Origin of the sequence: Pseudomonas sp. B21-036 (genome assembly GCF_024748925.1) — a bacterium.
Classification (GTDB): domain Bacteria; phylum Pseudomonadota; class Gammaproteobacteria; order Pseudomonadales; family Pseudomonadaceae; genus Aquipseudomonas; species Aquipseudomonas palmensis.
On the sequence record NZ_CP087178.1, the window covers coordinates 1,650,001 to 1,763,303 of the forward strand.

Consider the following 113,303-nt stretch of genomic DNA (forward strand, 5'->3'; position numbering starts at 1 on the left):
GCGTGAAGTCGGAATCGCTAGTAATCGCGAATCAGAATGTCGCGGTGAATACGTTCCCGGGCCTTGTACACACCGCCCGTCACACCATGGGAGTGGGTTGCACCAGAAGTAGCTAGTCTAACCTTCGGGAGGACGGTTACCACGGTGTGATTCATGACTGGGGTGAAGTCGTAACAAGGTAGCCGTAGGGGAACCTGCGGCTGGATCACCTCCTTAATCGACGACATCAGCTGTCTCATAAGCTCCCACACGAATTGCTTGATTCATTGAAGAAGACGATTAGGTTAGCAACCTTCGATTGGGTCTGTAGCTCAGTTGGTTAGAGCGCACCCCTGATAAGGGTGAGGTCGGCAGTTCGAATCTGCCCAGACCCACCAATTTGCTGGGGCCATAGCTCAGCTGGGAGAGCGCCTGCCTTGCACGCAGGAGGTCAGCGGTTCGATCCCGCTTGGCTCCACCACCCCGCTTGCTAATTTGTCAAAGCTTAGAAATGAATATTCGCGTCGAATATTGATTTCTGAACTTTATCAGAATCGTTCTTTAAAAATTTGGGTATGTGATAGAAAGATAGACTGGACAGCACTTTCACTGGTGTGTGTTCAGGCTAAGGTAAAATTTGTGAGTAATTACAAGTTTTCGGCGAATGTTGTCTTCACAGTATAACCAGATTGCTTGGGGTTATATGGTCAAGTGAAGAAGCGCATACGGTGGATGCCTTGGCAGTCAGAGGCGATGAAAGACGTGGTAGCCTGCGATAAGCTTCGGGGAGTCGGCAAACAGACTTTGATCCGGAGATCTCTGAATGGGGGAACCCACCTGGCATAAGTCAGGTATCTTGTACTGAATACATAGGTGCAAGAGGCGAACCAGGGGAACTGAAACATCTAAGTACCCTGAGGAAAAGAAATCAACCGAGATTCCCTTAGTAGTGGCGAGCGAACGGGGACTAGCCCTTAAGTGGCTTTGAGATTAGCGGAACGCTCTGGAAAGTGCGGCCATAGTGGGTGATAGCCCTGTACGCGAAAATCTCTTAGTCATGAAATCGAGTAGGACGGAGCACGAGAAACTTTGTCTGAATATGGGGGGACCATCCTCCAAGGCTAAATACTACTGACTGACCGATAGTGAACCAGTACCGTGAGGGAAAGGCGAAAAGAACCCCGGAGAGGGGAGTGAAATAGATCCTGAAACCGTATGCGTACAAGCAGTGGGAGCCTACTTGTTAGGTGACTGCGTACCTTTTGTATAATGGGTCAGCGACTTATATTCAGTGGCGAGCTTAACCGAATAGGGGAGGCGTAGCGAAAGCGAGTCTTAATAGGGCGTTTAGTCGCTGGGTATAGACCCGAAACCGGGCGATCTATCCATGGGCAGGTTGAAGGTTAGGTAACACTGACTGGAGGACCGAACCGACTACCGTTGAAAAGTTAGCGGATGACCTGTGGATCGGAGTGAAAGGCTAATCAAGCTCGGAGATAGCTGGTTCTCCTCGAAAGCTATTTAGGTAGCGCCTCATGTATCACTGTAGGGGGTAGAGCACTGTTTCGGCTAGGGGGTCATCCCGACTTACCAAACCGATGCAAACTCCGAATACCTACAAGTGCCGAGCATGGGAGACACACGGCGGGTGCTAACGTCCGTCGTGAAAAGGGAAACAACCCAGACCGTCAGCTAAGGTCCCAAAGTTATGGTTAAGTGGGAAACGATGTGGGAAGGCTTAGACAGCTAGGAGGTTGGCTTAGAAGCAGCCACCCTTTAAAGAAAGCGTAATAGCTCACTAGTCGAGTCGGCCTGCGCGGAAGATGTAACGGGGCTCAAACCATACACCGAAGCTACGGGTATCACTTAGGTGATGCGGTAGAGGAGCGTTCTGTAAGCCTGTGAAGGTGAGTTGAGAAGCTTGCTGGAGGTATCAGAAGTGCGAATGCTGACATGAGTAACGACAATGGGAGTGAAAAACTCCCACGCCGAAAGACCAAGGTTTCCTGCGCAACGTTAATCGACGCAGGGTTAGTCGGTCCCTAAGGCGAGGCTGAAAAGCGTAGTCGATGGAAAACAGGTTAATATTCCTGTACTTCTGGTTATTGCGATGGAGGGACGGAGAAGGCTAGGCCAGCTTGGCGTTGGTTGTCCAAGTTTAAGGTGGTAGGCTGAGATCTTAGGTAAATCCGGGATCTTAAGGCCGAGAGCTGATGACGAGTTGCCATTAGGCGACGAAGTGGTTGATGCCATGCTTCCAAGAAAAGCTTCTAAGCTTCAGGTAACCAGGAACCGTACCCCAAACCGACACAGGTGGTTGGGTAGAGAATACCAAGGCGCTTGAGAGAACTCGGGTGAAGGAACTAGGCAAAATGGCACCGTAACTTCGGGAGAAGGTGCGCCGGTGAGGGTGAAGGACTTGCTCCGTAAGCTCATGCCGGTCGAAGATACCAGGCCGCTGCGACTGTTTATTAAAAACACAGCACTCTGCAAACACGAAAGTGGACGTATAGGGTGTGACGCCTGCCCGGTGCCGGAAGGTTAATTGATGGGGTTAGCTAACGCGAAGCTCTTGATCGAAGCCCCGGTAAACGGCGGCCGTAACTATAACGGTCCTAAGGTAGCGAAATTCCTTGTCGGGTAAGTTCCGACCTGCACGAATGGCGTAACGATGGCGGCGCTGTCTCCACCCGAGACTCAGTGAAATTGAAATCGCTGTGAAGATGCAGTGTATCCGCGGCTAGACGGAAAGACCCCGTGAACCTTTACTATAGCTTTGCACTGGACTTTGAATTTGCTTGTGTAGGATAGGTGGGAGGCTTTGAAGCGTGGACGCCAGTCTGCGTGGAGCCATCCTTGAAATACCACCCTGGCAACTTTGAGGTTCTAACTCAGGTCCGTTATCCGGATCGAGGACAGTGTATGGTGGGTAGTTTGACTGGGGCGGTCTCCTCCTAAAGAGTAACGGAGGAGTACGAAGGTGCGCTCAGACCGGTCGGAAATCGGTCGTAGAGTATAAAGGCAAAAGCGCGCTTGACTGCGAGACAGACACGTCGAGCAGGTACGAAAGTAGGTCTTAGTGATCCGGTGGTTCTGTATGGAAGGGCCATCGCTCAACGGATAAAAGGTACTCCGGGGATAACAGGCTGATACCGCCCAAGAGTTCATATCGACGGCGGTGTTTGGCACCTCGATGTCGGCTCATCACATCCTGGGGCTGAAGCCGGTCCCAAGGGTATGGCTGTTCGCCATTTAAAGTGGTACGCGAGCTGGGTTTAGAACGTCGTGAGACAGTTCGGTCCCTATCTGCCGTGGACGTTTGAGATTTGAGAGGGGCTGCTCCTAGTACGAGAGGACCGGAGTGGACGAACCTCTGGTGTTCCGGTTGTCACGCCAGTGGCATTGCCGGGTAGCTATGTTCGGAAGAGATAACCGCTGAAAGCATCTAAGCGGGAAACTTGCCTCAAGATGAGATCTCACTGGAGCCTTGAGCTCCCTGAAGGGCCGTCGAAGACTACGACGTTGATAGGTTGGGTGTGTAAGCGCTGTGAGGCGTTGAGCTAACCAATACTAATTGCCCGTGAGGCTTGACCATATAACACCCAAGCAATTTGCGTCGAACGACCAGATTGCGGTGTTGTGAAGACACAGTAAGCCGAAGATTTGTACCTCACGAACATCACATACCCGATTCGCTGGAGTGTCTGAACAAGACCTTCTGGCAACAGAATTTCTTGACGACCATAGAGCATTGGAACCACCTGATCCCATCCCGAACTCAGTAGTGAAACGATGCATCGCCGATGGTAGTGTGGGGTTTCCCCATGTGAGAGTAGGTCATCGTCAAGATTAAATTCCGAAACCCCTATCTGCATCTGCAGGTAGGGGTTTTGTCTTTGTGGGCTGAAAGTTTCCTGCAAGGCGGGCATAAAAAAACCACCTTGGGAGGTGGTTTTTTACGTAATACGATTCAGGCCAGCGGGTCCGTCCTGTCCTTTTCGTTGGTGCCTTCTGCCGACAGTGTCTGTGAACCTGCCAGTGCACTGACCGCATCCATCTGTTGAGGCGGTTGCAGCTTGGCCATGGTTTTTATCTCCATTTCTTCCTTGATGCGTTGAGCGATCTGCTTGTCGATCAGCTCCTTCTTCTCAGGGGGTAACTCTTCGTATTCTTCAAGGCTCAGCCCAAGTTCGCGCAGCATCTTCTCGCGAATTTTCTGCTCGGGAGACAGTGCCATGTAGTCGCGAAACTCTTGCAAGGCAGTGCTCTCTGGTTCCTTCGTGTCAAAGATCTCTTCCAAGTTCTGCAGACTGACCTTGAACTTTGCGAACGCTTCTTGCTGGTTGTCGTGAAAGCGCTGCTCGGAGTGACTGGCACTCCCGCGCGTGTCGGACGTCGACTGGATGGCAACTGAAACAGGTACATACGGCACAGCATCGCTGTCTGTAGAAACACTGCTACGTTGCTGAGTGGTAGCGGCTACCTGCCAACCATAATCATTGATGATGCTCACCTGAAGGTCTCCCGATACTGTGCAGAGCAAGGGAAGAGCAAGGGCTGTGCCAGTTACCTCACGCTCTGAACCCTCTGTATTACAAGGGGGCAGCAATGCTCGGCCGTTTACTCTGGCACGCTGTTGCCCCAAAGAGGAGGATGATTGCCGCAGGCGGCAACAGCCAAGGCTTGCAGTTGGACGTGCGGTCGGTTCCGCCTGCCGCTTCCATTCTTTCGCGAGTATATTGTTCGAAATTTCGCGCAGGCTTTGGCGCATAACAATCGGCAGCACCATCATTGAGCTGGGGCGTAGTTGCTGGACAGGGGAGAGTGTCCATGAGTGAGAATACCGCTTGCGTGATGGCGCCATTGAGCGACCTGGGGCAAGAGCAACTGCAAACCCTCCTGGACCTGGTCAGTGATGGCATCTGGGACTGGAACGCCAACACCGGCCATGTCTATCGCAACCCGGGTTGGTATCGCATGCTGGGCTACCCCAGCCACTCGCTGGACAATACGGTGTTCACCTGGGAAAACGTCATTCACCCCGAGGACTACCCGCGGGTGATGGCCTGCTTCGAGGACTACCTGAGCCAGCGCGCGCCAAGCTACCAGGTGGAGTACCGTTGCCGTTGCAAGGATGGCAGCTACCTGTGGATCGAGGACAGCGGGCATGTGGTTGCGCGCAACCCTGATGGCTCGGTGGCCAGGATGTTCGGTGCACACCGCAACATCGACGACCGCAAGCGCCTGGTTGCCCATCTGGAGCAGCGCAACAGCTCGCTGGAGTCACTGATTGCCGAACGGACCCGGGAACTGTGCTGGGTGAACGAACAACTGAAACGTCAGCTCGATGAGAACCGTGACCTGGCCGAGCGCGACTCGTTGACCCTGGCGGCCAATCGTTATCGCCTGGAAAAGGCCCTGCTTCAGGAATGCGAACGTGCCGGCCGCTTTCGTTTGCCCTTGAGCCTGATCCTGATGGATTTCGACGATTTCAAGCCGATCAATGATCGTTACGGCCACGCCCGTGGCGATACCGCCCTGGTAGAGGTGGTCGAACAGATCCGTAAGTGTGTCGGCCCCGAGCACTTGCTTGCCCGATGGGGGGGTGACGAGTTCATGGTGTTGATGCCAGGGAGTGACCTGCAGGCAGCAATGGCGGTAGCCGATGCCATCCGCCAGCAGGTGTTGAGGTTGCCCCCAATTGGCGAGCACCGCGTCACATTGAGTTTTGGCATCGCCCAGTGGCGTGGCGGCGAGCGCCCGGAGCAACTGGTCGCCCGTGCCGACCAGGCGCTCTATCGCGCCAAGGCCGGCGGCAAGAACCAGATCGCCTGATGCCTGGGCGTCGATGATCGACGCCCAGTGGTTCTGGCTACAGGTGCAACGCGTGCCCCAAGGCACGCAATGCAGCCTCCTGCACAGCCTCTCCGAGGGTAGGGTGGGCATGGATGGTTCCGGCCACATCCTCGAGCCGGGCGCCCATCTCCAGTGATTGTGCAAACGCGGTAGACAGTTCCGAAACCCCCACGCCGACAGCCTGCCAGCCCAGGATCAGATGATTGTCGCGACGCGCCACCACGCGTACGAAGCCGCTTTTGGATTCCAGCGTCATGGCCCTGCCATTGGCCGCGAACGGGAACTGCGCAACGATGCAATCCAGGCCTTGCTGTTGTGCGGCCTCGGGTGTCTTGCCTGCCACCACCACCTCGGGGTCGGTAAAGCACACTGCCGCGATGGCCACCGGATCGAAAACCCGCTGCTTGCCGGCGATGAGTTCGGCCACCATCTCGCCCTGGGCCATGGCGCGGTGGGCCAGCATCGGCTCGCCGCTCAGATCGCCGATTGCCCACACATTGCGCATGCTGGTCTGGCAACGCTCATCGATGGCAATGGCTGAGCCATTCATCTTGAGCTCCAGGGTTTCCAGGTTGAACCCTTGAGTGCGTGGCCGACGTCCTACGGCAACCAGCACCTGATCGGTTTCCAGCGTCAACTGTTCGCCATGTGGGTCCCTGATCTGCAGGCACTGGGTGGCGTTATCGAAGCCTTCGACGCTGTGCTTGAGGTACAGCGTCACGCCCAGTTTCTTCAGCGACTCGGCTACCGGCTGAGTGAGCTCGCTGTCATACGTAGGCAGGATACGCTCGCGCGCTTCCACCACGCTTACCTCGACCCCCAGCTTGCGGTAGGCAATACCCAGTTCCAGGCCGATATAGCCTGCACCCACCACCGTCAGGCGCCTTGGCAGGCGTTGCGGGGCCAGGGCTTCGGTGGACGAGATGATCGGGCCGCCCAGTGGAAGCATGGGCAGCTCCACACTGCTGGAGCCCGTGGCGAGCAGCAGGTGCTCGCACTGAATGCGCTGGCCTTCGACGTCGACGGTTTTGCCGTCGACGATCTTTGCCCAGCCATGAATCACCGTCACGCCGTGTTTCTTCAGCAAGGCGGCAACGCCGCTGGTCAGGCGGTCGACGATGCCGTCCTTCCAGGCCACGCTCTGGGTAATGTCCAGGCTGGGAGCCTGTACCTTGATGCCCAGGCTGGAGTGCTGGCTGTGCTGACAAGTCTGGTGGAACTGCTCCGCTACATGGATCAGTGCCTTGGATGGAATACAGCCTATGTTCAGGCAGGTGCCGCCCAGTGCCTGGCCTTCGACCAGTACAGTGGGGATGCCCAGTTGACCGGCACGAATCGCCGCGACATAACCGCCGGGGCCGCCCCCAATGATCAGCAGGGTGGTATTGAGAGTCTGCATGGTCACTCCACAAACAGGCTGGCAGGTTGTTCGAGCAGGCCGCGGATGGCCTGGATGAAGAGCGCGGCGTCCATGCCGTCGACCACACGATGGTCGAACGAACTGGACAGGTTCATCATCTTGCGCACCACGATCTGGCCGTTGACCACCATTGGCCGCTCGACGATGCGGTTGACCCCGACAATGGCCACCTCCGGCGTGTTCACCACCGGTGTGCTGACGATGCCGCCCAGTGCGCCGAGGCTGGTGAGCGTAATGGTCGAGCCGGATAGCTCTTCACGGCTGGCCTTGTTGTTGCGGGCGGCGTTGGCTACCCGGGCGATCTCGCTGGCATTGCTCCACAGGCTGCCGGCCTCGGCATGGCGCAGCACCGGTACCATCAGCCCGTTGTCGCCCTGGGTGGCGATACCCACATGCACTGCACCATGGCGGGTAATGAGCTGGGCTTCGTCGTCATAGGTGGCGTTGATCTGCGGGAATTCGCGCGCGGCGATCACCATTGCCCGTACCAGGAAGGGCAGCAGGGTCAGCTTGCCGCGGCTGTCACCATGCTTCTTGTTCAGGTGCACGCGCAGTTCTTCCAGCGCGGTCACGTCGATTTCCTCGACATAGCTGAAGTGCGCGACGCGGCGCTTGGCATCCTGCATGCGCTGCGCGATCTTGCGGCGCAAGCCGATCACTGGCACCTGCTCGCTGTCGTCACGCCTTGCATAGCCACCGGGGCCCGATGCACTGCTGGTACTCGGTTGAACGAGAAAAGCGTCCAGGTCTTCGTGCAGGATGCGCCCGGCAGGGCCACTACCATGTACATAGCGCAGCTCTATGCCCGCATCCAGCGCGCGCTTGCGCACCGCCGGGGAGGCCAGCGGACGCTCGTTGGCCTCACGTGGCACGATCGTCGATGAACGCTGTGCGTTGCCTGAAGGTGCCGCTGCCGGGGTAGACACGACGGCGGGCTGGGGTTGGGCTTCGGGTACGCTGGCCTTCGGTGCGGCAGCTACCGCAGGCGGCGTGGCTGCTGCCGGCTTGCCGGCGCCTTCCTGATAGTTGCCGGCCCCTTCGACCTCGATGCGAATCAGCTCGCTGCCTACGGCCATGACCTCACCGGGCTGGCCGCCCAGGGCCAGCACCTTGCCGGTGACCGGCGAAGGAATTTCCACGGTGGCCTTGTCGGTCATGACGTCGGCGACCACCTGATCTTCGGTGACGGTATCGCCGACCTTTACGAACCATTCCACCAGCTCAACCTGTGCGATGCCTTCGCCGATGTCCGGCATCTTGATGACGTGCGTGCCCATTCAGACCTCCATGACCCGTTTCAATGCCGCACCCACTCGCGATGGGCCGGGGAAGTACGCCCATTCCTGCGCGTGCGGGTAGGGGGTGTCCCAACCGGTGACACGTTCGATCGGGGCTTCGAGGTGATGGAAGCAGTGCTCCTGTACCAGCGCCACCAGCTCGGCGCCAAAGCCGCAGGTGCGGGTGGCTTCGTGCACGACCACACAGCGGCCGGTCTTCTTCACCGACTCGACGATGGTCTCCAGGTCCAGCGGCCACAGGCTGCGCAGGTCGATGACCTCGGCGTCGATGCCGGTCTCTTCGGCAGCCACCTGGGATACATACACCGTGGTGCCGTAGGTCAGTACCGTCACCGCATTGCCTGGGCGGGTGATGGCAGCCTTGTCCAGTGGCACGGTGTAGTAGCCATCCGGTACCGCGCTGGCGGGGTGTTTGGACCAGGGCGTTACCGGCCGGTCGTGGTGCCCGTCGAAAGGGCCGTTGTACAGACGCTTGGGCTCCAGGAAGATCACCGGGTCGTCGTTTTCGATCGAGGCGATCAACAGGCCCTTGGCGTCGTAGGGGTTCGAAGGCATCACGGTACGCAGGCCGCAGACCTGGGTGAACATCGCCTCCGGGCTCTGGCTGTGGGTCTGGCCGCCGTAGATGCCGCCACCGCACGGCATGCGCAGGGTCAGCGGGGCCACGAACTCGCCGGCAGAGCGGTAGCGCAGGCGGGCCATCTCCGAGACGATCTGGTCCGAGGCAGGGTAGAAGTAGTCGGCAAACTGGATTTCCACCACAGGGCGCAGGCCATAGGCACCCATGCCCACGGCGGTGCCGACGATACCGCTTTCGGAGATCGGTGCGTCGAACACCCGCGACTTGCCGTACTTGTTCTGCAGCCCTTCGGTGCAGCGGAACACGCCGCCGAAGTAACCGACGTCCTGGCCATAGACGACAACATTGTCATCGCGCTCAAGCATGATATCCATGGCCGAGCGCAGGGCCTGGATCATGGTCATGGTGGTAGTCGCCATGGCGGTTTCCAACTGGATAGTGGTGTTGTGATCGTTCATGTCAGATCCCCAGTTCCTGGCGCTGGCGCCGCAGGTGTTCCGGCATTTCCTTGTACACATCCTCGAAAATGCTCGCCGGGCTGGGCATCTGCCCGCCGGCCAGGGTGCCGTACTGCTCGGCTTCCTTCTGCGCACTGATGATTTCGGCTTCCAGCTCAGCAGTCACCGCCTGATGCTCTTGCTCCGACCAGTGCCCGATGGCCATCAGGTGCTGCTTGAGGCGGGCGATCGGGTCGCCGAGGGGGAAGTGGCTCCAGTCGTCGGCCGGACGGTACTTGGACGGGTCGTCCGAGGTGGAGTGCGGGCCGGCGCGGTAGGTCACCCATTCGATCAGGGTCGGGCCCAGGCCGCGGCGGGCACGTTCGGCGGCCCAGCGCGAGGCCGCGTACACCGCGATGAAGTCGTTGCCGTCGACCCGCAGCGAAGCGATGCCACAGCCAACGCCGCGGCCGGCGAAGGTGGTGGATTCACCACCGGCGATGGCCTGGAAGGTGGAGATGGCCCACTGGTTGTTGACCACGTTGAGAATCACCGGGGCCTGGTACACGTGTGCGAAGGTCAGCGCGGTGTGGAAGTCCGACTCGGCCGTAGCACCATCGCCGATCCAGGCCGAAGCGATCTTGGTATCGCCCTTGATGGCCGAGGCCATGGCCCAGCCGACCGCCTGCACGAACTGGGTCGCCAGGTTACCGCTGATGGTGAAGAAGCCGGCTTCGCGCACCGAGTACATGATGGGCAGCTGGCGACCCTTGAGCGGGTCGCGCTCGTTGGACAGCAGCTGGCAGATCATCTCCACCAGCGACACGTCGCGGGCCATCAGGATGCTCTGCTGGCGGTAGGTGGGGAAGCACATGTCGCTGCGGTTCAAGGCCAGTGCCTGGCCGCTGCCGATGGCTTCCTCGCCCAGGCTCTGCATGTAGAAGGACATCTTCTTCTGGCGCTGCGCCACGACCATGCGGCTGTCGAACAGCCGGGTCTTGAGCATCGCGCGCATGCCTTGGCGCAGCACTTCGGGGCCGATGTCCTCGGCCCAGGGGCCAAGCGCACGGCCCTGTTCGTCGAGCACGCGGATCAGCCCGTAGGCAAGGTCGGCGGTACCGGCGGGTTCGGCATCGATGGCGGGTTTGCGGACCTGACCGGCGTCATTCAGACGCAGGTAGGAGAAATCGGTCTGGCAGCCTGGCCGGCCTGTAGGCTCGGGCACATGCAGACGCAGGGGGGCGTACTCGTTCATGCTTTTTTACGCTCGCTCTGTCTTGTGTTTTTGTTGAGCTTTGAAGCGGTCGCTACTGAACCCGGCTTGTGACCGGAGAGTCAGTCTTGTCTACATCATATTCCGCTGGCGGAAGAATATTTTTCTCAAGTTCATTGCCTTTGGGCTGGCTTGCGGATAAACATTCTTCAAAAGAACAAGAAGCAGGTGAATTTGTCTCATGCGCAAACTGGATCGTACTGACATCGGCATTCTCAACAGCCTTCAGGACAATGCCCGCATCACCAACGCCGAGCTGGCCCGTTCGGTAAATCTGTCGCCCACCCCCTGTTTCAACCGGGTCAAGGCGCTGGAGGATCTGGGCGTGATTCGCCAGCAGGTGACCTTGCTGTCGCCCGAAGTGCTGGGGCTGGACGTGAACGTATTCATCCACGTCAGCCTGGAAAAACAGGTGGAGCAATCGCTGCACCGCTTCGAAGAGGAAATCGCCGAGCGCCCGGAAGTGATGGAGTGCTACCTGATGACCGGCGACCCGGATTACCTGCTGCGTGTACTGCTGCCGAGCATCCAGGCCCTGGAGCGGTTTCTGGACTACCTCACCCGCTTGCCCGGGGTGGCCAATATTCGCTCCAGCTTCGCCCTCAAGCAGGTGCGCTACAAGACTGCGCTGCCGCTGCCGGCCAACGGTATTACGCTGCCAGGCACAGTGTAGACAGCTTCTACGGGTTGGCTGGCGGCGTTCGTCCAGCGATCGGGACTATATGGTGCTTGATATTTTTAACACCCCCGGACTATGTTGTTCGGGTCGCCGTTCGCGGCTTGTTAAAAATAACAAGGATCAAGTCATGACGACCAATGGCCAACGTTCTCTCGCCGAGCGATTGACGGGCATTGATGAAATCGAATGCGTCACCCCCGACCTCAATGGCGTGCCTCGCGGCAAGGTGATGACCGCCGAGGGGTTCCTGGAAGGGCGGCGCCTGCAGATGGCACGCGGCGTGTTGCTGCAGTGCATCATGGGCGGATACCCTGCGGCACGCTTTTACGGCAGCGACGATGGCGACCTTGCCCTGGCGGCCGACCCCCTGCATATCTACCGCCTGCCCTGGAGCGACGAACCAAGGGCACTGGCGATCTGCGATGCCAATGAGCTCGATGGACAGAGCTCGGGCTTGTCCACCCGCGGCCAGCTCAAGGCGGTGATCGAGCGGTATCGCACGCACGGCCTGGCGCCAGTGGTGGCCACCGAACTCGAGTTCTTCGTGTTCGCTCCCAATCCCGACCCGAGCCAGCCGTTCCTGCCGCCCACCGGGCTGGACGGTCGGCGCGAGGACGGCCATTCGGCGTTCAGCGTCAGTTCCAACAATGGCCTGCGCCCGTTCTTCAGCGAGGTCTACCGTTGCATGGAGGCCCTGGGCCTGCCGCGCGACACCTTCATGCACGAGATGGGCGTCAGCCAGTTCGAGATCAACCTGCTGCACGGGGACCCGCTGCTGCTTGCCGACCAGACCTTCCTGTTCAAGCACCTGCTCAAGGAGGTTGCGCTCAAGCATGGCCTGAATGTGGTGTGCATGGCCAAGCCGCTGGCCAGAACCCCAGGCAGTTCGATGCACATTCACCAGAGCGTGGTCGAGATCGACAACGGCCGTAACGTGTTCAGCGATGCGCAGGGGCAGCCAACCCCTGCCTTCTATCACTTCATCGGTGGCCAGCAGGCATGCATGGCCGACTTCACCGCGTTGTTCGCACCCAACGTCAACTCCTACCAGCGCCTGTGCCACCCTTATGCATCGCCCAACAATGCCTGCTGGTCGCAGGACAACCGCGCTGCGGGCCTGCGTATCCCTGCCAGCGCACCGGTAGCGCGCAGGGTCGAGAACCGCCTGCCCGGGGCCGATACCAACCCCTACCTGGCCATCGCCGCCAGCCTGGCGGCCGGCTTGTACGGCATCGAACAGCAACTGGAGCCGGCGCCAGCGATCCAGGGCGAATTCGAGGTGCCCGACAACCTGTCACTGCCCTGCACGCTGCACGCGGCACTGGAGCGTCTCAAGCGCAGCCAGTTGGCGAGGGAACTGTTCGGGACTGAGTTCATCGAAGGTTACATCGCGTCCAAGACCCTGGAACTGACCAGCTTCTTCGACGAGATCACCCCGTGGGAGCGGCGCGTGCTGGCGGCACAGGCGTAACTGCGGGGCGGCAATGCCGCCTGGCGCCAGGGTAAGCAGAGGCAGGTGGCAGCCATGATCGAGATCATGGTTTGTCACCTGTTTTTTTATGCCCGGCCCGCCGCGTCGGCGTTTTTTTCACTTATGCTTTCAAGCAGTTTTTTCACCTGCTCAAGGGGCCCTCAGGGACGTCGATGCGAAGTATCTGGAAGTCTTTTCGCGCGCTGTATTTCGCCGCATTGATGATGTTGATCGGTTCCGGCCTGTTGAGCACCTACCTGGCCCTGCGCCTGGCGGCCGATCAGGTCGACAGCCTGTGGGTCGGTGCGCTGATGGCGGCCAACTATTTCGGCCTGGCGCTGGGGGGCAAGATCGGTCACCGGCTGATCGCCAGGGTGGGGCATATCCGCGCCTACGCTACGTGTGCCGGCATCGTCGGCGCAGCGGTGCTTGGTCATGGTCTGGTCAGCTGGCTGCCGGCCTGGCTGCTGCTGCGGGTGATCGTCGGCCTGGGCATGATGTGCCAGTACATGGTGATCGAGAGCTGGCTCAACGAACAGGCCGACGCCAAGCAGCGTGGGGCGGTGTTCAGCGGTTACATGATCGCCTCCTATCTGGGCCTGGTACTGGGCCAGCTGATTCTGGTGGTTCACCCGCAGCTGGGCCTGGAGCTGCTGATGCTGGTGGCCATGTGCTTTGCGCTGTGCCTGGTTCCGGTGGCCCTGACCCGGCGCATCCACCCTGCACCGCTGCGTCCGGCCCCCATGGAGCCGCGGTTCTTCATCAAGCGCGTCCCCCAGTCGCTGAGTACGGTACTCGGGGCGGGGCTGATCGTGGGGTCGTTCTATGGTCTGGCGCCTCTGTACGCCTCCAAGCAGGGGCTCAGTACAGAACAGGTCGGTGTGTTCATGGGCTGCTGCATCTTTGCCGGCCTGCTGGTGCAGTGGCCATTGGGCTGGTTGTCGGACCGTTACGACCGGGCCGTGCTGATTCGCAGTGTGGCGGTGGGGCTGGCCGTCACCTCCCTGCCATTGGCGCTGCTGCCGAGCGTGCCGCTCGAGGTGCTGTTCATCACCGGTTTTGCGGTCTCGCTGCTGCAGTTCTGCCTCTACCCGCTGGCGGTGGCGTTTTCCAATGACCACGTTGAAAGCGAGCGACGGGTCTCGCTCACCGCGATGCTGCTGGTGACCTATGGCGTGGGGGCGAGCATCGGGCCGCTGGTGGCCGGTGTGCTGATGAAGACCCTGGGCGACCAGATGCTGTACGCGTTCTTCTGTTTCTTCGCGCTGGTGCTGGTGTGGCGCATCCGTCCCAAAGCGGTTACCAACCTGCATCAGGTCGAGGATGCGCCATTGCTTCACGTAGCGATGCCGGCGGCAGGTTCACCGCTGTCTGCGGCGCTCGACCCGCGGGTTGATGAGCAGGTGGTGCAGGATCAGATGCAGGCACCGGTAGGTGCCGAAGATACCGAAGAGGAGGGCACGCCCGGGGAGGCTGAGGGCGTCGAACCTGTCAAGCCTGCGCCAGAAGTGTGAGTGGCGTGGGGGGCAGATAGTGGCGAAGGGCTGCGTCTGAGTTCCGCTGGCAGGCGGGGCGCCAGGCGCCCCTTTGCGGATGAATCCGTTGCCGCTGAATGGGTAGCTACCCTTGGAAATGTGAAGCGTGATGTCTATCAGTAATCGTCTTTGTCGAAGCGTCGCGCTTCACGTTGCAGCTGGTACACAAAGCTTTCGATCTTGCGCGCCATCTGTCCTGTCACGTTATGAAAGCGAATGCCGGCGAAGGTGGCGTTCAGGCGCTCTTCATAGTGCAGGTGGCGCAGCTCGACCATTACCTGAGAAAGCCCCAGCGGCAGGCCGGTAGCAAACTTCTCGTAGACCTGGCCCAACTGCAACCGCTCCTCGATATCGCCCTCGAAGCGAAGCTTGCAGCCAGTAGCCGAAATATCCAGCAGCTTGCCCTTGAGCGGGTGCTCGCCACGCAGTTTCTCGCCGTCGAAAATCACGTCGACCAGTTGCGACAGCTTCAGTGCCGCGCGAAACGCATTGCGACGCTGGTGATAGGTAACTTCTGTGGGCAGGCTGCCGCGGTAGCAGCGTGAGCCGTCAGAGGTGCTGATGCTCAGCGGGGTAGTGCAGTCCCAGGCAATGCGCACGCCGTCATGGAAGCCTTCGATACGGAATGGTTCACCATTTTCGAGGAAGCGTTCGCCATCGCGCGGGATCATTTCGTCCAGGGCCATGCTGTTGCTGTCCCGGTCTACCTCCACCACATAACTCTGGAAGCGCTGGCTGCGTTCGGGGAACGTGATGATCAGTGGGTCATGGCTCTCTAGCAACATCCGCAAATGAGCGGCAATTTCCAAAGGCGTAGTCAGCACCTTCGGAGGCTGAGGAGCTTCTTCGTCATTGAACACGGTTGATGAATCTCCAGGCAAAAACGACACAGGCAATTGCTGGCATTCTGCCAGCATGAATCGTGCCTTGATAGAGGGGGTCACGCCTGGCTGAGTGCACGAGGCTTTGAAAGCGGCGATGTAGTGCCACGGGCATCGTAGAGCGACGGTGATTCGCCACCCATGAGGATCTTGATCTGGTTTTCGGTGGTGTACTGCTGAAGCTGGATCGCCTGGCCGTTGCGTGCGTTGACCGCCTGGCAATCATTCATCAGCGCAGCCAGCACATCGAGCTGCTCGATGAGCAGGGAGCCCAGGTCCGATTGCTCGGCCATGGCCACTACACCTTCGCGGCTTTGCGGCAGGCCCAGGTTCGCAAGCAGCGCACTACGTCGTTGTCCGCCTTGATCGAGCAGCACCACCAGCGATTGCTTGCGGGCCAGAATATTTTCCAGCAAGGGCATGTCGCGACCATGCAGGGCCACGGCTTCAGCCTGCAACAACTCGAGCAGTTGTTGCGCTGGAGCAATATCATCTTCGATCAGTTGCAGCAGAGTAGTGTCGTGCATTGGCTGGCTCTTGGTTCTAGCGTCCTGAAGTCAGCGCGCCAGAGGGCTAGCGCTGGGCTTCGAAATTAAGCAGTTTGCTGGCGACGCGCTGGGCGTCCACCTGGTAGCTGCCGTCGGCGATGGCCTGTTTCAACTCGGCCACGCGGGCGCTGTTGACAACCGGTTGATCGCGCAGCTTGTCGCTGACCTGTTGCAACTGCTGGGCCTCGTGGCTCAGGTGTACGGCTTCTCCGCTCTGGCCAGCCTCGGTAGCGCTGGTGGCGGTGCGAGCAGTGGCCGTGCTTTCCTGGCTGTTGCCAGTGCGCACGGCGCCCGTCACGGACGGGGAATTATTCAAACGACTGAAGTCGATGACCATGATCAGAAAACCTCTGGGTGTTTGGACGCTTGCCTTGTTTTCGGCCAACCCGAAAGAAACTTTAGACGCAAATGCAGTGCAGCTTGCGCGGCCAGCCCATCAACCCGGTTCGACACAGTTTAGGAAAAGCGGTTCCTGACCGCCAGCCTTGTTTGTTCTGGCGTCGTGACCCGCTTCACATCGCGACTTCCACCTGCCCTGGTCCAGTGACCCGTGCCTTCACCACCCGTTTGGAGTTCAGATTGCGTACCCGTATCTGTTCACTGATGCCGCCCTTGCTCAAGGCTTCTCCCGGCATGCGCACGCTCAGCGTGCCGCTGCGGGCGATGATGACCACATGATCGCCCTTGCGGACCACTTCGGCCTGCTCCAGATGCAGCGGCGTGAGCACCTGATCGATGACCGTCGGTCGGATGACCTTCAGGCCCACGGCCTGCTCCAGGCTGGTCAGGTAGCCCTGGTTGAGCATGCCCACGTCCCGCTCGCGCAGGCTCACGTCCTGTTCGCCGACCACGCTGTCGCGCTTGAGCGGACGCGCCACGGTCACCACATTGCGAAACAGCCGCACCTGGGCCGGCACGAACACCGTCCACGGGGAGCTGCCATCGCAGCGTACGCGCACGGTCACCCTGCCCAGCGGTTGCGCCGGGCTTTCCAGGGTGGCGCCCAGTTGCTGGTCGCACAGTGGCATGCGCAGGCGCGGGTCGAGGCTGTTGACCTGGATCTCGAAGCGCCCTTCGGTCTGGCTGGTCGCCAGGTAATCCTCGACCGTGAATTCAAGAAACCCCTGAGTGACACCGATAAGCTGTTCAGGCAAGGTGAAAGCGTCAGCCAGAGTTCGAACGCCGGGGGCCAGCAGGCACAGCGCAGCAAGGATGCCGGGCAAGGGGCGGGTCAGGCGTCGGAAAAATGTCGTTTTCGTGTTCATACAGTTAAAAAAGCAAGGCGCGTGCCGACTGCGGTACGACGCTCGAGCATTTGGTCGAGGAGTCTGGCATGGCTGGTGTAATGGATTCGGTTAACCAGCGCACACAACTGGTAGGGCAGAACCGTCTCGAACTGCTGTTGTTCCGCCTCAATGGCGAGCAGCTGTACGGGATCAACGTGTTCAAGGTGCGGGAGGTGCTGCAATGCCCGAACCTGACCGTGATGCCCAAGTCCAACCCGGTGGTGCGCGGTGTGGCGAATATTCGTGGGGCAACCATCCCGATCCTGGATCTGGCGATGGCGACCGGCATGCCCGGTCTGAGTGAAGATGTCAGCAAGAGCTTCGTGATCATCACCGAGTACAACACCAAGACCCAGGGGTTTCTGGTGCACTCGGTCGAACGCATCGTCAACATGAACTGGGAGGAGATCCATCCGCCACCCAAGGGCACCGGTCGTGACCATTACCTGACGGCCGTGACCCGGGTGGACGGCAAGATGGTCGAGATCATCGACGTGGAGAAGATCCTCGCCGAGGTCTCGCCGACCTCCGAGGCGATCTCCCTGGGTGTGGTCGACGAAGAAGTGCAGGTCAAGGCCGTGTCGCTGCGCGTGCTCACCGTGGATGACTCCTCGGTGGCACGCAAGCAGGTCAGCCGTTGCCTGCAGACGGTGGGGGTCGAGGTGGTTGCGCTCAACGACGGCCGGCAGGCGCTGGATTACCTGCGCAAGATGGTCGATGAGGGCAAGCATCCGGAAGAGGAATTCCTGATGATGATTTCCGACATCGAGATGCCGGAAATGGACGGCTATACCCTGACTGCAGAAATCCGCAACGACCCGCGCATGCAAAAGTTGCACATCATCCTGCATACTTCGCTTTCCGGCGTCTTCAACCAGGCCATGGTCAAGAAGGTGGGCGCGGATGATTTTCTCGCCAAGTTCCGGCCGGATGACCTGGCGCAACGCGTGGTCGACCGGATCAAGGCCACCCACTAACGGCCAGGGCTCGTCCCTGGCGTTACACATGATTTAAGAGGCGGCATCATTGTCTACGGGTAATTTGGATTTCGAACAATTCCGGGTCTTCCTGGAAAAAGCCTGTGGCATCCTGCTGGGCGAAAACAAGCAGTATCTGGTCTCCAGCCGTCTCAACAAGCTGATGGAACAGCAGGGCATCAAATCGTTGAGCGAGCTGGTGCAGCGGATCCAGACCCAGCCGCGCAGCGGCTTGCGCGAGCAGGTGGTCGATGCGATGACCACCAACGAAACCCTGTGGTTTCGAGACAACTATCCGTTCGAGGTGCTCAAGAACAAGGTCTTGCCCGAGCAGATCAAGGCCAACCCTGGTCAGCGCCTGCGCATCTGGTCGGCGGCCTGTTCGTCGGGGCAGGAGCCATACTCGATCTCCATGGCCATCGACGAGTTCGAGCGCAGCAACATCGGGCAATTGAAGATGGGCGCGCAGATCGTCGCCACCGACCTGTCCGGCTCGATGCTGGCCAACTGCAAGACCGGTGAGTACGACAGCCTGGCCATTGCCCGTGGCTTGTCCCAGGAGCGCCTGCAACGCTATTTCGACCCCAAGGGGCCGGGGCGCTGGGCAGTCAAGGCCCCGATCCGCAGCCGCGTCGAGTTTCGTTCGTTCAACCTGCTCGACAGCTACGCGAGCCTGGGCAAGTTCGACATCGTGTTCTGCCGCAACGTGCTGATCTACTTCTCCGCGCAGGTGAAGAAGGACATCCTGCTGCGCATTCACGGCACGCTCAAGCCCGGCGGTTACCTGTTCCTGGGGGCGTCCGAGGCGCTCAATGGGCTGCCCGACCATTACCAGATGGTGCAGTGCAGCCCGGGGATCATCTACCAGGCCAAGTGAAACGAAAAAGGCCGGTGTCGCGAGACACCGGCCTTTTTCATGCAGCTGTCATCGATCAGAAGTCGTAACGCACCTTGGCCGAGAACACATCGGCGTCAAAGCCCGATTTGCCGATGTAGTCGTAGTTCACGCCCAGGGTCACCGCGCCCAGCTTGTAGTCGGCGCCTACGCCGGCTTCGTAGCTGTTGCGCACGGCCTTGGCGCCGCTGGTGACGAACGGGGTGCTACCCAGCAGGAAGGTCGAGGTGCTCTTGGCTTCGTCCGCCGCGAAGTCATGGTATGCCATCAGGCGAGCCTGTGGCTGCAGGGTGCCGGCGCCCAGCGGATACTCGCCGGCAACGCGCAGGCCTGCGCCCAGCTCGATGGCCTCGTAGCGCTGGTCTTCGACCTTCAGTGCAGCCGACGAACCCTTCTCGCGGTAACCGTCGATGTTCACCAGGCTGTAGCGTGCGGCAATGCGCGGCTCGACCAGCATCTGCGGGTTGATGTGATAGGTGTAGCCACCCACCACGTTCAGGCCCAGCAGGTCGCTGTCGTAATCGGCCTTGGCCGAGGTGCCGGCAATCTTGCGTTTGCTGTCGTTGTCGTTCAAGCCATAGCTCAGGCTGGCATCGACGAAGTAGTTGCCCTGCTCGAAGCCGCCGTACAGCGTGAAGGCGTGGCTGTCCACCTTGGTCTGGTTGCCGCTTTTGCCGTTGACGTCGGTGTTGATGAAGCTGTACGCCAGGCCCAGGGTCAGGTTGTCGTTGAGCTTGCCGTCGGCACCCACCGCGATGCCGCGGCTGTAGGCGTTGTAGCCGGCCACGCCGTCGCGCAGGTCCTGGCTGGCATCGCTGTAGAGGGTCTGCACCCACACGCCGGTGTCCTTGAACGCTTCGCCCGAGGAGGCGCCGCGCAGGCTGCTGGTACGGCTGCCGGTGACATTGCTCACCAGGTTCTGGCTGGTGGTGGCTGCCTGGGTGGCGCCGCCGTTGACTTCAGGTGTCAGTTGCTCGGCCAGCTTGGCCAGCTGGGCCTCGTCGGCATTGGCGAAGGCTTGCAGCAGCGGGTCGTTGGCGCTCAGTTTGCTCAGGATGCTGTCGCGGTTCAGGCTGCCCAGGGCCAGTTGGCTGTTGGCCGAGGCACCCTGGCCGACCAGGATGTCGGTGACTTCTTCGGCGCCCTTGCCGGTGACGGTAGCCACCAGCTTGTTGTCCTGCAGGCTGTAGCTGTCGATCTTGAGCAGGGCCGAGCTGCTCACCAGGTTCAGCTTGCCGTTGGCGTCGACATTGTCGGAAGCGTCCAGCAGATCGATGCGCCCGGCCTGGAACAGGTTGTACGTGCTGCCCTGGGCGCTGAAGTCGCTGCCCTGTGCGGCCAGGCGAATCTGTGCGCCCTTGCCGAACTCGGCAGTACCGCTGACGGCCACCACGGCGGTGTCGGCACGGGTGGCGCTGCTCAGGTTCAAGTCCAGCGACGAGTTGCCGGCCACGTACAGGTTGCCGTCGATGGTGGTGTGCGGCTGCACGAAGTTCAGGTGCGCTGGCGCATTGCGGCTGACGCTGCCCACGTCCATCCAGCCGCCCTGGCGCAGACGGATGTTGGCACCGTCGCTGCTGCTGTCGGTGCCGCTGAAGTCCACCTTGCCGTACACCTCGACGGTGGTCAGATCGATCAGGTTGCCGGTGATCTTGCTGCCGTCCAGCAAGGTCAGGTACACGCTGCGCTCGGTTTCGGAGGCATCGACCGCTTCGTCTTCGGAGATCAGCGTGCCGCTGTTGACGATTTCCAGCCCTGCATAGCTGTTGTACAGCCGGTTGTCATCGTAGGCATCGATGTCGAAGTTGCCGATCACGATGGCCGCATCGGTCGCCTTGATGGTGCCGGTGTTGACGATCTGGCGCTCGGCGGTGGTGAAGCTGGCGCCGTCCACACGGATGCCTTCGGCGTCATCGCCGGTGGCGATGATGGTGCCGTTGTTGACGATGCCGGCCAGGTCGACCATGTCCACATTCTGCCCGTTGAAGCTGGTAGTGGCGTCGATGGCGGTAGCGCCGTTACCGGTAACCTGGATCAGGCCGTTGTTGATCAGCTTGCCGTCGATACGGCCGCCTTCCAGGTTGATGCCCTTGGCGCTGGTGCCCTTGGCGATGATGCGGCCAGTGGTGTCATTGAGCAGGTCGCCCTTGATCGTGCCGGTGAAGTCCAGTGCACGGGCCACGTCCATTTCGCTGCCGTCGAGCAGCGGTTCGCCGGTAGCGCTGAGCAGGCCCTGGTTGATGACGCTGCCATTGATGGTGGCCGGGTCGATCATCAGGGCATTGGAGCCGCCGCCCACGGCGCTGATGCTGCCCTTGTTGATCAGGTTGCCGTCGATCTGGTTGCTGGCCCAGCTGCTGCCGTCTTCCCAGGCGTCCAGGTCGATGCCGCCGGCAAAGTCGCCGCTGCTGTTGATCGTGGTGTTGAGAATCAGGTCGCCCTTGACGTGGTTGCCGTTGAATTCGATCGCGTCTTCGGCGGCACTGCCGGTGTAGGCGCCAGTGAATTCGAGGTTGCCTTCGTAGGTCTTGTGCTCGCTGATGAAGCCGGCATCGGTCAACTTGATGGTTTGGGCACCGACAGGCAGGGCGGTGGCAGTGATTGCCAGGGCGAGCAGGGTCTTGCGAAACATCACAGGAGTCACGGTTTATTCCTTAAACACAGCGTATTGAATTCGGCGCTTGCCTGCGTGGCGTGACGGCTGTGCGGTGATAGCCAGATGCCACGTAGCGGAGCGGGACGGATCTTAGATGAGAGATAGCGAATTGACATTAAAATTTGACGCCAAAAGGGCGCAGGGTGGGGTTGCCGCTGCCAGGCAATTGCCGCTTTGCCGGTGTCTGGCGGAAATCCGTTGCCGCTTTTCTGGCATTGCCATGGCTGGCAAGCGCGGTAAAGCCCCGGCTTTGCTGGGTTTTGTGTTTTGGCACGGGACTTGCTCTATCACCGGCAACGAACCCTACGGTCAACCTTCAAAGGTTTCCCCGACATGAGCATCAGTTTCGACAAAGCGCTTGGCATTCACGAAAAGGCACTGGGCTTTCGCGCCCAGCGTGCCGAAGTGCTGGCCAACAACATCGCCAACGCCGACACCCCCAACTACAAGGCGCGCGACATGGACTTCTCGTCCGTGCTGGCGGCCGAGACCGACAAGGTCAAGAACGGCCATTTCTCCCTCGAGCGCACCAACACCCGGCACATCGAGGCCCAAGGCCTGGCGATGGGTGACGAAACCCTGCAGTACCGCACGCCCATGCAGCCCTCGATCGACCAGAACACCGTTGACGCGCAGCTCGAGCAATCCAGCTATGCCGAGAATGCCGTGGGTTTCCAGGCCAGCTTCACGCTGCTCAACAGTAAATTCAAAGGGCTGGTGTCAGCCCTGCGCGGAGAGTAAGTCATGTCCCTTGCCAGCGTTTTCAACATTGCCGGTAGCGGCATGAGCGCGCAGACCACGCGCCTGAACACCGTTGCCTCCAACATCGCCAACGCCGAGACCGTTTCCTCGAGCATCGACCAGACCTACCGTGCCCGCCACCCGGTGTTCGCCACCACGTTCCAGCAGGCCCAGAATGGCGTCAGCCAGTCGCTGTTCCAGGACCAGGGCGAAGCCGGGCAGGGCGTTCAGGTACTGGGTGTGGTCGAAGACCAGAGCAACCTCGAGGCGCGCTATCAGCCCAACCATCCGGCGGCGAACAAGGACGGCTACGTCTACTACCCGAACGTCAACGTGGTCGAGGAAATGGCTGACATGATCTCCGCCAGCCGCTCGTTCCAGACCAACGCCGAACTGATGAACACGGCCAAAACCATGATGCAGAAGGTCCTGACCCTGGGTCAGTGATAAGGGGCGTTTTTTATGGCTGATGTAAACCTGAACGACGTCATTTCCAATTCCGGCGTCAAGAAGTCCAGCAATACGAACGCGGCAAGCGGCCTGGGCGGCAAGACCGCCAACGGCCAGACCCTGGGCAAGGACGCGTTCCTTCAGCTGCTGGTTACCCAGATGCAGCACCAGAACCCGCTCGACCCGCAGGACAACAGCGAGTTCGTGGCCCAGCTGGCGCAGTTCTCCAGCCTCGAAGGCATCACCTCGCTGAACGATTCGGTCAACGCCATCACGGGGGCCATGGGTTCCTCGCAGGCGCTGCAGGCCTCCGGGCTGGTCGGTCGCTCGGTGATCACCCAGGCCGACAAGGCCGTGGTCGACACCACCAAGAGCTTCACTGGCCAGGTGGTGGTCCCGCAGTCGATCACTTCGGGCACCGTCACTGTCACCGACAAGGATGGCAAGACCATCAAGACCATCGACCTGGGCGAGCAGAAGGCCGGCAATGCCGACTTCATCTGGGACGGTACCAACGAGAAGGGCGAAAAGGTCGACCCGGGTACCTATACCTTCACGGCCAAGACCACCGTCGATGGCAAGTCGGCCGAGATGTACACCCTGCTGCCGGCCACCGTCAGCAGCGTCACCATCAGTCAGACCGGCGGCGAGCTGATGCTCAACCTCGCTGGCCTGGGCAGCGTTGCGCTGTCCAAAGTCCAAACTATCGGTATATAGAGCCGGCTAACGCGGCACAAGGAGTGGAAAGATGTCTTTCAATATCGGCCTTAGCGGTCTCTATGCAGCCAACAAGCAACTGGCTGTCACCGGCAACAACATCGCCAACGTTTCGACCACCGGCTTCAAGGCCTCGCGCGCCGAGTTCGCCGATGTGTACTCGGCCAGCAAACTGGGCGTGGGCAGCAAGACCGTCGGCAACGGCGTGCGTCTGGCTGCAGTCTCCCAGCAGTTCGGTCAGGGTGACATCAACAACACCGGCAACGTACTGGACATGGGTATCCAGGGCCAGGGCTACTTCGTCCTGAGCGACAACGGCTCGCTGAGCTACACCCGTTCCGGTGCGTTCCAGACCAACAAGGACAACTACGTGGTGACCTCGGACGGTATCCGTCTGCAAGGTTACGCGGCCGACGTCAACGGCAAGATCATCAAGGGCGTGCTGACCGACCTGAAGATCGACACCTCCGCGCTGGCGCCAAAGACCACCACGCTGATCGATCAGGGCATCAACCTGAACTCCTCGGCGCCGTCGATCCCGCTGCAGGTACTGGATGACAGCACGCCGCCGGTGCTGGTGGACAACAAGACGTTCGACCCTTCGGACGAGAGCACCTACACCAAATCGTTCCCGACCAAGATCTACGACAGTCAGGGCAACGAGCACACGATGGAGCAGTTCTATCGCAAGACCGGTGACAACCAGTGGACCACCTACACGCTGGTCGATGGTCGCAACCCGTTCGACCCTGCCAGCACCAAGCCACTGTCCGGCACCATCAGCTTCAATCCTGATGGCAGTGTCAAGGCCATGACTGCCGACAATACCGGTCACCCGGCGGGCTCCGAATTCACCGTGGTCAACAACAACTTCACCATGAAAGGCTGGGTGCCGGCGTCCTACGACAAGGCCACCGACAAGTGGGCATCCAACGGTTCGGCCGGCAATGCCGACGGCATCCGTATGAACATGACCAGCACCACGTCGTACAACACCGACACTGCCCGCATGTCCCAGGCGCAGGACGGCTATGCCACCGGCATCCTGTCCAGCCTGAGCATCGACTCCACCGGTGTGATGTTCGCCAGCTTCAGCAACCAGCAGTCCCGCGCCATCGGCCAGGTCGCGATTGCCAGCTTCGCCAACGAGCAGGGCCTGGAGCAGCTGGGTGGTACCCGCTGGAAAGAGACCTACGCCTCGGGCATCCCGGGCATCGACACGCCGAAGACCGGTACCCTGGGTTCGATCGAGTCCAACGCACTGGAAGCGTCCAACGTCAACCTGACCATGGAGCTGGTCGAGCTGATCAAGGCGCAGAGCAACTTCCAGGCGAACTCCAAGACCATCTCTACCGAAAGCACCATCATGCAGACCATCATCCAGATGACCTGATGATCGCCTGATGGAATGAGCATGGACGAACCCCTTTCTCGGAAGGGGTTCGTTGTTTCGGAGGCAGTAGAAATGAAGTGCGCACTCGCAATCGTGGGCTTCGCCTTGCTGGTGGTGGCTGTGCAGGTCGGCGCCGACATGGCCGCCTGGTATCGCTGGGAAAGCCAGGCCGATGGCCGGCTCGTCTGTTCGCAGGTTTCGCCGGGCGAGGGCTGGCGTCGGTTTGCCGGGCCTTACAACAATGGCGCTTGCCGTGACAACTGAGGTTTGCCGCTAGCGGCAAGCTGGCGCCGTATTTTCGACGGTGCATCGCACGCGCAGGCGCTGGCCTGTGCTCCAGCCCCCGCATTGACGGGGCTTTACCCCTGTTTTGCAGAGTTGGTTTGAAACTTGCTTGAGTGACCGGCAAAGCAGCGGTGAACGGCAAGTGTTCGCCAGCGCAGCGGAGGATGATCTGTGGACAAGATGCTTTACGTGGCCATGACCGGTGCCAGCCAGAACGCACTGGCGCAACGGGCGCATGCCAACAACCTGGCGAACATTTCCACCAGCGGCTTTCAGCGCGACCTGGAGCAGGCGCGCTCGATGCCGGTGTTTGGTGACAGCTTTCCGGCGCGTGCCTATGCCATGACCGAACGTCCTGCCACCGATTTCAGCCCCGGTGCCATGCAGGAGACCGGCCGCGACCTGGACATCGCCATTGGTGGCGACGGCTTCATCGCCGTGCAGGCCCCGGATGGCAGCGAAGCCTACGTGCGTACCGCCAGCCTCAACATCGATGCCCTGGGCGTGCTGCGCGCGGGCAACGGCATGCCGGTGATGGGCAATGGTGGCCCGATTGCCGTGCCGCCCGAGCAGAAGGTCGAGATCGGCCAGGACGGCACCATCAGCATTCGCGCCATGGGTGAAGGCCCGCGGGTGATGGCCGAGGTCGATCGCATCAAGCTGGTCAACCCCGACGTCAAGACCCTCAACAAGGGCCTGGACGGCATGATCCACACCAAGAGCGGCCAGCCTGCCGATGCCGATGCCAACGTGCAGGTGGTGTCCGGTTTCCTGGAAGCCAGCAACGTCAATGCCGTCGAGGAAATGACCTCGGTGCTGGCGCTGTCCCGTCAATTCGAACTGCACGTCAAGATGATGACCACGGCCAAGGAAGGCGACGAAGCCATGGCTCGGGTTTTGCAAATCGGCTAATTACACAGACGTAGCGCCGTAAAACAGGCGCACGAGGAGAACAGCATGCTTCCGGCTCTTTGGGTCAGTAAAACCGGTTTGTCCGCCCAGGACACCAACCTGACCACCATTTCCAACAACCTGGCCAACGTCTCGACCACCGGCTTCAAGCGTGATCGTGCCGAGTTCCAGGACCTGCTCTACCAGATCAAGCGCCAGCCAGGTGCACAGTCGACCCAGGACAGCGAGCTGCCATCGGGTCTGCAGGTGGGTACTGGTGTGCGCATCGTCGGCACCCAGAAAAACTTCAGCACCGGCAGCCTGCAAACCACCGAGAACCCGCTGGACATGGCCATCAACGGTCGCGGCTTCTTCCAGGTACTGCAGCCAGACGGCACCGTTTCGTACAGCCGTGACGGTACCTTCCACCTGAACTCCGATGGCCAGGTGGTCACCGCCAACGGTTTCGCCCTCGAGCCTGCCGTGGTCGTGCCGCCAGACGCGCAGACCTTCACCGTGGGCCAGGACGGCACCGTATCGATCACCACCGCCGGCAACCCGGCCGCGCAGATCATCGGCAACATCCAGACCGCCGACTTCATCAACCCGGCCGGCCTGCAGGCCATGGGCAACAACCTGTTCCTGGAAACCGCCGCCAGCGGTGCGCCGCAGATCGGCACGCCGGGCCTGAACGGCTTCGGTACCACCCTGCAGCAGACCCTGGAAAACTCCAACGTCAGCACCGTGGAAGAGCTGGTCAACATGATCACCACCCAACGTGCCTACGAGATGAACTCCAAGGTGATTTCCACCGCCGACCAGATGCTCTCGTTCGTTACCCAGAACCTGTAAGTGAAGCCCCAGGGGCGCTGATGCGGCGCCTGTTACACCGTGAGGTCAGAGTCATGAGCCGTTTGTTGTCCGTATTCGCCCTGGGTGGGGTGGTGTTGCTGGCCGGTTGCGTCGCGCCGACGCCAAAGCCCAACGACCCGTACTACGCGCCTGTGTTGCCGCGTACACCCCTGCCTGCAGCGGCCAACAACGGCTCCATCTACCAGGCCGGTTTCGAGCAGAACCTGTACAGCGACCGCAAGGCGTTCCGGGTGGGCGACATCATCACCATCACGCTCAACGAGCGTACCCAGGCGAGCAAGAACGCCAACTCGCAGATCGCCAAGAACAGCAAGGCCGAGCTTGGCCTGACCTCGCTGTTCGGTGCCGGGGTCAACACCAACAATCCGTTTGGCGACGGTGACCTGAGCCTCAGCGCCGGCTACAGCGGCGACCGTGCCACCAAGGGCGACAGCAAGGCGGCCCAGGGCAATACTCTGACCGGTTCGATCACCGTCACCGTGGCCGACGTGCTGCCCAACGGCATCATCGCGGTACGCGGCGAGAAGTGGATGACCCTCAACACCGGCGACGAGCTGGTGCGTATTGCCGGCATGGTACGCGCCGACGACATCGCCACCGACAACACCGTGCCGTCGACCCGGGTCGCCGATGCGCGCATCACCTATTCGGGCACCGGCTCGTTTGCCGATGCCAGCCAGCCCGGTTGGCTGGACCGCTTCTTCATCAGCCCGCTTTGGCCTTTCTAGGTTCGGATGATCATGTTCAACATCAAGCAGCTGATTGCCGCGACTGTCCTGTTGTCCACCGCGTTCGGCGTACATGCCGAGCGCCTCAAGGACATCGCCAGCATTTCCGGCGTGCGTACCAACCAGTTGATCGGCTACGGCCTGGTGGTGGGGCTCAACGGCACGGGTGACCAGACTACCCAGACCCCGTTCACCCTGCAGACCTTCAACAACATGCTCTCGCAGTTCGGTATCAAGGTGCCGCCGGGCTCGGGCAACGTGCAACTGAAAAACGTCGCGGCAGTGTCGGTGCACGCCGACCTGCCGGCGTTCGCCAAGCCGGGCCAGGTGGTGGACATCACCGTGTCGTCCATCGGCAACTCCAAGAGCCTGCGCGGCGGCAGCCTGCTGATGACCCCGCTCAAGGGTATCGACGGCAACGTCTACGCCATTGCCCAGGGCAACCTGGTGGTGGGCGGCTTCGATGCCGAGGGCCGTGATGGTTCCAAGATCACCGTCAACGTGCCATCGGCCGGGCGTATTCCGGGCGGTGCATCGGTAGAGCGCTCGGTGCCGAGCGGCTTCAACCAGGGCAACAGCCTGACCCTGAACCTCAATCGCCCCGACTTCACCACCGCCAAGCGTATCGTCGACAAGGTCAACGAACTGCTCGGCCCGGGTGTGGCCCAGGCGCTGGATGGTGGCTCGGTGCGCGTCACCGCGCCCCTGGACCCGAGCCAGCGCGTCGACTACCTGTCGATCCTGGAGAATCTCGAGATCGACCCCGGCCAGGCAGTGGCCAAGGTCATCATCAACTCGCGTACCGGTACCATCGTGATCGGCCAGAACGTCAAGGTATCGCCAGCGGCGGTCACCCACGGCAGCCTGACCGTGACCATCACCGAAGACCCGATCGTCAGCCAGCCCGGCCCGTTCTCCAATGGCGAGACGGCAGTGGTGCCGCGCTCGCGGGTCAACGCCGAGCAGGAAGCCAAGCCGATGTTCAAGTTCGGGCCGGGCACCACGCTCGACGAGATCGTACGTGCGGTCAACCAGGTGGGCGCGGCCCCCGGTGACCTGATGGCGATTCTCGAAGCCCTCAAACAGGCCGGCGCGCTGCAAGCCGACCTGATCGTGATCTGAGGGGCTGGTCATGGATATGCCTAAAAGCGGCATCAGTGCCGCCGACAGTGGTGCCTACACCGACCTCAACCGCCTCAACTCGCTCAAGGTGGGTGATCGCGACAGCGACGCCAACCTGCGCAAGGTCGCCCAGGAATTCGAGTCGCTGTTCCTCAACGAGATGCTCAAGTCGATGCGCTCGGCCAGCGATGTGCTGGCCAAGGACAACCCGCTCAATACCGAAACCACCAAGCAGTACCAGCAGATGTACGACCAGCAGCTGGCGGTGAGCATGTCCCGCGAGGGCGGCGGCATCGGCCTGCAGGATGTGCTGATGCGCCAGCTGTCCAAGCAGAAGGCCACCAACGCTGCAGCGGCGGCCAGCAGCCCGTTCCCGCGGGTCGATCTGCAGCAGCGCAGCCTGTGGGCGACCAAGGTGGCCGAGCCACTGCGTGATGCCGCCAGCACCAGCCACCGCAACGACATGGCGGCGCTCAATTCGCGGCGCCTGGCATTGCCCGGCAAGCTCACCGATCGCCTGCTGGCCGGTATCGTGCCGTCGGCAGATGGAACGCCAGCCACCACCAATACCGCCGCGTTGCCGCAGCGCACCACGGCCATGACCGATGCGCTGGTCAAGGGCGACTGGGCCCCGGCCCAGACTTTTGCCGCGCCGGGCTCGATGCGTATCTACGGACGTGCCGTGGCGCAGCCGCCACTGGCCCCGGCCAAGCGCGCGTTCGATTCCAGCGACGAGTTCGTCACCACCATGCTGCCGATGGCCGAGCAGGCCGCCAAGCGTATCGGCATCGACCCGCGGTACCTGGTGGCACAGGCCGCCCTGGAAACCGGCTGGGGCAAATCGGTGATGCGCCAGGCCGATGGCAGCAGCAGCCACAACCTGTTCGGCATCAAGGCCACCGGCAACTGGAAAGGCGATCAGGCACGTGCGATCACCAGCGAGTTCCGTGACGGGCAGTTCGTCAAGGAAACCGCTGCGTTCCGTTCCTATGACTCCTACCAGGACAGCTTCCACGACCTGGTGAGCCTGTTGCAAAACAATGCTCGCTATAAAGATGCGGTAAATGCGGCCGATAAGCCTGAACAGTTTGTGCGAGAGCTGCAGAAGGCCGGGTATGCAACCGATCCGGACTACGCCAGCAAGATCTCGCAGATCGCAAAACAGATGAAGTCGTACGAGAGCTACGCAGCTGTCGCTACTACAACGAAACTATAAGGTTTGAATTATGGCGAGTTTGATCAATATCGGCTTATCCGGTGCCAGCGCTGCCCAATCGGGCATGCACACCACGGGTAACAACATCGCTAACGTCGATACCGCTGGTTACTCGCGCCAGCAGAACATTCAAAACTCCAAGAGTTCGATCCGCGAAGGCCAGGTGTTCATCGGCACCGGCACCACGCTGGCCGATGTGCGCCGCGTGTACAACAACTTCCTGGAAAACCAGCTGCGTACCACCAACTCGCTGAGCAGCGAGGCCAACGCCTTTCTCGACCAGGTCAGCCCCACCGACAAGCTGCTGTCGGACAAGGACACCGGTATCACCGGCGCCCTGCAGAGCTTCTTCACCGCCCTGCAGAGCGCTGGCGCCAAGCCGACCGAAGACGCCTCGCGCCAGTTGCTGCTGACCAGCGCCCAGGCACTGAGCAAGCGCTTCAACACCATCGCCGCGCAGCTCAACCAGCAGAACACCAACATCAACGGCAACCTGTCGTCGATGGCCACCCAGGTCAACAACCTGACGGCCACCATTGCCAACTACAACGACCAGATCTCCCGCGTGTCGTCATTGCAGGGCAGCCCCAACGACCTGCTCGACAAGCGCAACGAAGCGGTGCGCCAGCTCAGCAACCTGGTGGGCGTGGATGTGGTCGAGCGCGAGGGCAACCTCGACGTGTACCTCAAGAACGGCCAGTCGCTGGTGCTCGGCAAGACCACCAACACCCTCGAGACGGTGAACAGCCCGACCGACCCGACGCGTTCCAACCTGGTGCTCAACCGCGGCACCACCAAGATCGATATCACCAACAGCGTCAGCGGTGGCGAGATCGGCGGCCTGATCACCTACCGCAATGACGTGCTGGAACCGGCGCTCAACGAACTCGGCCGTGTGGCCCTGGTGGTGGCCGACCGGATCAACAGCCAGCTGGCGCAAGGTATCGACAAGAACGGTGACTTCGGCGCGACCCTGTTCAACGATATCAACAACGCCACCATGATGGCTCAGCGCAGCATCGCCAAGGCGGGCAACAACGCCGCCACCGGCAGCCTTAACGTCAACATCAAGGACACCGGCAAGCTGACCACCAGCGACTACCAGGTGACCTTTACCGACGACAACAACTACACCGTCACCCGGCTCCCGGGTGGCACTGCAGTGGGCTCCTACAAGCTGGACGAGACCCCACCGCCGGTGATCGACGGCTTCACCCTGGAAATGAACGGTGGCCTGCCCAGCAAGGGCGACTCGTTCAAGATCACCCCGACCCGCGGCGCCGCGGGCAGCCTCGACACCGTGCTCACCGACCCCAAGCGCATCGCGCTGGCGGCGCCGCTGACCGGCACCAGCGGTGCAGGCAACCAGGGTACCGGCATCATCGGTCAGCCCAACCTGACTTCGATGATCGACATCTACGACTCGGCCCAGCGCATCGAGCTGCAGAACGGCCTGAAGTACTCGACGCCGGTCAAGCTGGTGTTCGGTGATGAAAGCACCAACCCGCAGACCTACAAGATCCACAACGCCCAGGGCGATGAAATCGGCAGCGGTACTATCATTCCGGGCCAGGAAAACAAGCTGCAGATCAACGTGCCGATGGTCGATGCCAGCGGCAACCCGGTGGGTACGCCACAAAAGAACATCACCTTTGAAATGACCGTGGCCGGTTCGCCCAAGCAGGGCGACAACTACACGGTGGGCATGACCGGTGCCGGCTCGGCCGACAACCGCAACGGCCAGGCGGTGATCGATCTGCAGACCAAGGCCACCGTCGACGTCGGCCCCAACGGCAAGGGCATCAGCCTGACCGATGCCTACGGCAAGCTGGTGGAGAACGTCGGCGGCAAGGCGGCCCAGGCCAAGCTCGATACCGAGGCCACCGGGGCCCTGCAGAAGTCTGCGGTAGCCGCCAGCGCTTCGGTGTCCGGCGTCGACCTGGACGAAGAAACCGGCAACCTGATCAAGTTCCAGCAGTACTACACGGCCTCCTCGCAGATCATCAAGATCGCGCAGGAAATTTTCTCCACGCTGATCAACAGCCTTTAAGGAGTCGTAGATCGTGCGCATTTCCACCGCCCAGTTCTACCAGACCAGCACCTCCAACTATCAGGCTAACTTCGCCAAGGCCGTGGAGTCCCAGCAGCAGGCCAGTGACCAGTTGCGCGTACGTACCGCCGCGGACGACCCGGTCGGTGCCGCGCGCCTGCTGCAACTGGAACAGCAGAACAACCTGATCACCCAGTACAGTGGCAACATCTCCAGTGCACGCTCCAGCCTGGGCACCTCCGAGGCCACCCTCAACAGCATCACCAATGTGCTGTCGCGGGTGAAGGAGCTGGCGATCGGCGCCGGCAGCGGCAACATGACCGACAACGATCGCAAGGCCAACGAGCAGGAGTTGTCGCAGCTCGAAGAGCAACTGTTCAGTCTGATGAACAGCCGCGACGAGAACGGCAAGTACATCTTCTCGGGTTCGCGTGGTGACACCCAGCCGTTCGAACGCAATGCCGATGGCACCTACTCGTACAAGGGCGACCAGAGCACCACCAACCTGCAGGTCGGTGACATGCTCAGCGTGGCCACCAACGAGACCGGCTACGACGTGTTCCAGAAGGCGCTAAACACCAGCCGCAGCCAGACCACCATGACCGCGCCTGCCAACCCGGCCGACGTGCGTGTCAACCTGTCCAATGGCCAGGTCTCCGGCAGCTCGACCTACAACGACCTGTTCCGCAGCGGCGAGCCGTACAAGATCGAGTTCGTCAGCGCCACCGAATTCAAGATCACCGACGTCAACAACGTCGACCGTACCCTGGAAGCCACCAATGGCGGGGTCTTCAACCCGAAGGGCGGCAACACCACCATCAATTTCCGCGGCGTCGACATCCGCATGGAAGTCGGCCTGCAGGGCGACGAATTGACCGACCCCACCGCCGCTGACGACGCGGTGCGCGGGCACGAGTTCACCCTCGCTTCCAAGCCCGACGAAATCACCGGCACCCGCAGCCCCGGCAACGTGTCGCCCGACGGCCAGCTCAGCGGCCTGTCGATCGCGGACAAGGCAAAATACGACGCTGCGTTCCCCGGTGGCGGTGCGGTCGTCAAGTTCACCAGCGACACCACGTTCGATGTCTATGCGCAGCCGATGACCGCAGACAGCCGTCCTGTGGGCAGCGGTGATACCACCGTCAGCCCGACCCGTGTGGCCGGCGTCGACTTCACCTTCACTGGTACTCCGAAAGATGGCGACCAGTACTCGGTGCAGGTCAACAACCACCAGAACCAGAACGTGCTCGACACCATCCATCAGTTGCGTACCGCGCTGCTGACACCTGTCGACAACGATCCGACAGCCCGCCGCAACTTCCTCGCGTCGATGGACTCGGCTATCTCCAACCTGGCCAGCGCAGCGGACAAGATCGCCGAATCCATCAGCTCCATCGGTGGACGCGGTGCGGCACTGGATGTGCAAGCAGAAACCAACGAAGCCTTGCAGTCGGCCAACACCATCACGCAGAACTCGATCCGCAACGCCGACCCTGCCGAGACGATGATCCGTCTCACGCTTCAGCAGAACATGCTGCAAGCCTCGCAACTGGCCTTCAGCAAGCTGGCCGCGCTCGGGCTGTTCAACCGGCTCTGATTGACCCTTTTCTGCAGTACCCACCCGGGGGCGCTCAGTCGCCCCCGGGGTTTTCTCCAGGTCTATCTCAATGAACGAACTGCCGCTCGTCAGCATCGCCATCCCCGCGTTCAACCCCGAGTTCTTCAGTCGCGCCCTGCACAGTGCCATTACCCAGCGTTATGCCAACGTGGAAGTGGTCGTGTGCGACGACAGCCAGGGTGACGAGATCAAGGCGATTTTCGATCTGTGGGCAGGCCAGGCCACGTGCGCGTTGCGGTATGTGCGCAACCCGTCGACGCTGGGCTTTTCGCGCAATGTGCTGATGTGCCTGGAGCAGGCGCAGGGTGAATTCATCAAGTTTCTCTGCGATGACGACTGGCTGGTGAGTGACTGCATCGCTCAGTCGGTGCAGGTGATGCTCGACTGCCCGGATGTGAATGTGCTGGTTCACCATCGGCTGATCTGCGCGGCGGACGAGACGCTGCTGCCCATGCGCCCGGCCAACTGCATGATTTCCCCCAGCAGTGCGGTGATCAACGGCGGCGATTTGCTGGAAGCGCTGGAGAGCAGCCTGCCGAACCTGTTCGGTGGCATCAGCCATGCCCTGGTGCGCCGCGCCCAGGTTCAGGCATTGCTGCCGCAACTGGTGCAGGACGGCGAGGGCTTTCGCGCGCGTCTGGTCGAGGCACTGTTCATCTGCCTGCTGCGCCATGGCCATCTGGCTTATCTGAACACCATGCTCAGCCTGGAGCGCGTTCACCCCGGGCGCTTGAGCCATCACCCCAGCATGACCCTGGCTTTCGCTACCGAAAGCGAGTGGTTGCGCCAGATGCTCGCCTCGCGCACCAGTGAACCGGCGCCGGCCAGCGGTTGGGTGCGGCACATACCACTGGAGCTCTACACCGCCGGCGCTGACAAGGCCTGGGAAGAGTTCGAGCTGACGCGCCTGTATGCGCGCCAGGTCGCCAGCTTTCAGCAACAGGTCGGCACCAGCAGCCTGAGCTTCACCGAGCTGTACGGCGAGTGGCTGGGGTGTCGGATATTGTCGGCGGCGCAGCTTGACCTGCTGCCCAAGCGCATTGCGCAATGGCCGCGTCGCCCGCGCATCGACGTGCTGGTGCTCGCTGCCCAAGACGATGGCGTGGCACTCAAGGCCACGCTGGACAGCCTGGAGCAACAGTCCTATGCCGCTGCGGCCATTTGCGTGCTGGGCCCGGCAGCGCTGCAACCGTTGAACCCCAAGTTCGTACAGGTGCACGCCCAGGGCCATGCCATCGAGCAGCTCAATGACTGCGTGACCCGCGATGGGGCGGGTGACTGGGTATTTCTGCTGCGTGCAGGCGACTGCCTGCACCCGCATGCGTTGGTCATCATGGCCGAGCGCATGGCACTGCAACCCGACTGCGCGTGCCTGTACACCGATGAAGGCACCCACGACAACCTGCAGCCCAGCCAGCCGATCTTCAAGCCGGACTTCAACCTGGACCTGATGCGCAGTGTTCCCTACGTAGGCAGGCTGCTGGCCTTCGATACCGCCCGGGTGCGTGAGCAGGGCGGTTTCGACCCGCAGTTCGAGTCGCTGGCACCCCACGACATGCTCTGGAAACTGGTCGAGAGTCAGGGGCTGGGCGCGGTGGGGCATGTCGCCGAGCTGCTGGTGCAATGTCGCTACGGCTATGAGGCCTGGCAGCGGGAAGCGGCCTGTGCCGTACAGGCACCCAGGGTGCTGCGTGCGCATCTGGCACGCCTGGGCGTCGAGGCCAAGGTGGTCAGCGCCGAAGGCTCGATGTTTGCCCACGTGCAGTATCGACATGCCGATACGCCGGCGGTGTCGATCATCGTTGCCGCAGGCGATGACGTAAAGGCACTGACGCGCTGCGTCGAATCGATTTTCGAGCACACCGCCTACCGCAACTACGAGATCCTGATTGCTGTCAGTGGTCGTGAGTCGATGCCAGTACAAGGCTGGCTGGCTGCAATGCAGGGGCTTGGCAGCGAGCAGTTGCGCATTGTGCCGGTAGCCTCGGCGAATGGCCCGGCGCTTTACAACCAGGCCAGCCTGCAGGCACGTGGCAGCTACCTGCTGTTGCTCGATTCGGACTGCGTGTTTTTCGACGCGCAATGGCTTGATGAACTGGTAGGTCAGGCCCAGCGTCCAGAGGTCGGCATCGTCGGGCCAAAATTGTGCAACCAGACTGGCAACGTGACCGGAGCAGGCCTGGTGCTGGGGCTGCACGGTGTTGCCAGCAGTCCGTTTTTCGGCCAGCCCGCAGACGCCAATGGCTACATGAATCGGTTGGCTTGCGTGCAGAACTACAGCGCCGTGAGTGGCGTCTGCCTGATGGTACGTCGCGAGCTGTTCGACCAGCTTGGCGGTCTGGACGGCGAAACCTTCTCGACCGGCTTGAGTGATGCCGACCTTTGCCTGCGTATGCGCGACCATGGCTATCTGATCGTCTGGACTCCCTTTGCGGTGGTTGCCAAGGCCACCTCGCAGACGGTGGCCCTGGACGAGCAGCACAAGGACAGCTTCTACGAGCGCTGGCTGCCGCGCGTGGCCAATGACCCGGCGTACAACCACAACCTCAGCTTGCGCATGGCCAGTTTCAACCTGGAGCCGGGCCTGCGCGAGGGATGGGTGCCGTTCATCCAGCCGGTGCTGCCTTTTGTCATGGCCTTGCCAATCAACACCACTGCGGTCGGACACTATCGCGTCAGCCAGCCGTTCAAGGAGCTGGAACGGGCCGGCTGGATACAGGGACAGTTGAACTATGTGCTGCCGAGCATGGTGGAGCTTGAGCGTTGCAAGCCGGATGTGATCATCCTGCAGTGCCGCTATACCACCGGCTCGCTTGAGGAGATGGCGCGCATCCAGCGACTTTCTTCGGCTCGGCGCATCTACGAGATCGATGACTACATCATCGATGTGCCCGAGAAGAATGAACACCGGCGCAACATGCCCGGCAACATGCGCGAAATGGTCAGCCGCGGTATCGCCCTGTGTGATCGGGTGGTGGTCTCCACCGAGCCACTGGCCGACGCGCTGTCGAGCATGCACCGGGATATTCGCGTGGTCCCCAACATGCTCTCGCGCTCGTTGTGGGGCGGCCTGAAGGGGCGCCGCCAGACGTCGGCGCGTCCGCGTGTCGGCTGGGCGGGCGGCACCAGCCACCGCGGCGACCTCGAACTGCTGGCCGAGGTGGTCAAGACCTTGGCCAATGAGGTCGACTGGGTGTTCTTCGGCATGTGCCCGCAGTTGCTGCGTCCCTACATCAAGGAGTTTCATGCCGGCGTGCCGCTGCACCTGTACCCGCAGAAGCTGGCGGGCCTGAACCTCGATCTGGCGCTGGCGCCGCTCGAGCAGAACCTGTTCAACGACTGCAAGAGCAACCTGCGCCTGCTGGAATACGGTGCTTGCGGTTTCCCGGTGATCTGCACCGAGACCAAGGCCTACGGTGGTTACCTGCCCTGTACGCGGGTCGCCAGTAACACCACCGAGCAGTGGCTGGACGCGATCCGCATGCACCTGGCAGATCCGCAGGCCAGTTATCGCCAGGGCGATGCGCTACGCGAAGCGGTACTGCGTGACTACGTACTCAATACACACAATCTGCAGCAATGGGCCAACGGCTGGTTGGCCGATTGACCTCCACCGGCCGGCAAGTCGCCTGGTCGGGCATCCAACAACAGAGGTAGGTGCTTTATGACTGACAACGCAACCGGGTTGGGCAAAGACGTTACGGTCGTGCTGCTGGGGCATGAAGAGCAGGGCTATCGCGAGCGCGCACTGCATTACTACAAGACGCAGGGTCTCGCCTGTGCAGTGGTCGAGCACGCCTCGTCGAACCTGACTGGCGATGCCTGCACCCAGGGGCTGCAGGCGCTGCTTTCGCAGCTTGCAACGCCGTTCGTGAGCCTGGCGCTGGATACCGACTTTGTCCGTGTTCAGGCCCTGGAGGCTGCGGCAGAGCATCTTCATGCGCACCCGCAGTGCCAGTTGGCCCAGGGCTACGTGCTGGGCTACGCCCCCGGCAGCAAGCAGGTGGCCTACCACAAGATCGGCGATGCACTTGATGCCGCCGTTGGCGAAAACGCACGTGTTGCCATCGAGCAGTATGCCGCCAGCGGACAGTCGGCCTGGCGTGCGCTCGTGCGAGTACCGACGCTGCAGGCTGTGCTGGCGACCTTGCCCGCCGGGCTCGATTTCGATACCTGGCTGGTGGTGGTGTCGTACTCGATGCTCGGCCAGGGCGCGCTCAAGCGGCTGGACCAGACCGATGCGCTGGTGCAGTACGCCGACAGCCGGCTGAGCCAGGTCGAACGCGAAGAGCAGCGAGTGCGTGCGGTGCGCGTGCTGCGCCAGTGGGACGCCGACCACCTTCGGCTATGCGCCGACGATGAGGGCTTCACCGTCATCGACCGGTTCGTTGGCGCCACCCAGGGTGGTGTTGCTACCGATCTGCTGTTCACCTCCACCTGGAGCGGCATGAATGCAGCGCCCGAGCGCAGGTTCGAGCCGCGCCAGTTTGTCGAGCTGCCTTACTACAATGCGCCGTTGTTCGAGGTACTGACCGGTCTGGAGTTCCTGTTGCACGCCTGGCCTGTGGGACAGGCCCATCGGCAGGCGGTCGAGGGTACCTGGGTGAGCCAGTTCGAGCTGTTGCGCGAGCACCCCAACGACACCGTCGATACCCTGAGGGCACGCTACTGGCAAGCGTTGGACCTGGGGGTGTTCACCCCCGAGGTTTGCCGCCGTCTGCTTGCGACCCTGGTGGATGAGGACGTCCAGGCCGATGCCCGCGAGCTGCAGGCATGGCTGGAACGCCTGGATGGTCTGCCGGGCATCGACCCGGCCGCGTGGCTCAGGGCCACCGCCTCGGGCCTGGTGCAGGAGTCGATTGCCGCTGCCACGCCGGACGCCGCCACCCAGCAGCGCATCGTCGCCCACCTGAGCAAGCAGCGTGCTGCGCAGATCGCCTTCGTGGTTGTCGACCTGGAAGACGACAACGGCGCACTGCAGAACACCTTCGACAGCCTGTTGGCCAGTGGCCTGCGCGACTTCAAGCTGGTCGTGCTCAAGGCCGGCAAGCCGCCGGTGGTGACCACGCCCCGCGATACCCTGCATTTCATCCAGGTGACGCCGGGCAATTTCGTCTCCCACCTGAACCAGGTGGCGCGTCAGGTACCAAGTGAATGGCTGTTGCTGCTGCAGGCCGGCGACCTGCTGACCGTGGGCGGCTTGCTGCGCCTGCAGGTGGAGCTGGCGTCAGCCCCGGGCTGCCTGGCCATCTGCGCCAACGAAGTGCAGCGCGACTCCGACGGGCGTCTGGTCAGCGTGGTGCGCCAGGGTGGCAACCTGGACCTGCTGCGCAGCCGTCCCGACCTGATGTCGCAGCACTGGCTGGTACGTCGCGAGGCAGTGGTCGAACTGGGCGGCTACAGCGAAACCTACCCGCAGGCGGTGGAGTTCGACCTGCTGCTGCGTCTGGTCGAGCACAACGGCCTGAACTGCCTGGCACACATGGACGAGTACCTGGTGATCGGTCGGGGCGGGCGTGAGGGCATGGCCCAGGACGCGCTGTCCACGCTCAACCGTCACCTGGCGGCGCTGGGCTACCGTGGCCAGGTCAATGATGCAGGCGAGGGGCAGTTGCAGATCGACTTCCGCCATCAGTCCACGCCGCTGGTGAGCATCCTGATCGCGGCCGACGATGACCTCGAGCAACTCAAGGCCTGCGTGGCCAGTGTGCTGCAGCGTACCCGCTACCCGCGCTATGAAGTGCTGGTGGCCTGCCGCGACACCCTGGCAGACCTCACGGTCGCTGCGCTGCAAGGGTTTGGCGGGCGGGTCAAGCTGCTGGCCGGCGAACACGTGCAGTCAGCCTCGCAGCTCATCAACCTGGCTGCCGTCAACGCCAGTGGCGAGTACCTGGTGCTGCTCTCCAGCCGTTGCCAGGTGGTGACGCCGGCCTGGATCGAAGCCCTGCTCAACCAGGCCCAGCGCCCTGAAGTGGGCGTGGTGGGTGCGCGTCTGGTGGACCGCGAAGCCGCCATCAGCCATGCCGGTTACGAACTGCTTGCCGGCGCCCAGGTGCAGTCGCCCTGGCTGGGGGTGTCGACGCGCGACAGCAAGGCGTCGCTGTGGTCGGGCGTGGTCCGCAGTTGTGCGGCGGTGTCGGCTGACTGCCTGATGGTACGCAAGGCACTGTTCGAGCAGTGCGATGGCCTGTCTGCCGAGGGCGGTGCCGACATCGAGCTGTGCCTGAAGGCAGCCGATGCCGGCCTGCTGGTGATCTGGGCGCCACAGGCGCAGTTGCTCAGCGACCAGGTGCCAATGCCGGATGCCCAGGTCTGCCAGGCGCTGGAAGGCCGTTGGCCGGCTGCGTTCAGCAGCCGGGTGATCATCGACGGCCGGTTTGGTGTCGATGTGTCGCGCTCGGTCGCTGCCGGTGGTTCGCCGGTGCTGGAGTGGCTCGCCGACCTGGGCTGATGGCGCGGGTTTTGCAAAAGCCGGGTTTCGTGCCCGGCTTTTTTGTGCCCGACCCGCTCAGGCATGAGCGCCGCGTCAGGATCATGCCGGGGTACGGCAGTTTATTGACAGCCATCGCAGGGCGGGCGGGCTTTTCGAGCCGCAGGTGCGCCGTTGTGATCGCCTGAAAAACCTACACAGATCGTATCGGCCCCAGGGCCGTGCGATGGAGGCGTTACCGTGAGCAAACAGGTTATCCCTTTCAACAAGCCGTTCGTGGTTGGCAAAGAGCTGTTCTACATTGCCCAGGCGGTCATGAACGGCTCCATTGCGGGGGACGGCGAATTCACCACGCTGTGTCAGGGCTGGCTGGAAAACAACCTGGGCTGTGAAAAGGCGCTGCTGACCCATTCGTGCACCGCTGCGCTAGAAATGGCCGCGATCCTGGCCGACGTCGGGCCGGGCGACGAAGTCATCATGCCGTCCTTCACCTTCGTCTCCACGGCCAATGCCTTCGTGCTGCGCGGTGCGGTACCGGTGTTCGTGGACATTCGCGACGACACCCTGAACCTGGACGAGCGCCTGGTCGAGGCGGCCATCACTGACAAGACCAAGGCGGTGGTGGCAGTGCACTACGCCGGGCAGCCGTGCGACATGGATGCCTTGGCGCAGATCTGCGAAAAGCATGGCCTGTTCCTGATCGAGGATGCCGCCCAGGCGATCCTGGCCCGCGACCGCAAGCGCGCCCTGGGCACCATCGGGCACCTGGGCTGCCTGAGCTTTCACGAAACCAAGAACGTCATCAGCGGCGAGGGCGGTGCCCTGCTGATCAACGATCCGCGGCTGGTCGAGCGGGCCGAGATCATCTGGCAGAAGGGCACCAACCGCAAGGCCTTCAGCCGCGGCGAAGTGAGCAAGTACACCTGGGTGGATGTCGGCTCGTCGTTCCTGCCCAGCGAGCTGACGGCCGCATTTTTGTACGCGCAGCTCGAGCATGGCGAGCGCATCAACAAGCACCGTCGGACCCTGTACGAGAAGTATTTCAGCCTGCTGCGACCGCTGGCCGCCGATGGTCTGTTCCAGCTGCCGCGTACCCTGGACGACAAGCCGGCCAACGCACACATCTTCTACCTGCTGATGCGCAGTGTCGAAGAGCGCACGGCGTTGATCGCGTTTCTGCGCGAGCATGGGGTGAATGCGGTGTTCCACTATGTGCCATTGCATGACTCGCCAGCCGGCCTGCGTTATGCGCGCAGCAGCGGCCAGTTGCCGATCACCACGGATGTCTCGCAGCGCCTGTTGCGCCTGCCGTTGTTTTCCGACATGCGTAGCCGCCAGGTGGCGCATGTGTGTGCGTGCATCGCGCGCTTTTTCCAGGACAAGCCTTCGAGCGCCTCGCGCTGACAGCAGCACGCCCCTAATCAGAGATTGGAGTTTCACCATGTCGCATGCCTCGCAGGTCGACGCGCAGGTCCTTGAGCAGGCGTTGTTTCGACACACCCTGATGTTCGCCAAACCCGAACACCCTTACTACATCATGGCGCCCGACTACCGGGACACCTCCTCGGGCATCGTGTCGCTGCACTACCTGTGTCACGTGCTCAATCTGAACGGGCGCGAGGCGTATCTGTGCGGGCCCAAGGTGGTCAACCCCAACCTGAAGACGCCGCTGCTCGACGCCGCCACCGAGCAGCGGCATCAGCAACACGGCAAGGTGGCCATCGCCGTGTATCCGGAGGTGGTGGTCGGCAATCCGCTGGGGCGCAGGGTGGTCTCGCGCTTTTTGCTGAACTTCGAAGGGCTGATCAACGGCAAGTCGATGGAGGCCGCGCCCACCGACCTGTTGTTCTACTACGGCCCGGCGCTGGCCGAAAAACGCGGCCACGCCAACCCCGACCTGCTGGGCCTGCCGGTGCTCGACATCGACCTGTTCAAGGCGCCGCCGGCGGGCACGCCACGCAGGGGTTGCTACCTGTATCAGAACCGTCATCCCCTGGAGCAGATCGACTACTCGCTGTTGCCCGAGGGTATCCAGTTGCTGCGCATCGCCAATGCGCTGCCGCTTCATGAACTGGCCCAGGTGCTGCGCTCGGCCGAGGTGATGTACAGCTACGAATGGTCGATGACCTGCGTGATTGCCGTGCTGTGTGGCTGCCCGGTGATCTTCATGCCCGGTAGTGGTGTCGACCAGACGTTTCTCGAAACCGGCTTCCTTGGCAGCGCCGGCTTTGCCCTGCTTGACCAGCCGGACGCGCTGGCCACCGCCAGGGCAGGGGTGGAGGGGGCATTGCAGCGCTACGTGCTGGCAACGCTGCCGTTCTGGCAGCAGCTGGATACGTTCATTGCCAAGACCCAGGCCGCGGCCGCGCTCGAAGCAGCGGACCTGAACCTGGGCGTGCTGTCCTGGTTGCGCGAGCGCCACCCTGATGCCCAGCAGCTGCGCCTGATCAACGAGCGCCTCGACAGCCAGTCGATGCCGGTCATCGGTGTGCTTGTGCTGGATGACGCTGATGATCGCCAGCGCCTGGCCGCCACCCTGGCCAGCCTGGGTACGCAGCGCTGCCTGTACCCGCACCTTGAGGTCAGCGTGCTCGGCAACCAGTCGTTGGCCAACCCGCAGGTACGGCATGTGCCCTGTGCCCGGGAGCGGCAAGCTGAAGCCATCAATACTGCGCTGCAGCACAGCCGGTGCGACTGGTTTCTGATCGTGGAGGCGGGCGTCGAATTCACGGCCTCGGGCCTGCTGATCGCGGCACTCGAGCTGGCCGGTGCCGAGGCCGGTTGCCTGGCGTACATGGCGGATGAAGCGATGCGCGCGACCAATGGCAGCACCGACATCGCACTGCGACCGGATTTCAACCTCGACCTGCTGCTGAGTTTCCCGGCAAGCCTGTCGCGGCACTGGTTGTACCAGCGCCAGGCCTTGTTGCAACGGGGCGGCTTCGCCCTCGACTGCGCTCGGGCGTTCGAGCTGGAGTACCAGCTGCGCCTGGTCGAACAGCAGGGCCTGGGCTGCGTGGGGCATGTCGCCGAGCCGTTGCTGATCGGCGAGGCCCTGCCATTGCGTGATTGCGCCCACGAGCGCGCGGTGCTGGAACGCCACCTGCAGGCCCGCGGTTACACGCAGGGGCAGGTCGCGGTGCTGGCGTCGTTGCCGGGCCGTTATCGTCTCGATTACGGGCATGCCCAGGCCGCCTCGGTGAGTATCCTGATCGCCCTGGAAGGCAGCGTCGGCCACTTCCAGCGCTGCATCGAAACCTTGCTGGAGAACACGGCGCTGGCTGGCGGCTTCGAAGTGCTGTTGCTGGCGCCGTCTGCCCTGGACGAGGCTGCCCGTGAATGGCTGGCGATGGTCGAGCAGATCGGCGGTGAGCAGATTCAGGTCCTGCACTATGCTGCCGGCCAGTCGCGGGTTGCCATGTGCAATCACGCGGCGCAGCAGGCCCGTGGCGATTTCCTGCTGTGGCTGGATGCGCGTGCGGGGATCCTCGCGCGCGACTGGCTGCAGCAATTGCTCAATCACGCCCAGCGGCCCGAGGTGGGCGCGGTGGGGGCCAAGCTGATGGCGGCCGACGGCAAGGTCCGGCATGCCGGCCTGGTGCTGGGGCTCACCGGCCTGGTGGGCTCGGCATTCGACGGGGTCGATCATCAGCAGGCCGGTTACATGGGGCGGCTGCAGGTCGATCAGGACTGTTCGGCGCTCAGTGGCGAATGCCTGATGCTGCGCCGGGCGCTGTTCCTTGAGGCCGGCGGCTTTGCCGAAGATCCGCTGCTGGCCCGCTGGGTGGATGTCGACCTGTGCCTGAGGCTGCAGGAGGCCGGTTACCTGAACGTCTGGACGCCCCATGTGCAATTGCTGATGGACGCTTGCGAGCGCGACGCGGCGACCACGGAGCAGGAGGACGCTCTGCTGGCCCGCTGGCTGCCACGCCTGGCCCGCGATCCGGCATACAACGCCAACCTGTCGTTGCAGGTGCCGGGTGGCTTTGTCCGGGCGAGCAACTCGCTGGTGTGGAACCCGCTGAAAAGCTGGCACCCGCTGCCCATGTTGCTGGCTCACCCGGCCGACCTGCAGGGCGCCGGCCAGCAGCGCATCGTCGAGCCGTTCAAGGCGCTGCGCGAGGCGGGGTGGGTGGACGGGCTGGTCACGCCGCACCTGCTGTCTGCCGTGGAGCTGGAGCGCTACGCACCGGACACCGTGCTGCTGCAGCGCCCGCTCGATGACGCGCAACTGCTGGCCATGCGGCGCCTGCGGGCGTTCTCGCGGGCGTTCAAGGTGCTCGACGTGGACGGCTACCTCCCGCAGATGCGCTTGCAGGGCGCGCATGCCGGGTTTGGCGCCGACGAAATCAGCCAGCGCTTGCAGAGCGCGGTGATCCTCGCCGATCGCATCATCGTGCCTGCGCCCGCGCTGGCCGAGTTGCTGGCAGGCCAGCACGACGATATTCGTGTGCTGGAGGCCAGCTTGCCGGGCCGATGGTGGCGCAATCTCCAGGGCAAGCGTGGCATGGGCAGCAAGCCCCGTGTCGGCTGGGCCGGGGCGGTGGATGCCGACCTGCTGGTCGATGTGGTCAGGACGCTGGCCGCGGAGGTGGAGTGGGTGGCGCTGGGCGACTGCCCCGAGGCCCTGCGCCCCTACATGAAGGAGGTACACGCCGCCGTCGCCCCCGAACGGCAGGCCGCAGCGCTGGCCGCGCTCAACCTGGACCTGGCGCTGGCGCCCATGGCCCAGAGCCTGCTCAATGCCTGCTCGGGCAACCCGGGGTTGCTGGAGTACGCCGCCTGTGGCTACCCGATCATCTGCAGCAATGTGCCGGGCTTTGCCGGTGTCGATGTGCTGCCGCTGACCCGCGTGGCCAACACCACGGCCGACTGGCTGGCCGCGATCCGCCTGCACCTGGGCGACCCGCAGGCTTCCGCCAGCCTGGGCGAGGTGCTGCAGGCCAGCGTGCGGCGCGACTGGCTGCTCGAGGGCGAGCGCCTGGCGCTGTGGCGCGCGGCCTGGCTGGCGGGCTGAGCGGTTTTGCAGGGCGGTCGGGCCTTCCCGACCTGGCCGTCCTCACGTGACCGTGAAGTGCTGTGCACAAGCATCGCCCTGGTTCGCGTACAATGCCGTGACTTGGCAGTCGAAACGTGCATCTCTAAGCTAATGAATCAGCGGGCGGTGCAGGTGGCCTGGAGCGGCGCTGCGTGAGATCCCTTGCCTGCAGGGGAGTGAGGCCCGTGAAAATCCGCATATCTATCGGGAAGCCACAATGATTGGCATCAAAAGTATCGCGAGTTACGTACCTGTCGAGGGTCTGAACAATTACGCCCAGGGTGCGAAATTCGGCAAGGATCAGGACTTCATTCTGGGCAAGATCGGTTCGACCTTTCTGCCGCGCAAGGAGGCAGGTCAGGAGACCTCGGACTTGTGTGTAGAGGCCGCCAAGGTCCTGTTCGCTGCCAATCCTTCGTTGTCCCCGGAGTCGATCGATGTGCTCATCGTGGTCACCCAGAACGGCGACGCCGAAGGGTTGCCGCACACTGCCGCGATCGTCCAGCACAAGCTTGGCTTGCCCACCCATGTGGCGGCCTTCGACATTTCCCTGGGCTGTTCCGGTTACGTCTACGGCCTTTATGCCATCAAGGGCTTCATGGAGGCGGCGGGGCTGAAGAACGGCCTGCTGATCACCGCCGATCCCTATTCCAAGATCGTCGATCCGGAAGATCGCAACACCACCATGCTGTTCGGTGATGCTGCCACGGTCACCTGGATGGGCGAGGACGCGGCCTGGCAACTGGGCAAATCGAGCTTTGGCACCGACGGCGGCGGCGCAGAGCACCTGAAGGTGAATGACGGGGTGTTCTTCATGAACGGTCGCCAGGTGTTCAACTTCGCGTTGCTCAAGGTACCTGCGCACCTGCGTCAGTTGCTCGAGGCGAGCAACCTGGGGGCCAACGACATCGACCTGTTCTGCATTCACCAGGGCAGTGCGGCAATCGTCGATGCCGTGGCGCGCCGCTTCGAGGAAGACAAGCCCGAAACCATCGAGAAATTCGTCAAGGACATGGTCGAGACCGGCAACACGGTGTCCTCGAGCATTCCGTTGCTGCTGGAAAAGCACGTACTGGGCACCCAGCACAGGCGTGTGGCCTTGAGCGGTTTTGGCGTGGGCCTGTCGTGGGGCTCGGCAATCATCGAGCGTCGGGACTGAACCGACCTCCCGTCTACAGAAGCGCTGCCTTGAAGGTGGCGCTTTTTTTTGCCTTTGCGGTATGCCACAACCAAGGCTGTGCCGCAGGGGCCATAAAGCTGGCGTCAAACCCTTGATTTCATTGGGGTGGCAGGGTGCCAGTAAAAATTTTCAAAAAACCCCTAAAGCAACCTGCACAGACGACGATAACTATTACGAAGGTTCTCTAGGCCACACCCGGCGCTTGCCAGGGCCGGAAGCCGCAATACCCACAAACGAGGAATTCGTCATGGCATTAACCGTAAACACCAACGTCACGTCGCTGAACGTTCAGAAAAACCTGAACCGCGCTTCCGACGCCCTGAGCACCTCGATGACTCGCCTGTCTTCCGGCCTGAAAATCAACAGCGCCAAAGACGACGCCGCTGGCCTGCAGATCGCTACCCGTATGACCTCGCAGATCCGCGGTCAGACCATGGCAATCAAAAACGCCAACGACGGTATCTCGATCGCCCAGACCGCTGAAGGCGCGATGCAAGAGCAGGTCAACATCCTGCAGCGTATGCGTGAACTGGCTCTGCAATCGCGAAACGACTCGAACGATTCGGACAACCGTGACTCGCTGAACTCCGAGTTCGCTCAGATGCGTGACGAGCTGACCCGTATCGCTCAGTCCACCCAGCTGAACGGCAAGAACCTGCTGGACGGTTCCGCCAGCACCATGACCTTCCAGGTCGGTTCGGAAACCGGTGGCATCAACCAGATCAGCATCGACCTGACCGGCAAGTACCTGGCCAGCGACCTGGGTATCACCAACGCCATCACCATCGCCGGTAGCGACAGCGCCACTGCCGAGACCAACTTCTCGGCTGCAATGGACGCGATCGATGCTGCGGTCAAGACCATCGGTGAAGGCCGTGCTGCACTGGGTGCCGTTCAGAACCGTCTGACCAGCACCATCAACAACCTGCAGAACATCAACGAAAACGCCGACGCTGCCCGTGGTCGTGTACAAGATACCGACTTCGCTGCCGAGACCGCTCAGCTGACCAAGCAGCAGACTCTGCAACAAGCTTCGACTTCGGTTCTGGCCCAGGCCAACCAGCTGCCATCCGCCGTACTGAAACTGCTTCAGTAATCGCCTGATGGTTATCGGCGGGGGAGTGCACCTGTGGCGCTCCCCCGCCTTTTGCATTGAGAGGTGGTTGGCATGGATATGAGCGTCAAGCTGAACCTGTCCTACCAGGCTGCAAAGCCTGTGGAGCAGCCCACCGAGCGCCCTGCGGTCAAGCCCGTGGAGGCTGTCGAATCCATCAAGCCAGCGAAGGAAAGCGCCGACAGCGGCCTGACCGAAGCTGAGAAGGTCAAGAACGCGCTCAAGGACATCGAGAAGTTTCTCGCCTCGTCGCGTCGCAATCTCGAATTTTCCACGGATGAAGAATCCGGCCGAATTGTAGTTAAAGTCATCGCCAGTGAAACCGGTGAGCTGATCCGCCAACTTCCTTCGGAAGAGGCGTTGAGAATTGCCCACAGTCTGAGCGATGTTAACAGCCTGCTGTTCAACGCCAAGGTCTGATGCTGGCGTCCGAGCAGCACGTTCGCTAGCCTTGATCGGCTAGGGGCGGCGCGCAACCAAGAGGGAATAGCAATGGCGAGTTCAATTTTACCGGGCACCGGTCTGGGTTCTGGGGTCGATATCAACAAGATCGTCAGCACGCTGGTGGCGTCTGAAACCGATCCGAAAGCCAACCAGATCAAACGCCAGACTGCCAACAACTCGGCCATGCTTTCTGGTGTCGCATCGCTCAAGAGCGCGCTGTCTGTCTATCAGGCGGCGATGAAGAAGCTCAATGATCCCCTCGCGCCGTCGTTCAATGCCTATGCGGCAACGTCCAGCAACGACGCCGCGATCAAGGCAACCTCTAACAATACCGCGGTGCCTGGTACCTACACGATCCGTGTCGACAACCTGGCCACCTCGTCCAAGGTGGCCAGCCAGAACTTCGACACCGGCGCCACCACGCCGATTCCCGAAGGCGACCTGCTGATTACCCAGGACGGTGTCACCCACACCGTCAAGGTCGGCCCTGGTGCAACCTTGCAGTCCGTGCGCGACACCATCAACTCGTCGCTGTCCGAGAAAGGCATCACTGCCAACCTGGTCAATGGTGCAGACGGTTCGCGCCTGGTGTTCAGTTCGACCAAGACCGGTGAGGGTACGGACATTTCCGTCGACGGCACCATCGACGCGCTCAAGATCGCGCCGGGCGAGAAGATGGATGGTGACGGTGCCGGCTACATCGGTGAGCCGGCCAAGGACGCAAAACTGTACGTCGACGGCCTGCCGGTCACGAGCAAGAGCAATACCGTCACCGGTGCCATCAGTGGCATCAGCCTGGACCTGCTTCAGGCAACCGGCCCCGACGCCAGCAAGGCTGTACAGGTTACGGTGGGTGAGAACACCGATGGCCTGAAAAAATCGGTGCAGGCCTATGTCGATGCCTATAACACCCTGATCAAGGCGGTCACCAACCTGACCTCCGTGAGCAAGGATGCCGATGGCAACACCGTGCTGGGCCCGTTGACCAACGACCCGACCACCCGTTCGCTGCTGAGCGACCTGCGCAGCCAATTGGCGACCGAGTCGGACGGTACCCGCCTGACCACCCTCAGCCAGCTGGGCATCAACACCCAGAAGGACGGTACCCTCGAGTTCAACTCCGTCAAGTACGACGCGGCGATGAAGGACAAGAAGCTCGGTGCCGACGTGCAGGAGCTCTTCACCGGTAAAAATGGCGTGTTCGCGCACATGAACAAGGCGATCGAACCGTACCTGCAGACCGGTGGCATTCTCGACTCGCGCAAGAACGGCCTGGACAGGCTGCAGAAAGACCTCGAGAACCAGCAGGAGGCCCTGGATCGGCGCATTGCGTCGCTGACCGAGTCGCTGACCAAACGCTACGTGGCCATGGATACCCTGGTCGGCAAGCTCGAGGCGCAGCGCAAGAACATTGCCTCGATGTTCGCCTCGATCGAAGCGCAGCAGAAGAACTCCTGATAGCAGGGGCCGCAAAAAAGCCCGGCAGCACCCCTTCGGGTGCTCCGGGCTTTTCGTTTTCGGGGTTAAAGTTTTTTGACCCGCAGGCGATACAGGCGGTATATGAACCTTTTCGTTTGTTACGAGGTAGAACATGAACCCTATGTTGGCCCTTCGGCAGTATCAGAAAGTCAACGGCGTGGCGCAGACCTCCGAGGCCAGCCCGCACCGTCTCGTGCAGATGCTCATGCAGGGCGGGCTGGATCGCATCGCGCAGGCCAAAGGTGCAATCGCGCGCAATGACCTGGCCCAGAAGGGCATCCTGATCGGCAAGGCCATCGGGATCATCGGCGGTCTGCGCGAAGGGCTCGACCTCGAAAACCAGGCCGAGGCACTGGCCGACATCGATGGGCTGTACGCCTACATGAGCAGGCGCCTGGTCGAGGCCAACGTGCAGAACGACCCGGAGATCCTCAATGAAGTCGCACGCCTGCTGATTACCGTCAAGGAAGGTTGGGACGCGATCGGCGATCAGGTCGCCGACGTCTAGGAGAACGCCATGAGTGCCGTGCTCGAACGTATCGAACAAACCCGCGAAGCCCTGCTCGGGGCATTGGCCAGCCGCGACTGGGAAACGATCACCGAACTGGACCTGAGCTGCCGTGTTTGCGTCGAGGACGTACTGGCCGAGGCATCGACCAACGAACAGGTTCTGCGCACCAGTCTTGAGGAATTGCTCGACGTCTACCGCCAACTAATTGATGTTGCAAGTGGTGAACGTCAAACAATAGTCGACGAGATGACGCAGATCCGCCAAGCGAAAAACGCCGCAAAGGTATACCATCTGTTCAGCTGACGCTGGACGGTTCGAAAATGCAGTGCGCCATAAATTTGACTGTGTACGATTTTTTGACTTAACTAGTGGCTGTTTTCTAATTTCAGACGTCCGATCACTGACCGCTCCAGTCGGAATGGATGTCGAGCATGCCCACATTGGGTGTCGAGTTGACTAGGGAAGTTTCGATTGCATGTGGCGTGAAACCAAAATTCTCCTGATCGATGACGATGACGCTCGCCGCCGCGACCTGGCGGTGGTGCTGAATTTTCTTGGCGAAGAAAATCTTTCCTGCTCCAGCCACGATTGGCAGCAGGTCGTTCAGTCGTTGTCATCCAGCCGTGAAGTACTCTGTGTCCTGGTCGGCACCGTGAACGCTCCGGCAAGCCTTTTGGGCTTGCTTAAGACCGTGGCTGCCTGGGATGAGTTCCTTCCGGTATTGCTGTTGGGTGAAATATCTTCTGCCGAGTTGCCCGAGGACCTGCGCCGCCGGGTGCTTTCCAACCTGGAGATGCCGCCCAGCTACAGCAAGCTGCTTGATTCGCTGCACCGTGCCCAGGTCTATCGCGAGATGTACGACCAGGCCCGCGAGCGCGGTCGTCAGCGTGAGCCCAACCTGTTCCGTAGCCTGGTCGGTACCAGCCGCGCCATCCAGCATGTGCGCCAGATGATGCAGCAGGTGGCCGACACCGACGCCAGCGTGCTGATCCTCGGCGAGTCGGGTACGGGCAAGGAAGTGGTCGCGCGCAACCTGCACTACCATTCCAAGCGCCGTGAAGCGCCGTTCGTGCCGGTCAACTGCGGCGCGATCCCGGCCGAGCTGCTCGAAAGCGAACTGTTCGGTCACGAGAAGGGGGCGTTCACCGGCGCCATCACCAGCCGTGCCGGGCGTTTCGAGCTAGCCAATGGCGGCACCCTGTTCCTCGACGAAATCGGCGACATGCCGCTGCCGATGCAGGTCAAGCTGCTGCGCGTGCTGCAGGAGCGCACCTTCGAGCGTGTGGGTAGCAACAAGACCCAGAGCATCGATGTGCGCATCATCGCCGCCACTCACAAGAACCTCGAGAGCATGATCGAGGTGGGCAGCTTTCGCGAAGACCTGTACTACCGCCTCAATGTGTTCCCGATCGAGATGGCCCCGCTGCGTGAGCGGGTCGAAGACATTCCGCTGCTGATGAACGAGTTGATCTCGCGCATGGAGCACGAGAAGCGGGGGTCGATCCGCTTCAATTCCGCCGCGATCATGTCGCTGTGCCGCCATGGCTGGCCGGGCAACGTGCGCGAGCTGGCGAACCTGGTGGAGCGCATGGCGATCATGCACCCGTATGGCGTGATCGGCGTGTCCGAGCTGCCGAAGAAGTTCCGCTACGTCGATGATGAGGACGAGCAACTGGTCGACAGCCTGCGCTCGGACCTGGAAGAGCGCGTGGCAATCAACGGCCATACGCCCAATTTCAGCAACCATGCGATGTTGCCGCCCGAAGGTCTCGACCTCAAGGACTACCTGGGCAGCCTCGAGCAGGGCCTGATCCAGCAGGCGCTGGACGATGCCAACGGTATCGTGGCGCGTGCCGCAGAGCGCCTGCGCATCCGCCGCACCACGCTGGTGGAAAAAATGCGCAAGTACGGCATGAGCCGTCGCGATGGAGACGAACAGGCGGAGGATTGACGCCTGCTTCCTGCTGGCAGGCCCCGACCGGGGCCTGCCGAACGCAATACCCCTATTTTCCACAGGGCTGTAAAGCCTGCCCTTGCTGGCTTTGGGCGGCGCGCCGCTGCTGCTGGCACCCCCCCGTCAAAGTATCCGGCACGTCTATTGCTATACCGCTGGCAACATACCGTTTTATGACGGTGAGCCATGCGAGAGAGCAACCCATGCCCCACGCCGCCCACATCCCCGCCGCCGAGCCCAGGCGTTCTGACGCCGCCGAACAGCAGAGTCGTCAGGGGCTCGAGCAGGCGTTTGCCCTGTTCGACCAGGTGTCGACCCAACTGAGCCAGTCCTACAACCTGCTCGAGGCCCGTGTCACCGAGCTCAAGGGGGAGTTGGCCGTGGTCAGTGCGCAGCGCATGGCGGAGCTGGCGGAGAAGGAGCGACTGGCCAACCGCCTGCAGAACCTGCTGTCGCTGTTGCCCGGCGGGGTGATCGTGATCGACGGCCAGGGCCGCGTGCGCGAGGCCAACCCGGCCGCCGTCGAACTGCTGGGTCAGCCGCTGGTGGGCGAGCTGTGGCGTCAGGTGATCGCCCGCAGCTTTGCGCCGCGCGAGGACGACGGCCACGAAGTGTCGCTGCGCGATGGTCGCCGCCTGTCGATCGCTACCCGCTCGCTGGATGCCGAGCCGGGCCAGCTGGTGCTGTTGACCGATCTCACCGAAACCCGCCACCTGCAAAGCCAGCTGGCGCGGCACGAGCGCCTGTCGACCCTGGGGCGAATGGTGGCCTCGCTGGCGCATCAGATCCGCACGCCACTGTCGGCCGCCTTGCTGTATGCCAGTCACCTGGCCGAGCAGGACCTGCCGCTGGACACCCGTCAGCGTTTTGCCGGCAGCCTCAAGGAGCGTCTGCACGAACTCGAGCACCAGGTACGCGACATGCTGGTGTTCGCCCGCGGCGAACTGCCGCTGACCGACCGTGTGACCCCCAAGGCGTTGTTCCAGGCGCTGCAGCAGGCCGCGCAGGTACATGTACAGGGGCATGCTGTGCGCTGGCAGTGCGACAGCCACCTGGGCGAATTGCTGTGCAACCGCGACACCCTGGTGGGGGCGCTGCTCAATCTCATTGAAAACGCCCTGCAGGCCGCGCCCGGCGCTGCTCGGCTCAAGGTACACCTGTATCGTCGCGGGCAAAGCCTGCGCCTGTGCATCAGCGATGCCGGGCCGGGCATCGACAGTGCATTGCTGGCGCGCCTGGGCGAGCCGTTCCTGACCACCAAGGCCACTGGCACCGGGCTTGGCCTGGCGGTGGTGATGGCGGTTGCCCGAGCACACCAGGGCACCGTGCAGCTACGCTCGCGCCCCGGGCGCGGTACCTGCGCGCTGGTGACCCTGCCGCTGATCGGCGCACCGCTGGAGGCAACGGCATGAGGGCGATCAAGGTTCTGCTGGTCGAGGATGACCGCGTACTGCGCCAGGCCCTGGCCGATACCCTGGAGCTGGGCGGTTTTGCCTATCATGCAGTGGGCTCGGCCGAAGAAGCGCTGGAAGTGGCGGCCAGTCAGCCCTTCAGCCTGGTGGTCAGCGACGTCAACATGCCGGGAATGGACGGCCACCAGTTGCTGGCCGCGTTGCGGGCCCGCCAGCCGCAGTTGCCGGTGCTGCTGATGACCGCGCACGCTGCCGTTGAGCGTGCAGTGGATGCGATGCGCCAGGGCGCTGCGGACTATCTGGTCAAGCCCTTCGAGCCACGCGCATTGCTCGACCTGGTGGCCCGTCATGCCCTGGGCGTTGCCAGCGGCGCGGACGCCGACGGTCCGGTGGCGCGCGAGCCTGCCAGTGCGCAGTTGCTCGAACTGGCCGCGCGGGTGGCGCGCAGTGATTCCACCGTGCTGATTTCCGGCGAATCGGGCACCGGCAAGGAGGTGCTGGCGCGCTACATTCACCAGCAGTCCCTGCGTGCCGACCAGCCATTCGTGGCCATCAACTGCGCCGCCATCCCCGACAACATGCTCGAAGCCACGTTGTTCGGACATGAAAAGGGCTCGTTCACCGGGGCGATAGCCGCCCAGCCAGGCAAGTTCGAGCAGGCCGACGGTGGCACGCTGCTGCTCGACGAGATTTCCGAAATGCCGCTGGGGCTGCAGGCCAAGCTGCTGCGAGTGCTGCAGGAGCGCGAGGTCGAGCGGGTAGGCGGGCGCAAGCCGATCGCGCTGGACATCCGCGTGGTCGCTACCACCAACCGCGACCTTGCCGGCGAAGTGGCGGCGGGGCGGTTTCGCGAAGACCTGTTCTATCGCCTGTCGGTGTTCCCGCTGGCCTGGCGACCGCTGCGCGAGCGCAGCGCCGACATTCTGCCGCTGGCCGAGCGTCTGCTGGCGCGACACGTCAATAAAATGAAGCATGCCCCCGTGCGCCTGTCGGCCCAGGCTCAGGCCTGCCTGCAAGGCTATCCGTGGCCGGGCAACGTGCGCGAGCTGGACAACGCCATCCAGCGGGCGCTGATCCTGCAGCAGGGCGGGGTGATCGAGGCGGCGGACTTCTGCCTGGCCGGGGCGTTGCCGCTGCTGGCGATATCGCCCGTAGAGCCGGTGCCGGTGCTGGCCGAGCCGTCCGAACCAGCCGGGCTGGGGGATGATCTGCGCCGCCACGAGTTCCAGATGATCATCGATACCCTGCGCGCCGAGCGCGGGCGCCGCAAGGAGGCTGCCGAGCGTCTGGGCATCAGCCCGCGCACCTTGCGCTACAAGCTGGCACAGATGCGTGATGCCGGCCTGGATGTGGAGGCGAGTCTCTACGCCAGCGGCGTGTGACGCCGTAACCGGTCGTTTTTGTTGGTCCTGTGGGTAGAGCTGGCACTCTTGTTGCTAAGTTCTGCCTGTCCGCTGCGTAGTGTCAAAAAAATGCGGGTCGTCGGAGAGAAGAGTCAATGAGCCAAGGTGTTGAATTTAATCGATTGATGTTGGACATGCGGGCCATGCAGGCGGACGCCATGTCGATGTCGAAGGCTGCCCCTGCGCCAGAGCTTGGCTCGAGCGGTTTTGCCGACATGCTTGGCCAGGCCATCAACAAGGTCAGCGATACCCAGCAGGCGTCCACCCAGTTGGCCAACGCCTTCGAGATCGGCAAGAGCGGCGTCGACCTTACCGACGTGATGATCGCCTCGCAGAAGGCCAGCGTGTCGTTCCAGGCCTTGACCCAGGTGCGCAACAAGCTGGTGCAGGCGTATCAAGACATCATGCAGATGCCGGTATAAGGGCGAGATTGAGTCATGGCCGAAGCAGTCGTTGATAACGTGCCCGCCAAAGGCAGCCCGGCGCCCAAGCCGCCGCTGTTCGGCATGTCCTTTCTGGAAAACATCGCAGAGATGCCCATGCTGCGTCAGGTCGGCCTGCTGGTCGGGTTGGCGGCGAGCGTGGCGATCGGCTTTGCCGTGGTGCTGTGGTCGCAGCAGCCCGACTACCGCCCGCTGTACCCAAGCCTTGCCGGCATGGACACCAAGCAGGTCATGGACACCCTGTCCGCCGCCGACATCGCCTACAACGTCGAGCCCAGCTCCGGGGCGCTGCTGGTCAAGTCCGAAGACCTCTCCCGTGCGCGCCTGAAACTTGCCGCGGCCGGCGTGGCGCCAGGCGACGGCAACGTCGGCTTCGAACTGCTCGACAAGGAGCAGGGGCTGGGCACCAGCCAGTTCATGGAGGCCACCCGTTATCGTCGCGGCCTGGAAGGTGAACTGGCGCGTACCATCTCCAGCCTGAACAACGTCAAGGGTGCCCGCGTGCACCTGGCCATTCCGAAAAGCTCGGTGTTCGTGCGCGACGAGCGCAAGCCCAGTGCCTCGGTACTGGTCGAGCTGTATTCGGGGCGTGGCCTCGAGCCCGGCCAGGTGGCGGCCATCGTCAACCTGGTGGCGTCCAGCGTTCCGGAACTGAACAAGTCCCAGGTGACCGTGGTCGACCAGAAGGGCAACCTGCTGTCCGACCAGGGCGAGAACTCCGAGCTGACCATGGCCGGCAAGCAGTTCGACTACAGCCGCCGCATGGAAGGCATGCTCACCCAGCGCGTGCACAACATTCTGTTGCCGGTGCTGGGCAACGACCGCTACAAGGCCGAAGTCTCCGCCGACGTCGACTTCAGTGCGGTCGAGTCCACCTCCGAACAGTTCAACCCCGACCAGCCTGCCTTGCGCAGCGAGCAGTCGGTGAACGAACAGCGCTCCAGCAGCATGGGCCCGCAGGGCGTGCCTGGTGCCCTGAGCAACCAGCCACCCGGCCCGGCCACTGCGCCGCAGCAGACCGGTCAGGCACAGGCCGCCGCGGGCATGGTGCAACCAGGCCAGCCGCTGCTGGACGCCAACGGCCAGCAGATCATGGACCCGGCCACCGGCCAGCCGATGCTCGCACCGTACCCGGCCGACAAGCGTCAGCAATCGACCAAGAACTTCGAACTGGACCGTTCCATCAGCCACACCCGCCAGCAGCAGGGGCGCCTGAGCCGCCTGTCGGTCGCGGTGGTGGTCGACGACCAGGTCAAGCTCGACCCGGCCACTGGCGAGTCGACACGCGCCCCATGGGGGGCCGAAGACCTGGCGCGCTTCACGCGCCTGGTGCAGGACGCCGTCGGCTTCGATGCCAGCCGCGGTGACAGCGTCAGCGTGATCAATGTGCCATTCGCCGCCGACCGTGGCGAAGTGTTCACCGAGATTCCGTTCTACCAGCAACCGTGGTTCTGGGACATCATCAAGCAGGTCATGGGCGTGCTGTTCATCCTGGTGCTGGTGTTCGGCGTGCTGCGCCCGGTGCTCAACAACATCACCGGCAACGGCAAGCAGGGCGCCGGTGCCGATGGCGACATGGAACTGGGCGGCATGCTCGGTCTGGATGGCGATCTGGCCAACGACCGCGTCAGCCTGGGTGGTCCGCAAAGCATTCTGTTGCCTAGCCCGAGCGAGGGTTACGACGCTCAGCTGAACGCAATCAAGAGCCTGGTGGCCGAAGACCCGGGTCGTGTGGCCCAGGTCGTGAAAGAGTGGATCAACGCCGATGAGTGATAATCGAGCCCTTACCGCCAAACTGACCCGTGTCGACAAGGCGGCCATCCTGCTGCTGTCGCTGGGTGAAACTGATGCGGCGCAGGTGTTGCGCCACATGGGCCCCAAGGAAGTGCAGCGGGTCGGCGTGGCCATGGCGCAGATGGGCAACGTCCATCGCGAACAGGTCGAGCAGGTGATGAGCGAGTTCGTCGAGATCGTCGGCGACCAGACCAGCCTGGGTGTCGGCTCTGACGGCTACATCCGCAAGATGCTCACCCAGGCCCTGGGCGAGGACAAGGCCAACGGCCTGATCGACCGCATCCTGCTGGGTGGCAACACCAGCGGCCTGGACAGCCTGAAGTGGATGGAGCCGCGTGCCGTGGCCGACGTGATCCGCTACGAGCACCCGCAGATCCAGGCCATCGTGGTGGCCTACCTGGACCCCGACCAGGCTGGTGAGGTGCTGGGCAACTTCGATCACAAGGTGCGCCTGGACATCATCCTGCGCGTCTCCTCGCTCAACACCGTGCAGCCGGCGGCGCTCAAGGAGCTCAACCAGATTCTGGAGAAGCAGTTCTCGGGCAACTCCAACGCGGCGCGTACCACCCTGGGCGGTATCAAGCGCGCGGCCGACATCATGAACTTCCTCGACAGTTCGGTCGAAGGCCAGCTGATGGACGCGATTCGCGACGTCGACGGCGAGCTGTCCGAGCAGATCGAAGACCTCATGTTCGTCTTCAACAACCTGGCCGATGTCGACGACCGCGGTATCCAGGCGCTGTTGCGCGAGGTGTCCTCGGACGTGCTGGTGGTGTCGCTCAAGGGCGCCGACGAGAAGGTCAAGGACAAGATCTTCAAGAACATGTCCAAGCGGGCTTCCGAGCTGCTGCGTGACGACCTCGAGGCCAAGGGCCCGGTGCGGGTCAGCGACGTGGAAACGGCGCAGAAAGAGATCCTCACCATTGCCCGGCGCATGGCCGAAGCCGGCGAGATCGTGCTTGGCGGCAAGGGCGCCGAAGAAATGATCTAAAGCCGTTCGCCGGCCCCGGCTCCTCCACAGGAGCCGGCCTTGCCGGCGGATGCCTCAACGCGGTACACGCCGGTGCCTGGCGGCCGCATCGCCGACCACCCCGGCGCCTACCCAATTGAACGCGTGGAATCATGTCGACCAACGAGCACCTGAGTGAACTGATCCCCGCCCGCGACGTCGAGGGCTTCGACCGCTGGGCGCTGCCCAGCTTCGACCCGGAGCCGGAACCCGAGCCCGAACCCGAGCCGGAAATCGTCGAGGAAGTCGAAGAGGTGCCGCTGGAAGAAGTCCAGCCGCTGACCCTCGAAGAGCTCGAAAGCATTCGCCAGGAAGCCTATAACGAAGGCTTTGCCACCGGCGAGCGCGAAGGGTTTCACAGCACCCAGCTCAAGGTCCGCCAGGAGGCCGAAGTGGCCCTGAGCGCCAAGCTGGCGAGCCTGGAGCAGCTGATGGGCCACCTGCTCGACCCGATCGCCGAGCAGGACAACCAGATCGAGAAGGCCCTGGTGCACATGGTCAGCCGCATCACCCGCGAGGTGATCGGGCGTGAGCTGGCCACCGACTCCAGCCAGATCACTTACGTGCTGCGCGAGGCCCTCAAGCTGCTGCCGATGGGCGCCGAAAACATCCGCATTCATGTCAATCCGCAGGACTTCGAGCTGGCCAAGGCCCTGCGCGAGCGTCATGAGGAAAATTGGCGCCTGCTCGAAGACGACGCACTGTTGCCCGGTGGTTGCCGCATCGAGACGTTGCACAGCCGTATCGACGCCACCGTCGAGACCCGCATCGAAAAGGCCATGACCCAGTTGTTCGACCAGTTGCATGACCAGGGCCTGCACCCTGCCGCGCCAGACTTGCACGTCGACCTTGCTGGCGACCCGGGCACCCGCGAGGCCACGCCCGATGCGCCTTGACCGCACCAGCTTCGGCAAGCGCCTGGGCACCTATGCCGAGGCCGTGAGCCTGCCGGCGCAGCCGGTGGTGGAAGGGCGGTTGTTGCGCATGGTCGGCCTGACCCTGGAGGCCGAGGGCCTGCGCGCTGCCGTCGGCAGCCGCTGCCTGGTGATCAACGATGACAGCTACCATCCGGTGCAGGTCGAGGCCGAGGTCATGGGCTTTGCCGGTGACCGGGTGTTTCTCATGCCGGTGGGCAGCGTTGCCGGCATCGCGCCCGGTGCGCGGGTGGTGCCGCTGGCCGAAAGCGGCCGCCTGCCGATGGGCATGAGCATGCTCGGTCGCGTGCTGGACGGTGCCGGCCGGGCGCTGGATGGCAAGGGTGGGATGAAGGCCGAGGACTGGGTGCCGATGGACGGCCCCACCATCAACCCACTCAACCGCGACCCCATCAGCCAGCCGCTGGACGTGGGCATTCGCAGCATCAATGGCCTGCTGACGGTGGGCCGTGGCCAGCGCCTGGGCCTGTTCGCCGGTACCGGCGTGGGCAAGAGTGTGCTGCTGGGCATGATGACCCGTTTCACCGAGGCCGACATCATCGTGGTGGGGCTGATCGGTGAGCGGGGGCGTGAGGTCAAGGAGTTCATCGAGCACATCCTGGGCGAGGAGGGCATCAAGCGTTCGGTGGTGGTGGCATCCCCTGCCGATGATGCGCCGCTGATGCGCCTGCGCGCCGCCATGTACTGCACGCGGATCGCCGAGTACTTTCGCGACAAGGGCAAGAACGTCCTGCTGCTGATGGATTCGCTGACCCGTTTCGCCCAGGCCCAGCGGGAAATCGCCCTGGCCATCGGCGAGCCGCCAGCCACCAAGGGCTATCCGCCTTCTGTGTTCGCCAAGCTGCCCAAGCTGGTGGAGCGTGCCGGCAACGGCGAGGCCGGTGGTGGCTCGATCACCGCCTTCTACACCGTGTTGTCCGAAGGCGACGACCAGCAGGACCCGATTGCCGACTCCGCGCGGGGCGTACTCGACGGCCATATCGTGCTGTCCCGGCGCCTGGCCGAAGAGGGGCATTACCCGGCCATCGATATCGAGGCTTCGATCAGCCGGGTCATGCCGCAGGTGGTCAGCCCCGAGCAGATGACCCAGGCCCAGCAGTTCAAGCAGCTCTGGTCGCGCCTGTCGCAAAGCCGCGACCTGATCAGCGTGGGTGCCTATGTGGCTGGCGGCGACCGCGAGACGGACCTGGCGATTTCCCTGCAACCCAAGCTGGTGCAGTACCTGCGCCAGGGGCTCAATGAAAACGTCAGCCATGAGCAGAGCCGCGATGAACTGGCGGCGGTCTTCGCCCCAGCGGCTTCGGGCTGATAACCGATGGCCCTGCCAAGTCGTGCCGCGCGCCTGGTGCCGGTGGTGGAGATGGCCGAGGAGGCCGAGCGCAAGGCTGTGCAGCGCCTCGGGCATTTCCAGCAGCAGGTGAGCATGGCCGAAACCAAGCTCCGGGAACTGGACCAGTTTCGCAGCGAGTACCAGAACCAGTGGATGGAAAAGGGCGGCCAGGGCGTTTCAGGCAGCTGGCTGCTGGGCTATCAGCGCTTTCTCAGCCAGCTGGACACCGCCGTGGCCCAGCAACACCAGAGCCTGGTGTGGCACCAGACCAACCTCAACAACGCACGGGCCACCTGGCAGCAGGCCTACGCCCGGGTCGAGGGCCTGCGCAAGCTGGTACAGCGCTACCGCGATGAAGCCCGCATGCTCGAGGACAAGCGCGAGCAGAAGCTGCTCGACGAATTGTCCCAGCGATTGCCGCGCCACGATCGCTTCTAGCACGGCATTGGTCGGCGCAGGTTGCCCAGGGGCGGGCGGGCTGCTAAACCTGTGGTGTCTGCAATCGCCATGATCGAAGGAGTCGAGCATATGGCCGTGGAGCACGATCTATCGCCGGATGGGAACAGCCTGACGATCAGGGTCAAGGGACGGTTCGATTTCGGCAAGCACCAGGCGTTTCGTGAATGCTACGAGCGCGAGCCAGTACCTTCCAAGGGCGTGGTCGTCGACTTGAAGGACGCCACCTATCTCGACAGCTCCGCCCTGGGCATGCTCCTGCTGCTGCGTGACCACGCCGGCGGCGACGATGCGTATATACGGGTGATCAACGCCAGCTCCGACGTTCGCAAGATCCTCGCCATCTCCAATTTCGACAAGCTGTTCGAGATCACTTGAGCGACCTCGTGAACGAGCAGTCGTCGCTGACCGTGCTGATTGCCGAAGATGGCGCCACCGACCGCCTGTTGCTGGCGCGCATCGTGCGCGAGCAGGGGCATTCGGTGATCACGGCCGAGAACGGTGCGCAGGCAGTGGCGCTGTTTGCCGAGCTGCGTCCGCAACTGGTGCTGCTCGACGCGCTGATGCCGGTGATGGACGGCTTCGAGGCGGCTCGCCAGATCAAGCTGATGGCTGGCCAGGCGCTGGTGCCGATCATCTTTCTTACCTCGCTGAGTGAGGAGCAGGCCCTGGTGCGTTGCCTGGAGGCTGGTGGCGACGACTTTCTGCCCAAGCCTTATCGCCCGGTGATCCTGGCCGCCAAGATCAAGGCGATGGATCGCCTGCGTCGCCTGCAGGCGACCGTGCTGGAGCAGCGCGACGAGCTGGCGCGCCACCACGGTCACCTGCTCAACGAGCAGCGGGTGGCCAAGGCGGTGTTCGATCAGGTCACGCATTCGGGGTGCCTGAATGCGCCGAACATCCGCTACCTGCAATCTCCCTATGCGCTGTTCAACGGCGACCTGCTGCTGGCGGCGTTCACGCCGACCGGTGAAATGCATGTGCTGCTTGGCGACTTCACTGGCCATGGCCTGCCGGCTGCAGTGGGCGCCATGCCGTTGGCCGAGGTGTTCTACGGCATGACCGCCAAGGGCTACGGCCTGGCCGAAACCTTGCGCGAGATGAACGCCAAGCTCAAGCGCATCCTGCCGGTGGACATGTTCTGCTGCGCAATGATGCTCAGCCTGAGTTTCGAGCGGCGCCTGGCCGAGGTATGGAACGGCGGCATGCCGGACGGCTACCTGCTGCCCGCGGCCGGTGGCGAGCCCCAGGCGCTGGTGTCGCGGCACTTGCCCTTGGGGGTGCTGGCGCCGGAGCGTTTCGACGAGCACCCCGAGGTGGTGTCGCTGGCGTTGGGGGATCGCCTGTTCCTGCTGTCCGATGGGGTGGTGGATACCTGCGACCAGGACGAGCAGCTGTTCGGGGTGGAGCGCCTGCGCCAGGTGTTTGCGCGCAACCGTGCGCCGCAGCACCTGTTCGAGGATGTACTGCAGGCGCTCGAAGACTTTCGCGGCCAGTCCCGCGACGATGTCAGCATGCTCGAGATCAGTGTGGTCGAGCCACAGACACTGGCCCCGCCGCCGCTTGTCTATTCGGACAGCGGCCAGTCCAGCCCACTGGACTGGTCGCTGTCGTTCGAGTTTCGCGCGCAGACCCTCAAACGCTTCAACCCCTTGCCCTATCTGTTGCAGGTACTGCAGGAAATACACGGCCTGCGCCCCCAGAGCGGTGCGCTGCACAGCGTGCTCAACGAGCTCTACACCAATGCACTGGAGCACGGTGTGCTGGCCCTCGACTCGGCCCTCAAGCGCGACGCCCAGGGGTTTGCCGCCTATTATCAGGAGCGCAGCCGACGCCTGCAGGCATTGCAGGAAGGTTACATACGCTTGCACCTTCAGGTTGAACCCGTAGCGGGTGGCGGGCGTCTGGTGATTGAGATCGAAGATAGCGGCAGTGGCTTCGATGTGGGTACAGTGCTGGCCCGACCGGTGTTGGAGCAGCGGTTGTGCGGGCGTGGCCTGAGCCTGATCCGGCGTTTGAGCCGTCACGCCGAATGGGCCGACGGAGGGCGCAGGGCCCGCGTGGAGTTCGCCTGGGTGGCTCTGGCATAATTGAACTTGATCAAGGAGTGAGCAAGTGTCCGATCAGCGTATCGATAACAAGGTAGTGGGCGAGTTGCGGGAGGTCATGGGTAGCCAGTATGCCGAGTTGCTGGAGACCTTCCTGGCCGATTGCGAAAAGCGCATGGTGCAACTGCGCGACGCCCGCTCCCCCCGGCAGCTGAGTGAGGCTGCCCACAGTTTCAAGGGTAGCTGCAGCAACATGGGCGCCACCGACCTGGCCGAGTTGTGTCGGCAGCTGGAAGTGCGCGTGATGGAGCAGCCGGCACACGGCATCGAGGACCTGATCAGCCAGATCAGGTGCGAGTACCTCGAAGTGCGTCCCTTCTATGTCGCCGAGTTGGAGCGCGTGTCGCCGCAGGCGGCCAGGCATCCTGTGTAGCGCAAACCTGGCGCGACTCTTGCAGTCTCTTCGCTATTCAAGTTCGCGCTTCTGTAGTGGAGACCCTTCCCATGCCTGTCGCTTCAAACCCGCTGCTGCAACCGTCCGCCGTGGCCAAGGCCTCGCGCACGGCTGCGCCAGCGCCCGAAAAGGTGCCCCAGGTCGCCAATGACAAGGCTGCGGGCTTCTCCAAGGTGTATGCCGATCAGTCCCGCGACAAGCTGCCGGCCAAGGCGGATGTGCCCAATGCCGACAAGGCGGGCGTTGCAGCCGTGGCGGCAAATGCCGGCAAGACGGCGACCGATCAGGAGCGCACTGTTGCCGACAGCGGCAATTCATTGCCTGAACAGAAGCCGGCATCGGACGAGTCGACGCCAGTTGCCGATGACCTTCAACTGCTCGATTCGAGCCTGGTGGCGGGTCAGGTTACTGACGCCCAGGCCGGCGCACAGCTGATCCAGGCTCAGGCCGAAGCGGTGGCCCCAGTGGTGCAGGCGGCTGCCGCACAGTTGCAGGCCCAGGTGCAGGCCCCGGCCGTCGCGCCGCAGCCACCGGCCCCGGAAGAACCCGCTTTCGACCCGGCCGGCGACGTGCTCGAGGACCTGCCGGCATTGCGCCTGGCCCTGGAGCAGAACGCCCAGGCCCAGGGCACCACCTCTGCCCATGCCAGCAAGCCGACCACGGCGCAACCCGAAGCCACCCAGGGCCAGCCTGCCGTCAATACCCTGGCGGCCATGCTCGACCCGCGTCAGGCCGATCCGGGCGACAGCGAGCCGGGCGAGAAGGGCTTCAGCAACCTGCTCGATGACGGCCTGAAGGACCTCAAGGGCGCCTCCAGCGATACCCGTGTCGATGACTTTGCCGAGCGCCTCAGCGCGCTGACCCAGGCCGCGACGCCCAAGACCGCCAATGCGGTGCCGGTGGCGATGCCGCTGAACCAGCCGCTGGCGATGCACCAGGGTGGCTGGACCGAGGGCCTGGTCAATCGCGTGATGTACCTGTCCAGCCAGAACCTGAAGTCGGCTGAAATCAAGCTGGAGCCAGCCGAACTGGGGCGCTTGGACATTCGCGTGCACATGACACCCGAGCAGCAGGCGCAGATCACCTTCACCAGTGGCAACGTGGTGGTGCGCGAAGCGCTGGAAAACCAGGCCAGCCGGCTCAAGGAAATGTTCGCCGAACAGGGGCTGGCGCAACCTGACGTGAACGTGGCCGACCAGTCCCGCGAGCAGCAGCAGGGCTCGCAGGACGGCACCTCGAAGCTCAGCGGCGTGGCCGCGCGTCGCAATGAAGGCGCGGGCGGCGAAGAGGCCGACGCCGACGCGGCGGCCCAGCCCGTGGAGCGACCGGTGGTGCTGGGGTCCAGCGCGGTCGATTTCTACGCCTGATTGCACGGGGAGGGCTGGGCGTTGCGGGGCGGCTGCCCAGCCCTTCACGGATGAATCTGCCCCTGCGTTCGTCGCCTTCCTCAATCGGGCCGGTGTGGCCCGCAAATCTGGCATAACACTTGCTCAACCCTCGCCATGTGGGACAAACCTCTTGTGAGTGACGGATTATTGGCATGGCGAAGAGCGAAGCAGTGAAAGACCCCGCCGTAAAAGGCAAACTCAAGCTGATCCTGCTGCTGGTGCTGGCATTGCTGCTGGCCATCGGCTTGTCGGTGGGCGCCACCTGGTTCTTCCTGCAAAGGGGCGACAGCAAACCTCAGGTCGACCCGGCAACCGTCAGCAACGTCAGGCCTGCGGCCATCTACGAGCCGCTGGCGCCAGCCTTCGTCGTCAACTTCAACCAGAACGGTCGTCAGCGCTACATGCAGGTGAGCATCACCATGCAGGGGCGCGACCAGGCTGCGCTGGATGCGCTGAAAGTGCACATGCCGGTGATCCGCAACAACCTGGTGATGCTCTTCTCCGGCCAGCCGTTCGACTCCCTGGCGACCCCGGTCGGCCAGGAGATGCTGCGCCAGAAGGCCACCGCCAGCGTGCAGGAAGTGGCCCAGAAAGAAGTCGGCAAGCTGGTGATCGACCAGTTGCTGTTCACCAATTTCGTATTGCAGTAGGAGCCCAAGATGGCCATGCAGGACCTGCTGTCCCAGGATGAGATCGATGCCCTGCTGCACGGCGTCGACGACGGGCTGGTGCAAACCGATAGCGGCGCCGACCCCGGCAGCATCAAGAGCTACGACCTGACCAGCCAGGACCGGATCGTGCGCGGGCGCATGCCGACCCTGGAAATGATCAACGAACGTTTCGCCCGGTATACCCGCGTGAGCATGTTCAACCTGCTGCGCCGCTCGGCGGATGTGGCAGTGGGGGGCGTGCAGGTGATGAAGTTCGGTGAGTACGTGCACTCGCTGTACGTGCCCACCAGCCTCAACCTGGTGAAGATCAAGCCGTTGCGCGGCACCTCGCTGTTCATCCTCGATGCCAAGCTGGTGTTCAAGCTGGTGGACAATTTCTTCGGCGGTGACGGTCGTCACGCCAAGATCGAGGGTCGCGAGTTCACGCCCACCGAATTGCGCGTGGTGCGCATGGTGCTGGACCAGTGCTTCGTCGACCTCAAGGAAGCCTGGCAGGCGATCATGCCGGTCAACTTCGAGTACATCAACTCGGAGGTCAACCCGGCCATGGCCAACATCGTCGGCCCGAGCGAGGCGGTGGTGGTGTCCACCTTCCACATCGAACTCGATGGCGGTGGCGGCGACCTGCACGTGACCATGCCCTACTCGATGATCGAGCCGGTGCGCGAAATGCTCGACGCGGGCTTCCAGTCCGACCTGGACGACCAGGACGAACGCTGGATCAAGGCCCTGCGCGAAGACGTGCTGGACGTCAGCGTGCCGATCAGCGCCACCGTGGCACGCCGCGAGCTGCGCCTGCGCGACATCCTGCACATGCAGCCGGGTGATGTGATCCCGGTCGAACTGCCGGACGAGCTGGTACTGCGCGCCAATGGCGTACCGTCGTTCAAGGCCAAGTTGGGCTCGCACAAGGGCACGCTGGCATTGCAAGTAACCGAGCCGATCGAGCGCCGCTGATCGGTACCCTGGCTTTAACTCCGAATTGATTGCCCCGTCGAGGACAAGATGGCTGACGAAAACGATATCACCTCCATGGAAGACCAGGCCCTGGCCGATGAGTGGGCAGCAGCCCTGAGCGAGACCGGCGATGCCGGCCAGTCCGACATCGACGCGCTGTTGGCGGCTGACGGCGGCAGCAGTGCCGGCTCGCCCAACCGCCTGCCGATGGAAGAATTCGGCAGCTCGCCCAAGGGCAGCGATGCAGTGACCCTGGACGGCCCGAACCTGGACGTGATCCTGGATATTCCGGTGAGCATCTCGATGGAAGTGGGCAGCACCGAAATCAACATCCGCAACCTGCTGCAACTGAACCAGGGTTCGGTGATCGAGCTGGACCGCCTGGCCGGCGAGCCGCTGGACGTGCTGGTCAACGGCACCCTGATCGCGCACGGCGAGGTGGTGGTGGTGAACGAGAAGTTCGGCATCCGCCTGACCGACGTGATCAGCCCGAGCGAACGCATCAAGAAGCTGCGCTGAGTGAAGCGTCTTCTGCAAGCAGGGCTGACCGGGGTCGGCCTGCTCTGGCTCGACCTGGCGCTGGCGGCACAGCCCGCGGCCACGGCAGCCGCTGCGACCACGGCAGCAGCCGGCAGTGCCAGCGGGCAGCTGGGCCGTCTGGTGCTGGGGTTGTTGCTGGTGCTGGGCCTGATCTTCTTTCTCGCCTGGCTGCTGCGCCGGGTGCAGAACGTGACGCCGCGTGGCCAGCAGGTCATCGAGATCGTCGGCACGCGCGTGGTCGGCCCGCGTGATCGGCTGCTGCTGGTGCAGGTGGGTAACGAACAGATACTGATCGGTCATACGCCGGGCAGCCTTACCGCGTTGCATGTGCTGGCCGAGCCGGTGCAGGTACCGGCCAGCGCCCGCCAGGCTACGCCCGAATTCGCCCAGCGCCTGATGGAGCTGCTGGGCAAGGATCAAAAGGACAAGTCGTGATGGGCGCATTGCGCATGCTGTTGACCCTGCTGCTGATGTTCGCAGCGCCGCTGGCCCTGGCCGCCGACCCGCTGTCGATTCCGGCGATCACCCTGTCCAACGGGGCGGATGGGCAGCAGGAGTACTCGGTCAGCCTGCAGATCCTGCTGATCATGACGGCGCTGAGCTTCATTCCGGCGTTCGTGATTCTGATGACCAGCTTCACCCGGATCATCATCGTGTTCTCGATCCTGCGCCAGGCCCTGGGCCTGCAGCAGACGCCGTCGAACCAGATCCTCACCGGCATGGCGCTGTTCCTGACCCTGTTCATCATGGCGCCGGTATTCGACCGGGTGAACAAGGATGCCCTGCAGCCGTACCTGGCCGAGACCCTGTCGGCCCAGGACGCGGTGGCCAAGGCCCAGGTGCCCCTCAAGGACTTCATGCTGGCGCAGACCCGCGAGAGCGATCTCGACCTGTTCATGCGCCTGTCCAAGCGTACCGATATCGCCACGCCGGACGAGGCGCCGTTGACCATCCTGGTACCGGCCTTCGTCACCTCCGAACTCAAGACCGCGTTCCAGATCGGCTTCATGATCTTCATCCCGTTCCTGATCATCGACCTGGTGGTGGCCAGTGTGCTGATGGCCATGGGTATGATGATGCTGTCGCCGCTGATCATCTCCCTGCCGTTCAAGATCATGCTGTTCGTGCTGGTGGATGGCTGGGCGTTGATCATGGGCACCCTGGCCGGCAGTTTCGGTGGCGTCTAGCGCGCCGAGGAGAACAACATGACCCCAGAAGTTGCTGTCGACCTGTTCCGCGATGCGCTGTGGCTGACTACCATGATCGTGGCCGTGCTGGTGGTACCGAGCCTGCTGGTGGGCCTGATGGTGGCCATGTTCCAGGCCGCCACCCAGATCAACGAACAGACCCTGAGCTTTCTGCCGCGCCTGCTGGTGATGCTGATCACGCTGATCGTGGCCGGGCCCTGGCTGGTGCAGAAGTTCATGGAATACATCCTGTCGTTGTACGGCAGCATTCCCCAGTTGATCGGCTGAGCGCGCGATGCTCCAGTTGACCGATGCGCAGATCGCCACCTGGGTGGCGAGCTTCATCCTGCCGCTGTTTCGCATTGCCGCCGTGCTGATGACCATGCCCATCATCGGGACCAAGATGGTGCCGGGGCGTATCCGCCTGTACCTGGCCCTGGCGATCACCGTGGTGGTGGTGCCGGGCCTGCCGCCGATGCCCGAAGTCAATCCGCTGTCGCTCAGCGGGCTGCTGCTGATTGCCGAGCAGATCCTCATCGGTGCGGTATTCGGCCTGTCGCTGCAACTGTTCTTCCAGATATTCGTGGTGGCTGGGCAGGTGGTGGCCATCCAGATGGGCATGGCCTTCGCCTCCATGGTCGACCCGGTCAACGGCGTCAACGTGGCGGTGGTCAGCCAGTTCCTGAGCATGCTGGTGACGCTGCTGTTCCTGTCGATGAACGGGCACCTGGTGGTGTTCGAGGTGATCACCGAGAGCTTCACCACCTTGCCGGTGGGCACCGGCCTGATGGTCAACCACTACTGGGACCTGGTCGGGCGGCTGAGCTGGGTGCTGGGCGCGGCGCTGCTGCTGGTGCTGCCGGCGATCACCGCGCTGCTGGTGGTGAACATCGCCTTCGGCGTGATGACCCGTGCAGCGCCGCAGCTGAACATCTTCTCCATCGGTTTCCCGTTGACCCTGGTGCTGGGGCTCGGGATTTTCTGGGTTGTCCTGGCCGACATCCTTTCCCATTACCAGGCGCTGGCCTCCGAGGCCCTGCAGTGGCTGCGTGAGCTGGCGAGGGCGAGCTGAGCATGGCAGAGAGCGAAAGCGGTCAGGACAAGACAGAAGACCCCACGGAGAAAAAGAAGAAGGACGCCCGCGAGAAGGGCGAGATCGCCCGTTCCAAGGAGCTCAACACGGTGGTGGTGACCCTGGCCGGGGCCGGTGGCCTGCTGGTGTTCGGTGGTGGCCTGGCCGAAGTGCTGATGGACATCATGCGCATCAACTTCACCCTGTCGCGCGACACGCTGATCGACGAGCGCTCGATGGGCACCTTCTTGCTGGCCTCGGGCAAGATGGCCCTGATGGCGCTGCAGCCGGTATTGCTGGTGGCGCTGATCGTGGCCTTCATCGGGCCGATCTCGCTGGGTGGCTGGCTGTTTGCCGGCGGCACCCTGGCGCCCAAGTTCAGCCGCATGAACCCGCTGTCGGGGATCAAGCGCATGTTTTCCCTGAACGCACTGACCGAGCTGCTCAAGGCCCTGGCGAAGTTCTTCGTGATCTTGATCGTGGCGCTGGTGGTGTTGTCGTCGGACCGTGACGACCTGCTGGCCATTGCCAACGAGCCGCTGGAGCAGGCGATCATCCACAGTGTGCAGGTGGTGGGCTGGAGTGCCCTGTGGATGGCCGCCGGCCTGTTGCTGATTGCCCTGGTGGACGTGCCGTTGCAGCTGTACCAGTCGCACAAGAAGCTGCTGATGACCAAGCAGGAGGTGCGCGACGAGTACAAGAACAGCGAGGGCAAGCCGGAGGTCAAGCAGCGTATTCGCCAGTTGCAGCGCGAGATGTCGCAGCGGCGCATGATGGCGGCGATCCCCGATGCCGACGTGATCATCACCAACCCGACCCACTATGCGGTGGCGCTCAAGTACGACCCCGAGAAGGGCAATGCGCCGACGCTGCTGGCCAAGGGCACCGATTTCCTGGCGCTGAAGATTCGCGAAATCGCCAATGCCCACAACATCCAGGTGCTGGAATCGCCGGAGCTGGCGCGTTCGATCTTCTACTCCACCGAGCTCGAGGAAGAGATCCCGGCCGGCCTGTACCTGGCCGTGGCCCAGGTGCTGGCCTACGTGTACCAGATTCGCCAGCACCGGGCGGGCAAGGGCAAGGCGCCGGAGCCGCTCAAGGATCTGCCGATTCCGCCGGACCTGCGCCGCGATTCTTGAGCCGTTTGAGCTCTTCCCGTCGGCGCGAGGTGTCGGCCCCTTCGCTGCAGGAGCCGGCCGTGTCGGCGAAGGTCGCGTCACTGATCCAAAGTTGGAAAGCTTCTTGCAATAGCAGCGCCAAGCGCCCGCATGGCGTCAAAAGTTTGCTTGAAGAGGAATATCGGTGGATCGCTCTCAGTTAATCAACAGCGCCCGTAGCAACCTGTCCGGGCTCGGCCGGGGCAACCTGGGGGTGCCGCTGTTGCTGCTGGTGATGTTGGCAATGATGATGTTGCCGATCCCGCCGTTCCTGCTCGACGTGTTCTTCACCTTCAACATCGCCCTGTCCATCGTCGTGCTGCTGGTGTGCGTGTACGCCTTGCGCCCGCTGGATTTCGCCGTGTTTCCGACCATCCTGCTGGTGGCCACGCTGCTGCGCCTGGCGCTGAACGTGGCGTCCACGCGGGTGGTGATGCTCCACGGCCACGACGGCCACGAAGCCGCGGGCAAGGTGATCCAGGCCTTCGGCGAGGTGGTGATCGGCGGCAACTACGTGGTCGGTATCGTGGTGTTCGCGATCCTCATGATCATCAACTTCGTGGTGGTGACCAAGGGTGCCGGGCGCATTTCCGAGGTGAGCGCGCGCTTCACCCTCGACGCCATGCCCGGCAAGCAGATGGCCATCGACGCCGACCTCAACGCCGGCCTGATCGACCAGGCCCAGGCCAAGGCGCGGCGTACCGAAGTGGCCCAGGAGGCCGAGTTCTACGGTTCGATGGACGGTGCCAGCAAGTTCGTGCGCGGTGACGCCATCGCCGGCCTGCTGATCCTGTTCATCAACCTGATCGGCGGCATGGCCGTGGGTATCTTCCAGCACGGCATGACCTTCGGCGACGCCGGTCGCGTGTATGCGCTGCTCACCATCGGTGACGGTTTGGTGGCGCAGTTGCCTTCGCTGCTGCTGTCCACCGCCGCCGCGATCATGGTTACCCGTGCCTCGGGCTCCGAGGAAATGGGCAAGCAGATCAACCGGCAGATGTTCGATTCGCCCAAGGCGCTGGCCGTGTCCGGCGGCCTGATGATCGTCATGGGGCTGGTGCCGGGCATGCCGCACGTGGCATTCCTCAGCCTCGGCCTGATGGCCGCGGGCGGCGCCTACCTGGTGTGGCGCAAGCAGAACCAGGCCAAGGTCAAGGCACAGCAGGAAGTGCAGCGCCAGCAGGACCTGCTGCCGTCGCCGCAGCGTGCTCAGGAAACCAAGGAGCTGGGCTGGGACGACGTTACCCCGATCGACATGATCGGCCTGGAAGTCGGCTACCGGCTGATCCCGCTGGTGGACCGCAACCAGGGTGGGCAGTTGCTGGCGCGGATCAAGGGGGTACGCAAGAAGCTGTCCCAGGACCTGGGCTTCCTGATGCCCACCGTGCACATCCGCGACAACCTCGACCTGGCCCCCAGCGCCTACCGCCTGACGCTGATGGGGGTGATCCTGGCCGAGGCCGAGATCTACCCCGACCGCGAACTGGCGATCAACCCGGGGCAGGTGTTCGGCAACCTCAACGGCATCGCCGCCAGGGACCCGGCCTTCGGCCTGGAGGCAGTGTGGATCGATGTGGCCCAGCGCAGCCAGGCGCAATCGCTGGGCTACACCGTGGTGGACGCGAGCACCGTGGTCGCCACCCACCTCAACCAGATCCTCTACAAGCATTGCCACGAGCTGATCGGTCACGAAGAGGTACAGCAACTGCTGCAGGTCCTGGCCAAGGGCTCGCCCAAGCTGGCCGAGGAACTGGTGCCGGGGGTGCTGCCGCTGTCCGGTCTGCTCAAGGTGCTGCAGGCGTTGCTGGCCGAGCAGGTGCCGGTGCGCGACATCCGCACCATTGCCGAAGCCATCGCCAACAATGCCGCCAAGAGTCAAGATACCGCCGCGCTGGTGGCTTCGGTGCGCGTAGGATTGAGCCGCGCAATCGTGCAAAGCATTGTAGGAACTGAGTCCGAGCTGCCTGTGATCACGCTTGAGCCAAGGTTGGAACAGATTTTGCTCAATAGTTTGCAAAGGGCCGGGCAGGGTCAGGAAGATGGTGTTCTTCTTGAGCCGAGCATGGCCGAAAAGCTTCAGCGTTCGTTGATCGAGGCCGCCCAGCGTCAGGAGATGCAAGGGCAACCTGCAATCCTGCTGGTCGCAGGACCCGTTCGACAGATGCTGTCGCGTTTTGGCCGCCTGGCTGTACCGAATTTGCATGTTTTGGCGTATCAGGAAATACCTGACAACAAGCAAGTTACCATCGTTGCCACAGTAGGCCCCAACGGCTGAGGTAGTGGGATATGCAAGTTAAGCGTTTTTTCGCCGCTGATATGCGTCAGGCCATGAAGCTGGTTCGTGATGAGCTGGGGGCAGAGGCCGCCATCATCGGCAACCGACGGATTGCTGGCGGTGTCGAGCTGACGGCGGCGCTGGACTACAAGCTGTCCGCGCTTGCGCCGCGGGTGCCGAACGTCGAGCTCGAGGACGAACTGCGCAAGACCCAGTCGCGCATCGTCACCGCGCAGGCCGAGCTCAGCAGCCGGGTCGAAGGCGAGGAGGGCAACCGCCAGTTGTTCGCCGGCCTGCCGCTGACCGCCTCCGAGCCGCTGGTAGAGCCGCAGGTCGAGGCCCCCGTGCGGCCTCAGGCAGCGGCCCCGGCGCCGGTCGATCAGCGTCTGTTCGATTCCATGCGTTCGGAGCTCTCGGGCCTGCGCGAGCTGCTCGAAGTGCAGCTCGGCTCGCTGGCCTGGACCCAGCTGCAGGGCAGCAAGCCGCACCAGGCCAACCTCTGGCGCCGCCTGCAGCGCATCGGCATCGCCGGGCCGCTGGCCCGCGAGGTGCTGGACATCACTGCCGACATCGAAGAGCCCCGCCAGGCCTGGCGCATGCTGCTGGCGCACCTGGCCCGCATGATCCAGGTGCCGGAAATCGAGCCGATCGAAGAGGGCGGCGTGATCGCCATGGTCGGCCCGGCCGGCATGGGCAAGACCACCACCCTGGCCAAGCTGGCGGCGCGCTATGTGCTCAAGTACGGCGCGCAGAACATCGCGCTGGTGAGCATGGACAGCTTTCGCATCGGCGCCCAGGAACAACTCAAGACCCTGGGGCGCATCCTGAATGTGTCGGTGACCCACGTCGACCCCGGCCAGTCGCTGGCCCAGGCCCTGGACCCTCTGCTGCGCAAGCGCGTGGTGCTGATCGATACGGCCGGCCTGCAGGCCAGCGACCCGGCACTGCGCATGCAGCTCGAAACCCTGGCCGGGCGCGGCATCCAGGCCAAGAATTACCTGGTGCTGGCCACCACCAGCCAGAAGCAGGTGCTGACCGCTGCCTACCACAGCTACAAGCGCTGCGGGCTGGCCGGTTGCATCCTGACCAAGCTCGACGAAACGGCGTGCCTGGGCGAGGTGCTGAGCCTGGCCATCACGCATGAGTTGCCGGTGGCCTATCTGACCGATGGGCCGCGCATTCCGGACGATCTGCACTTGCCGCGCCGGCACCATCTGGTCAGTCGCGCGGTCAGTGTACAAATGCAGGACGATCCCAGCGAAGAGGCCATGGCCGACATGTTCGCCGATCTGTACCACAGCGACGGCAAGCGTGTCGGCTGAGGTAAATGTGTATACGTTGCAAAGTACCTACATCAATGGTCTGCCAGGCATTTTTCAGGTGTTGAAAGCGCAGCCAGTCATGTGGCCTCGGTCTAAGTAAGACAAGGTAAAGAACAAACATGGGCAGCATGCATCCCGTACAGGTGATCGCCGTGACAGGCGGCAAAGGTGGCGTCGGCAAGACCAACGTGTCAGTGAACTTGTCATTGGCGCTGGCTGAGCTTGGCCGTCGGGTCATGCTGCTGGACGCCGACCTGGGCCTGGCCAACGTCGACGTCTTGCTCGGCCTGACCCCCAAACGCACACTGGCCGATGTCATCGAGGGCCGCTGCGAGCTGCGCGACGTGCTGCTGCCGGGGCCTGGCGGGGTACGCATCGTGCCTGCGGCCTCCGGCACCCAGAGCATGGTGCACCTGGCGCCGGCCCAGCATGCCGGGCTGATCCAGGCGTTCAGCGAGATCGGCGACAACCTCGACGTGCTGGTCATCGACACCGCGGCCGGCATCGGCGATTCGGTCGTCAGCTTCGTGCGCGCGGCCCAGGAAGTGCTGCTGGTGGTGTGCGACGAGCCCACGTCCATCACTGACGCCTATGCCCTGATCAAGCTGCTGAACCGCGATTACGGCATGAACCGTTTCCGGGTGCTGGCCAACATGGCACAAAGCCCTCAGGAAGGTCGCAATCTGTTCGCCAAATTGACCAAGGTCACGGATCGCTTCCTGGATGTCGCCTTACAATACGTCGGTGCTGTGCCCTACGACGAATGTGTCCGCAAGGCAGTGCAGAAGCAGCGAGCAGTCTACGAAGCCTTTCCGCGTTCCAAGTGCGCGCTGGCCTTCAAGGCCATTGCTCAGAAGGTCGATAGCTGGCCGTTGCCTGCCAACCCGCGTGGTCATCTGGAGTTCTTCGTCGAACGGCTGGTGCAACCGACCAGTGCGGGACCAGTGCTATGAGTGCAAGCGGCTATCGGATGTACAGCAAGGCTTCGCGTGATGCCCAGTACGAGCTGATCGAGCGGTACGCACCCTTGGTCAAGCGCATTGCCTATCACCTGCTGGCGCGTCTGCCAGCCAGTGTGCAGGTGGAAGACCTGATCCAGGCCGGCATGATCGGCCTGCTCGAGGTCTCCAACAAGTACGACTCCAGCAAGGGTGCCAGTTTCGAGACCTATGCCGGTATCCGCATCCGTGGGGCCATGCTCGACGAGGTGCGCAAGGGGGATTGGGCGCCGCGTTCGGTACACCGCAATACCCGCATGGTGAGTGACGCGATTCGTGCAATTGAAGCAAAAACCGGTCGTGATGCTAAAGATCACGAGGTTGCTGCCGAACTTCAATTGAGTCTCGATGATTATTACGGGATTTTGAACGATACCTTGGGCAGTCGCCTGTTCAGTTTCGACGACCTGTTGCAGGACGGCGAACATGAAGGCCTGCACGAGGACGGCGCCAGTGCCCAGCTCGAGCCATCGCGCGATCTGGAAGACGAGCGCTTTCAGGCAGCCCTGGCGGATGCAATCGCCAACCTGCCCGAGCGCGAGCGCCTGGTGCTGGCGCTGTACTACGACGAAGAGCTGAACCTCAAGGAAATCGGCGAGGTGCTGGGGGTCAGCGAGTCACGTGTCAGCCAGTTGCACAGCCAGTGCGCCGCACGCTTGCGCGGTCGCCTGGGGGAATGGCGGGCGCGTTGAGCAGCCGTTCCATACAGTCGTGAAATGTAGTGCCCGAATTGATTGAATGCGCGTTCAGCGCTGAGCGCGTTAAAGACTGCTTGGAGGTCTAATTGAACAAAGACATGAAAATCCTCATCGTCGACGATTTTTCGACGATGCGGCGGATCATCAAGAACCTGTTGCGTGACCTGGGCTTCACCAATACCCAGGAAGCCGACGACGGCAACACCGCGTTGCCGATGCTCGAAAGCGGTCACTTCGATTTCCTGGTGACCGACTGGAACATGCCCGGCATGTCCGGTATCGACCTGCTGCGCAAGGTACGTCTGGATGAGCGCCTCAAGCACCTGCCGGTGCTGATGGTGACGGCCGAAGCCAAACGCGAACAGATCATCGAAGCCGCCCAGGCGGGCGTCAACGGCTATGTGGTCAAACCGTTCACCGCCCAGGTGCTGAAAGAAAAGATCGAAAAGATCTTCGAGCGCGTCAATAGCTGAGGTACGCCACGGGGGCGCTTATGGAGCAAAAAAGATCATCTTTGGACGACTTCGAGTCGACTCTGAAGAAACATGCCCAGGAGCTGGTCAGCAGCCTTGAAAAAGGCAGGTTCGGCGACGCGGTGCAACTGATCCATCAGCTGAACCAGACCCGTGACCTTGGCCTGTACCAGGAAGTCGGCAAGCTTACCCGCGAGCTGCACAGTGCGATCGTCAGTTTCCAGATCGATCCGCACATGCCGCAGGCCGAGGAAGTCTCGCAGATTACCGACGCCACCGAACGCCTGTCTTATGTGGTCAAGCTGACCGAGGGCGCTGCCAACCGCACCATGGACCTGGTGGAGGCAAGCACGCCGGTACTCAATGACCTCAGTGCCGAGGCGGCCAGCCTGAGTGGCGACTGGCAGCGCTTCATGCGCCGCGAAGTCGAGGCTCCGGAGTTTCGCGAGCTGGTCAAGCGCGTCGACAGTTTCCTGACGCACAGCGCCGAGGGCAACCGCAAGGTCGCCGGCCATCTCAACGACATTCTTCTGGCTCAGGACTACCAAGACCTGACCGGCCAGGTGATCAAGCGCGTCACGGCGCTGGTCACCGAAGTAGAAAGCAATCTTCTGAAGCTCGTGTTGATGGCGAGTCAGGTCGACCGGTTCGCCGGCATCGAGCATGACCACGACCAGCTGCGTGCCGAAAAAGATCAAGAAAAACATCCGACTCGGGGTGAAGGACCACAGATTCATGCCGATAAACGTGAAGACGTTGTGTCCGGTCAGGACGATGTCGACGATCTGCTGTCCAGCCTGGGTTTTTAGGGAGCACGTTTAATGAGCTTCGGCGCCGATGAAGAAATCCTCCAGGATTTTCTGGTAGAAGCCGGCGAAATTCTTGAGCAACTGTCCGAGCAACTGGTCGAGCTGGAAAGCCGCCCGGATGATGCCGACCTGCTCAATGCAATTTTTCGCGGTTTTCACACTGTAAAAGGGGGCGCCGGCTTCCTCCAGCTCAATGAGCTGGTGGAGTGCTGCCACATCGCCGAAAACGTCTTCGACATCCTGCGCAAGGGTGAACGACGTGTGGACGCCGAACTGATGGACGTGGTCCTGGAAGCCCTGGACACCGTCAACAGCATGTTCGGCCAGGTGCGCGAGCGCACCGACATCACCGCAGCCACTCCGGAACTGCTGGCCGCCCTGGCGCGCCTGGCCGAACCTGCCGGTGCCGAAGCGGCGGCGCCTGCGCCGGTGGCGGCGGTTGCCGAGCCGGAGCCTGAGGCCGAGGCGAGCGGGGGTGATATCACCGACAGCGAGTTCGAGCAGTTGCTCGACTCGCTCAATGCCGCCAAGGCCCAGGCCGAGGCGCCCGAGCCGGTGGCCGTGGACGCTGCCAGCGATGAAATCACCGACGCCGAGTTCGAGTCGTTGCTGGACCAGTTGCATGGCAAGGGCCAGTTCGCCCCCGACAGCGTGGCGGCGGCATCTGCTGCTGCACCTGGCGCGGACGCGGCGCCCAGCGGTGACATCACCGACGATGAATTCGAAGCACTGCTGGACCAGTTGCACGGCAAGGGCACCTTTGCCGCCGATGCACTGCCCGGCGCTGTAGCGGCCGCCGCACCGGCCGCTGCCGCACCCGCAGCGGCGGGTGACCATATTTCCGAACACGAATTCGAGGCCCTGCTCGACGAGTTGCACGGCAAGGGCAAGTTCGCGCCCGACGCCGTCAGCGGCGCTGGCGCTGCCAGCGCGCCTGCTGCTGCGGCGACGGTTGCGGCCAAGCCGGCGGCCAAGCCCGCAGCGGCAGCCGCTGCACCGGCACCGGCCAAGGCACCCGCCCCCGCGCCGGCCCGTCAGGCGGCTCCCGCTGCCGACAAGCATCCGGCCAGCGAGGCCGAGACCACCGTGCGGGTCGACACCGCGCGCCTGGACGAGATCATGAACATGGTCGGCGAACTGGTGCTGGTGCGTAACCGCCTGGTGCGCCTGGGCCTGAACAGCGGCGATGAAGCCATGTCCAAGGCCGTCTCGAACCTGGACGTGGTGACCGCCGACCTGCAGACCGCGGTGATGAAGACCCGCATGCAGCCGATCAAGAAGGTCTTCGGGCGCTTCCCGCGTCTGGTTCGCGACCTGGCCCGCCAGCTCAAGAAAGAGATCAACCTGGAGCTGGTCGGCGAAGAGACCGACCTGGACAAGAACCTCGTCGAGGCCCTGGCCGACCCGCTGGTGCACTTGGTGCGCAACGCCGTCGACCATGGCGTGGAAACCCCGGAAGAGCGCGAAGCCGCCGGCAAGTCGCGCAATGGCAAGGTGATCCTCGCTGCCGAACAGGAAGGCGACCACATCCTGCTGTCGATCTCCGATGACGGCAAGGGCATGGATGCCAATGTCCTGCGCGCCATTGCGGTCAAGCGCGGGGTGATGGACAAGGACGCCGCCGATCGCCTCAGCGAAAGCGACTGCTACAACCTGATCTTCGCCCCGGGCTTCTCGACCAAGACCGAGATCTCCGACGTGTCCGGTCGCGGCGTGGGCATGGACGTGGTCAAGACCAAGATTTCCCAGCTCAACGGCTCGATCAACATCTACTCGACCAAGGGCCAGGGCTCGAAGATCGTCATCAAGGTGCCGCTGACCCTGGCGATCATGCCGACCCTGATGGTGATGCTCGGCAACCAGGCCTTCGCCTTCCCGCTGGTGAACGTCAACGAGATTTTCCACCTGGACCTGTCGCGCACCAACGTGGTCGACGGCCAGGAAGTGGTGATCGTGCGTGACAAGGCCTTGCCGCTGTTCTACCTCAAGCGCTGGCTGGTCAGCTCGGCAGCCCACGAGGAGCAGCGTGAAGGCCACGTGGTGATCCTGTCGGTGGGTACCCAGCGCATCGGCTTCGTGGTCGACCAGCTGGTGGGCCAGGAAGAGGTGGTCATCAAGCCGTTGGGCAAGATGCTGCAGGGCACCCCGGGCATGTCGGGCGCCACCATTACCGGTGACGGGCGCATTGCGCTGATCCTCGACGTGCCGAGCATGCTCAAGCGTTACGCCGCTCGGCGTATCTGATCCCGGTGGCGTGGCCAGGTGGCCGCGCCCCGTAATGGAGTGTTTATGGTAGTCAAGGTCCTGGTGGTGGATGATTCCGGTTTTTTCCGCCGCCGTGTCTCGGAAATTCTTTCAGCGGACCCGACTATCCAGGTGGTCGGTACCGCGACCAACGGCAAGGAAGCGATCGATCAGGCGCTGTCGCTCAAGCCCGACGTCATCACCATGGACTATGAAATGCCCATGATGGATGGCATCACCGCCGTGCGTCATATAATGCAGCGCTGCCCCACGCCTGTCCTGATGTTCTCCTCGCTCACCCACGAAGGCGCCCGCGTCACCCTCGACGCACTGGACGCCGGTGCGGTGGACTACCTGCCGAAGAACTTCGAGGACATCTCGCGCAACCCCGAGAAGGTCAAGCAGATGCTGTGCGAAAAGGTGCATACCATTTCGCGCAGCAACCGCCGTTTCAGCAGCTATGCCAGCCCGGCACCGGCCGCAGCGCCTGCACCGTCGCACAGCGCCGGCAGCAGCGCCCCGGCAGCGTCCATGCGCGCCGCCCCGGTTGCCCCGCAAGCCCCTGCGCGGGCCGCTGCACCCAGCTCGCCGGCGCCCAAGCGCAAGGCCTACAAGCTGCTGGCCATCGGTACCTCCACCGGTGGTCCGGTGGCGCTGCAGCGCGTGCTGACCCAGCTGCCGGCCAACTTCCCGGCGCCGATCGTGCTGATCCAGCACATGCCGGCGGCCTTCACCAAGGCCTTCGCCGAGCGCCTGGACAAGCTGTGCCGCATCAGCGTCAAGGAGGCCGAGGACGGCGACGTGCTGCGCCCCGGCCTGGCCCTGCTGGCACCGGGCGGCAAGCAGATGATGGTCGACGGGCGCGGCACGGTGAAGATCCTGCCAGGTGACGAACGCCTCAACTACAAGCCCTGCGTGGACATCACCTTCGGTTCGGCGGCCAAGTCGTATGGCGACAAGGTGCTGGCCGTGGTGCTGACCGGCATGGGCGCCGATGGCCGCGAAGGCGCGCGCCTGCTCAAGCAGGGCGGCAGCCAGGTGTGGGCCCAGGACGAAGCCAGCTGCGTGATCTATGGCATGCCCATGGCCATTGCCAAGGCCAACCTGGCCGATGCGGTGTACGGCCTGGACGAGATCGGCCGGCACCTGGTAGAGGCGTGCATCTGATGGACGTGTTGAGCCTTATCGGGATCATCCTGGCGTTCGTCGCCATCGTTGGCGGCAACTACCTCGAAGGCGGCCATCTGTCGGCGCTGATCAACGGCCCGGCGGCGCTGATCGTGATCGGCGGGACGCTGGCGGCCTCGCTGCTGCAGGCCCCCATGAGCGCGTTCAAGCGCGCCCTGCAGATCGTGCGCTGGATCCTCTTCCCGCCGCGGGTCGACCTGGCCGGTGGTATCGACCGGGTGGTCAACTGGAGCCTCACCGCACGCAAGGAAGGCCTGCTGGGCCTTGAGGGCGTGGCCGATGCCGAGCCCGACCCGTATGCCCGCAAGGGCCTGCAGCTGCTGGTCGACGGCGCCGAGCCCGAAGCCATCCGCAGCATTCTCGAGGTGGATTTCTACACCCAGGAAAGCCGCGACATCCAGGCTGCCAAGGTGTTCGAGAGCATGGGCGGCTATGCGCCGACCATCGGCATCATCGGCGCGGTGATGGGCCTGATCCACGTGATGGGCAACCTGGCCGACCCGACCCAGCTGGGCAGCGGTATCGCCGTGGCGTTCGTGGCCACCATCTACGGCGTGGCCAGTGCCAACCTGATCCTGTTGCCGATCGCCAACAAGCTCAAGGCCCTGGCCATGCGCCAGTCGCGCTATCGCGAAATGCTCCTGGAAGGCTTGCTGTCGATTGCCGAAGGCGAGAACCCACGTTCAATCGAACTGAAGCTTCAGGGCTTCATGGAGTAAGCCATGGCCCGTCGTCGTCAACCCGAGGAACATGAAAACCACGAACGCTGGCTGGTGTCGTATGCCGACTTCATCACCTTGCTGTTCGCCTTCTTCGTGGTCATGTATTCGATTTCCTCGATCAACGAGGGCAAGTACAAGGTCATCTCGCAGGCGCTGATCGGCGTGTTCAACGATCCCGAGCGCAGCATGAAGCCGATTCCGATAGGCGACGAGCGCCCCCTAAGCGTCAAGCCGGCCGAACCGCTGATCAAGGACAGCGAGCAAGTCGATGCGGGCCTGGGGCAAAGCTCCAGCGACCCGCTGCAGACCATCGCCGACGATGTGCGCGATGCCTTTGGCGACCTGATCAAGTCCGACCAGATGACCGTGCGCGGCAATGAACTGTGGATCGAGATCGAGCTCAATTCCTCCCTGTTGTTCGGCAGTGGCGATGCCATGCCCAGCGACAAGGCGTTCGACATCATCGACAAGGTGGCGCACATCATCAAGCCGTTCGCCAACCCGGTGCACGTCGAAGGTTTCACCGATGACCAGCCGATCCGCACGGCGCAGTACCCGACCAACTGGGAGCTGTCGTCGGCACGGGCGGCGAGCATTGTGCGCCTGCTGGCGATGGAAGGGGTCAACCCGGCACGCATGGCTTCTGTGGGCTACGGCGAGTTCCAGCCCATCGCCAGCAATGCCAGCCCTGAAGGGCGCGCGCAGAACCGCAGGGTGGTGCTGGTGATCTCGCGCAATCTGGAGGTGCGCCGCAGCCTGACCGGTACCGGCAGCGCCAATGCCACACCCGATGCGGCGCTCAAGCGTGCTGGCACACAAACTGCACCGCCAGCCGTAGCACCGACGGCCGGGCGCAATCCCGTCAATTCCCCGTCGTCGACCCTTTAATCGATCCCGGCAGGGTCCGACCCGACCGGGAGGAAGCAGCGCAATGAGAGTCTGGGCAGTAGCCAATCAAAAAGGTGGTGTCGGCAAGACCACCACATCCATCGCCCTGGCCGGCCTGCTGGCCGAGGCGGGCAAGCGCGTGGTCGTGGTCGACCTCGACCCGCACGGGTCCATGACCAGCTACTTCGGTCACAACCCGGACACCCTCGAGCACAGCAGCTACGACCTGTTCCTGCACAAGGGCACGGTGCCCGAAGGGCTGCCGGGCCAGCTGTTGCTGCCCACCAGCGACGAGCGCATCTCGCTGCTGCCTTCGAGCACCGCCCTGGCGGTGCTCGAGCGTCAGTCCCCGGGCCAGAGTGGCCTGGGCCTGGTGATCGCCAAGAGTCTGGCGCAGCTGTGGCAGGATTTCGACTACGCGATCATCGACAGCCCGCCGTTGCTGGGCGTTCTGATGGTCAATGCGCTGGCTGCCAGCCAGCAACTGGTGATCCCGGTGCAGACCGAATACCTGGCGGTGAAAGGCCTCGAACGCATGGTCAGCACGTTGAGCATGGTCAATCGCTCACGCAAGCAGGCCTTGCCGTACCACATCGTGCCGACCCTGTTCGACCGCCGTACCCAGGCCTCGATGGGCACCCTGCGGGTGCTGCGCGACGCTTATCCCGAGACCATCTGGCAGGGCTACATTCCGGTCGATACGCGCCTGCGCGACGCCAGCCGTGCCGGGCTCACGCCGTCGCAGTTCGATGGCAGGAGCCGTGGCGTGATTGCCTACCGGGCATTGCTCAAGCATCTGCTGGCGCAGAATGCCGTTGCGCAGGTGGCCTGATGAACAGCCCGCAGCAGGTCACCATAAAGCCTCAACTGGCCTTGCAGTCGTACCTGGACGGCCTGTTGCAGGAGGCCACCGAAGAGCTGCAGCCATTGCCCCTGGCGGTGGCCGAACGCGTCGCAGTGGCCCCGGCCCCGGTGGTCGTCACGGCGCCTGAAGCGATCGACGAGTTCCAGGCCGCCGTGCTCGAAGAACAGGCCCGTGACGCCCAGCTCAAGACCGCGGTGCCGGCATTCGCCGAGCCTACGCGGCTGGTAATGCCGGTGATGGCGCCACCGGTGGTGGCCAAGGTGGTGGAGGCGGCCCCGGTGGTCGCCCCGGTCATCGCCGACGTGCCAACCCCGGTCGAGCCGCTGGTGCAGGTGCACCTGCCCGCAGCACCGGACCAGCCGGTGCCGCCGTTGACGGGCGACGGTCGCCCGGCCTGGGCCGCCGAGCCGTTCGAATGCCTGCTGTTCGACGTGGCCGGGCTGACCCTGGCGGTGCCGCTGGTGTGCCTGGGCTCGATCTACTCGCTGGCCGGCCAGGAGCTCACGCCGCTGTTCGGCCAGCCCGAGTGGTTCCTGGGCATCCTGCCCAGCCAGGCGGGCAACCTGAAGGTGCTCGACACGGCGCGCTGGGTCATGCCCGACCGCTACCGCGACGACTTCCGCCAGGGGCTGCAATACGTTATTTCGGTACAGGGCTACGAGTGGGGGCTGGCGGTGCATCAGGTCAGCCGCTCGCTGCGCCTGGACCCGAGCGAGATCAAGTGGCGCAGCCAGCGTGGGCAGCGCCCGTGGCTTGCCGGTACGGTCATCGAACACATGTGCGCGCTGCTGGATGTCGCCGAGCTGGCCGAGCTGATCGCCAGCGGCGCCGTCAAGCAGATGCACGGTACGCATAAATAATCGGTCGCAACTGCCGCGACCGCACTGAGTACACCGCCGAGAACGGCTTTTGAGGGTTAGGGGAATGAAAAACATGACTGCGCAGGGTTCCGACGATCCGATTCTGCAGTGGGTAACGTTCAAGCTGGACAACGAGTCCTACGGCATCAACGTGATGCAGGTCCAGGAAGTGCTGCGCTACACCGAAATCGCTCCGGTGCCGGGCGCGCCGAGCTATGTGCTGGGCATCATCAACCTGCGCGGCAATGTGGTGACCGTGATCGACACGCGCCAGCGCTTCGGCCTGATGTCTGCCGAAATCTCCGACAACAGCCGTATCGTGATCATCGAGGCGGACAAGCAGGTGGTCGGCATCCTGGTCGATAGCGTGGCCGAGGTCGTGTACCTGCGTCAGTCGGAGATCGAGACCGCGCCGAATGTCGGCAACGAGGAATCGGCCAAGTTCATCCAGGGTGTGTGCAACAAGAACAACGAACTGCTGATCCTGGTCGAGCTGGACAAGATGATGACCGAGGAAGAGTGGTCCGAGCTGGAGAATATCTGAGTTGATTCTCGAGGGTGCTGTCATATTTCTGGCGCTGGTCTGGATCCTCAGCCTGTGGCTGTTCTACGGCTACAGCAAGCGCCAGCGCGAGCTGGCCTCGCAGCAGGCCCAGGGCGATGCGCTGCGTGACCAGCGCATCAAGGACCTGGCCAAGCGTGTGGACGATTATCAGAACGGTACGGTGCGCATGGGCGACGCGTTGCACGAGCTGCGCGCCGTGGTGGCGCCGTTGCCGGACAAGCTGATGCAACTGGAGCAGCGCGACCCCAACAGCCTGTCGTTCGCCCAGGCGGCGCGGCTGGTGGGCATGGGCGCCAGCGTCGACGAGCTGACCCAGTCCTGCGGCCTGACCCAGGCCGAAGCCGAGCTGATGAGCAAGCTGCACCGCAGCTGATGCAAGGCCCCCGGCCTGCGCGTCGTCAGTCCGGCGCAGGCAGGCTGTACAGGTTCGGGGTAATGTCGCGCTCCTGCGGGGCGTTGTCCACGAACCCCTCCGGCACCTGGCCCTTGAGCTGCCAGGCGAAGGCGATGATCTCGGCGATGGTCAGGTACAGCGCCTCCGGGATCTGATCGCCCAGCTCCATGCGCGCCAGCAGGCGTACCAACTCGGCATTCTCGTAGATCGGCACTTCGTGTTCGCGGGCAATGGCCAGGATCGCCTCGGCCAGCTCGTCGTCGCCCTTGGCGCTCAAGGTCGGGGCCTGCTGGCCGTCGTAGGTCAGGGCAATGGCCTGACGTGGCGGGGTCTGGCTCATGCGTTTTCATCCACCCAGCGTTGTTCCAGATGCGTACGCGGCCCCTGTGGCGGCGTACCGTGATGGCACAGCAGTTCACCGACGTTGAGCCCGCGCTCCACCAACCGCGCGCGCAGCTTGCCGAGCTGGCTGTCGATCAGTTGCGCGGTGCTCGGCAGCTCCGCCCACAGCTGGCTGGACAGGTTGCCCTGGCTGATCTGCGCCTGCACCTGCAAGGGCCCCAGCGGGCTGAGGTCGAATGCCAGTTCCACGCGCCAGAGCATCTCCAGCGGGTCGCGCTGTTCGCGTTCCGGGTCGGCCTGCTGCTCGGGGGGTTCCTCGCGCTGCAGCTTCACTTGCAGCGGCATGAACTCCTGACCGTTGCGCACCGGTATCTCCAGTTGCCAGGTGGTCTGCAGGTTGCCGTCGGCGGTGGTGCGGGTTTGCTCCAGGCCAGCGAGCTGGTGGCTCTGCAGGCGTGAAATGGCTGCCGCTGCCAGGCGCAGCAGGTGTTCCAGGTCGCCTTCCTCGTCGCCACTTTGCAGCAACCGCGAGGGCAGCGGAAAGCTTCCCGGGGCCGGGCGCGGGCTTACCTGGCCGAGCATGCCCAGGGCGTTGCGCACCATGCCCGGCAGCACCTGGGCCAGGGTGCTGGCAGCCACGGCCGGGTTGAACTGGGTGCTGCCGGGGAGGCCGGGCAGCAACTGCGCCACCAGCCGGATCACCTGGGCCTTGAGGTCGGGGGCGAGGGCGGCGGGGGCGCCAGCCAGCAGCTTGGCTTCCAGAAACGCGCCGCTGTTGTTCAGGGCCTGGGCCAGGCCCTTGGCCGTGCCGAGCTGTTCCATGTCCGGCAGGCTGGCCAGCAGGGTGCTCACGCTGGCCCGCACATCGGCCGGCAGGCGCTGCTCGGCGCTCATCTGTTGCAGGCTGGCGAGCAGGCCCGGCAGCGAGGCCTGGCGGCTCAGCTGCGCGCTCAGGTGCTGGGTGATCGCCAGTTGTTCCTGGCGCCCGCTCAGGGGCACGAAGCTGATCGACTGTTCACCCTGTACCCGTGCGCTGAGCAGGCTGCCCAGCGCCAGTGGCCGAGGGCTGTCGATGTTCAGGGTGGCGCCGGCCTGGGCGGTGTTGAGCAGGGTCACCAACGAGCGGAACAAGGCCGGCTGCCCGGCAGCCTGGGGCAGCGTCTGGGTGGTCAGTACCTTGCCCTGCAGCAGGGTGCCCGGCGGCAACTGGCGGGTGTCGAGCTGGGTGAGGGTGGCCACGCTGCGCGCGATGGCCTGCTGCACGGTGATGCTCAGGTTGCCGGCATTGGGCTGGCTGACCGTCAGCTCGCTGCCCTGGGGCAGGGGCTGGCTGGCGCTGGTCTGCACGGTGGTCTGGCGCCCGTTGGTCTGGGTCAGTTGCAGCAGGAGCTGGAAGTCCTGACCGACCTGGCGCAACGACAGTACCTGCGCCTGCGCGGTCTCGCCCGGGGCGAGCAGGGCAGGCTGGGGTTGCAGCAGCTTGAGCAGTTCGCCGGTCATCGCCGCGCTGCGCGCCTGGGGGTTGGCCAGGGCCTGCGGGCCAAGGCTGTTGATTTCGCCTGTCATCACGTTGCAACCTGTGGAAATAGCCCTCTTTGCAGTAGGACATGCCATGTATAATGCCGCCCGTTCCTGGCGGGTGCGCACGTCCTGTGGCGTGCCCGATGCGACCGGCCATGCCGTACAGCTGTTGCTCAGTATAACGGCCAGGCCCGGACCGACTTGAGACCGAACCATAAGGCGAACCTGTGACCCCTCGACTCGAAGCTGTGGGCCTGGCCTGCGAGCGCGACTGGCGAATGCTTTTCGAACACCTCGAACTGCACCTGGCGGCCGGTGACATGCTGCAGATCAGCGGCCCCAATGGCAGCGGCAAGACCAGCCTGCTGCGCCTGCTCAGCGGGTTGATGCGGCCCACCAGCGGTGAAATCCGCCTGGACGGCAAGCCCTTGGCCGAGCAGGGCAGTGAACTGGCCAGGATGCTGCTGTGGATCGGTCATGCGGCCGGCATCAAGGACCTGCTCACCGCCGAGGAAAACCTGGCCTGGCTGTGCGCCCTGCATCAGCCTGCCAGCCGCGAGGCGATCTGGCAGGCACTGGCGGCCGTGGGCCTGCGCGGCTTCGAAGATGTTGCCTGCCATACCCTGTCGGCCGGCCAGCAGCGCCGCGTGGCGCTGGCGCGGCTGTACCTGGACAGCCCGCCGCTGTGGATTCTCGACGAACCCTTCACCGCCCTCGACAAGCAGGGCGTGGCCCAGCTCGAAGCGCACCTGGCGGCGCATTGCGAGCGCGGCGGCATGGTCGTGCTGACCACCCACCACACGCTGGCGCAGACGCCGTCCGGCTACCGAGAACTGAACCTGGGGCAGTACGCGGCATGAGTGTGTTCGTTCATTTGCTGCGCCGAGAAGCGCAGGTGCTGTGCCGCCGGCCGGCCGAGCTTGCCAACCCATTGGTGTTCTTCGCGATCGTGATCGCGTTGTTCCCGTTGGCGGTCGGGCCGGAGACGCAATTGTTGCAAAACTTGTCCCCTGGGTTAGTCTGGGTGGCCGCCCTTTTATCCGTTCTGCTCTCGCTGGACGGGCTGTTTCGCAGTGATTTCGAGGACGGATCCCTCGAGCAGTGGGTCCTTTCGCCGCACCCCCTGGCGCTTCTGGTATTGGCAAAGGTGCTGGCACACTGGGCCTTTTCCGGTCTGGCACTGGTATTGTTGTCGCCGCTGCTGGCCCTGATGCTCGGTTTGCCGGTGCAATGCCTGCCGGTACTGCTGGCCTCGCTGCTGCTCGGTACCCCGGTACTGAGCCTGCTGGGTGCAGTGGGCGCAGCCTTGACCGTGGGTTTGAAGCGCGGTGGCCTGCTGCTGGCACTGCTTATTTTGCCGTTATATATCCCGGTGTTGATCCTGGGCAGTGGCGCCTTGCAGGCGGCACTGCAAGCTATGCCGGCGACCGGTTACCTGCTCTGGCTTGGCAGCCTGACCGCCCTTGCAGTAACCCTGGCACCCTTTGCAATAGCGGCTGGCCTGAAGATCAGCGTCGGCGAATAATGAGGTCTGGGCCCCGCCCAGCAAAGACCCTGGATGTACCGTGATGAAAAGCAGCGCAATAAGCTGGACGTGGTTTCACAAGCTGGGTTCACCCAAATGGTTCTATGCCATCAGCGGCCGCATGCTGCCGTGGCTGAGCATCGCCGCCATCCTGCTGATCGCCGTGGGCGTGGTCTGGGGCCTGGCCTTCGCCCCGCAGGACTACCAGCAGGGCAACAGTTTCCGAATCATCTACATCCACGTGCCGGCGGCCATGCTGGCGCAGTCGTGCTACGTGATGCTGGCGGTGGCCGGCGTGGTCGGCCTGGTCTGGAAGATGAAGATCGCCGACGTTGCACTGCAATGCGCCGCGCCCATCGGCGCCTGGATGACCGTGGTGGCCCTGAGCACCGGTGCCATCTGGGGCAAGCCGACCTGGGGCAGCTGGTGGGTTTGGGATGCACGACTAACGTCGATGCTGATCCTGCTGTTTCTGTACTTCGGTCTGATTGCCCTGGGCCAGGCGATCAGCAATCGTGAGAGCGCGGCCAAGGCCTGCGCGGTACTGGCGATTGTCGGCGTGATCAACATCCCGATCATCAAGTACTCGGTGGAGTGGTGGAACACCCTGCACCAGGGCGCCACCTTCACCCTCACCGAAAAGCCGGCGATGCCTGCCGAGATGTGGCTGCCGCTGCTGCTGACCGTGCTGGGGTTCTATTGCTTCTTCGGCGCGGTGCTGCTGTTGCGCATGCGCCTTGAAGTGCTGCGGCGCGAGGCACGCGCCAGTTGGGTCAAGGATGAAGTGTTGGGCCACCTGGGGCGGGAGACCGCACGATGAGTTTTGCCAGCTTCAATGATTTCCTCGCCATGGGCCATCACGGCCTCTATGTCTGGTCGGCCTATGGCATCTGCCTGCTGGTGCTGGCCATCAATGTTGCCGCGCCCGTACTGAGCAAGCGCCGGTATCTGCAAGAAGAAGCGCGCCGCCTGCGCCGGGAGAAGTCCAAGTGAATCCGCAACGCAAGAAGCGTCTGTTCATCATCCTCGGCCTGCTGGTGGGTGTCGGCGTCGCCGTCGGCCTGGCCCTGAGCGCGCTGCAGCAGAACATCAACCTGTTCTATACCCCTACCCAGATCGCCAACGGCGAAGCCCCGCTCGATACCCGCATCCGGGCTGGCGGCATGGTCGAGGCCGGTTCCCTGCAACGCTCCGGCGACTCGCTGGACGTGCGTTTCGTGGTCACCGACTTCAACAAGTCGGTGCCCATCACCTACCGCGGCATCCTGCCCGACCTGTTCCGTGAAGGGCAGGGCATCGTCGCCCTGGGCAAGCTCAACGCCGAGGGCGTGGTGGTGGCCGACGAGGTGCTGGCCAAGCACGACGAAAAATACATGCCGCCCGAGGTCACCAAGGCCCTGAAGGAAAGCGGCCAGGTGTCCACCGACGGCGGAGCCAAGCCATGAATGCTGCACTGATGATTCCCGAGCTGGGCCAGTTGGCGATGATCCTGGCCATCTGTTTTGCCGGCGTTCAGGCCAGCGTGCCGCTGCTCGGCGCCTGGCGGGGCGACAGCCTGTGGATGAGCCTTGCACGCCCGGCGGCGTGGGGCCAGTTCGCCTTCCTGGCGTTTGCCTTCGCCTGCCTGACCCATGCCTTCATGACCGACAACTTCTCGGTGGCGTATGTGGCCAGCAACTCCAACAGCGCCTTGCCCTGGTACTACAAGTTCAGCGCCGTGTGGGGCGCCCACGAAGGCTCGCTGCTGCTGTGGGCGCTGATCCTGGGCGGCTGGACCTTCGCCGTGTCGATCTTCTCGCGCCAGTTGCCGCAGGTGATGCTGGCCCGGGTGCTGGCGGTGATGGGCATGATCAGCGTGGGCTTCCTGTCGTTTCTGATCGTTACCTCCAACCCGTTCCAGCGCCTGCTGCCGCAGGTGCCTGCCGATGGTCGCGACCTCAACCCGCTGCTGCAGGACATCGGCCTGATCGTGCACCCGCCGATGCTCTACATGGGCTACGTGGGCTTCTCGGTGGCCTTCGCCTTCGCCATCGCCGCCTTGCTCGGCGGGCGCCTGGACGCGGCCTGGGCACGCTGGTCGCGGCCCTGGACCATCGTGGCATGGGCGTTCCTGGGCATCGGCATCACCCTGGGCTCGTGGTGGGCCTACTACGAACTCGGCTGGGGTGGCTGGTGGTTCTGGGACCCGGTCGAAAACGCCTCGTTCATGCCGTGGCTGGTGGGCACCGCACTGATCCACTCGCTGGCCGTCACCGAGAAGCGCGGCGTGTTCAAGAGCTGGACCGTGCTGCTGGCGATCGCTGCATTTTCGCTGAGCCTGCTGGGCACCTTCCTGGTGCGTTCCGGCGTGCTGACCTCGGTGCACGCCTTTGCCGCCGACCCCGAGCGCGGCGTGTTCATCCTGATCTTCCTGCTGTTCGTGGTCGGCGGTTCGCTGACCCTGTTCGCCTTGCGCGCCCCGGTGGTCAAGAGCCAGGTCGGGTTCGCTCTGTGGTCGCGGGAAACCCTGCTGCTGGCCAACAACCTGGTGCTGGTGGTGGCGGCCTCGATGATCCTGCTGGGCACCCTGTACCCGCTGGTGCTCGATGCACTGACCGGGGCCAAGCTGTCGGTGGGGCCGCCTTACTTCGATGCACTGTTCATCCCGCTGATGGCCCTGCTGATGGTGGTGATGGCGGTCGGCGTGATCGTGCGCTGGAAGGACACCCCGACGAAATGGCTGGTGAGCATGCTCACCCCGGTGGCGATCGGCAGCGTGGTGCTGGCGCCCATCGGCGGGCTGCTGGTGGACGACTTCGACTGGCAGGTACTGACCACCTTCGCCCTGGCGGCGTGGATCCTGCTGGCCGGCGTGCGCGACCTGCTCGACAAGACCCGTCACAAGGGCCTGCTCAAGGGCATGCGCGGCCTGAGCCGCAGCTACTGGGGCATGCACGTGGCGCACCTGGGCATCGCGGTATGCGCCCTGGGCGTGGTGCTGTCGAGCAACAACAGCGCCGAGCGCGACCTGCGCCTGGCGCCGGGCGAGTCGATGGAACTGGGCGGCTACCAGTTCGTGTTCGAAGGCGCCAAGCATTTCGAAGGGCCGAACTTCACCTCCGACAAGGGCACCGTGCGCGTGCTGCGGGACGGTCGTGAAATCAGCGTGCTGCACCCGGAAAAACGCCTGTACACCGTGCAGCAGTCGGTGATGACCGAGGCCGGCATCGATGCCGGTTTCACCCGCGACCTGTACGTGGCGCTGGGCGAGTCGCTGGACAACGGCGCCTGGGCCGTGCGCGTGCACGTCAAGCCGTTCGTGCGCTGGATCTGGCTGGGCGGCCTGCTGACCGGCCTGGGCGGCCTGATGGCGGCGATGGACAAGCGGTATCGGGTCAAGGTGAAAAGCCGGGTACGTGAAGTACTGGGCATGTCGGGAGCAACTGCATGAAGCGTTGGATCATGGTGCTGCCGCTGGCGGTGTTTCTGCTGGTGGCGGTGTTTCTGTACCGGGGCCTGTACCTGGACCCGTCCGAGCTGCCCTCGGCGATGATCGGCAAACCCTTCCCGGCGTTCTCGCTGCCGACCGTGGAAGGCGACCGGACCCTGACCCGCGACGACCTGCTGGGCAAGCCGGCGCTGGTCAACGTGTGGGCCACCTGGTGCCCCTCGTGCAAAGTCGAGCACCCGGTGCTGAACAAGCTGGCCGAGCAGGGCGTGGTGATCTACGGGGTCAACTACAAGGACGAGAACGCGGCTGCGATCAAGTGGCTGACCGAGTTCCACAACCCCTACCAGATCGGCATCCGTGACGAGCACGGCACCCTCGGCCTGGACCTGGGTGTGTACGGCGCGCCGGAGACCTTCATCATCGACGCCAAGGGCATCATCCGTCACAAGTTCGTCGGCGTGGTCGACCAGACCGTGTGGCGCGAGCAACTGGCGCCGCTGTACCAGGGCCTGCTCGACGAGGCCGGCCAATGAGGCGCTGGCTGGCAGGCGCGCTGCTGGGCCTGAGCATCGCCGGCGTGGCCCACGCGGCCATCGACACCTATCAGTTCGCCGACGACGCCGAGCGCGAGCGTTACCACGTGCTGACCAAGGAACTGCGCTGCCCCAAGTGCCAGAACCAGGACATCGCCGACTCCAACGCACCGATTGCCGCCGACCTGCGCCGCGAGATCTTCCGCATGCTCGGCGAAGGCAAGGACAACCAGCAGATCATCGACTTCATGGTCGACCGCTATGGCGACTTCGTGCGCTACAAGCCGGCCCTGACGGCGCGTACCTGGCTGCTGTGGTTCGGCCCGGGCATCCTGCTGCTGGGCGGCTTCGGCATGCTGGCGCTGATCGTGCGCAAGCGCCGTACCCAGGCGGCAGGCGGCACCGTCGACCTTTCCCCCGAGGAGCGTGAGCGCCTCGCCAAACTGCTGGACAAAGAACGCACCCATGACTGAATTCTGGCTTCCCGCAGGCCTGCTGTTACTGGTAGCCCTGAGCTTTCTGCTGATCCCGGTGTTGCGCGTGCGTCGTGCGCAACAGGAAGAAGACCGTACCGCGTTGAACGTGGCCCTGTACCAGGAGCGCGTGGCCGAACTGCAGGCCCAGGGCGAGGCCGGTGTGCTCACCGTCGAGCAACTGGACCGTGGCCGCGACGAGGCCGCCCGCGAGCTGCTGGCCGACACCGACAACGCCGAGCCCGACCGCAGTGCGCGCCTGGGCAAGACCTTGCCGCTGCTGGCCGCAGTGCTGGTGCCGGTGATGGGCCTCGGGCTGTACCTGCACTTTGGCGCCAGCGACAAGGTCGAGCTGACCCGCGAGTTCGCCCAGGCGCCGCAGTCGGTGCAGGAGATGACCTCGCGCCTGGAGCGTGCGGTGCAGGCCCAGCCAGACTCGGCCGAAGGCCTGTACCTGCTGGGCCGTGCCTACATGGCCCAGGAACGCGCCACCGATGCCGCCAAGGCCTTCGAGCGCGCTGCCGCCCTGGCCGGGCGTCAGCCTGAGCTGCTTGGGCAATGGGCGCAGGCGCTGTACTTCGGTAACGGCAAGCAGTGGACAGCGCAGATGCAGGCGTTGACCGACGAAGCGCTCAAGGCCGATCCGGCGGAAGTCACCAGCCTGGGGCTGCTGGGTATCGCCGCGTTCGAGGACGGGCGCTACCAGCAGGCCATCGACTACTGGAACCGTCTGATTGCCCAGCTGCCCGAGGGCGATGCCTCGCGTGCCGCGCTGCAGGGCGGCATCGAGCGTGCTGGCGAACGGCTCAAGGCCGCGGGCCAGGCGCCGGCCACCAGCGCACGCCTGACGGTGCGGGTCGAGCTGGCGCCGGCGCTCAAGGACAAGGTGCGTCCCGATGACAGCGTGTTCATCTTTGCCCGCGCCAGTTCCGGGCCGCCGATGCCGCTGGCGGCCAAGCGCGTGACCGTGGCCGACCTGCCGATCGAGGTTCAGCTCAGCGACAGCGATGCGATGATGCCGAACATGAAACTGTCGAGCTTCCCCGAAGTCCAACTGGTTGCGCGCGTCTCCCGTGCCGGCCAGCCGACCAAGGGCGAGTGGATCGGCCGTGGCAGCCCGCTGGCCAGCAGCACCGAGGCGCCGCAGCACCTGACCATCGACAGCCCGGACCCGTAGAGAGCTCACTATGAACAGCATCGCACGCCTCACCCTGATCGCCCTGGCCGTGGGCTTGAGTGCGTGTACGGTGCATCGGCCCAGCGAGCCCACCGTGCCGCCGATCGAAACCCTGCCGCCGACCGGGCCGGTGATCAAACCGGTGCCGGGGCCCAAGCCAAGTACCCCGGCCACGCTGCCGACGCCCAAGCCGATGCCACGCACCTCGGCAAGCTTCGCGCCGCCGCCGGGTGGCGCCAGCCACTGGGACCCTAAACTCGGGGTGTACGTGCTCGAAGGCAAGACCAACACCTTCTACCGCCAACGCACCTACTACCGCTTCAGCAATGGCTGGAGCTGGGCCACCAGCCCTGACGGCCCCTGGCAGGACACCGACAGCAGCGGCGTGCCGGGCGGCCTGGGACGGGCTTTCGCCCAGTAAGCCCAAGCCGGCATAATGCCCCTTTTGCGAATGGCCAGGGGGCAGGGCATGACACACAAGGTACTGGTGCTGGTAGAAACGGTGGATGACTACCTGCCCTTGCTCGAACAGGCCGGCTTCGAGCTGATTCGGGCACAGACCCCGGCCCTGCGTGCCGAGGCCATCGCCCGCCACGGCGGCGCAATCGATGCGGTACTGACCCGCGGGCCGCTGGGCTTGCGAGCCGACGAAATCGCCGCCTTGCCCCATCTGAAAATCATCTGCGTCATCGGCGCCGGCTACGAGGAAGTGGACCTGGCAGCGGCTGCTGCGCGTGACATCACCGTGACCAATGGCGCCGGTGCCAACGCCACGGCGGTGGCCGACCATGCCCTGGCGCTGCTGTTCGCCATCGTGCGCGATATTACCCGTGCCGATGCCACCACCCGCCTGGGGCAGTGGAACCGTGTGATCAGCCCGTCGCTGAGCGGCAAGCGCCTCGGGGTACTGGGCCTTGGCGCGACGGGGTTGGCGATTGCCCGGCGTGCGGCGCTGGGCTTCGACATGCAGGTCAGCTACCACAACCGCCGGCCACGCACCGACGTGCCCTACACTTGGTGCGAAAGCCCGCTGGCGCTGGCGGGGGAGGTGGACTTTCTGATCGTTGCCACCCCGGGCGGGGCCGGTACGCGCCACCTGGTCGACGCGGCGGTACTGGACGCACTGGGGCCTCAGGGTTTTCTGGTGAACATTGCGCGGGCCAGCGTGGTGGACACCGATGCGATGGTGGCGGCGTTGCGCGAAGGGCGTATTGCCGGGGCCGGGCTGGATGTGTTCGATGCCGAGCCTGAAGTGCCGCAGGCACTCAAGGCGCTGGACAACGTGGTGCTGACCCCGCATGTGGCCGGACAGTCGCCGGAAGCGGCGCGCGATACGGTGGCGCTGGTGCTGCGCAACCTGCAGGCGTTCTTTGCCGGGGAACCGGTGTTGACCCCGGTGACGGCGTAATCCGCTGTAGGAGCCGGCCTTGCCGGCGAAAGGGCCGGGGCCGACTGCTGCTAGACTTCAGCCCTACCGCTCACCGCAAGGACCCTGCACCATGTCCCAACCCCAGGAAAAACACGGCAGCTGCCTGTGCGGCGCCATTCACCTCAGCGTCAGCCTCGACAACGCCAGCGTCAGCGCCTGCCATTGCAGCATGTGCCGCAAATGGTCCGGTGGCCCGTTGATGGTGGTGCACAGCACCCAGACCCTCAGGCTCAGCGGCGACACCCCGCGCATCTACGATTCCTCCGAGTGGGCCCAGCGCGGCTTCTGCGGCACCTGCGGCACCCACCTGTTCTATCGCCTCAAGGCCGGCGGCTTCGACGCCGTGCCGGTGGGCGTGCTCGATGGCGAGAGTGACTGGGCGCTGGAACTGCAGATCTACATCGATCAGAAGCCGGGTTACTACTGCTTCGCCAACCAGACCCGGACCCTCACCGGCGCCGAGGTGCAAGCGCAGTTCAGTTGAGCGCCAGCAACCAGTCCCTGAACACCTGGGCCGCCGGCGAGCACACACGCTGCCTGTCGTGCACCAGGTAGTCGGCCTGGCCGGTGTGCACGACGAACTCCGACACCGGCCGCACCTGCCCGCTGGCGATACGCTCGCGGGCCATGAACTCCCAGCCCAACCCCACCCCCATACCCTGCATCACCGCGTCGAACACCAGGGTGATCTGATTGAATGTCACCGCATCGGCCGGCGCCTTGTAGCGCACCCCCAGGTGCGCGAACCAGTCGGGCCAATCCAGACAGTTCCAGGCCGAGGCATCCAGCTGGATCAGCGGCAGGGCCTGCAGCGCCGCCAGCGAATCGGCTGGCGGCAGGGCCCGCTGGGTGCTGACGATGGGGTAGATGCATTCATCGAACAGCTTGTCGGCCTGCAGTGAACTCCAGCGGCCATGGCCGTACAGCACGCCGAAGTCATAGTTGCCCACCACGCGTTCATCCATCTCGTTGCTGGCATGGATGTTCACTGTCAGCTCGGGGTGCTGTGCGTTGAAGCGCAGCAGCCGCGGGAACAACCAGTACTGTGCCACCGCATGGGTGCAGATCACGCTGACATTGCGGCTGCCGTGCCCGCTCTTGAGGCGCAATACGTTGGCCAGCAGGCTGTCGAGCATCGGCTCGACGATGGCATTGAAGCCACTGCCGGCGGCGGTCAGGGTGATGCCGCGGGCGCGGCGTTCGAACAGCGGCGCACCCAGGTGTTCTTCAAGCAGCTTGATCTGTTTGCTCACCGCGCTCTGGGTCAGAGACAGCTCGGCGGCGGCGCGGGTGAAACTGCCGGTGCGTACCACCGCCTCGAAAGCGATCAGGGTATCCAGCGGGGGCAGGTGACGGCTGAAGCGGCTCATTGCGGTGTCTTCGGTTCAGGGAATGGCTGGATGGTAAACCCGGTGCTTTGCGCTTTAAAGGTATTCCCCATGGGAATGCCTGCATGCCGAATGATCTTTTGCCTGGACGCCTGCATTTGGCTAGCCTGCGTGCTCTGAAAAACGAGGAGCAGGCAAGTGAAACGGGGTGTGGCGTATGCCGGCGTGGCCGGTGCGATGTGGGGCATGGTGCTGATGGTGCCGCAACTGCTGCCGGAGTTCAGCCCGGTGCTGCTGGCCTGTGCGCGGTTCGTCCTGCTGGGGGCGGTATCGCTCGCGCTGCTGCTGCCAATGCGCAAGGCGCTGCGTCAGCTCGAACGGGCAGACGTGTGGATGCTGGCGCGCCTGGCGCTGATCGGCAACCTGCTGTACTTCATGTGCCTGGTGGCGGCGATCCAGCGCCTGGGCGTGGCGCCGGCATCGCTGATCGTTGGTGTGCTGCCGCTGACCATCACCCTGTACGGGCGCAATGACAGCGGCGCGGTGGCCCTGTCGCGCCTGGCCGGTCCGTTGGCGCTGATCCTGGCGGGCATGCTGTGCATCAACCTGCAGACCTTCGCGGTGGAGCCGGGGGCGGTGCAGGACAAGCTCGCCGGGCTGCTCTATGCGCTGGCCGCGCTGGCCTGCTGGACCTGGTACGCCACCTACAACAGCCGCTATCTCAAGCAGTGCCGGCACCTGGACAGCCATCAGTGGTCGGTGCTCACCGGGGTGGTGACCGGCGTGTTCAGCCTGGTGCTGGTGGCGCTGCTGTGGGTGTGGCAGCCGCAGCAGTTGCAGGTGCAGGCCACTGCTGAGCGCTGGCAGCTGTTCTGGGCGTTCAGCCTGGGTTGCGCGCTGTTTGGCTCGTGGCTGGCGGGGGTGTTGTGGAATGCGGCAGCCAAGCGCATGCCGCTGACCCTGAGCGGGCAGTTGATCGTGTTCGAGACCCTGTTTGCCTTGCTGTATGCGTTCATCTGGCGCCAGAGCGGGCCGAACCTGCTGGAGGGCGCGGCGATCGTGCTGGTGGTGGGCGGGGTGTGCTGGTCGATGCGCCAGCACGAGCCGGTGACAGCCGGCGCCACCTCATGATCCGAGTTCGCTCCCCACAGCCTTGCAAAACACGGCCATTGCTGCGAAAACGCATCGGCAGAAAACGTCCCATAGCCGTCAGAGATCACCCATGAGTAACGAACTTCAAATCATCGACCTCCAGTTGGGCGACGGCAAGGCGGCCGTCAAGGGGGCGCTGATCACCACCCAGTACACCGGCTGGCTGGACGATGGCAGCGTATTCGATTCCTCCCACCAACGCGGCAAGCCGTTCCAGTGCGTGATCGGCACCGGCCGCGTGATCAAGGGCTGGGACCAGGGCCTGATGGGCATGCAGGTGGGCGGCAAGCGCAAGCTGATCGTGCCGGCGCACCTGGGTTACGACGCGCGCAGCGTAGGCAGCATCCCGCCGAATTCGACCCTCACCTTCGAGATCGAGTTGCTCGAGGTTCTCACCCGCGACGATTGAGGGCTGAGTCATTCTCATTACAGTCTTTGGCCCTGATGCCGATAACAGCCTGTCTCTCACCCGAAGCAAGGACATTTTGCGTGCTGCGTACTTTCTGTTTTCTTTTCCTGGCCTGCCTCGGCCTTACCGGTTGCTACTCCTTCACACCGGTGGGCCCGATCGGCGAACCGGTCACCGTGGCCGATAACACTGCACAGCGGGGCGCCCAGATCGCCGACGTGGCCATCACCGCGCCCGACCTCAAGGATGACGTGCGCCTGAACATCAGCCGCCAGCTCACCGCACAGATCAGCCACTACGTCGACCGCGGCGAGTACTTCACCAAACTGGTGGAATTTCCCGCCACCCTGGGCGAGCAGGATGTAGTGCTCAAGTTCACCATCACCTCGCTCAAGGGCAAGCGCACCACGCACCCCGGTTACGTTCCCGGCGCGTTGGTGACGCTGACGTTCTGGATCTGGTTCAACGGCCCGATCTATGTCGACAAGTACGACCTGGCCGGCGAGCTGGTGATCGAAGACCGCGACGGCAAGCGCCTCACCCGCGTCACCGAGCAGGTCAAGCTCGACAACAATGTCGGCCTGTACGACAACGACTATGCCAACGGCAGCCTGGGGGGCGTGCAGTTGCGTCAGCTGATCACCAGGTTGCTCGACACCGCGACGGCTGCCCCGCAATTGGCCACTCACTGAAAGGAATTCAACCATGCGTCATTGCCTAATGGCCCTGTTGCTGGCCCTCAGCACGGCCCTGACCGGCTGCATCAGCTACTCCCAGCACCAGTTGCCGGTGGTCGAAGCCTGGCCGCCGCTGCCTGCCGCCGATGCGGCGCCCGCGCACAAGACCGCCTATGTGCGCTTCAACACACTGTACGAGTTCAACGGCCAGCCGCGCGCCAGCAACGCCAACCTGATGCGTTTCGAAAAGACCCTGGTGCAGAGCTATGAACAGAGCGAGCGCTTCACACGGGTGACCAGCGAGAAGGTCGACTCCGACGTGTACGCCTACGTCACGCTCAGGAACAACGAGCAAGGCAACGTGCTGGCGGCGACGCTGACCGGTGCGACGCTGTTCATCATCCCGTCCACCTTCGACAACACCCTGACCCTGGAGACGCTGTACAAGGACCGTGAAGGCAAACTCATCGGCAAGGTCAGCAAGAGCGAAACCATCACCACCTGGATGCAATTGCTGTTGATCTTCGCGGTGCCGTTCAACGATTCGGGCGATGCCATCATCGAACACCTGAGCCGCAGTTCGGTTGAAGAAGCGATCCGGCGCAAGCTGATCTGAGCGTCATCATCGCGAAACATCCCTGCGCCAGACTGGCGCGGGCTCAAGGCTGAGCCGGCACGGATGAACCAAACGGGTTTGCGACACTCTCAAGCACGCCCGTTTCCACGGATGGAACGACAGACAGGGATCACCCCGCAGCCTCGGCTGCGGGGTGGCACAGGCGGGTCAGCCTCAACCCTATTTGTCGCAAAGAGCCCGTGCCATGAAGTTGCCCTCCTTTTTTCGGCGTTATCGCCCTGCGCTGTTTTCCGTTCCGCTGGTCGTCGGCGCCACCCTGCTGACCTTCGAAGCGCTCGAAAGCCGAGCCCAGCCGGTGGACGGCACCCAGACCCTGGTCTTCCTGCGCCATGCAGAAAAGCCCGGCGAAGGCCTCGGGCAACTGAACTGCCAGGGCCTCAACCGCGCCCTGGACCTGGCCACTCTGCTCCCGGAAAAATTCGGCCCCGCCGACTACGTGTTTGCCGCCAACCCCAGCCGCGAAGTGGAGGAGGGCAGCAACGACAACGCCTACAGCTATATCCGTCCGCTGATGACCATCAGCCCGAGCGCGATCAAGCTCGGCCTGCCGGTGAACATCGACTTCGGCGCCAACGACACCGGCGACCTGGCCGACGAGCTGCTGCAGGACAAGTACCGCAACGCCACGGTCTACACCGCGTGGTCACACGGCTACCTGCCCGAGCTGATCAACACCGTGGCCGGCAAGGCGCTGGGCGAAAAACGCACCATCACCGACGACTGGGACGGCGAGGATTTCGACTCGCTGTATGTGCTGACCCTGACCTGGCACGACGGCAAGGCCAGCCTGCTCAGCCGCAACTACAAGCAGGGGCTGGACAACGGCGACCTCGCCTGCCCGAGCTGAGGGCTAGTTCACCACCTCGAAGCGTGCGCTGGCCTCGCGCCACTCGAACGTCTTGCCCAGGCAATACGGGCTGGAAGGGATGAGCACCTGGGTGGCGCCACCCTGCAGGCGTACCTGGACGGTGTCGATACCCTTGCTGCGACAGCCCGGCACCTTCACCTCCAGCGTCTGCTGCAGCTTGCCGGTGGCCTTGTCCATTACCTGGATGGTTTCGAGGGCGGCATAGTCCATGTCCATCGGCAACTGGAAGTAGAAGCGTTCGGTGGATGCAGCCTGGGGCAGTACCGCGCCCGGCGAGGGTGTCTGCAGGCCGATGTCGGCCACCAGCTTGAGCGTGAAGGGCAGCTGCTTGCCGCTGGCGTAGGCGGTCCAGGTGCCTTGCAGCGGCTGGGCACGGCTGCTGAAATCGGCTTTCTGGAAATGCAGACGCGCGGTGGGCAGGCCGCCGCTGTCCAGTTCGTCCATGGCGAAGTTGTAGGTATCGGTGTTGCGCGTGGGCTTGAGCCGGATCGGCGTGTGGTAGCGCTCGTAGTAGTAGATACCGGTCACGTAGTCGTTGGTGCGCTCGATCACCAGCGTCACCGGCAACCCGCCGAGTTTGCCCTGGTACACGGAATGGTAGGCCAGGGCATTGGCGCTCAGGCACAGCAGCAGGCAGGCGAACAGGGTACGAAACGGCATCAGAAAGGCTCCACGCTGTGGCGCTGCCACACCAGTTGCTTGGGGTCGACGAAGTGGTAGTACTGCCAGTCGCTGGTCCCGGTGTCGTAGTTGCTGCCCTGGCGCTGGGCTACCCAGCCGGGGGCGGGGAACTTGAGCGCGCCCTTGTCGCCCAGCGCTTCGAGTTCGGTGTGGCGTTGGTAGGTATTGCTGGTGGGCTGGTACAGGTAGAACTGGTCCGGCTCCTGGTTGGCGCCGCCGGTGGCGCGCTGGCCGATGGGCGAGGCCCTGAAGTCGATGATGCCGTCACCGTTGTAGTCGGCGAAGGTCAGGGTGCGGGTGCCGTTGAACGCCAGCGCCAGGTTGTCCAGCACCTGCAGTGTGCTGCCGCTGGCGAGGTCGATGATGGTGATGCGATCGACCTTGCCGGTGTATTCGCCCTCGGCCTTGCTGGCGTGCACATAGAAGCTCTTGCCGCGGTTCTGCGGCTGTTGCAGCAGCGCGCCTTGCCAGCTGGAGCGCTGCTCGTCGCTGAAGCGAGTCTGGCGCGTGAGGCTGAAGGGCACACGTTCCCGGGTGCGCAGGTCGATCCATTCGCCACTGAAGTCGCGATCGTGCGTGAACACGAAGGGGCGCACCCGCAATGCTGCGGCGGGCATGCGCGGGTTGTCCATGATGTTGATCAGCAGTGGCACGTCCTTGCTGTAGGGCGTCACTTCCAGTGGCTGGCTGGTGTGGTGCTCGGTGTCCAGCAGGTAGCCTTGCACGTACTCGTACTGCGAGGTGTATTGCAGGGCGACCTCGACCTTGCGCTCGCCGAGGGTGCCCTGGTACAGGTTGATCGGGTCGGTGGCGTGGGCGCTGGTGAAGGCCAGCGCCAGGCCCAGCATGCAGAGGGGCCTTGGGAAAGCGAACATGGTGACAGTGCGTCCTTGCGGGAGAGGGGCGCAAGGCTAGCATATGTGTGGAACGTGCCGTTGCTCTGCGAATCCCGCGCCGCCCGCCAGTATGGCGCTTATGCCATCGGCGGCAGCCGTCGCTTCACCGGGCTTTTCTTGACGATGGCGGTGTTGGTTTCGGCGTGGCTGTTGAGCTTGTCGAGCAAGGTGTCGAGCTGCTCCATCGAGCGTACATGCAGGCGCGCGATGAAGCAGTCGTCACCCGTGACCTTGTCGCACTCGGTGAACTCGGGGATGGCGATGATCTGGCGCTCCACCTCCTGCAACTGCCCCGGCAACGGACGAATGCGCACGATGGCCTGCAACTGGTACCCGAAGCTGCGCGGGTCGATGTCGACCGTGTAGCCCTTGAGCACGCCGCGTTCTTCCAGGCGACGCAGGCGCTCGCTGACGCTGGGCGCCGACAGCCCGCTCAGGTGCGCCAGCGCCTTGAGCGAACGCCGCGAGTCTTCCATCAGCGCCTTGATCAACAGCTGGTCAATATCGTCAGTCATGCAATCCTCGTCAGGCAGATCAATGAAATTGCCTTGATAAAAAAGGCAAGGCTTGAGTCTAGCCTTGTTTTTGCTATGGAGTGCCCTGGCTTCTCGCTCGCATAATCTGTCCATCGTCTGGGAGGTGAGAGATGGACAATTCAATACGCCGTGGGTCGTTGGAAATGGTCGCCGCGATGCTGATATCCGGCACCATCGGCTGGTTCGTGCTGGTGTCGGGGCAACCGGTGCTGGACGTGGTGTTCTGGCGCTGCGTGTTCGGCGCCGGCACGCTGTTGCTGGTGTGCGCCGTGCTGGGTTTTCTGCGGCCGGGCATCCTCACACGTGCCAGCTTTGCCCTGGCGGTACTCAGCGGGGTGGCCATCGTGGGCAACTGGGTGCTGCTGTTCGGCTCCTATTCACGGGCCTCGATTGCCATCGGTACGGCGGTGTACAACGTGCAGCCGTTCATGCTGGTGGGGCTGGCGGCGGTGTTTCTGGGTGAAAAGCTCAGTGTGCCCAAGCTGTTCTGGCTGGGGGTGTCGTTTGCCGGGATGCTGGCCATTGTGAGTGCCCACGGCAGCGGGCAGGGCAGTGGCGAGGATTACCTGCCGGGCATCGCGCTGGCGCTGGGCGCGGCGTTTCTGTACGCGGTGGCCGCGCTGATCATCAAGCGCCTGAGTGGCACGCCGCCGCACCTGATCGCGCTGATCCAGGTGAGCACCGGCATCCTGTTGCTGGCGCCCTTTGCCAATACCGGCGGCCTGCCGGGCACTGCGGGGGCGCTGGCCAGCCTGGTGACGCTGGGTATCGTGCACACCGGCCTGATGTACGTGCTGCTGTATGGCGCCATCCAGAAACTGCCGACCGCGTTGACCGGGGCGCTGTCGTTCATCTACCCGATTGCGGCGATCTTCGTCGACTGGTTCGCCTTTGGCCATCGCTTGAGCGCGCTGCAATGGCTGGGGGTGGCGGCGATTCTGCTGGCGGCTGCCGGCATGCAGCAGGGCTGGTGGTGGAGGGCGAGCGGCAAGCTGCACGCCACAAGCGACAAGTAAACAGGCGCCCGGCGCAAACTTGTCGCTTGCTGCGTGAAGCTTGCCGCTAAAATAGCCCTTTTTGTCCCAGTGAATCCTGCCATGCCGATTGCCACCCTTCACGCCCACCTGCTCGGTGCCCTGAACCCTGCGCCTGCCGAAACCCGGCGCCTGTTCCATGGGCGCGGGCGCTGCTGGCCGGGGCTCGAACAGATCACCGTGGACTGGCTGCAGGGCGTGCTGCTGGTCTCGCTGTTTCGCGAACCGCCCGAAGGGCAGCTGGCCACGCTGGAGCAGATGCTGCGCACCCTGGCCGCCAGCCCTGGCTGGCCCGGGCAGGCGATTCTGATTCAGCACCGCTACCTGCCCGATAGCCCCGGCCAGTGGTTGCTGGGCGAGCCGAGCGAGCACCGCGTGATCGACGAGGATGGCCTGCGCTATCAGCTGGACCTGGGCCTGAAGCAGAACACCGGGCTGTTCCTGGACATGCGCTATGGCCGGCGCTGGGTGCGCGAGCAGGCGGCGGGCAAGCGGGTGCTCAACCTGTTCGCCTACACCTGTGGGTTTTCGGTGGCAGCGATTGCCGGGGGGGCCGAGCAGGTGATCAACCTCGATATGGCGCGCTCGGCCCTGAGCCGTGGGCGCGACAACCATCGGCTCAACGGGCATGACCTGGGGCGGGTGGGGTTTCTGGGGCATGAGCTGTTCAAGTCATGGGGCAAGGTGCGCAAGAGCGGGCCGTATGACCTGATCATCATCGACCCGCCGACGTTCCAGAAGGGCAGCTTTGTGCTGACCCAGGACTACAGCAAGATCCTGCGCCGCCTGCCGGAGCTGTTGAATGAAGGCGGCACGGTGCTGGCGTGCGTGAACGACCCGGCCATCGGGCCTGACTTTCTGATCGAGGGGATGGCAGCCGAGGCGCCGGGGCTGGTGTTCGTGGAGCGTCTGGCCAACCCACCGGAGTTTGCGGACAGTGATCCGGTGGGCGGGCTGAAGGCGCTGGTGTTTCGCCAGGGGTGAATCTGTTGTGCCAGTGCTGGCCTATCGCGGGTCAAGCCCGCTCCCACAAGGATTGGCACTAACCCTGTGGGAGCGGGCTTGACCCGCGATGCGATCCGAAGGCTAGCGGCGCAAACGCCGCCACCCCATCACCACACCACTCACGCTCAGCACCAGCCCACCCAGGCTGAGCACGATCATCCACCCATCCCACAACGGCCGCCGCGTCAGCAGCGGTAGCCAGTCCCAGCTGTGCAGCAACGCGAACAGCCAGCGTGACACGCGCCGTGGCTGGTCCAGCTGCCCCAGTACTTCACCGGTGTACAGGTCCAGATGCAGCCAGGTCTGCGCCGGGTCGTCGAAGCGCACCCGCAGCACCGGCAGACGCTTTTCAAGATGCCCGAGCATGCTCTGCTCGGCCCGCGCGTAGTAGTAGAAGTCGTAGGCCTCCAACTGCTGCACCTGCATCGCCGGCCCGATCGCCCGCGCCGCCTGCTCCAGCACCGCCCGTGGCAGACGCTGCAGCACCTGGCCGTCGTGCATCGACAGTACCCGCGTGCGTCCCGCGCCGTCCTGGCCCACCACATACCCCGCGCCCCCGATCAGCCGCCACTCCAGCTCGCGGGCGGTGAAGCCCTTGTCGGCAAAGCGCGCCAGTGCCTGGGGCACCGACAGCGGGAACGCCGCCGCATTCAGCGGCCCGCCCTGATACGCCGAGGTATCCAGCGGCTGCGCACTGCTGAACAGCCGCCACGGGTTCATCGACATCAGCCCACTGAAAATCCAGGTGATGGCCAGGGCACCGAACAGCAACCCGCCCACATGGTGCCAGCGTGCCCAGCCCTTGTACGGCGAACGCGAACCGCTGCGGTAGGGCCGGCTGAAACGCCAGCGCATCACCCCCACCACCGCGCCCAGCAGCGCCATCACGCTGGCCGCCAGCGACAGGTAGATCACCAGGTTGCTCCACAACCCGTCCACGCCGATGCCGCGCAACGGATACAGCCAGTGCAGCCAGGCGCCGATCAGGTTCCAGCCGCGCTCGCTGGCGCTGGCATCGCGCACCACTTCGCCGGTCTGGCCGCTGATGTACAGCAAGGTGCCGTCCGTATCGCTCAACTGCACGCGATGCAGCGGCCGGTGCGCATCCAGTGCGCGCGAATGGCTCCACAGGTCTTCCTGCACCGCGTCGCGATAGGTCAGCGGCGCATGCGGGTCGTATTGCCCGGCACTGGCCAGCGCCCGTTCGCGGGTGGTGGGTGCGATGCGCTGGCCGCTAGTTGCGTCCACCGCCACGGCCTTGCCGCTGGCATAGTCGAACAGGTAAAGCGCCTGCCCGGCCACGCTGCTCAGGCGTATGCGTGCAGGTTGCGGATCGGCCACCGCCAGCGCCTCGCCCAGCGAGACGCAACAGCCCTGCGCCGACAGCGCCGGCAGGTGCGCCAGGTGCTCGCGCGGGGTCAGCTTGGGGTAGCCCACGTACAGCATCACCATGCCCGAGACGAACCACAGCGCCATGAACACGCAGGTCACGATCCCCAGCCAGCGATGCCACAGATACAGATAACGCTTCATTGCAACGCTCCATCAGGGCCGGGGCGCGAACGCCCCGGCCCGGCCCAGTCAGAAGCGGGTCTGCACCGCCAGTTCGAAGGTGCGCGGTGCACCCAGGTAGAGCATGCTCGACGAAGTCCAGCGTGCGTACACCTCGTCGGTCAGGTTGCGCACCCGCGCGGTGATGCGCGTGTCGGCATCCACCTTGTAGCCGACGAAGGCCCCGAACAGGGTGTACGACGGCGCGTAGCGGGTGTTGGCCGCATCGGCATACACCGACGACACATAGCGGCTGTCGCCGCCCACCTGCCACTGCGGGTCCAGGTCGTAGGTCAGCCACAGGTTGGCCACCCGGTCCGGGGTGTTGGTGGGGGTGTTGCCCTTGCGCGAGAACGACTGGCCGCCGACGTTTTCGTTGAACGCGTCGTACTGCGCATCGACATAGGCGAAGTTGCCTTCGGCCAGCAGTTGCGGGGTGACGCGCAGCGCCGCCGCCACCTCGATACCGCGTGACGACTGCTTGCCCACCGGCTGGGTGAAGCCGGGGTTGGCCGGGTCGGCGGTGGCCAGGTTGTCGCGCTCGATGCGGTAGGCGGCCACGGTGGCCGAACCGCGTCCGTCCAGAAAGTCGAACTTGCTGCCCACCTCCAGCTGCTTGCCGGTGCTCAGGTCGAAGTCGCGCACCTGGCCGAAGCTGGCGGTGGTGAGCATGCCGGCGGGCGGGTCGGCGGCGGTGCTGTACTGCACATACACGTTGGCCGACGGGGTCAGCTCGAACACCAGGCCCACACGCCCGGTGGTGGGCTGGTAGCGGCGTTTGAACTGCGCCGGGTTGGCCTCGTTGACGGCGCGGTAGTTGCGTACCTGCAGGTCGATGCTGTCGTGGCGCAGGCCCGTCAGCAGGGTCAGGCGATCGGTCAGGGTCAGGCGGTTCTCCAAAAAGCCGGCCCAGGTGTCGACCGTGTTCTGACGGTTCTTCTCGTAGCCGGGGAACATGCCCGGCAGGTCGTAGAAGTGTCCCGGGTCGAAGTGGTCGGGGTCGACGCTGCCGGCAGCGGTGCCCGAGCGCGGGTAGGTCATCTGCACGTTGTGGCTGTAGTCCAGGCCCGTCGACCACTGGCTGCGCAGGCCGAACAGCTGGCCGTCATGCAGCAGTTCCACGCGGTTGCCGTTGAGCTCCTGGTCGTGCCGTTGCAGCAGGCTGCCGGCGCGTTGCACGCGGCTGTTGTCGGCGTTGTAGGTGTAGGTCTCGAGATTGCGGAAATTGCGCTCGGCGTTGTAGTGGTAAAGCGTATTGCGCAGCGAGGTGGCGTCGTCGAAACGGTACTCGGTGATCGAGCGCAGCCAGCGCACGCGCTGCTCGTAGCGCCCGTCCTCGACGTTGTAGTTCTCGAAGCGCCGGCTCTTGTCGACCTTCATCTGGCCGCCCAGCGGGTTGAGCACCGGGCTGCCCCAGTAGGGGCTGTCGACGCTCTCGTTCTGGTATTCGAGTGCCAGGGTGTGGGACAGCTGGTCGTTGATGTCGGTCAGCAGCGAGAACGCCACGCTCCAGGCATCGCGCTCCTCGCGGTCGACGTAGCCATTGCTGCGGGTATGGCTGAAATCCAGGCGCGCATGGTTGGTGTCGTTGAGTGCGTGGTTGAAGCCGAACGAGGTCTCGCTGCTGTCGTAGCTGCCATAGCTGACGCGGCCTTCATTGAAATCTTCGTCGCGGTTGGCCAGCTTGGTGATGTAGTTGATCGAGCCGCCTACGGCGCCGGCGCCGAACAGGAAGCTGGACGGGCCGCCGACCGCTTCGACGCGGTCATAGATCCAGCTGTCGACCGGGCGTGCGGCGATCGAGTCGTACTGCACGCTGATGCCATTGAACAGTTGGGTGATCTGCGCCCCGGAAAAGCCCCGGTACGATACCGAGCCGGCCGAGCCGGGCGGGGAGGCGGCGTTCAGGCCGGGTACGCCGGCGAGCATGTCCTGGGTGGTCCTGGCGCCGCGCTGTTCGATCTGCTGGCGGTTGACGATGCTGATCGAGGCCGGGGTTTCGCGGGGCGTGAGGCCCAGGCGCGAACCGGTTTGCGAGGGGGTGTCGAGCAAAACGCCGTCCACCGGAATCGGCCGGTCGCTGACCAGTACATCGGGCAGCACGAGTGCCTCGTCGGCAACGGCGTTGAGCGACAGGGCGCAGAGCAGGGCAGTGCAGCCCTGCAAACGTGGGAAAGGGGTCATTGAGCGAACTCTGCAGGTGAGCCAACGGCACCCCCGCGCAGTGGCGCAGGCGTGTGCCGGTACGGGCAGCGGCAAGGCTGCCGGGTTGGATCAGGCCAGCAGGGGGGAGGCGCGCGGGTTGGCCGAGGGCCAGCAGTAGCGAGGTGGCGCCTTGCTGCGCAGTTCGCGGTGGTAGCGTCGCGTGCGGGTGAACGCCAGCAGCCAGCCGATCACCAGGCTCAGGGCCAGGCACACCACGGCCGCGGCACACACCGGGCAGGTTTGCAGGCTGTCCCAGCCGGCGATGGAGGCGTCGCTGTAATCGGTCTTGAGGGTCGGGCCCGGGGTGCCCATGGCCGAGCAGAAGGCTCCGCCGATGCCGTTGAGCTGCAGGCCCATCATCTGCCCGTGGCCGATACCGCAGGCGAACAGATTGAACAGGACGCTGAAGTACAGCGTCCAGGCAATCAGCGAGCGGTCGGCACGGGTAAATTTCATGGCGGCGACTTTAGCACCACCTTCCCATGCCGGGAAGGTTGAACGCCGCAGTGTCTACACCGTTTCGTCGCGTACGTGGGCTGGCTGCGGGTAATACTGCGCGAAGCTCACGTCGTCGGTCTGGTCCACGCGCTTTTTCAGGCGTTCGTTGAACGCCCGGTTCACCGCGTACTGCCCGCCCGAGGTGGTGCGGAACTGGGCGGTGAGGGTGATGCCGTTGAGGTTCATGGCGTCCACCCCGAACACCTGCAGCGGCCCTTGCAGGCTGTGGCGCAGCACCGGGTCCTCGCTGATCGACTGGCCCACCTCGCGGATCAGGTGCAGGGCGCTGTCGACATCGGTCTGGTAGCTGAACTGCACCGAGAAGAACGCATAGGCGAACTGGCGCGACTGGTTGGTGACGGCCTTGATCTGGCCGAACGGTACCGAGTGCACGAAGCCCTTGCCGTCACGCAGGCGCAGGGTGCGGATGGTCAGGCTCTCGACGGTGCCGGCGTGGCCGGAGTCGAGCACCACCCAGTCGCCGATGGCGATGGTGTCCTCGATCAGGATGAACAGGCCGGTGATCACGTCCTGTACCAGCTGCTGCGAACCGAAACCGATGGCCAGGCCGACCACCCCGGCACCGGCCAGCAGCGGCGCCACGTTGATGCCCAGGTTGGCCATGGTGGTGATGGTGCAGATCACCACCAGCACGATCTTCACCGCGTTGCGCAGCATCGGCAGGATGGTGCGCACCCGTGTGCTGGGCTGGCGCGAAGCGCGCCGGCCGGCGCTGGGCTTGAGGGCTTCCTGGATGGCGGTGTCGATCACCACCCACAGCAGCCAGGTGACCAGCAAGATCAACCCGATGCTGCTCAGCGAATCGCTGATTGCCCGGCCCAGGCTGTTGCGCACGGCGAATTCGAGCACCGAAAAACCCCAGATGCGCCCCAGCAGCTCGATGAAGGCGATGGCCATGCCGATGCGCAGCAGCGCGTGGGCGAGGTTGCGCACCAGTTCCTTGTAGGGGCGAAGGCGCTGGCCGGGGTCGACCTCGCGGGACTTGAACAGGTGCTGCAGCACCGTGCTCAGGAACACCGTGCCCACCAGCAGCACCGTGGTCAGCAGGGCCTTTTGCAGGGCCTTCTGGCTTTCTTCGCCGGCGCCGATCAGGTTGATCGCCGATACCAGGATCATCATCAGGATCGGCAGGTACCACAGCCACGAGAAGATCCGCAGGGTTTCCTGCAGGGCGCGGTGCTGCAGGCGGTCGTGCAGGTCGCGGTTGCGGATCAGGTGGGCCACCGGGCGGCGCAGGCGGATTACCAGCGCGGCGAAGGCGAAGGTGGCCAGCAGGCCGGTGATCACCGCGATGCTGCTGGTGAGGTTGCCACCGATCTGGCGGGTGATCTGCGGGCTGGTCAGGGCGTCGGCCCAGGCGGCGAGAAAGCCGATCATGAACAACGGGCGTGGCGCGATCTTGCGGATGATGCGAACGGCGGTGCGCTTGTGGCCGGTGTCGAACACGGTGATCAGGCACAGGATGATCGACGTCGAGAACAGGCCGCTGCTGGTGGCGTAGGCCAGGCTCAGGCCCAGCGCGCGGCCGATCGAGGGGTCGAGCAGGCGCGTGCTGGCGTAGAGGGTGGCGGGCAGGCTGGCCAGGGCCGGCAGGGTGTAGGGCAGCAGGTAGCCGAGCAGTTTCTGCAACCGCGGACGTTCGCGCAGCGGGCGCCTGCGATTGATGTGGTGGGACAGCACGCGGCCCAGGCTGGTGAGCACGCCGAACACCACCAGCCAGGTGAGGCTGAGCAGGGCAAAGTCCACCAGCAGGTCGAAGGAGTCTTCGGCGTGGCGGTCGACCAGCTGGTTGGCCTCCTTGCTGGCGCGATTGGCGCGCAGGCGCCAGGCGTCGACCAGGTGACCGTCGACGTCGATTTCCTGGGTGACGCTGTCGAGGCTGTTGGCCAGGGCGCCGAGCAGGCCGCCCTGAACCACGGGTTCCGGGGCTTTTTCGGCGGTTTCGGCGCTGTCGGTGCCGGGGATGAGGCTGGCGGCGAGCAGTTGCGTGCTGAGCAGGCAACCGAGCAGCAGGGTGAGCAATCGGGTCACTGGGCACTCCTTGAGCCGTGAATGACGGAAAGGGTAGTCCAAGGAACTGATCGGTATTTGCCGGGCAAGTTCGAAACCGAGGTGAATTCATCGCGGGTCAAGCCCGCTCCCACAGGTGCGATATCGCCCTTGAAATCGGCACATCACCTTGTGGCAGCGGGCTTGACCCGCGACAGGCCCGAACGCCGGCCACAAAAAATCCGGGGCCCGTCACAGGCCCCGGATTCGTCACCCGGCCTTACTGCCCGGTGTAGATCTGGTCGAAGATCCCGCCGTCGTTGAAGTGGGTCTTCTGCACGGTGCGCCAGTCACCGAAGGTCTTCTCCACCGACAGGAAGTCGACTTTGGGGAAGCGGTCGGTGTACTTGGCCAGCACGGTCGCGTCGCGTGGGCGCAGGTAGTTGTTGGCGGCAATTTCCTGGGCTTCAGGCGACCACAGGTACTTCAGGTACTCCTCGGCGGTGGCACGGCTTTTCTTCTTGTCCACCACCTTGTCGACCACGCTCACCGGCGGCTCGGCTTCGGCCGACACGCTCGGGTAGATCACCTCGAACTGGTCGCGACCGAATTCGCGCGCGATCATCTCGGCTTCGTTCTCGAAGGTCACCAGCACGTCGCCGATCTGGTTGGTCATGAAGGTGGTGGTCGCGGCACGGCCACCGGTATCGAGCACCGGTGCCTGCTTGAACAGCTTGCCGACGAAGTCCTTGGCCTTGTTCTCGTCACCGCCGTTCTTGAGCACATAGCCCCATGCCGACAGGTAGGTGTAGCGGCCGTTGCCCGAGGTCTTGGGGTTGGGCACGATCACCTGTACGCCGTCCTTGAGCAGGTCGGGCCAGTCCTTCAGGGCCTTGGGGTTGCCCTTGCGCACGATGAACACGGTGGCGGAGGTGAAGGGCGCGCTGTTGTTGGGCAGGCGGGTGACCCAGTTGTCCGGCACCAGCTTGCCGTTGTCGGCCAGGGCATTGATGTCGGTGGCCATGTTCATGGTGATGACGTCGGCCGGCAGGCCGTCGATCACCGAGCGCGCCTGCTTGCTCGAACCGCCGAAGGACATCTGCACGTTGATCTTCTCTTTGTGCTCGGCTTCCCAGTGCTTCTGGAACGCGGCGTTGTAGTCCTTGTAGAAGTCGCGCATCACGTCGTAGGAGACGTTGAGCAGGGTGGTCGGGGCGGCCTGGGCGAGGTTGCCCAGGGCCAGGCCTGCGGCCAGAAGCGAGGCACCAAAGAGTTTTTTCACTGCGCATTCCTTGTTCGAGTTGGGAGAAAGGCATTATGCCAGCGACTATAGCGGCTCGGCCTTAGTCGCTTAAAGATTAAAAAGTGCTGTGGTTATTCCATTTTCTTGAACAGCGCATTGCCGCAGCGTGAACAGAACGCGGCGCTCTGCTCGTGGCTGCCCTTGTGGCAGGTGGGGCAGGCGTGCTGCAGCTGTTCGCCGCGCATGGCGTTGGCCAGCTCGGCAGTGAAGATGCCGGTGGGCACGGCAATGATCGAATAGCCGGTGATCATCACCAGCGAGGAAATCACCTGGCCCAGCGGGGTCTTGGGCACGATGTCGCCAAAGCCCACGGTGGTCAGGGTCACGATGGCCCAGTAGATGCCCTTGGGGATGCTGGTGAAGCCGTGTTCCGGGCCTTCGACCACGTACATCAGGGTGCCGAACACCGTGACCAGGGTCGACACGCTGACCAGGAACACGATGATCTTCTGCTTGCTGCCGCGCAGCGCCGACATCAGGTAGTTGGCCTGCTTGAGGTACGGGCCGAGCTTGAGCACGCGGAAGATGCGCAGCATGCGGATCACGCGGATGATCAGCAGGTACTGCGCGTCACTGTAGTAGATGGCGATGATGCCCGGCACGATTGCCAGCAGGTCCACCAGCCCGTAGAAGCTGAAGGCGTAGCGCAGCGGCTTGGGCGAGCAGTACAGGCGGGTGAGGTATTCGGCCAGGAAGATGGCGGTAAAGCCCCACTCGATCCAGGCCAGCAGCCCGGCGTAGCCCTGGTGGACCTCGTCGATGCTGTCGAGGATGACGGTGATCAGGCTGGCCAGGATGATCAGCAGCAGAATGCTGTCGAAGCGCCGGCCGGCCACGGTGTCGGCTTGAAAGACGATGACGTAGAGCCGCTCGCGCCAGCTCGAAGGGGTGCTCATGGGCGCTTTCCATTACAAGATGGAGCAGAGCCTAGGGGCTGGCCCGCAGCTGTGCAAGCGGGCGACGTCGGGCAGCGGTACCCAGTTGCAGCAGCCAGCAGGCGAGGATGAACGGCGCGGTCAGGCCCGGCACCGGCAACAGGCCCAGCAGCGGTTGCAGCACGATGGCCAGAACGATGGCCAGCAACGGCCGCCAGGGTTGTGCGCGGGTCTGGCTGAAGGCCAGCGCGGCCAGCGCCGCATTGAAACCGTACAGGCCGTAGTAGCCGGCGCCGGCCTCGCCACCGAGCAGCGCCACGCTGCCGCCCAGGGCGGCGCCCAGTAGCGCCCAGGCGGCGGCGTAGCGGTTGGCGATCAGCAGGCCCAGGGCAATCAGCAGGCCAGCCAGCGGCTGGTCGAGCAGGAAGATCTGGCCCAGGCCGCGGCCCAGGGCGAACAGCGGGTTGGCCGCGACCGGGGCGTAGCCGGCGCTGGAAGGCTCGGCCAGCGCCAGTACCGCCCAGCCGATCAGCACGAAGGGCGCGGTGTAGGCGGGCAGCAGGCGAGGGCTTTTGCGCTTGAGCCACTGGTGCACCAGCATGCTGCTCAGGCCCGCGGCGGCGATGATCAGCGGGGGCAGCAGGGC

At 63.6% G+C, this 113,303-nt stretch carries 107 protein-coding genes, 2 tRNA genes and 3 rRNA genes (2 of these 112 only partly in view); 87 read left to right on the forward strand and 25 right to left on the reverse strand.

Going from position 1 to position 113,303, the window contains the following annotated elements; genetic code table 11:
- From LOY33_RS07480 to rrf, 5 genes are all read left to right on the forward strand, one after another.
- A 16S ribosomal RNA gene (locus LOY33_RS07480) occupies positions 1–216 on the forward strand (it extends 1,321 nt beyond the left edge of the window).
- An 84-nt stretch (positions 217–300) separates the two neighbouring features.
- Positions 301–377 (forward strand) — tRNA-Ile (locus LOY33_RS07485).
- A gap of 7 nt (positions 378–384) precedes the next feature.
- A tRNA-Ala gene (locus LOY33_RS07490) sits at positions 385–460 on the forward strand.
- A gap of 224 nt (positions 461–684) precedes the next feature.
- Positions 685–3,574, forward strand: a 23S ribosomal RNA gene (locus LOY33_RS07495).
- A 138-nt stretch (positions 3,575–3,712) separates the two neighbouring features.
- Positions 3,713–3,828 (forward strand): 5S ribosomal RNA (gene rrf, locus LOY33_RS07500).
- Together the 16S, 23S and 5S rRNA genes with 2 tRNA genes alongside form the textbook arrangement of a ribosomal RNA operon.
- Positions 3,829–3,949: 121 nt before the next feature.
- On the opposite strand, the gene LOY33_RS07505 is transcribed toward rrf, so the two are convergent.
- Entirely contained in the window at positions 3,950–4,492 is a 543-nt protein-coding gene (locus LOY33_RS07505) for a hypothetical protein (protein ID WP_078480290.1), read from the reverse strand.
- 317 nt (positions 4,493–4,809) lie between these two features.
- On the opposite strand from LOY33_RS07505, the gene LOY33_RS07510 reads away from it, so the two are divergent.
- Complete coding sequence (locus LOY33_RS07510) at positions 4,810–5,814, forward strand: sensor domain-containing diguanylate cyclase (protein WP_054915652.1); 1,005 nt, start codon at positions 4,810–4,812, stop codon at positions 5,812–5,814.
- Positions 5,815–5,851: 37 nt separating this feature from the next.
- Here LOY33_RS07510 and lpdA read toward each other — a convergent pair whose 3' ends face one another.
- From lpdA to LOY33_RS07530, 4 genes are read right to left on the reverse strand one after another with little or no spacing between them, the layout of a single operon-like run.
- A complete protein-coding gene (gene lpdA, locus LOY33_RS07515) occupies positions 5,852–7,234 on the reverse strand; it encodes a dihydrolipoyl dehydrogenase (protein WP_258662374.1) in 1,383 nt (460 codons plus the stop codon).
- A gap of 2 nt (positions 7,235–7,236) precedes the next feature.
- A complete protein-coding gene (locus tag LOY33_RS07520) occupies positions 7,237–8,532 on the reverse strand; it encodes a dihydrolipoamide acetyltransferase family protein (protein WP_043861769.1) in 1,296 nt (431 codons plus the stop codon).
- Positions 8,533–9,591, reverse strand: coding sequence for an alpha-ketoacid dehydrogenase subunit beta (locus LOY33_RS07525; RefSeq protein ID WP_043861770.1), 1,059 nt, complete (start codon positions 9,589–9,591; stop codon positions 8,533–8,535).
- Position 9,592: 1 nt separating this feature from the next.
- Positions 9,593–10,825, reverse strand: coding sequence for a 3-methyl-2-oxobutanoate dehydrogenase (2-methylpropanoyl-transferring) subunit alpha (locus tag LOY33_RS07530; protein WP_258662375.1), 1,233 nt, complete (start codon positions 10,823–10,825; stop codon positions 9,593–9,595).
- A 199-nt stretch (positions 10,826–11,024) separates the two neighbouring features.
- Here LOY33_RS07530 and bkdR point away from each other — a divergent pair, with 199 nt between their 5' ends.
- From bkdR to LOY33_RS07545, 3 genes are all read left to right on the forward strand, one after another.
- Positions 11,025–11,516 carry a Bkd operon transcriptional regulator BkdR gene (bkdR, locus tag LOY33_RS07535; RefSeq protein WP_258662377.1) on the forward strand — a complete coding sequence of 164 codons (492 nt, stop codon included), beginning with the start codon at positions 11,025–11,027 and terminating at the stop codon, positions 11,514–11,516.
- Between the two features lie 235 nt (positions 11,517–11,751).
- Positions 11,752–12,993, forward strand: coding sequence for a glutamine synthetase family protein (locus LOY33_RS07540; protein ID WP_173925107.1), 1,242 nt, complete (start codon positions 11,752–11,754; stop codon positions 12,991–12,993).
- A 173-nt stretch (positions 12,994–13,166) separates the two neighbouring features.
- Positions 13,167–14,507, forward strand: a complete 1,341-nt coding sequence (locus tag LOY33_RS07545; RefSeq protein WP_043861774.1) for an MFS transporter — start codon at positions 13,167–13,169, stop codon at positions 14,505–14,507.
- Between the two features lie 137 nt (positions 14,508–14,644).
- On the opposite strand, the gene LOY33_RS07550 is transcribed toward LOY33_RS07545, so the two are convergent.
- From LOY33_RS07550 to flgA, 4 genes are all read right to left on the reverse strand, one after another.
- Positions 14,645–15,388 (reverse strand): flagellar brake protein, encoded by a 744-nt coding sequence (locus tag LOY33_RS07550; RefSeq protein WP_043861775.1) that lies wholly within the window; start codon positions 15,386–15,388, stop codon positions 14,645–14,647.
- A gap of 80 nt (positions 15,389–15,468) precedes the next feature.
- Complete coding sequence (locus LOY33_RS07555) at positions 15,469–15,936, reverse strand: flagella synthesis protein FlgN (RefSeq protein WP_043861776.1); 468 nt, start codon at positions 15,934–15,936, stop codon at positions 15,469–15,471.
- A 46-nt stretch (positions 15,937–15,982) separates the two neighbouring features.
- The gene (gene flgM, locus LOY33_RS07560; RefSeq protein ID WP_043861777.1) at positions 15,983–16,294 is read right to left on the reverse strand and encodes a flagellar biosynthesis anti-sigma factor FlgM; all 312 of its coding nucleotides are present in this window, start codon (positions 16,292–16,294) and stop codon (positions 15,983–15,985) included.
- A gap of 175 nt (positions 16,295–16,469) precedes the next feature.
- Positions 16,470–17,222, reverse strand: coding sequence for a flagellar basal body P-ring formation chaperone FlgA (flgA, locus tag LOY33_RS07565; RefSeq protein ID WP_043861778.1), 753 nt, complete (start codon positions 17,220–17,222; stop codon positions 16,470–16,472).
- Between the two features lie 68 nt (positions 17,223–17,290).
- Between flgA and LOY33_RS07570 the strand changes: the two genes are divergently transcribed.
- Both LOY33_RS07570 and cheR read left to right on the forward strand, forming a co-directional pair.
- Positions 17,291–18,220: a chemotaxis protein CheV gene (locus LOY33_RS07570; protein WP_043861779.1), complete on the forward strand. Its 930-nt coding sequence runs from the start codon at positions 17,291–17,293 to the stop codon at positions 18,218–18,220.
- 49 nt (positions 18,221–18,269) lie between these two features.
- Complete coding sequence (gene cheR, locus LOY33_RS07575) at positions 18,270–19,097, forward strand: protein-glutamate O-methyltransferase CheR (protein ID WP_043861780.1); 828 nt, start codon at positions 18,270–18,272, stop codon at positions 19,095–19,097.
- A gap of 55 nt (positions 19,098–19,152) precedes the next feature.
- On the opposite strand, the gene LOY33_RS07580 is transcribed toward cheR, so the two are convergent.
- Both LOY33_RS07580 and LOY33_RS07585 read right to left on the reverse strand, forming a co-directional pair.
- Positions 19,153–21,747 carry an autotransporter outer membrane beta-barrel domain-containing protein gene (locus LOY33_RS07580; RefSeq protein WP_258662869.1) on the reverse strand — a complete coding sequence of 865 codons (2,595 nt, stop codon included), beginning with the start codon at positions 21,745–21,747 and terminating at the stop codon, positions 19,153–19,155.
- Between the two features lie 139 nt (positions 21,748–21,886).
- On the reverse strand, positions 21,887–22,045 hold the full coding sequence (locus tag LOY33_RS07585) for a hypothetical protein (RefSeq protein ID WP_210014316.1): 159 nt from the start codon (positions 22,043–22,045) through the stop codon (positions 21,887–21,889).
- 59 nt (positions 22,046–22,104) lie between these two features.
- On the opposite strand from LOY33_RS07585, the gene flgB reads away from it, so the two are divergent.
- From flgB to LOY33_RS07695, 22 genes are all read left to right on the forward strand, one after another.
- Positions 22,105–22,512: a flagellar basal body rod protein FlgB gene (gene flgB, locus LOY33_RS07590; RefSeq protein WP_054915646.1), complete on the forward strand. Its 408-nt coding sequence runs from the start codon at positions 22,105–22,107 to the stop codon at positions 22,510–22,512.
- 3 nt (positions 22,513–22,515) lie between these two features.
- Positions 22,516–22,959: a flagellar basal body rod protein FlgC gene (gene flgC / locus LOY33_RS07595; protein ID WP_043861782.1), complete on the forward strand. Its 444-nt coding sequence runs from the start codon at positions 22,516–22,518 to the stop codon at positions 22,957–22,959.
- Between the two features lie 15 nt (positions 22,960–22,974).
- The gene (gene flgD, locus LOY33_RS07600) at positions 22,975–23,679 is read left to right on the forward strand and encodes a flagellar hook assembly protein FlgD (RefSeq protein ID WP_043861783.1); all 705 of its coding nucleotides are present in this window, start codon (positions 22,975–22,977) and stop codon (positions 23,677–23,679) included.
- Positions 23,680–23,710: 31 nt separating this feature from the next.
- Entirely contained in the window at positions 23,711–25,072 is a 1,362-nt protein-coding gene (gene flgE, locus LOY33_RS07605) for a flagellar hook protein FlgE (protein ID WP_043861784.1), read from the forward strand.
- Positions 25,073–25,144: 72 nt separating this feature from the next.
- Positions 25,145–25,336: a hypothetical protein gene (locus tag LOY33_RS07610; RefSeq protein WP_196932945.1), complete on the forward strand. Its 192-nt coding sequence runs from the start codon at positions 25,145–25,147 to the stop codon at positions 25,334–25,336.
- A gap of 192 nt (positions 25,337–25,528) precedes the next feature.
- Positions 25,529–26,269 carry a flagellar basal body rod protein FlgF gene (locus LOY33_RS07615; protein ID WP_043861786.1) on the forward strand — a complete coding sequence of 247 codons (741 nt, stop codon included), beginning with the start codon at positions 25,529–25,531 and terminating at the stop codon, positions 26,267–26,269.
- A 45-nt stretch (positions 26,270–26,314) separates the two neighbouring features.
- Positions 26,315–27,100 carry a flagellar basal-body rod protein FlgG gene (flgG, locus tag LOY33_RS07620; RefSeq protein ID WP_043861787.1) on the forward strand — a complete coding sequence of 262 codons (786 nt, stop codon included), beginning with the start codon at positions 26,315–26,317 and terminating at the stop codon, positions 27,098–27,100.
- A 53-nt stretch (positions 27,101–27,153) separates the two neighbouring features.
- Positions 27,154–27,849 (forward strand): flagellar basal body L-ring protein FlgH, encoded by a 696-nt coding sequence (flgH, locus tag LOY33_RS07625; RefSeq protein WP_043861788.1) that lies wholly within the window; start codon positions 27,154–27,156, stop codon positions 27,847–27,849.
- A gap of 12 nt (positions 27,850–27,861) precedes the next feature.
- Positions 27,862–28,971, forward strand: a complete 1,110-nt coding sequence (locus tag LOY33_RS07630) for a flagellar basal body P-ring protein FlgI (protein WP_054915656.1) — start codon at positions 27,862–27,864, stop codon at positions 28,969–28,971.
- Between the two features lie 10 nt (positions 28,972–28,981).
- The gene (gene flgJ, locus LOY33_RS07635; protein ID WP_043861789.1) at positions 28,982–30,187 is read left to right on the forward strand and encodes a flagellar assembly peptidoglycan hydrolase FlgJ; all 1,206 of its coding nucleotides are present in this window, start codon (positions 28,982–28,984) and stop codon (positions 30,185–30,187) included.
- Positions 30,188–30,197: 10 nt separating this feature from the next.
- Entirely contained in the window at positions 30,198–32,237 is a 2,040-nt protein-coding gene (gene flgK / locus LOY33_RS07640; RefSeq protein ID WP_054915644.1) for a flagellar hook-associated protein FlgK, read from the forward strand.
- Positions 32,238–32,250: 13 nt separating this feature from the next.
- Complete coding sequence (locus tag LOY33_RS07645; RefSeq protein WP_054915643.1) at positions 32,251–33,834, forward strand: flagellar hook-associated protein 3; 1,584 nt, start codon at positions 32,251–32,253, stop codon at positions 33,832–33,834.
- Between the two features lie 70 nt (positions 33,835–33,904).
- Complete coding sequence (locus tag LOY33_RS07650) at positions 33,905–37,462, forward strand: glycosyltransferase (protein WP_258662386.1); 3,558 nt, start codon at positions 33,905–33,907, stop codon at positions 37,460–37,462.
- 57 nt (positions 37,463–37,519) lie between these two features.
- Entirely contained in the window at positions 37,520–40,306 is a 2,787-nt protein-coding gene (locus tag LOY33_RS07655; protein ID WP_258662388.1) for a glycosyltransferase, read from the forward strand.
- A 219-nt stretch (positions 40,307–40,525) separates the two neighbouring features.
- Positions 40,526–41,689 (forward strand): dTDP-4-amino-4,6-dideoxygalactose transaminase, encoded by a 1,164-nt coding sequence (rffA, locus tag LOY33_RS07660; RefSeq protein WP_054915641.1) that lies wholly within the window; start codon positions 40,526–40,528, stop codon positions 41,687–41,689.
- Positions 41,690–41,726: 37 nt separating this feature from the next.
- Positions 41,727–45,302: a glycosyltransferase gene (locus tag LOY33_RS07665; protein ID WP_258662391.1), complete on the forward strand. Its 3,576-nt coding sequence runs from the start codon at positions 41,727–41,729 to the stop codon at positions 45,300–45,302.
- A 238-nt stretch (positions 45,303–45,540) separates the two neighbouring features.
- Positions 45,541–46,482, forward strand: coding sequence for a ketoacyl-ACP synthase III (locus LOY33_RS07670; protein WP_054915639.1), 942 nt, complete (start codon positions 45,541–45,543; stop codon positions 46,480–46,482).
- A gap of 268 nt (positions 46,483–46,750) precedes the next feature.
- The gene (locus LOY33_RS07675; protein ID WP_054915638.1) at positions 46,751–47,599 is read left to right on the forward strand and encodes a flagellin domain-containing protein; all 849 of its coding nucleotides are present in this window, start codon (positions 46,751–46,753) and stop codon (positions 47,597–47,599) included.
- A gap of 72 nt (positions 47,600–47,671) precedes the next feature.
- Positions 47,672–48,037 carry a flagellar protein FlaG gene (locus tag LOY33_RS07680; protein ID WP_043861796.1) on the forward strand — a complete coding sequence of 122 codons (366 nt, stop codon included), beginning with the start codon at positions 47,672–47,674 and terminating at the stop codon, positions 48,035–48,037.
- A 72-nt stretch (positions 48,038–48,109) separates the two neighbouring features.
- Complete coding sequence (gene fliD / locus LOY33_RS07685) at positions 48,110–49,519, forward strand: flagellar filament capping protein FliD (RefSeq protein WP_078480281.1); 1,410 nt, start codon at positions 48,110–48,112, stop codon at positions 49,517–49,519.
- Between the two features lie 133 nt (positions 49,520–49,652).
- Positions 49,653–50,048 (forward strand): flagellar export chaperone FliS, encoded by a 396-nt coding sequence (gene fliS, locus LOY33_RS07690; protein WP_043861798.1) that lies wholly within the window; start codon positions 49,653–49,655, stop codon positions 50,046–50,048.
- Between the two features lie 9 nt (positions 50,049–50,057).
- Positions 50,058–50,354: a flagellar assembly protein FliT gene (locus LOY33_RS07695; protein ID WP_043861799.1), complete on the forward strand. Its 297-nt coding sequence runs from the start codon at positions 50,058–50,060 to the stop codon at positions 50,352–50,354.
- A 94-nt stretch (positions 50,355–50,448) separates the two neighbouring features.
- Here the strand turns inward: LOY33_RS07695 and LOY33_RS07700 are convergent, their stop codons facing one another.
- The gene (locus tag LOY33_RS07700; protein WP_229590459.1) at positions 50,449–50,637 is read right to left on the reverse strand and encodes a hypothetical protein; all 189 of its coding nucleotides are present in this window, start codon (positions 50,635–50,637) and stop codon (positions 50,449–50,451) included.
- Here LOY33_RS07700 and fleQ point away from each other — a divergent pair.
- The 35 genes from fleQ (at position 50,584) to LOY33_RS07875 (ending at position 84,541) form a co-directional block, all read left to right on the forward strand.
- On the forward strand, positions 50,584–52,002 hold the full coding sequence (gene fleQ, locus LOY33_RS07705; RefSeq protein ID WP_235384250.1) for a transcriptional regulator FleQ: 1,419 nt from the start codon (positions 50,584–50,586) through the stop codon (positions 52,000–52,002). The genes LOY33_RS07700 and fleQ overlap by 54 nt on opposite strands.
- A gap of 206 nt (positions 52,003–52,208) precedes the next feature.
- Positions 52,209–53,417 (forward strand): PAS domain-containing sensor histidine kinase, encoded by a 1,209-nt coding sequence (locus tag LOY33_RS07710; protein WP_054915635.1) that lies wholly within the window; start codon positions 52,209–52,211, stop codon positions 53,415–53,417.
- The gene (locus LOY33_RS07715) at positions 53,414–54,799 is read left to right on the forward strand and encodes a sigma-54 dependent transcriptional regulator (protein WP_258662394.1); all 1,386 of its coding nucleotides are present in this window, start codon (positions 53,414–53,416) and stop codon (positions 54,797–54,799) included. Before LOY33_RS07710 ends, LOY33_RS07715 begins: the two co-directional genes overlap by 4 nt.
- Before the next feature lie 116 nt (positions 54,800–54,915).
- Positions 54,916–55,242: a flagellar hook-basal body complex protein FliE gene (fliE, locus tag LOY33_RS07720; protein ID WP_043861803.1), complete on the forward strand. Its 327-nt coding sequence runs from the start codon at positions 54,916–54,918 to the stop codon at positions 55,240–55,242.
- Positions 55,243–55,257: 15 nt separating this feature from the next.
- Positions 55,258–57,036, forward strand: coding sequence for a flagellar basal-body MS-ring/collar protein FliF (fliF, locus tag LOY33_RS07725; protein WP_043861804.1), 1,779 nt, complete (start codon positions 55,258–55,260; stop codon positions 57,034–57,036).
- Positions 57,029–58,048: a flagellar motor switch protein FliG gene (gene fliG, locus LOY33_RS07730; RefSeq protein WP_043861805.1), complete on the forward strand. Its 1,020-nt coding sequence runs from the start codon at positions 57,029–57,031 to the stop codon at positions 58,046–58,048. Before fliF ends, fliG begins: the two co-directional genes overlap by 8 nt.
- A gap of 131 nt (positions 58,049–58,179) precedes the next feature.
- Positions 58,180–58,962 carry a flagellar assembly protein FliH gene (fliH, locus tag LOY33_RS07735; protein WP_258662403.1) on the forward strand — a complete coding sequence of 261 codons (783 nt, stop codon included), beginning with the start codon at positions 58,180–58,182 and terminating at the stop codon, positions 58,960–58,962.
- On the forward strand, positions 58,952–60,310 hold the full coding sequence (gene fliI / locus LOY33_RS07740) for a flagellar protein export ATPase FliI (protein WP_043861807.1): 1,359 nt from the start codon (positions 58,952–58,954) through the stop codon (positions 60,308–60,310). The genes fliH and fliI overlap by 11 nt, the downstream gene beginning before the upstream one ends.
- 6 nt (positions 60,311–60,316) lie before the next feature.
- Entirely contained in the window at positions 60,317–60,769 is a 453-nt protein-coding gene (fliJ, locus tag LOY33_RS07745; RefSeq protein ID WP_043861808.1) for a flagellar export protein FliJ, read from the forward strand.
- Positions 60,770–60,859: 90 nt separating this feature from the next.
- Positions 60,860–61,165, forward strand: a complete 306-nt coding sequence (locus LOY33_RS07750) for an STAS domain-containing protein (protein WP_043861809.1) — start codon at positions 60,860–60,862, stop codon at positions 61,163–61,165.
- Complete coding sequence (locus tag LOY33_RS07755) at positions 61,162–62,877, forward strand: fused response regulator/phosphatase (RefSeq protein ID WP_043861810.1); 1,716 nt, start codon at positions 61,162–61,164, stop codon at positions 62,875–62,877. The genes LOY33_RS07750 and LOY33_RS07755 overlap by 4 nt, the downstream gene beginning before the upstream one ends.
- Before the next feature lie 25 nt (positions 62,878–62,902).
- Complete coding sequence (locus LOY33_RS07760; protein ID WP_043861811.1) at positions 62,903–63,268, forward strand: Hpt domain-containing protein; 366 nt, start codon at positions 62,903–62,905, stop codon at positions 63,266–63,268.
- Between the two features lie 71 nt (positions 63,269–63,339).
- Positions 63,340–64,656: a flagellar hook-length control protein FliK gene (locus LOY33_RS07765; protein ID WP_058542053.1), complete on the forward strand. Its 1,317-nt coding sequence runs from the start codon at positions 63,340–63,342 to the stop codon at positions 64,654–64,656.
- A gap of 173 nt (positions 64,657–64,829) precedes the next feature.
- Positions 64,830–65,327: a flagellar basal body-associated protein FliL gene (gene fliL, locus LOY33_RS07770; RefSeq protein WP_054915630.1), complete on the forward strand. Its 498-nt coding sequence runs from the start codon at positions 64,830–64,832 to the stop codon at positions 65,325–65,327.
- A gap of 9 nt (positions 65,328–65,336) precedes the next feature.
- A complete protein-coding gene (fliM, locus tag LOY33_RS07775) occupies positions 65,337–66,305 on the forward strand; it encodes a flagellar motor switch protein FliM (RefSeq protein WP_043861814.1) in 969 nt (322 codons plus the stop codon).
- Positions 66,306–66,353: 48 nt separating this feature from the next.
- Entirely contained in the window at positions 66,354–66,824 is a 471-nt protein-coding gene (gene fliN / locus LOY33_RS07780) for a flagellar motor switch protein FliN (RefSeq protein WP_088515603.1), read from the forward strand.
- A gap of 54 nt (positions 66,825–66,878) precedes the next feature.
- Positions 66,879–67,280: a flagellar biosynthetic protein FliO gene (gene fliO, locus LOY33_RS07785; protein WP_258662870.1), complete on the forward strand. Its 402-nt coding sequence runs from the start codon at positions 66,879–66,881 to the stop codon at positions 67,278–67,280.
- Positions 67,280–68,032: a flagellar type III secretion system pore protein FliP gene (gene fliP / locus LOY33_RS07790; protein WP_054915628.1), complete on the forward strand. Its 753-nt coding sequence runs from the start codon at positions 67,280–67,282 to the stop codon at positions 68,030–68,032. The genes fliO and fliP overlap by 1 nt, the downstream gene beginning before the upstream one ends.
- Before the next feature lie 18 nt (positions 68,033–68,050).
- Positions 68,051–68,320, forward strand: a complete 270-nt coding sequence (gene fliQ / locus LOY33_RS07795) for a flagellar biosynthesis protein FliQ (protein WP_043861818.1) — start codon at positions 68,051–68,053, stop codon at positions 68,318–68,320.
- Positions 68,321–68,327: 7 nt separating this feature from the next.
- Entirely contained in the window at positions 68,328–69,104 is a 777-nt protein-coding gene (gene fliR / locus LOY33_RS07800; protein ID WP_054915627.1) for a flagellar biosynthetic protein FliR, read from the forward strand.
- A gap of 2 nt (positions 69,105–69,106) precedes the next feature.
- On the forward strand, positions 69,107–70,243 hold the full coding sequence (gene flhB, locus LOY33_RS07805) for a flagellar biosynthesis protein FlhB (protein WP_054915626.1): 1,137 nt from the start codon (positions 69,107–69,109) through the stop codon (positions 70,241–70,243).
- A gap of 163 nt (positions 70,244–70,406) precedes the next feature.
- Positions 70,407–72,536, forward strand: a complete 2,130-nt coding sequence (gene flhA / locus LOY33_RS07810) for a flagellar biosynthesis protein FlhA (RefSeq protein ID WP_043861821.1) — start codon at positions 70,407–70,409, stop codon at positions 72,534–72,536.
- Between the two features lie 11 nt (positions 72,537–72,547).
- The gene (flhF, locus tag LOY33_RS07815) at positions 72,548–73,858 is read left to right on the forward strand and encodes a flagellar biosynthesis protein FlhF (protein WP_043861822.1); all 1,311 of its coding nucleotides are present in this window, start codon (positions 72,548–72,550) and stop codon (positions 73,856–73,858) included.
- Positions 73,859–73,977: 119 nt separating this feature from the next.
- On the forward strand, positions 73,978–74,811 hold the full coding sequence (gene fleN, locus LOY33_RS07820; RefSeq protein ID WP_054915624.1) for a flagellar synthesis regulator FleN: 834 nt from the start codon (positions 73,978–73,980) through the stop codon (positions 74,809–74,811).
- Positions 74,808–75,548, forward strand: a complete 741-nt coding sequence (fliA, locus tag LOY33_RS07825) for an RNA polymerase sigma factor FliA (RefSeq protein WP_043861824.1) — start codon at positions 74,808–74,810, stop codon at positions 75,546–75,548. The genes fleN and fliA overlap by 4 nt, the downstream gene beginning before the upstream one ends.
- 104 nt (positions 75,549–75,652) lie before the next feature.
- On the forward strand, positions 75,653–76,027 hold the full coding sequence (locus LOY33_RS07830; RefSeq protein WP_043861825.1) for a chemotaxis response regulator CheY: 375 nt from the start codon (positions 75,653–75,655) through the stop codon (positions 76,025–76,027).
- A gap of 20 nt (positions 76,028–76,047) precedes the next feature.
- Positions 76,048–76,836: a protein phosphatase CheZ gene (locus LOY33_RS07835; protein ID WP_043861826.1), complete on the forward strand. Its 789-nt coding sequence runs from the start codon at positions 76,048–76,050 to the stop codon at positions 76,834–76,836.
- A 12-nt stretch (positions 76,837–76,848) separates the two neighbouring features.
- Entirely contained in the window at positions 76,849–79,080 is a 2,232-nt protein-coding gene (locus tag LOY33_RS07840) for a chemotaxis protein CheA (RefSeq protein ID WP_088515605.1), read from the forward strand.
- A 45-nt stretch (positions 79,081–79,125) separates the two neighbouring features.
- Positions 79,126–80,247: a chemotaxis response regulator protein-glutamate methylesterase gene (locus LOY33_RS07845; RefSeq protein ID WP_058542051.1), complete on the forward strand. Its 1,122-nt coding sequence runs from the start codon at positions 79,126–79,128 to the stop codon at positions 80,245–80,247.
- Positions 80,247–80,987: a flagellar motor protein gene (locus LOY33_RS07850; protein ID WP_043861829.1), complete on the forward strand. Its 741-nt coding sequence runs from the start codon at positions 80,247–80,249 to the stop codon at positions 80,985–80,987. Before LOY33_RS07845 ends, LOY33_RS07850 begins: the two co-directional genes overlap by 1 nt.
- A 3-nt stretch (positions 80,988–80,990) precedes the next feature.
- Positions 80,991–81,878, forward strand: a complete 888-nt coding sequence (gene motD, locus LOY33_RS07855; protein WP_043861830.1) for a flagellar motor protein MotD — start codon at positions 80,991–80,993, stop codon at positions 81,876–81,878.
- Between the two features lie 43 nt (positions 81,879–81,921).
- Positions 81,922–82,710: a ParA family protein gene (locus LOY33_RS07860; protein WP_043861831.1), complete on the forward strand. Its 789-nt coding sequence runs from the start codon at positions 81,922–81,924 to the stop codon at positions 82,708–82,710.
- Positions 82,710–83,603 (forward strand): CheW domain-containing protein, encoded by an 894-nt coding sequence (locus LOY33_RS07865; protein WP_258662409.1) that lies wholly within the window; start codon positions 82,710–82,712, stop codon positions 83,601–83,603. The genes LOY33_RS07860 and LOY33_RS07865 overlap by 1 nt, the downstream gene beginning before the upstream one ends.
- A gap of 64 nt (positions 83,604–83,667) precedes the next feature.
- Positions 83,668–84,147: a chemotaxis protein CheW gene (locus LOY33_RS07870; protein WP_043861833.1), complete on the forward strand. Its 480-nt coding sequence runs from the start codon at positions 83,668–83,670 to the stop codon at positions 84,145–84,147.
- Between the two features lies 1 nt (position 84,148).
- Complete coding sequence (locus LOY33_RS07875) at positions 84,149–84,541, forward strand: DUF2802 domain-containing protein (protein WP_043861834.1); 393 nt, start codon at positions 84,149–84,151, stop codon at positions 84,539–84,541.
- A 25-nt stretch (positions 84,542–84,566) separates the two neighbouring features.
- Here LOY33_RS07875 and LOY33_RS07880 read toward each other — a convergent pair whose 3' ends face one another.
- Together LOY33_RS07880 and LOY33_RS07885 are read right to left on the reverse strand one after the other, a co-directional pair.
- Positions 84,567–84,902, reverse strand: a complete 336-nt coding sequence (locus tag LOY33_RS07880; protein WP_043861835.1) for an EscU/YscU/HrcU family type III secretion system export apparatus switch protein — start codon at positions 84,900–84,902, stop codon at positions 84,567–84,569.
- Positions 84,899–86,470 carry a flagellar hook-length control protein FliK gene (locus LOY33_RS07885; RefSeq protein ID WP_058542049.1) on the reverse strand — a complete coding sequence of 524 codons (1,572 nt, stop codon included), beginning with the start codon at positions 86,468–86,470 and terminating at the stop codon, positions 84,899–84,901. The genes LOY33_RS07880 and LOY33_RS07885 overlap by 4 nt, the downstream gene beginning before the upstream one ends.
- Positions 86,471–86,652: 182 nt before the next feature.
- Here LOY33_RS07885 and ccmA point away from each other — a divergent pair, with 182 nt between their 5' ends.
- From ccmA to LOY33_RS07945, 12 genes are all read left to right on the forward strand, one after another.
- Positions 86,653–87,285, forward strand: coding sequence for a cytochrome c biogenesis heme-transporting ATPase CcmA (ccmA, locus tag LOY33_RS07890; RefSeq protein WP_043861837.1), 633 nt, complete (start codon positions 86,653–86,655; stop codon positions 87,283–87,285).
- Complete coding sequence (gene ccmB / locus LOY33_RS07895) at positions 87,282–87,950, forward strand: heme exporter protein CcmB (protein WP_043861838.1); 669 nt, start codon at positions 87,282–87,284, stop codon at positions 87,948–87,950. Before ccmA ends, ccmB begins: the two co-directional genes overlap by 4 nt.
- A 43-nt stretch (positions 87,951–87,993) precedes the next feature.
- Positions 87,994–88,770: a heme ABC transporter permease gene (locus tag LOY33_RS07900; RefSeq protein WP_043861839.1), complete on the forward strand. Its 777-nt coding sequence runs from the start codon at positions 87,994–87,996 to the stop codon at positions 88,768–88,770.
- Positions 88,767–88,943 carry a heme exporter protein CcmD gene (gene ccmD, locus LOY33_RS07905; protein WP_043861840.1) on the forward strand — a complete coding sequence of 59 codons (177 nt, stop codon included), beginning with the start codon at positions 88,767–88,769 and terminating at the stop codon, positions 88,941–88,943. Before LOY33_RS07900 ends, ccmD begins: the two co-directional genes overlap by 4 nt.
- The gene (ccmE, locus tag LOY33_RS07910; RefSeq protein ID WP_058542048.1) at positions 88,940–89,395 is read left to right on the forward strand and encodes a cytochrome c maturation protein CcmE; all 456 of its coding nucleotides are present in this window, start codon (positions 88,940–88,942) and stop codon (positions 89,393–89,395) included. The genes ccmD and ccmE overlap by 4 nt, the downstream gene beginning before the upstream one ends.
- A gap of 11 nt (positions 89,396–89,406) precedes the next feature.
- Positions 89,407–91,380, forward strand: a complete 1,974-nt coding sequence (locus LOY33_RS07915) for a heme lyase CcmF/NrfE family subunit (protein ID WP_167400228.1) — start codon at positions 89,407–89,409, stop codon at positions 91,378–91,380.
- Positions 91,377–91,913, forward strand: coding sequence for a DsbE family thiol:disulfide interchange protein (locus tag LOY33_RS07920; protein WP_043861843.1), 537 nt, complete (start codon positions 91,377–91,379; stop codon positions 91,911–91,913). Before LOY33_RS07915 ends, LOY33_RS07920 begins: the two co-directional genes overlap by 4 nt.
- Positions 91,910–92,386: a cytochrome c-type biogenesis protein gene (locus tag LOY33_RS07925; protein ID WP_043861844.1), complete on the forward strand. Its 477-nt coding sequence runs from the start codon at positions 91,910–91,912 to the stop codon at positions 92,384–92,386. The genes LOY33_RS07920 and LOY33_RS07925 overlap by 4 nt, the downstream gene beginning before the upstream one ends.
- Positions 92,379–93,563: a c-type cytochrome biogenesis protein CcmI gene (gene ccmI, locus LOY33_RS07930; protein WP_258662411.1), complete on the forward strand. Its 1,185-nt coding sequence runs from the start codon at positions 92,379–92,381 to the stop codon at positions 93,561–93,563. Before LOY33_RS07925 ends, ccmI begins: the two co-directional genes overlap by 8 nt.
- Positions 93,564–93,573: 10 nt before the next feature.
- Positions 93,574–93,984: a hypothetical protein gene (locus tag LOY33_RS07935; protein WP_104572223.1), complete on the forward strand. Its 411-nt coding sequence runs from the start codon at positions 93,574–93,576 to the stop codon at positions 93,982–93,984.
- Between the two features lie 48 nt (positions 93,985–94,032).
- Positions 94,033–94,971, forward strand: a complete 939-nt coding sequence (locus tag LOY33_RS07940; protein WP_104572224.1) for a 2-hydroxyacid dehydrogenase — start codon at positions 94,033–94,035, stop codon at positions 94,969–94,971.
- A gap of 91 nt (positions 94,972–95,062) precedes the next feature.
- Positions 95,063–95,476: a GFA family protein gene (locus LOY33_RS07945; RefSeq protein WP_043861848.1), complete on the forward strand. Its 414-nt coding sequence runs from the start codon at positions 95,063–95,065 to the stop codon at positions 95,474–95,476.
- Here LOY33_RS07945 and LOY33_RS07950 read toward each other — a convergent pair.
- Complete coding sequence (locus tag LOY33_RS07950) at positions 95,469–96,362, reverse strand: LysR substrate-binding domain-containing protein (protein ID WP_054915613.1); 894 nt, start codon at positions 96,360–96,362, stop codon at positions 95,469–95,471. The genes LOY33_RS07945 and LOY33_RS07950 overlap by 8 nt on opposite strands.
- Positions 96,363–96,518: 156 nt before the next feature.
- Here LOY33_RS07950 and LOY33_RS07955 point away from each other — a divergent pair, with 156 nt between their 5' ends.
- From LOY33_RS07955 to LOY33_RS07975, 5 genes are all read left to right on the forward strand, one after another.
- Positions 96,519–97,451 carry a DMT family transporter gene (locus LOY33_RS07955; RefSeq protein ID WP_043861850.1) on the forward strand — a complete coding sequence of 311 codons (933 nt, stop codon included), beginning with the start codon at positions 96,519–96,521 and terminating at the stop codon, positions 97,449–97,451.
- Between the two features lie 91 nt (positions 97,452–97,542).
- A complete protein-coding gene (locus LOY33_RS07960; protein WP_043861851.1) occupies positions 97,543–97,881 on the forward strand; it encodes an FKBP-type peptidyl-prolyl cis-trans isomerase in 339 nt (112 codons plus the stop codon).
- Between the two features lie 80 nt (positions 97,882–97,961).
- Positions 97,962–98,573: a hypothetical protein gene (locus LOY33_RS07965; RefSeq protein ID WP_043861852.1), complete on the forward strand. Its 612-nt coding sequence runs from the start codon at positions 97,962–97,964 to the stop codon at positions 98,571–98,573.
- A 13-nt stretch (positions 98,574–98,586) separates the two neighbouring features.
- Positions 98,587–99,174, forward strand: coding sequence for a hypothetical protein (locus LOY33_RS07970; protein ID WP_043861853.1), 588 nt, complete (start codon positions 98,587–98,589; stop codon positions 99,172–99,174).
- A gap of 205 nt (positions 99,175–99,379) precedes the next feature.
- Positions 99,380–100,042 (forward strand): hypothetical protein, encoded by a 663-nt coding sequence (locus LOY33_RS07975; RefSeq protein WP_058542044.1) that lies wholly within the window; start codon positions 99,380–99,382, stop codon positions 100,040–100,042.
- A 3-nt stretch (positions 100,043–100,045) separates the two neighbouring features.
- On the opposite strand, the gene LOY33_RS07980 is transcribed toward LOY33_RS07975, so the two are convergent.
- From LOY33_RS07980 to LOY33_RS07990, 3 genes are all read right to left on the reverse strand, one after another.
- Complete coding sequence (locus LOY33_RS07980; protein ID WP_043861855.1) at positions 100,046–100,723, reverse strand: hypothetical protein; 678 nt, start codon at positions 100,721–100,723, stop codon at positions 100,046–100,048.
- Positions 100,723–101,619, reverse strand: a complete 897-nt coding sequence (locus LOY33_RS07985; RefSeq protein ID WP_157811456.1) for a hypothetical protein — start codon at positions 101,617–101,619, stop codon at positions 100,723–100,725. The genes LOY33_RS07980 and LOY33_RS07985 overlap by 1 nt, the downstream gene beginning before the upstream one ends.
- 98 nt (positions 101,620–101,717) lie before the next feature.
- A complete protein-coding gene (locus tag LOY33_RS07990) occupies positions 101,718–102,155 on the reverse strand; it encodes an Lrp/AsnC family transcriptional regulator (protein WP_043861856.1) in 438 nt (145 codons plus the stop codon).
- 131 nt (positions 102,156–102,286) lie between these two features.
- Here LOY33_RS07990 and LOY33_RS07995 point away from each other — a divergent pair, with 131 nt between their 5' ends.
- Both LOY33_RS07995 and LOY33_RS08000 read left to right on the forward strand, forming a co-directional pair.
- Positions 102,287–103,192, forward strand: a complete 906-nt coding sequence (locus LOY33_RS07995) for a DMT family transporter (RefSeq protein ID WP_213607219.1) — start codon at positions 102,287–102,289, stop codon at positions 103,190–103,192.
- Positions 103,193–103,273: 81 nt separating this feature from the next.
- A complete protein-coding gene (locus LOY33_RS08000) occupies positions 103,274–104,194 on the forward strand; it encodes a class I SAM-dependent methyltransferase (RefSeq protein WP_102063796.1) in 921 nt (306 codons plus the stop codon).
- A 102-nt stretch (positions 104,195–104,296) separates the two neighbouring features.
- Here the strand turns inward: LOY33_RS08000 and LOY33_RS08005 are convergent, their stop codons facing one another.
- The 7 genes from LOY33_RS08005 to LOY33_RS08035 all read right to left on the reverse strand — a co-directional run.
- A complete protein-coding gene (locus LOY33_RS08005; RefSeq protein ID WP_258662413.1) occupies positions 104,297–105,748 on the reverse strand; it encodes a PepSY domain-containing protein in 1,452 nt (483 codons plus the stop codon).
- Between the two features lie 48 nt (positions 105,749–105,796).
- On the reverse strand, positions 105,797–107,950 hold the full coding sequence (locus LOY33_RS08010; protein WP_043859886.1) for a TonB-dependent siderophore receptor: 2,154 nt from the start codon (positions 107,948–107,950) through the stop codon (positions 105,797–105,799).
- 90 nt (positions 107,951–108,040) lie between these two features.
- Entirely contained in the window at positions 108,041–108,427 is a 387-nt protein-coding gene (locus tag LOY33_RS08015) for a DUF2946 domain-containing protein (protein WP_043859887.1), read from the reverse strand.
- Between the two features lie 54 nt (positions 108,428–108,481).
- On the reverse strand, positions 108,482–110,521 hold the full coding sequence (locus LOY33_RS08020; protein ID WP_043859888.1) for a mechanosensitive ion channel family protein: 2,040 nt from the start codon (positions 110,519–110,521) through the stop codon (positions 108,482–108,484).
- A gap of 238 nt (positions 110,522–110,759) precedes the next feature.
- Positions 110,760–111,761 (reverse strand): sulfate ABC transporter substrate-binding protein, encoded by a 1,002-nt coding sequence (locus LOY33_RS08025; protein ID WP_043859889.1) that lies wholly within the window; start codon positions 111,759–111,761, stop codon positions 110,760–110,762.
- Positions 111,762–111,853: 92 nt separating this feature from the next.
- Positions 111,854–112,678, reverse strand: coding sequence for an ion transporter (locus LOY33_RS08030; protein ID WP_043859890.1), 825 nt, complete (start codon positions 112,676–112,678; stop codon positions 111,854–111,856).
- Positions 112,679–112,709: 31 nt separating this feature from the next.
- A protein-coding gene (locus tag LOY33_RS08035; RefSeq protein ID WP_058542041.1) for an urea transporter crosses the window boundary here: on the reverse strand, positions 112,710–113,303 show its 3' portion. 285 nt of this gene lie beyond the right edge of the window; only the last 594 of its 879 coding nucleotides appear in the window; its start codon lies off the right edge, out of view; it ends in the stop codon at positions 112,710–112,712.

What these genes read in the sequence shown, in the direction of transcription:
- LOY33_RS07870 (WP_043861833.1), top strand. Translation starts at nt 83,668, where the DNA reads ATGAAAAACATGACTGCGCAGGGTTCCGACGATCCGATTCTGCAGTGG.
- LOY33_RS07925 (WP_043861844.1), top strand. Translation starts at nt 91,910, where the DNA reads ATGAGGCGCTGGCTGGCAGGCGCGCTGCTGGGCCTGAGCATCGCCGGC.
- flgK (WP_054915644.1), top strand. Translation starts at nt 30,198, where the DNA reads ATGGCGAGTTTGATCAATATCGGCTTATCCGGTGCCAGCGCTGCCCAA.
- LOY33_RS08015 (WP_043859887.1), bottom strand. Translation starts at nt 108,427, where the DNA reads ATGAAATTTACCCGTGCCGACCGCTCGCTGATTGCCTGGACGCTGTAC.
- ccmB (WP_043861838.1), top strand. Translation starts at nt 87,282, where the DNA reads ATGAGTGTGTTCGTTCATTTGCTGCGCCGAGAAGCGCAGGTGCTGTGC.
- LOY33_RS07995 (WP_213607219.1), top strand. Translation starts at nt 102,287, where the DNA reads ATGGACAATTCAATACGCCGTGGGTCGTTGGAAATGGTCGCCGCGATG.
- LOY33_RS07980 (WP_043861855.1), bottom strand. Translation starts at nt 100,723, where the DNA reads ATGCCGTTTCGTACCCTGTTCGCCTGCCTGCTGCTGTGCCTGAGCGCC.
- fliR (WP_054915627.1), top strand. Translation starts at nt 68,328, where the DNA reads ATGCTCCAGTTGACCGATGCGCAGATCGCCACCTGGGTGGCGAGCTTC.
- LOY33_RS07950 (WP_054915613.1), bottom strand. Translation starts at nt 96,362, where the DNA reads ATGAGCCGCTTCAGCCGTCACCTGCCCCCGCTGGATACCCTGATCGCT.
- fliN (WP_088515603.1), top strand. Translation starts at nt 66,354, where the DNA reads ATGGCTGACGAAAACGATATCACCTCCATGGAAGACCAGGCCCTGGCC.
- fliS (WP_043861798.1), top strand. Translation starts at nt 49,653, where the DNA reads ATGAACCCTATGTTGGCCCTTCGGCAGTATCAGAAAGTCAACGGCGTG.
- flhB (WP_054915626.1), top strand. Translation starts at nt 69,107, where the DNA reads ATGGCAGAGAGCGAAAGCGGTCAGGACAAGACAGAAGACCCCACGGAG.
- LOY33_RS07710 (WP_054915635.1), top strand. Translation starts at nt 52,209, where the DNA reads ATGCCCCACGCCGCCCACATCCCCGCCGCCGAGCCCAGGCGTTCTGAC.
- LOY33_RS07845 (WP_058542051.1), top strand. Translation starts at nt 79,126, where the DNA reads ATGGTAGTCAAGGTCCTGGTGGTGGATGATTCCGGTTTTTTCCGCCGC.
- LOY33_RS07920 (WP_043861843.1), top strand. Translation starts at nt 91,377, where the DNA reads ATGAAGCGTTGGATCATGGTGCTGCCGCTGGCGGTGTTTCTGCTGGTG.
- LOY33_RS07610 (WP_196932945.1), top strand. Translation starts at nt 25,145, where the DNA reads ATGAAGTGCGCACTCGCAATCGTGGGCTTCGCCTTGCTGGTGGTGGCT.
- fliI (WP_043861807.1), top strand. Translation starts at nt 58,952, where the DNA reads ATGCGCCTTGACCGCACCAGCTTCGGCAAGCGCCTGGGCACCTATGCC.
- LOY33_RS07860 (WP_043861831.1), top strand. Translation starts at nt 81,922, where the DNA reads ATGAGAGTCTGGGCAGTAGCCAATCAAAAAGGTGGTGTCGGCAAGACC.
- LOY33_RS07970 (WP_043861853.1), top strand. Translation starts at nt 98,587, where the DNA reads ATGCGTCATTGCCTAATGGCCCTGTTGCTGGCCCTCAGCACGGCCCTG.
- fliM (WP_043861814.1), top strand. Translation starts at nt 65,337, where the DNA reads ATGGCCATGCAGGACCTGCTGTCCCAGGATGAGATCGATGCCCTGCTG.
- LOY33_RS07530 (WP_258662375.1), bottom strand. Translation starts at nt 10,825, where the DNA reads ATGAACGAGTACGCCCCCCTGCGTCTGCATGTGCCCGAGCCTACAGGC.
- LOY33_RS07945 (WP_043861848.1), top strand. Translation starts at nt 95,063, where the DNA reads ATGTCCCAACCCCAGGAAAAACACGGCAGCTGCCTGTGCGGCGCCATT.
- flhF (WP_043861822.1), top strand. Translation starts at nt 72,548, where the DNA reads ATGCAAGTTAAGCGTTTTTTCGCCGCTGATATGCGTCAGGCCATGAAG.
- LOY33_RS07850 (WP_043861829.1), top strand. Translation starts at nt 80,247, where the DNA reads ATGGACGTGTTGAGCCTTATCGGGATCATCCTGGCGTTCGTCGCCATC.
- flgH (WP_043861788.1), top strand. Translation starts at nt 27,154, where the DNA reads ATGAGCCGTTTGTTGTCCGTATTCGCCCTGGGTGGGGTGGTGTTGCTG.
- LOY33_RS07580 (WP_258662869.1), bottom strand. Translation starts at nt 21,747, where the DNA reads ATGTTTCGCAAGACCCTGCTCGCCCTGGCAATCACTGCCACCGCCCTG.
- LOY33_RS07750 (WP_043861809.1), top strand. Translation starts at nt 60,860, where the DNA reads ATGGCCGTGGAGCACGATCTATCGCCGGATGGGAACAGCCTGACGATC.
- flgA (WP_043861778.1), bottom strand. Translation starts at nt 17,222, where the DNA reads ATGAACACGAAAACGACATTTTTCCGACGCCTGACCCGCCCCTTGCCC.
- fliG (WP_043861805.1), top strand. Translation starts at nt 57,029, where the DNA reads ATGAGTGATAATCGAGCCCTTACCGCCAAACTGACCCGTGTCGACAAG.
- LOY33_RS07880 (WP_043861835.1), bottom strand. Translation starts at nt 84,902, where the DNA reads ATGAGCCAGACCCCGCCACGTCAGGCCATTGCCCTGACCTACGACGGC.
- LOY33_RS07985 (WP_157811456.1), bottom strand. Translation starts at nt 101,619, where the DNA reads ATGTTCGCTTTCCCAAGGCCCCTCTGCATGCTGGGCCTGGCGCTGGCC.
- LOY33_RS07990 (WP_043861856.1), bottom strand. Translation starts at nt 102,155, where the DNA reads ATGACTGACGATATTGACCAGCTGTTGATCAAGGCGCTGATGGAAGAC.
- LOY33_RS07935 (WP_104572223.1), top strand. Translation starts at nt 93,574, where the DNA reads ATGAACAGCATCGCACGCCTCACCCTGATCGCCCTGGCCGTGGGCTTG.
- flgD (WP_043861783.1), top strand. Translation starts at nt 22,975, where the DNA reads ATGGCTGATGTAAACCTGAACGACGTCATTTCCAATTCCGGCGTCAAG.
- LOY33_RS07765 (WP_058542053.1), top strand. Translation starts at nt 63,340, where the DNA reads ATGCCTGTCGCTTCAAACCCGCTGCTGCAACCGTCCGCCGTGGCCAAG.
- LOY33_RS07715 (WP_258662394.1), top strand. Translation starts at nt 53,414, where the DNA reads ATGAGGGCGATCAAGGTTCTGCTGGTCGAGGATGACCGCGTACTGCGC.
- fliL (WP_054915630.1), top strand. Translation starts at nt 64,830, where the DNA reads ATGGCGAAGAGCGAAGCAGTGAAAGACCCCGCCGTAAAAGGCAAACTC.
- LOY33_RS07670 (WP_054915639.1), top strand. Translation starts at nt 45,541, where the DNA reads ATGATTGGCATCAAAAGTATCGCGAGTTACGTACCTGTCGAGGGTCTG.
- LOY33_RS08000 (WP_102063796.1), top strand. Translation starts at nt 103,274, where the DNA reads ATGCCGATTGCCACCCTTCACGCCCACCTGCTCGGTGCCCTGAACCCT.
- LOY33_RS07555 (WP_043861776.1), bottom strand. Translation starts at nt 15,936, where the DNA reads ATGCACGACACTACTCTGCTGCAACTGATCGAAGATGATATTGCTCCA.
- LOY33_RS07540 (WP_173925107.1), top strand. Translation starts at nt 11,752, where the DNA reads ATGACCGCCGAGGGGTTCCTGGAAGGGCGGCGCCTGCAGATGGCACGC.
- flgM (WP_043861777.1), bottom strand. Translation starts at nt 16,294, where the DNA reads ATGGTCATCGACTTCAGTCGTTTGAATAATTCCCCGTCCGTGACGGGC.
- fliA (WP_043861824.1), top strand. Translation starts at nt 74,808, where the DNA reads ATGAGTGCAAGCGGCTATCGGATGTACAGCAAGGCTTCGCGTGATGCC.
- LOY33_RS07915 (WP_167400228.1), top strand. Translation starts at nt 89,407, where the DNA reads ATGATTCCCGAGCTGGGCCAGTTGGCGATGATCCTGGCCATCTGTTTT.
- fliE (WP_043861803.1), top strand. Translation starts at nt 54,916, where the DNA reads ATGAGCCAAGGTGTTGAATTTAATCGATTGATGTTGGACATGCGGGCC.
- LOY33_RS07840 (WP_088515605.1), top strand. Translation starts at nt 76,849, where the DNA reads ATGAGCTTCGGCGCCGATGAAGAAATCCTCCAGGATTTTCTGGTAGAA.
- fliF (WP_043861804.1), top strand. Translation starts at nt 55,258, where the DNA reads ATGGCCGAAGCAGTCGTTGATAACGTGCCCGCCAAAGGCAGCCCGGCG.
- ccmI (WP_258662411.1), top strand. Translation starts at nt 92,379, where the DNA reads ATGACTGAATTCTGGCTTCCCGCAGGCCTGCTGTTACTGGTAGCCCTG.
- LOY33_RS07545 (WP_043861774.1), top strand. Translation starts at nt 13,167, where the DNA reads ATGCGAAGTATCTGGAAGTCTTTTCGCGCGCTGTATTTCGCCGCATTG.
- LOY33_RS07525 (WP_043861770.1), bottom strand. Translation starts at nt 9,591, where the DNA reads ATGAACGATCACAACACCACTATCCAGTTGGAAACCGCCATGGCGACT.
- flgC (WP_043861782.1), top strand. Translation starts at nt 22,516, where the DNA reads ATGTCCCTTGCCAGCGTTTTCAACATTGCCGGTAGCGGCATGAGCGCG.
- LOY33_RS07570 (WP_043861779.1), top strand. Translation starts at nt 17,291, where the DNA reads ATGGCTGGTGTAATGGATTCGGTTAACCAGCGCACACAACTGGTAGGG.
- lpdA (WP_258662374.1), bottom strand. Translation starts at nt 7,234, where the DNA reads ATGCAGACTCTCAATACCACCCTGCTGATCATTGGGGGCGGCCCCGGC.
- LOY33_RS07680 (WP_043861796.1), top strand. Translation starts at nt 47,672, where the DNA reads ATGGATATGAGCGTCAAGCTGAACCTGTCCTACCAGGCTGCAAAGCCT.
- LOY33_RS08005 (WP_258662413.1), bottom strand. Translation starts at nt 105,748, where the DNA reads ATGAAGCGTTATCTGTATCTGTGGCATCGCTGGCTGGGGATCGTGACC.
- LOY33_RS07940 (WP_104572224.1), top strand. Translation starts at nt 94,033, where the DNA reads ATGACACACAAGGTACTGGTGCTGGTAGAAACGGTGGATGACTACCTG.
- ccmD (WP_043861840.1), top strand. Translation starts at nt 88,767, where the DNA reads ATGAGTTTTGCCAGCTTCAATGATTTCCTCGCCATGGGCCATCACGGC.
- fleN (WP_054915624.1), top strand. Translation starts at nt 73,978, where the DNA reads ATGGGCAGCATGCATCCCGTACAGGTGATCGCCGTGACAGGCGGCAAA.
- fliJ (WP_043861808.1), top strand. Translation starts at nt 60,317, where the DNA reads ATGGCCCTGCCAAGTCGTGCCGCGCGCCTGGTGCCGGTGGTGGAGATG.
- fliH (WP_258662403.1), top strand. Translation starts at nt 58,180, where the DNA reads ATGTCGACCAACGAGCACCTGAGTGAACTGATCCCCGCCCGCGACGTC.
- LOY33_RS07695 (WP_043861799.1), top strand. Translation starts at nt 50,058, where the DNA reads ATGAGTGCCGTGCTCGAACGTATCGAACAAACCCGCGAAGCCCTGCTC.
- flgJ (WP_043861789.1), top strand. Translation starts at nt 28,982, where the DNA reads ATGGATATGCCTAAAAGCGGCATCAGTGCCGCCGACAGTGGTGCCTAC.
- LOY33_RS07835 (WP_043861826.1), top strand. Translation starts at nt 76,048, where the DNA reads ATGGAGCAAAAAAGATCATCTTTGGACGACTTCGAGTCGACTCTGAAG.
- LOY33_RS07510 (WP_054915652.1), top strand. Translation starts at nt 4,810, where the DNA reads ATGAGTGAGAATACCGCTTGCGTGATGGCGCCATTGAGCGACCTGGGG.
- fliD (WP_078480281.1), top strand. Translation starts at nt 48,110, where the DNA reads ATGGCGAGTTCAATTTTACCGGGCACCGGTCTGGGTTCTGGGGTCGAT.
- LOY33_RS07665 (WP_258662391.1), top strand. Translation starts at nt 41,727, where the DNA reads ATGTCGCATGCCTCGCAGGTCGACGCGCAGGTCCTTGAGCAGGCGTTG.
- fliP (WP_054915628.1), top strand. Translation starts at nt 67,280, where the DNA reads ATGGGCGCATTGCGCATGCTGTTGACCCTGCTGCTGATGTTCGCAGCG.
- LOY33_RS07900 (WP_043861839.1), top strand. Translation starts at nt 87,994, where the DNA reads ATGAAAAGCAGCGCAATAAGCTGGACGTGGTTTCACAAGCTGGGTTCA.
- flgG (WP_043861787.1), top strand. Translation starts at nt 26,315, where the DNA reads ATGCTTCCGGCTCTTTGGGTCAGTAAAACCGGTTTGTCCGCCCAGGAC.
- LOY33_RS07885 (WP_058542049.1), bottom strand. Translation starts at nt 86,470, where the DNA reads ATGACAGGCGAAATCAACAGCCTTGGCCCGCAGGCCCTGGCCAACCCC.
- bkdR (WP_258662377.1), top strand. Translation starts at nt 11,025, where the DNA reads ATGCGCAAACTGGATCGTACTGACATCGGCATTCTCAACAGCCTTCAG.
- LOY33_RS07865 (WP_258662409.1), top strand. Translation starts at nt 82,710, where the DNA reads ATGAACAGCCCGCAGCAGGTCACCATAAAGCCTCAACTGGCCTTGCAG.
- LOY33_RS07975 (WP_058542044.1), top strand. Translation starts at nt 99,380, where the DNA reads ATGAAGTTGCCCTCCTTTTTTCGGCGTTATCGCCCTGCGCTGTTTTCC.
- fliQ (WP_043861818.1), top strand. Translation starts at nt 68,051, where the DNA reads ATGACCCCAGAAGTTGCTGTCGACCTGTTCCGCGATGCGCTGTGGCTG.
- motD (WP_043861830.1), top strand. Translation starts at nt 80,991, where the DNA reads ATGGCCCGTCGTCGTCAACCCGAGGAACATGAAAACCACGAACGCTGG.
- LOY33_RS08010 (WP_043859886.1), bottom strand. Translation starts at nt 107,950, where the DNA reads ATGACCCCTTTCCCACGTTTGCAGGGCTGCACTGCCCTGCTCTGCGCC.
- LOY33_RS07675 (WP_054915638.1), top strand. Translation starts at nt 46,751, where the DNA reads ATGGCATTAACCGTAAACACCAACGTCACGTCGCTGAACGTTCAGAAA.
- LOY33_RS07520 (WP_043861769.1), bottom strand. Translation starts at nt 8,532, where the DNA reads ATGGGCACGCACGTCATCAAGATGCCGGACATCGGCGAAGGCATCGCA.
- LOY33_RS07650 (WP_258662386.1), top strand. Translation starts at nt 33,905, where the DNA reads ATGAACGAACTGCCGCTCGTCAGCATCGCCATCCCCGCGTTCAACCCC.
- flgE (WP_043861784.1), top strand. Translation starts at nt 23,711, where the DNA reads ATGTCTTTCAATATCGGCCTTAGCGGTCTCTATGCAGCCAACAAGCAA.
- LOY33_RS07830 (WP_043861825.1), top strand. Translation starts at nt 75,653, where the DNA reads ATGAAAATCCTCATCGTCGACGATTTTTCGACGATGCGGCGGATCATC.
- LOY33_RS07655 (WP_258662388.1), top strand. Translation starts at nt 37,520, where the DNA reads ATGACTGACAACGCAACCGGGTTGGGCAAAGACGTTACGGTCGTGCTG.
- LOY33_RS07630 (WP_054915656.1), top strand. Translation starts at nt 27,862, where the DNA reads ATGTTCAACATCAAGCAGCTGATTGCCGCGACTGTCCTGTTGTCCACC.
- flgB (WP_054915646.1), top strand. Translation starts at nt 22,105, where the DNA reads ATGAGCATCAGTTTCGACAAAGCGCTTGGCATTCACGAAAAGGCACTG.
- LOY33_RS08030 (WP_043859890.1), bottom strand. Translation starts at nt 112,678, where the DNA reads ATGAGCACCCCTTCGAGCTGGCGCGAGCGGCTCTACGTCATCGTCTTT.
- LOY33_RS07960 (WP_043861851.1), top strand. Translation starts at nt 97,543, where the DNA reads ATGAGTAACGAACTTCAAATCATCGACCTCCAGTTGGGCGACGGCAAG.